The sequence below is a fragment of the Streptomyces sp. NPDC007896 genome (assembly GCF_042959425.1).
In the GTDB taxonomy this organism is placed as follows: domain Bacteria; phylum Actinomycetota; class Actinomycetes; order Streptomycetales; family Streptomycetaceae; genus Streptomyces.
On sequence record NZ_JBIBKX010000024.1, the window covers coordinates 1 to 109,798 of the forward strand.

The following is a 109,798-nucleotide window of genomic DNA, read 5'->3' on the forward strand; positions in this document are numbered from 1 at the left end:
CCACCCCAAACCAAACCAGCTAGTCCGTATATTCACAAGACCAAAACACCCACCACACCCCAACACCAACGACCGGACGACCGGATTCAGCCCCCGCCACCCCACCCCCTCTGCCACCCCGCAACGAGACTCCCGACCTCCAGGCCTGGCATGACCGCCTCCCCCGTTCACCATGACCCGGAGCATGCCCCTATCCCTTTGCCAAGGCGCGAACGGCTTGGCTAGAGCGGCCTGGTGCGGGTTCAGCCGCGGGAACGCCGGGTCGGACAGCCGCAGTGGGCAACATAGGTTCTCGCGGTGTACCTGATCAGCCCCTCGAAGGCACCTGCGCTCACTCTCTTGACCCGATCCACGGCGGGACCCACACCCGTGCGCCGTTGCCGCAGACCTCCGCCCAGACGTTCTTCATCAGCCCGGCGCTCCGTGATCCACTGGTCATCGTGCTCGCGGCGCCCGCCCACCCCCAAGACGTCTGGCTGGCGAGCGAGGTGACGATGCTGGACATCTCCGCAAACTGGATTGATAACTGACAGTGGCCGCATGATCACCCTGCGGGGCTGCTGCGTCCTGTCGGGCTGCTGCCCATCACCCTCTTCGGACTGTTCGTCGTCGCGTCACTGGTCCCCTTGCACTGATCCTGCGGCGTGCGAGACAAAGAAGGGCTTGGGTGTGGTGCTTGCCCTGGCCGATCTTCTTGTCGTAGGAGGTCCAGGAGGCCAGGTCGGACAAGGACGCCAACGCGGACAGGAAGAAGGCCCGTTTGAGCTGTTCGCTTCCGCGGCGGGACGGCTGCTCGCAGATTGAGGACCCGTGGCTCATGGCGCTCCTGCACTGCCGTCAGGCCGTCGGTCACGCCAGGACCGGCGAGCGGACCCGAGCTGAACGCTCCCTCGTACGCGCCGAGGCCGCGTACGACCGAGCCCAGGGGCAGCCCGCCCATGCCGTCCTTCCTCACCTCGGCCGAGATCACCGGTCTCGCCCGTGCGGCACACCAGGCCCTCGGCCGTCACGCCCCCGCTCAGAAGTTCACCGCCTCCGCGCTGGCCCTACTGGAGCCGTGCTTCGAGCGGAACCGGGTCTACTACACGCCCGGCACGCGCTAGCCCTCCTCGATGGCGGGGAGGTCGAATACGCGGTGGCCGAGGCGGCACGGGCGGTCGTGATCGCCAAGCGGGTGCAGAGCGATCGCATACAGGACAAGCCAGCTGACCTGCGACTTCAGATGCGTCAGCAGACGAAGCGCGTTCCGGACACGGCGAACTTCCTGGAGCAGACACGACAGACGGGAGCATGACGTGGACGGGCTACGGCTGGAGCGACGCGACGCGGCGGGACTCGAGGACATCCGTCCCCAGCTCCTCGACGTGTACGCCGAGGTGTACCCGATCGGCTCGGCGAGGAGTTCCACAGCGATGCCCAGTTCGACGAGCTCCTGGGCTGGAACACGGAGGTTCCCGGCTTCGCCCCCGCCGTCGCCTACATGGACACGATCCCGGTCGGCTGCGCGTACGGCTACACCCCGCAGGAGGGCACCCGCTGGTGGCGCAGCCTGCGGACACTTTTCGCCGACGGCGCGACGGTAGAGACCAGGGCCCGCACGTTCGCCCTGTCGGAACCGATGGTCGTAGAGAAGGTCCGCAGTACCGGCACCGCCCACGAGATTCACGACGAGCTGCTGCGCGGCAGACCCGAGGAACGGGTTGCCCGTCCTGCCCCGGTCAACAGGGCTTCGTCCTGTCTTGGAGCCCCCTTTGGCGCCCAGGTGTGGGAGCCGTCGACGGCAGCCCGGGAGAAGTCCAGGGCGTCAGCACCACGCAGTTCGGCGAGCAGAACCTGGTGCACCGTGGCCACACATCGGCCTCAGTCCACTCGGCCGGCCGGCGCCACCAGGTCATACCCGAGCCGCAACCGAGCTCTTGCGGCTCGTGTTCCCAGGCGACTCCGGTGTGCAGCACGAACAGGATGCCAAGGATCAGGATTCGTACGCCCAGGCCCGGCCGCTCTGCCGGTACTTCTCTACGGGAATGGGCTCGACGCCAGGCCTCATCCGGTTGGTGTACAGGTGCCCTTCGAGGTGGTCGATCTCGTGCTGAACCAGGCGAGCAAGGCCGCGCTCGTAAACGGTCGTCACCATCGTGCCGTCAAGAACCGTGGTCTCGACGGTGATTCGCAGAGGGCGGGGCACCACGCCGCGCACGTCGAAGAACGACAGGCACCCTTCGTACTGGGCGTCGAACTCTTCGGAGACGTCGATGACGCGCGGGTTGAGCAGGACGACGACACCAGCGCCGGTCTCGGCGGGCTGGACAACGGCGGCCGCGCGGCCGACGCCAAGCTGAGGAGCGGCGATGCCCATGCCCTTGGCGAAGGTGTGGACGTGGGCGATGCGATCCATGGAGGCGAAGAGAGTCTCAACGGCGCGTTCGGCGACGTCCCGCTCGGCGGGGAGATCGAACCGCCGGGCAGTCTCGGTCAGGAGTGGGGCGCCTTGCTGGACGACGCCGAGGTTGCGCATCTGCTCGCCGGGCCGCACCTCGTCCACCTGAACTCCTTTTGACTCACGTCCTATTCGCGCCTGGGCCCGGGATCGCCATTCCAGACGATAGCGGGCGTGGAGAAGGGGCTGACTGGTCGACCAGGTGAAGATGCTGGCCCCGTTCTCCTCCCGTCGACTCGGCGCGGTACGCAGCGGCGATGCCTCGGCGGTCACGGCCAGTTCCCCACACCACCGGGTCGAGTTCGGCGGGGAGAGCCAACTCGACCTCCAGGTGCTCAGTGGGAATCCTGACCGCCCTCTGGAACCAGCGGCCCCACTTCTCATCGCTCACCGTGTACGCGTACTCGATCCAGACCGACTCGCCCGGGTAGAGCGGGAACCGGCCTTGATCATTCTCGAACAACAGCCACACTTCTCTGAAGGCATCTCGGCCGCGCTTGGCCTGCAGCGCATCGGCTCTCCCCTGCACACCGCAGTGAGCGCGAGTTCACTCCAGGTCAAGGGATGGGCGCGGTAGCGGGCGTTGGACCGTTCGGGCTCGCCAAGGTAGCGGTCGACGCTGATGCGGATCAGGTAGCGGGTGATCGGGTCGGTGCCGGTGTTGCGGAGCAGGCGGCGCATGGCGAGCCGGTACGAGCTGCCGTCGAAGTCGAGGCGGGTCACCGATGCCGCCCGCGGTCGGGTCGACCTCGCCCGGATCGAGCGCCAGTGGGAGGACATCCTGCGGATCATCAGCTCCATCCACACCGGCTCCGTCCGCGCGTACGGCGTCATCCGCATGCTGTCGCGGGACGGGCGGCCGACCCCGCTGAGGAACGCGATCGCCCACTACGGGCGGATCGCCGAGCCAAGTCCCTGCACATCCTGCGTCTGGCCGACAAGCCCTGCTACCGGCGCCAGATCAAGGCGCAGGCCAACCTCCAGGAAGGCCGCCACGCACCCGCCCGGAAGATCTTCCACGGCAAGGCCGGGCAGCACTACCCGCGCTACCAGGACGGCATGGAAGACCAGATCGGCGCGCTCGGACTCATGCTCAACGCCGTCGCTCTGTTCAACACGCGGTACATGGACGCCGCGGTAAACCAGCTACGCGCCGACGGCATCGATGTCCGCGACGAGGACGTGGCCCGCCTCTCCCTGTTCGTACGGCACCACATCACCATGCTCGGCCCAAGGCGTACCTGCTGGTCACCACCCCAGAAGGGGTTCCGGGAGCCCTCTCGCGCGCCGGAGCCGTGACGGCTTCGCGGACCCGCCCGACTCGTGGGCGGCCCGGCACGCCCTCTGCCGGCGCGAAGGTCGGCAGTGCACGGAGTCACGGCGGTGCCCGTGGGCGGGCGGCGGTGGGGTGTGGGGGCCGACGGTCAGGCGGTGTGTCGTCAGGGTGATGGCGGCGATGGAAGGCGAGAGCGGGTCATAGTTGTGCGGCCGTGCGGATCAACCCGGCGAGGGCGAGGGAGCGGCTGTGCGCGGGCCAGGCGATGTGGGTGACGACGGGGGGTGCGTCGGTCAGGGGGACCGCGGCGTGCTCGGCCCACAGCCAGGCGCGGGCGGAGTCGGGGAAGACGGCCACGGTGCGTCCGAGGGCGATCAGCTGGGCCAGCTGTGTCTGGTTGTGGATCTCGGGGCCCGGGCCGGGTGGGTACGTGCCGTGGCGGGGCCAGCGGGCGAGCGGAAGATCGGGGACGTCGCTGACGTCGGCCAGGGACAGAGTCTTGCGCGCGGCGAGGGGGTGTCCGGCGGGCAGGATGGCGATCTGCCCCTCGGTCATCAGTTCCTCGCTGTCGAACCCGGCGAGGGAGTTGAACGGCGCGTGCATGAGCGCCACATCAGCGCGGCCGTCGCGCAGTATCCCTTCCTGTTCGCACATGCCGCACGGCAGCACCTCGATCTCGGCGGCGTCGGGCTCGGCCGCGTAGGCGTCGAGAAGTTTCTGCAGCAGCTCGTGAGACCCGGCGGCCTTCACCGCCAGCACCAGGCGATTGCGGGGGCCACCCGGACTGTCGGCGCCACCGGCGCGACGGGTGCGGCGAGCGGCGGCAGTGGTCGCATCCAGGGCTGCGCGGCCCTCGTGCAGCAGCACCTCTCCGGCGCCGGTCAGACAGACACCGCGGCGGTTACGTTCCAGCAGGGGGACGCCGATGCGCCGCTCGAGCTGCTGGATCGCCCGGGACAGCGGAGGTTGGGCCATGCCGAGGCGCTTGGCGGCGCGGCCGAAGTGCAGTTCCTCGGCGACGGCCACGAAGTACCTCAACTCGCGGGTCTCCAAGGTGTCCACGGCCACAACATACCTCAGTGATACCTACCGGGTATCACAGGGCACCGTATCAGTGTTGGATGCACCGCTCGTCCGGGAGCGAACATCAACGGCATGAGCGAAACGAAGATCGCGCTGGTGACCGGCGCGAACAAGGGAATCGGGTACGAAATTACGGCCGGGCTGGGCGCCCTCGGCTATCGCGTGGGCGTGGGAGCCCGCGACGAGGCCCGGCGCGAGAGTGCCGTCGAGAAGCTGCGCGCCGCCGGGGTGGACGCGTTCGCGGTGGCGCTGGACGTGACCGGCGACCAGAGCGTCACCGATGCCGCGGAACTGATCGAACAGCAGGCCGCGCGCCTGGACGTCCTGGTCAACAACGCCGGCATCTCGGGAGAGACGGGGCCGGGGTGGGCGCAGGACCCGACCACGCTCGACCTCGACGTGGTCCGCACGGTCGTGGAGACCAACGTCATCGGTGTCATCCGGGTGACCAACGCGATGCTGCCGCTGCTGCGGCGCTCGACGTCGCCACGCATCGTCAACCTCTCCAGTGCCGTCGCCTCGCTGACCCGGCAGGCGGACCCGGACATCGAGATCGGCCCGATCATGGCGGCCTACTCGCCGTCGAAGTCGTTCCTCAACGCCGTCACCGTGCAGTACGCCCGGCAGTTCGCCGGTACGAACATCCTGATCAACGCCGCCTGTCCGGGCCTGGTCGCGACCGACTTCACCGGCTTCCACGGACCCCGCACTCCTGAGCAGGGCGCAGCCACAGCGATCCGGCTCGCCACACTGCCCGACGGCGGACCGACCGGTTCGTTCTTCGAGGACGACGGCGTCATCCCCTGGTGACTCCGAACTTGTCGTGATCATGCAGTACGCCCTGGCTTGGTTCGACGCGACCGCGGATGCCGAGTCCAGTGGCGTGGGGTACTACCGCTCCCAGCCCGACAGGCCGTCCGCCGCACGCTGACCACCCGATCATGTGGTCGGCGTCGGCTGTCGCCGGGCGCGAGCAGTCTCGGCTTGCCAGGCGACCCGTTGATCACCCTGCACGGGGCCGGGGCCCCGCTCCGAAATCAGGCCCCCGCGATCCAAAGAACGGGCTCACGTCACGGAAGGGCCGCTACCGTCGCGGCAGGTCTCGGTGCCGCCCGTCTCCCCGTCGGGCGGCACCCACGCCGATCGCTTTCGGGTCGGGCGGTGCCCGACTGTCCGGACGATCGGCTGGAGCGTCCCATGGACCCTGTTCTCTTCACGGCTCGGCCGTGGCGATGACAGGGCCGTCCCCGCCTTCGTCAGCGGCCTGTCCCATGGCCGTCACCGGCGGGACGCCCATCTTGCTGCCCGAGATGGGCCCGCTCGCAGGCAAGGGCGTCGTCGAGCGGATGCGGTCCATAGGCGTCGCCGTCGAAACATGGGCTGAAAACCCGCGGCCGACCCGCGCCGCCCAGGAGCGGGCCTCGCTGCTCGGTCTCAGCATCGGCGACCTGGTCCTGTCCATCGAGCGCACGTACTACGACGGCCGCTCCGTGGAAACCGCCGACATCATCGTCCCTGACCGCAGCTGGGAAGTGGCCTACGAATTCGCCGTCGACCCGCCCGAACCCGACTGACCGCCCGTCACTACTGCCTGCCCTGCCAGTGACTGCCGGCGCGAAATCGGCGCCCTTATGCCTGCTATCGTCCGCACTGTTCTGCCACCCCGGACGCGGGCTGACCCTCCGGCGTCGCCAGATTGGGAGCCTTTCCTGTGAGCAGTGACGATGCCGTCAGCCGACTTCCGTTACGAGCTTTCCGGCTTGTCGTCACGGGCGGTGGAACGGGCGGTCACACCTACCCCGCGCTCACGGCGGTGCGGACCCTGCAGGCCAGGCTCGGCGCTGCCGGCAGAGCCGTGGATGTTCTGTGGGTCGGAACAGCGGAAGGCCTGGAAGCCCGGGTCGCGGCCGCCGAGCACATCCCGTTCGTCACGGTGGCCACCGGCAAGGTGAGGCGCAGCAGCAACCCGCTGAAGCTTGTGTCGCCCGCCAATGTGCGGGACATGGGACGTGTGCCGCTCGGCGTGGCGCAGGCCCGCTCGATCGTCTCCGACGCCCGTCCGGATGTCGTGCTGGCCACGGGCGGCTATGTGGCCGTGCCGGTGGGCCTGGCCGCCCGTATGTGCCGCCGTCCGCTCGTCGTCCACGAACAGACCGTGCGCCTGGGCCTGGCCAACCGGGCGCTCGCCCGTGCCGCGACGCGCTTCGCTGTGTCCGCGGAGTCCTCGCTTCAGTACCTGCCGAAGGGCGCCCGTACGGCAGCGGTCGTCACTGGCAACCCGGTGCGGCCCGAGTTGCTGTCCGGTCACGCGGACAAGGCCGTCGAAGCCCTCGGCCTGGGCCGGTTCGACCGGACCCGCCCGACCGTGTACGTGACAGGCGGCGCACAGGGATCCCAGCAGATCAACCAACTGGTGGGCGAGAGCCTGCCGTGGCTGCTGTCCCAGGCCAATGTGATCCACCAGTGCGGGCCTGTTCACGAAGCCAGGCTCCGTGAACAGGCGGCGGCATTGCCCCGTGAACTGTCGGACCGCTACGCGGTCATGGGCTTCGTCGGCCTGGAGCTGCCCAACGTCCTGGCCCTCGCGGATGTGGTCATTTCCCGCAGCGGTGCGGGCACGATCGCGGAGCTGACCGCGCTCGGGAAGGCAGCGGTGCTCGTCCCGCTCGCGACCTCGGCCGGCAACGAGCAGGAGCACAACGCGCGCCACCTGCAGGACTCCGGCGCGGCGGTCGCCCTGCTCGGCACTGCGACGCCCGGCACCCTGCGTGACGCGGTTGCGCCCCTGCTCGCTGATCCTGTCCGCCGCGCCGGCATCGCGGCCCGCGCCCGTTCACACGGTCGGCCCGATGCCGCCGACCGGCTGGTGGACGTCCTGCTGTCCGTCGTGACCGCCGAGTAGCAGGACCTCTACGGCAGATGGGGGCGGGCACCGTCCACGATGGCCTTCACGCATTCGGTGAACGCCGGGTAGGCGTCCTCCCAGGGGTCGTGCACGTCCTCGCCGTCGAGGTACAGCCGCAGCTTTGCCGCGCTGGTCTCGTCGGCCAGTTCGTGGAGCTCGCCCAGGACGGAACGGTCCATCGTCAGCACGCTGTCGGACCACTGCAGCATCCGGAGGTTGACCCGGACGGCGCGGTGGTCCTCAATGTCGTAGCCGGACTCGGCGGCCGCCCTGATCGAGATCGTATGGGCGCCCTTGCCGACGTGCCGCTCGCGCGGGCCGGCGGAGCGGATCTCGACCTTGTCGCCGCCGGCCTTGGCGAGGACGGCGGCTGCGATCGGGGATCGGGGCATCCGTACTCTCGCGGGCGAGGTTCGGGCCTGACAGCACCCCGACCCGCTCCGCGCTGCCGCCGGTCACCTGGCTGCGCTGGAAAATGTTCTGCCGCGCCACCCTCACCATCGCCTCCCTCACCGGCACCAAGAACGGCCACACCGAGCCGGTGAACGTCTACCGCTATGGCTCTGCACCCGAGAACGGGAGTCATTTATCGGCGACTTCGGGAGTCGCCTCGCGCGCGGCAGTCGTGATCAATATCGATGAGTTTGGGAGTCGCTTACGGCCCGGCGGGCGTTGTCCGTGCCAGCGCCCAGCTGCCTCGCAGGGGACCGCTACCTGAATTTGGTCTGAACCCGGCCCTGGTGCGTCAGCGGGCGAGGGAGACGGCGAAGGGCTTGAAGCCGTGTCGGCGCAGGACGTGAGGCACGATCATGATCATGGCCTCGGTGGCGCGGGCTGTGGTGATGTCTCCGAGGTCCTCGATCCATGCGGGCTGCCAGCCCAGATCGGCGAGGAGGCCGGTGACGGTCTGCTTCGCGTGTTCGTCATTGCCCGAGACATAGATGGTCGGTGGGGTGGCCAGGATTTCGGGGGCCACACGCCCGCCGACCCACACCAAGAATCCTCCGCTGCCCTGGCAGCCTGATCAACCCCCGGAGGACTTCCGGCGCCGACCACTAAGCCGGGGGCACTGCGCAACGCTCCGAGGCCCTCCATCAGGCCCGCGCCGAGGGCACCTTCACGGCCGTCCACGAAGCCTTCTGGGCTGGGGCCAAGAAGGCACTCGGAGATATCGAAGGAACGAATGCCCTGGTCAAAGTGCTGTTACTGCACCGCCACCAGCAGCACACCGACGTAGTCACCGGGATCCGCGCGGCCCTCGCGGCGGGCACTTTCAACGAGGACATCATCGCGCGGGAGGCCCGCAAGGCGGCCCAAGCAGCCGGGCCGGCGCCGACCGTCACCGCCAGCAACCCAGCCCCGGGACCGTTGAATCTGGACCTGGCCCAGGTCACGCCCCTGACGCCGCGCCGTCTCGCCCGTGCTCTGCCCGCCGATCAGCGTCCCCTGCCCCGTCTGGAGCAGGTGGAAAGACTCTTGTGGCCCAGCCTTCCACTGGCCGAGCTTCTCCTGTTCCAGGTGCTCACCGCCGGGCGGTCCGTGCGGCTGCCCACAGTGCGATCTGCGTGCGTGAGCGCAGGCCCAGCTTGTCGCGGATCTTGTCCAGGTGCGTGGCAACCGTGTGGATCGAAAGGCCGAGCCGGTCCGCGATCTGCCGGTTGGTCAGCCCTTCGGCGACCAGTTCGGCCACCGTGGACTCCCTTACGGTGAGCCGGAGCCGCTCGTCGGTGGCGCGGACATCGCGCCTCGTTCGGTCCTCGCCGCTCCCTGCGCCGAGCGCGTACGCGACCAGCCGCTCTCCGCGCAGCCCACGGGCACCGGCGACGGCAGCCTCCTGCGCCGCTGCCGACAGCCGTGTCCGGGCACGCGCCGCCGCCTGTTCCATCCTGTGCCACCAGGGAGCCTCGGGCTCGGTGTCCAGGCGGCGCCGCGCCTGCACGCTCGCCTCGTACAGCCGCAGCGCACGCTGCATGTCGCCGCTCTCCGCGGCCACGAGGGCCAGGCCCTCCACGGGGTACAGGGCATGGAAACTGGCCCCTGGAGCGATCCGCAGCACCTCGGTGAACAAGGTCTCCGCGCTGCGCAGACGCCCCAAGGCCAGCCGTACGGCCCCCGCGGTGTGCAGCGCGGCCGCGGTCCGAGGCCATGGCGCTTGCTGCCTCAGCACGGGTAGACACCGTGACATCAGTTCGTCGGCCTCCAGCTCCTCGCCGGCCTGAAGCAGCGCCCAGGCCAGGTGATGGGTGCACCAAGCAGTGTCCTGTGGCCTGCTGGGGGAAGCGACGACCTCCAGGCACTCCCTCAGATCCGCGACGGCCTCGGCGAACTCACCGCGACACAGTCGCGCCGCCGCCCGGGCGTCCAGGGCGTTGGCCAGTCCGGCGGCGTCACGACGCATCCGCTCGCTCTGCACCGCCCGCTCTCCCAGGCGCAGTGCCTCGTCCAGATCGGCCTGCTGGCAGGCCACGCGTGCAGCGAGCGCCGGTACCTGCCCACCCAGCGCCCGGCCCCCGGCTCCCCGCAGTAGTCCGGTGAGCAGCGCACGGGCGGCCGACGGCTGCTCCTGCTGGTAGTGCACACGCGCCAGCTCCAGTGTCAGCCGCACCGGTACGGCATCGCCGTGGCTGGCGCTGCAGGCCAGTACCGAGACGAGATTGTCCCGTTCCGCCGCGAGCGGGCTGCCGGCCTGGTCGGCGAAGACCTCCCCGCGGCCCCGCCCGGCCAGCTCGGTCAGCCACGCGAGCGCCCGGCGCAGGGTGGCGTGCAGCTCGCCGGATGCACGCAGACGGTCCAGGGCGCAGACACGGATGGCACTCAACTGCCTGAAGCGTGTGGGCGCAGTCTCTCCCGGCAGACGCACGACGAGCGACTTCGCTTCCAGGGCGCGCAGGATGCGGAAAACCTGCCGCTGGTCTATGCCGCCACCGGCGCAGACTGTTTGCGCAGCGGTCGCGTCAAACCCGCCGACCAGGACCGAAAGGCGCCGGAAGACCGCCTGCTCGGCCGGATCCAGCAGCCGATGGCTCCAGTCGACCGCTGCGGCAAGCCCACTGTGGCGTGCGGGTCCGGTTCTGCTTCCCCCGGTCAGAAGGTCCAGCTGGAAGAACTGGTCGTCCAGCCCTGCCAGGATGTCGCTCAGCGCGAGCGCACCGACGTGGCGAGCCGCGAGTTCGACGGCGAGCGCCAGGCCGTCCAGGCGCCGGCAGATCTCGGCCACCAGGTGGCCGTTGCCGCGATGGAGCGTGAACCCCGGGGAGTTGCTCGCGGCGCGGTCGACGAAGAGCCGTACGGCATCGGACTGCATGAGGGCCGTCGCATCGTCTCCGGTGTCGGCCGGCGGCAGGGACAGCGCGCCGACCCGGAACACGGTCTCTCCGGGCACCCTCAGGGCCTCCCGGCTGGTGGCCAGGATCCGCAGACGAGGGCAGCGGCCCAGCAGGGTCGCCACCAGCCGGGCACACGGCTCGGCCAGATGCTCGCAGTTGTCCAGAATCAGTACCCGGGAGGCGTCACCGATCGCCCGGACCAGCACGTCGACGCCGGTCCGGCCCGCTCGTTCGCCCACCCCCAGCGCGGCGGCCAGGGACTGCGCCGTCAGCGCACTGTCTTGGAGTGAAGCGAGTTCCACGAGGTCGACTCGTGCGAAGCGCTTCGGTAATCCCTTGGCGAACTCCAGCGCCAGCCGGGTCTTGCCCACACCGCCCGCACCGGTCAGCGTGAGGAGGCGCGAGCTCCTCAGGAGGGTACGCAGGCCCGACAGCTCGTGCTGCCGACCGACGAAGGAGTCGAGCGCCGGAGGCAGGACGCTCCCACCGGCCGTCGAGACCGCAGGCGTGACACCCGAAGCCGCCCGTCGCCGAAGCGCCCGCTGACGGCAGGCGCTGGAGCAGTATCGAGCCGGCCGACCCCCGTGCGGCCTCACGATCAACGCCGCACCGCACACATCACACGTTCGACTCCCGCTCATCCCCGATTCCTGGCCGCACCGCCCCGGAACGAAACCATCGCCTTCAGCCATGTGTCTCTACGAAGACTGGCCGGTCGGCTTCGGTAGGAGCAGTGCGGCCGCAGTCGCGCGTGCGATGGCCGACACCGCGGCAGGGCCGGCCACCGCAGGCATCCAGGTGCGTCAGGGTGTGGCGGCGGAGTCGATGCCGAGTACGACGGTTCCGGTCACTCCTTTGCCGAGGTCGCTGCCTGCCTGGGTGAGGGTCAGCAGGGTCGAGGACCCCCCGTTGCGGTAGATACCGTCCCGCGCGTTGAGCGTGCGGGTGGCCGTGTTGTTCCGGTACGGGGACAGGGCGGCGATCCTGGTGTTGAACGCCTCCGGGAAGTAGAGCTGGCCCGTATGGGACACGTGGCCGCCGTGGTACGTCCCGTTGGACACGGTGCCTCCCACATGCGTCTTGACGTGGATGTGGAGGGCCCGGCCGACGTACCAGCCGGGGTAGACGGTCGTGAACTCCGCAACACCGGCGGAGTCGGTCAGCTGCACGCCGCGCAGGAAAGTGGTGTCCGGGGTGGAACCGCCAGCGACATAACCGGAGTAGACCCCGAGGGCGTCGCAGTGCCAGATGTCGACCGCCGTCTGGGGCAGCGGGGCGCAGGTCGCTGCGTCGACCACCGTCACGCGGAGGGTCAGCGGAACACCCGCCTTCCCCTCTGTGATGTCCTTGCGGACCGTCTCCAGATCCAGGTAGTACGGCCCCTCGGTCTGCTCGGGCGTGAGGACGCATGCGGCAGCCGGCCGGGCCGCGGCCTGGTGCTCGGTGGCGGCGGTCGCCTGCGTGGCGGCGAGACCCAGCGCGGCCACGCCGAGGGTGGCGCCGCCCAAGGTGGCTATGACGGACCTGCGGGTGGCGCCTGCGGGAACGTCCGACGTCTCAAGGCCGCGCTGCGGTTCCGCGGCGTTGTGGTGGGGGATGTCAGTCATGGCGTGAGCATGGCGCCTGTGACGGCCCACGGGATCGCACGGACGACCCACGAGGCAACCGCGTTACGAAACCCTCCATCGGTGCCGCGTGCGCGCCGTACATGGTCGCCGCGCCCATGACGATCCAAATCAGCAGGACGAGCGCCTGACGTCGTCCTGAGCCATGCGCGGGCGGCGATGCTCCAACAGGCGCAGCAGGTCCGGTTGTTCACTCCCCACCGCGACGAGGGTACGGGGTCAGAGCTCGATGTGAGGCGACTGGACGTACAACCGCGCGAGCCACCACATCGTCGCGACCAGGTTCCGCTGCGTTGCCCTGATCGTTGCACGTGCGGGCGTCTACCTCGGGTGGTCAGATGGATCGGTCCGCCCACCCTTGCGGTGGGCTCGGTCATTGCAGCCTTGCGGCCGGTGCAAAGGCGTGGGGTTTGGCACGCATTGCAGCGTGACGGGAGGTCGATGGCATGCTCGATGACGAGCACGTGACGGGTGACGGTGCGCACCTGGGCGGGTTCTATTGCGGCAGCCAGCGAGGTCGCTCCGCGGGTGCGCTGGGACAGCAGGTGGTTCAACCTGCCGTGGCTGCTCCCGATCGGCTTCGTGGGGTCACCGAACACGCCGCACTCACCGAGACCCTCAACAACTGCCCCGACCAGCCCACTACCGTCACCCTCGCCCGCTGACCCCGCACCTCCCTCCGCGGCCGCTCCGGCAGCCGACGGCAGGCCCTCCGCGGCCGGAGGTTCCTCGTCCCAGGCCCGCGCCAGGCTGTGCACGACGCCGTACTCGCGGGCGAAGCGGTTGGCCTCTGCGGCGGAGCCGGTCATCCTGTGCAGCCACAACCCGTGTGCCACCGACTCCATCTGCTCTGGCGTCAGATGCAGCCGCCACCGCTTGATCCCGTGATCACACAAGGCCGTACGGACCTGCTCCGCCAGACCATCGGCGATCGGCACCCGGAGCTGGCCGGTGAGGCCGACGAACACGCGCAGCGCCGCCATCTGCGACGCAACCAGCTCCACCAGCTGCCGGTCCGGCGCCTTCCCACTAGATGATCTATTCCAAGGGGTTCAGTGGTTCGTGCGTCGAGCGTGGATACCGCTCGCCCACGGTCAGGCGCTGTCCGGTGCCGCGGATACCAGTCGTGCCGCTGGTGGTAGCGGTGCGCGCTGAGGGCAGGCTTCGAACGCCTGGATCGCCAACCCTGCGAAGCGTCGGGAGGCCATGACCTGGGTGTCGGTCGATCTGGTGTGGATCCCCTTGTTGGCCATGAGGATGAGAATGAGGTCGTCCAGGACGAAGTCGGACCGCAGGTACCCTGCGTCCTTGGCCCGCTGGGCCAGTCCGGCGACCGCTTTCACCGTGTACTCACGGCTCGCGACATCCGGCGCCCCTGGAAAGGTCGACATGAAGGCTTCGCTGAAACCCCGATCCCGCGCGTGCAGCTCACAGATCTTCTCGATCACCAGGCAAAGGCCACGCCACGGGTCGGGATCGGCGCACCCGTCGTCCACGATGGTGCGACATGCGCGCAACTGGTCCGCGAAGGCCTCGGTGGCCAGCACCTGCTTGGTCGGAAAGTGACGGTACAAGGTGGCAGGTCCGACCCCCGCGCACCGCGCGATCTCCCGCATCGGCACGTCCAGGCCGTCGGCGGAAAACAGTGCCCGGGCCGCGTCGAGGATGCGCTCGCGGTTGTCCAGCGCGTCGGAACGCAGGGTGTGAGGCAAACGGTCGATCATGCTCTCACTTTACCTAAACGGACGGGGGCGTCCGTTAGCGTTCAAGACGTAGCAGCTCACCGAGATCATCGGGGCGCACAGCACCGGAACCGAACCCCTGCCGCGCCGTGAACCCCCTCCCGCCGTCGGCGGCGAGCGGCGGCGGGTACTGAGCGCGACCGCACTCGATCGGTCCGAGAACATGGGAGACGATACTGAAGGCAATCGCGATCCAGACGTACGGAGGTCCTGAAGGTCTGGCTGTTGTCGACCTGCCGGCTCCCGCACCTGCTGCCGGACAGGTGGTGATCGCCACCGAGGCCGTGGGCGTCGGTGGAGTCGACACCGTGATCCGAAGCGGGGCCCTGGCCGCCTACGGCTTCAAGGAGGGCCACATCCCGGGCAGCGAGGTGGCGGGCACCGTGACCGCGGTCGGTGACGGCGTCGACGCCTCGTGGATCGGCCGGCGGGTGTGGGCCTTCACCGGCACCGGCGGAGCCTACGTCGAACAGGCCCTCGCGCCGGTCGAGGAGATCGTTCCCCTGCCCGTGAACCTGTCCGCAGTCGATGCGGTGACACTCGGCAGTTCCGGCGTGGTGGCCCACTTCGGGCTCCGCCACGCCCACTTCGCCCCCGGGGAGACGGTCCTGGTGCGTGGTGCGGCCGGCAGCATCGGGATCATGGCCGTGCAACTCGCCGCTCGCGGCGGCGCCGCCGCGGTGGCGGTCACCACCTCCTCGGCCGAGCGCGGCGAGCAGCTGCGACGTCTCGGCGCGACCCACGTGCTGGACCGCTCCGGCGACGGAGGGGAACCAGCTCCCGCAGGGTATGACGTCATCATCGACGTGGTGGCCGGCAAGGACATGCCGTCGTTCTTCGACCGGCTCAACCCGAACGGCCGCATGGTGGCCGTGGGCGCTGTCGCAGGCCAGCCACCGGCGGACTTCGGCACGAAGATCATGGCGGCGTTCCAGAAGTCGATGTCCTTCGCCGCTTTCAGCGCAGCCACCGTCACCGGAGCCGACCGGCGTGCCGTGCGGAGCGAGCAGTTCGCCGCAGCAAGCCGGGGTGAGATCGAAACAGTGGTGCACGAGGTGCTGCCACTGGACGCAGCCGTGCTGGCGCACCAGAAAATGGACGCGGGCGAGGTCTTCGGCAGGATCGTGCTGACACCGTAGTCGAAGGTAATCCACGCCGGGATTGCCACTATCACCCCTGCTCAGTCGAGGCGAGGAAGTCCAATGTCGGTGCGTGAAGACAGAGTTGGACTCCCTCGCGACCGCGCTCTACGTGAAGACCGATGATCTGCTGAAGGGTTCGCCGCAGTTCGGGCCATGGCGGCCGGCTGTGGGCATTGCGCCGCAGCTGAGCGACGCCGAGCTGGTGACCCTGGCGATGATGCAGGCCATGCTCGGCTTCACCTCCGAGGCGCGGTGGCTGAGGCACGCGCACGGCCAGCCCGTCGCCTTCGCGCTGACGGGAGCCAAGGCCGATGAACGCGAGACCCTGCTGGACCTGCTCGACGCCGAGTCCCAACTCACCACAGAGTGCCCTGGCCAGACGCTGATCGGTGATAAGAACTACTTTGGCCACGAGTTCGAACAACGGCTGGCCGAGCTGGGTGTCCGGCTGCTGCGGCCGGCCCGCAAAGGCGAGACCGAGCGGCCCGGATCGCAGCTGTTCAAGCCGCTGCGGCAGGTCATCGAGTCGATCATCGAAACCTTCAAGGGTCAACTCGACCTCGAACGGCACCGCGGCCGCACTCCCGGCGGAGTGGCCGTCCGCGTCCTGCAACGCATCCTCGCCCTCACCGCCGCGATCTGGCACAACGACCACACCGACCAGCCAGTCCTGCGCGCCCTGACCGCCTACGACCACTAAACCCCATGGAATCGATCATCTAGGCGGAGGCTCGGCCCGGGGGCGGCAGCAGCCGAAGGTGAGGGTGTCGTGGCCGTAGAGCGTCAGGCGGGCCGCCCACCGCACGGGCCGGCCCTCCAGAGCCGACAGCTTCGCCCGGTCCTCCCGCACGGCAAACTCCACCAGGCCCTGGCTCTCCAACGCGTTCACCTGCTGCTGGTGCGGCGGGAGGAGCTCCGTGTCCAGCGTCCAGCCGTGCCCGGCCGCCTGACCGCGCTCGCACAGCGCCTCCGGCACCGAGAGCGCCCTCTCCCAACCCCTCATCCCACTCCCCCGCCTTGTGCGCCGTGCCCGTACCCGTACCCGTACCCGTGCGCCGACCGTAGACGCCTACGCCTGCCTGCCCTGTTCGAAGACGGAAAGGGGCAGCCCTTCATGGGAATCCGCTGACGGAATGCTGCCGGGGGTGGCGGAAGGGACGCCCGCGACCCCGGCAGCCTTTGTTCTCTGCCGGGGCGGCGACCCGCCGACCTGTCGCCGAACCGGCCTGCCGCGGCAAAACCCCTGGCCAAGGCACCACCCCTAGGGTCCCGTGTCCTCCTGCGAGATGATGGCCCGTAACTCTTGCGGGCGACAGCACGTCCTCCACTGAGGGGACGCCAGCTACGACGCTGCGTTCTAGCGTCGCCGCCATGACCAGAATCCGTCGCACTGCCGTAGCTGCAGCGCTCACACTCGTCCTGCCACTGTCCGCGGTCGCAGCGGGTGCGGCATTAGCCGCACCCGCATCCGAACACTCCGCCGCCGCGGCCTCGGACCCGTACGGACTCCATCCGGAGCTCCCCCGCCCGACCGGTCCACACGCGGTCGGCCGAGAAATCCTGCACCTCGTCGACGCGCACCGTAAGGACCCCTGGGTGCCGTCGGCGGGACCGCGACAGCTGATGGTGTCGATGTACTACCCGGCCCAGACCGGGACGGGCCGACCAGCTCCGTACATGACCACCGAAGCAGCCCGGGACATGCTCCAGTTGAAGCTGCCGGGTACCACCATCCCGGCCGAGGCAGTCAGCGGGACCCGCACCTGGGCGCGCTCCGACGCGGGCCCAGAGCACGGCCGCTTCCCGCTGGTGATGCTCTCGCCCGGTTTCACCATGCCACGCACCGAGCTCACCAGCCTCGCCGAGGACCTGGCCAGCCGCGGATACGTCGTCGCGCTCGTCGACCACACCTACGAGAACTCCGGCACCACCTTCCCCGACGGACAGACGCTCACCTGCGCCATCTGCGACACACCCCCCACCGGCGGTCCCGGGGCCATAGCGGAGAGCCGGGCGAAAGACATCTCCTTCGTGATCGACCAGCTGACCAGCCGCCACCACCCTGACTGGCAATACGCCCGCATGATCGACGCCAGGCGGATCGGGATGGCCGGGCACTCCCTCGGCGGCGACGCGGCCATCACCACCATGACGGCAGACAAAAGGGTGCGAGCCGGGGTGAATCTCGACGGCACCATGTTCGCGCCGGTCCCCACCACCGGCCTCGGCGGTCGCCCCTTCCTGCTGGTCAGTCACGACCAGGGCGGCGGGGAGGATCCCACCTGGACGAGCGGCTGGGCGGACCTGGACGGCTGGAAGCGCTGGCTGATCGTCTCCGGTTCCAACCACGCCAGCTTCACCGATGTACCGGTCCTCTCCGAGAAGCTGGGCATTCCCGAGCCTCCCGGTACGACGATCTCCGCCCAACGGTCGGTGCAACTCACCCGTGCCTACGTCGGGGCGTTCTTCGACCTGCACCTGCGCGGCATCCCCGAGCCGGTCCTAGACGGGCCCTCTGCGGCAAACCCTGAGGTCGGCTTCCACCCCTGACGGACCCGCACCCACTGACGCAGCTGACGCTCCGTATTGGCCAGACTGGGCAACCGTTCGGTTCGCCGGGTTGATGGTCGTGGCGGTTGGATGTGCGATGACGTCCGATCCGACCGCTGGAGATGCGGTGGCCGAGCCTGTCCGCGTGCGCAGACTGACCGACCAGGAGGGGCAGCGGCTGCAGCAGATCACGCGCCTGGGCAGCACGAGTTCGGTGCACTACCGGCGGGCGATACAGCCGCACTCGCGGACCGTTCCTCACCCAGTGGTAGTGCATGGCCACCTTGCCCTTGCCGGTGCGGGACAGCGAGCCCGCCGGGGCAGCACAGGTGGAGCCCACGGGTTCTCCCACATGTGGCGGGGATCACGTCGGGGGGAAAACCCGGGGCCCGGCTCGGGCGTCTAGCCGGTGTGAGATCAGTCAGGAAGGCACCGCGCGCGCTGGACGAGGAGCGTCTCGTCCAACTGGTGGCCAGGGGTGACCGCGCTGCGTTCGAGGAGCTGTATCGGCGCACCGCGCCGTGGATGGCGTTGCGGCTGCGTCGACGCTGCGCCGACGAACAGATCGTCGCCGAGGTCATGCAGGAGACGTATCTGGCGGTGTGGCGCGCGGCGGGCGCGTTCGCGGGGTCCTCGGCGGGCGGGACGGCCGCAGGATGGCTGTGGACGATCGCGGCACGCCGCCTCGTGGACGCCTTCCGGCGCAGGGCCCACCACGCCGAGCCGCCGGCGGCCGCCGCTCTCCCCGACGCGGCGCCCGCCGCCGAGGAGGAGGCACTCGCGACGACCGTCGGCGGTGACGTCGGCGACGCGCTGCGGCACCTCGCGCCAGAACTCAGACAGGTACTGCAGGCCATGGTGCTCGACGGGCTGTCCGTCCGGGAGACCGCGGTCCTGCTCGGACTGCCCGAGGGCACGGTCAAGACCCGTGCCCGCCGGGCCCGGATCGCGATGCGGGAGGCGCTGGCATGAGCGTGGAACACGCGTCGAAGCGGATCATCGACGGTTACGCACGCGGCGACACGACCATCGCCGCCGACGAGGTGTGGGCCCTGGAGGCCCATCTGGAGACGTGCGGGGTGTGTCGTGACCGGCTGTCGGCCGCCGTCACTGCCGAGGCGCCCGCCATGGCGGCGCTGGTCGGCACCGTGTGGTCCGACCTCGAACCCCAACTGGCCGCCACCGCCACAATGCCGCGCCAACGGCGTTGGTCTGCGTGGTTGTCGAGGTGGATGACGCCCACGATGGTGCCGTGGCTGGCCATGGTCGTGAGTGTGACACTGCTCGCGCTCCTGCTCGACCTGGTCGACACCGGCTTCGGCGAGGTGTCGCCGGTGCTGCTGCTCGCCCCGATCCTGCCCGTTCTCGGCGTCGCGGCGTCGTGGTCGCGCGGCCTGGACCCGGCGTACGAGCTGACGGCCTCCGCGCCGAGGGCGGGACTGTACCTGGTGCTGCGGCGCACGGCGTCCGTGCTCGCCGTGGTCGTCCCCGTGCTGCTGGTGGCCGGATGGGTGACCGGTGTGACGGCCGCTCAGTGGCTGCTGCCCTGTCTGGCCTTCACCTCGACGACCCTGGCGCTCGGCGGTGTCGTCGGCGTGACCCGCGCCGCTGTCGCGCTGGCGGCCGTGTGGGCCGCCGCGGTCGTGGCACCGACCCTGGCCACCAGCCGTACGACCTTCGCCTTGCAGACGGGCAGCCTGCCCGTGTGGGGACTGGTCCTCGCACTCGGTACCGCTGTCGTGATCGCACGCAGGGGCGCGTACTCCGTGTTGGGAGCCCATCGATGACCATCGGAAAGGAACACCACATGATGTCCGCGGTAAGCGCGGCCGACATCGCACCAACGGCCTACGCCTGGCAGATCCAGGCCACCGGGCTGAAGGTCAGGGTCGGCAGGAACCGGATGGCCGTCAACGGGCTCGACCTGTCGCTGGGCACCGGCGTACACGGCCTCCTCGGCCCCAATGGGGCGGGCAAGACCACCCTCATCCGGACGCTGGCCACCGTACTGCGCCCCACCGAGGGCACCCTGGAGATGCTCGGCGAGTCCGCGGGCGGCATGGGCGAACACCGGGAGCTGCGCCGCCGGATCGGCTACCTGCCGCAGGAGTTCGGCTACTACAAGCGCTTCACGGTGCGCGAGTTCGTCGAATACATGGCGTGGCTGAAGGAGGTGCCCAAGGCGGACATCCCCGCCGCCGTGCAGCGCGCCGTGGAGAGGGTCGGTCTGGCGGACCGCGCCGACGAGAAGATGAAGGCCCTCTCGGGCGGCATGGTGCGCAGGGTGGGCATCGCCCAGGCCATCGTCAACGACCCGACGATCCTGCTGCTGGACGAACCGACGGTCGGCCTGGACCCGGCGCAGCGGCTGCGCTTCCGTGAGCTGCTGCAGGAGTTGGGTACGGACAGCTGCGTGCTCGTCTCGACCCATCTGGTGGAGGACGTCGCCGCCGCGTGCACCGACGTGGTGCTCTTCGCCGAGGGGCGACTGGTCTTCCAGGGCCCTCCGGACGAGCTGGCCTCGGTGGGTGGCCCCGAGCACGTGGGTGACAGCCCGCTGGAGCGCGGCTACTCGGCGCTGCTGCTCAACCCCGAGCAGGGAAGGGGCACCTGGTGAGCGTCCGCGTCCTGCGTATCGAGCTGAAGCGCTCCGTCGCCCCGTGGGCCGGCGCCGTGGTCCTGACGCCGGCGCTGGCGTTCCTGTACCTGATTCCCGGATCGTGGTGGACGGGCACCACGGCGTGGACGGCCCAGTGGACGTCCATGGCCCTGTGGACCCGCTCCCTGCTGTTCTACCTGTGGCCACTCGCCGTGGGGCTCGGGGCGCTGCAGGGCCTGCGCGACCACCGCTCGAAGATGTCCGAGCTGCTGACGAGCACGCCGCGGCCCGCCCGGCACCGCGCGGCCACGCTGGCGGGCGCGACGGCGTTCACGCTGGCCTCGGCCTTTGCGCTCCTCGTCCTCGTGGGCGCGGTCCAGGTGGTCGCCAACACCGAGTACACGCACCTCGGGTGGCTGCCGATCTCGCTGGTAGGGGCACTCTCTCTCGTCGCGGGGGCCGTGCTGGGCATGGGGGCCGGGCGGGCCCTGCCGTCCGTGCTCACCCCGCCCGCGCTGGCCATGGGCGCCTTCGTGTTCACGGCCCTCATGCAGATGTCGTTGGGCCGGACGGAGACGACCACGGCGACGGGGCTCCCGAGCACGGAGCCGAACCGGGTCTCCCTGCTGTCACCGGCGGTGCAGGAGGTGCGCGATGAACTCGTCACGCTCTCCGCCTCCGTGCACGTCGGACAGACGATCTGGCTGCTCGCCATGGCCGCGACCGGCTTCGCGCTGCTGGTCGCCGCGACCCCGCGCGCCCGGCTGCTGGCCCTGACGCCTGTCCTGGCGGGCGCGGTGATCGCTCTGCTCGTCCTTCCCTCCGACCCGCGCCGGATATATGTCGTCGACGAGGCCGCCGCGGAGCTGGTGTGCGACGGCCCGGTGTGCGTGACGAAGACGCAGCAGGCGCGACTCGCCGGCCTCGCGGGTCCCGGTAAGGAGGCGCTGCGCCGGCTGCATGGCGCCCTGGGCAGCCAGGCGCCGGTCTCGGTCCGGGAGAACGCCACCGTACTGCCGGAAGGCTCCACGCCGCGGTGGTCCCGTACGACCGTGCTCTTCGACTTCGACGACGACATCGTCGCCGCCGCGAAGGGCGAGGAGCTGACCCGGGCCCTGATCGCCGAGGGCATGGTGCCAGGGTGCTCCCCCGTCGGCTGGAGCGGCTTTGGGGACGATGAATTCGCGCAGACCGTCGCGGTGGGCTGGGTCCTCGGGGACCTCAGGCCGCTTCCCGGCACCTTGTCAGCAAGTTTGCGCCGGGAGGTCGACGCCGAGACCCGCCCGGTGTGGAAGGGGCTCAAGGCGCTTCCGTGGTCCGAGCAGCTCTCGCGGATCAAGGCGATGCGCGCCGCCGCGCTCTCCTGCAAGGGCGACGCGTTCGACGCGCTGAAGGGCGGTGCGTCCCGGTGAGATGGCTGACGCTGTACGCGCGCTCGCGTCAGGTACCCGCGTCGCTCGCCGCGGTGGTGATCAGCGCGGTGGCGGTGTCGGCACTCGCCCGGGACGGCAGCGAGGGGCCCGGTGATCCGCGGCTGCCCGTGCTCGTCCTCGCTACGGGGGCGATGGCGGCCTCGATCGGGCTCAGCGGGCAGGACCTCGCGCTGGACCGGACGGCCGCGATCCGCTGGGTGCCCCGCAGAGCGGCACACGTGCTGCTCTGCGGGGCGGTCGTCGGCACGGTGCTGCTGACAGTGCAGGCGATGGGCGAGGACATGGCCACCACCGCGTTCGTCGTCCGGGACAGCGCGGGCCTGATGGGACTGGTCGCCCTGGGCGCGGCGCTCTCGGGCGGCCAGTACGCCTGGACGCTGCCGTTCGCCTGGCTCTCGTTCTCGTTCTTTGCCCCGCCCCCGACGAGTGCGCCGATGCGGGTGGCAAGTTGGATGCTGCTGCCGCCCGGCACGGCAGCGGGCACCTGGACGGCCCTGGTCCTCGCGGTCGCCGGCCCCGCGGCCTACGCCGTCGCGGGACCGAGACGGTGACGACCGCAGCGCGGTCGCGTGCGGCATGCGCAGGCATCGGATCGAGCACCCACCACGCGGCCTCGCTCATTTCGGCCCCGACTGGGAGGTCTACAAGGTGCGCGGCAAGGTCTTCATGCTCATGGCCGAGGTGCCGGGGCGCCCCGTCGTGATACTCAAAGCCGATCCCGGCGACGCCACGAACGGGAGGGGCCCAGTGAGGGCTGCACACGCGGCTTATGCTGCGGCAATGCCGAAGATCAGGGTGCACAACGACAACGAGAAGATACTCGGAGTCTGGGTCGAGCCCTTGGCGAGGTCTTCTGGATAGAACCCAAAGAACACTTCGCGATCGGCACCGCCACCGCCCAGGGCGTGGACCCTCACGAAGCACCCTTCGACGTCGTCTTCCACGACCAAGGTGTCAGCGTCCACCTGGACATCGGCTACGAGGCCGTCGTACGTGACCAGTCCGGCACCGAAGTGGCCTGCGGCCACCAGCGGCCCCTCGAAGTCCTGCAAACTTGGACCGAGGCGGCTGATGTCGCCGCTCAGCGAACCGCCGAATCATCATCCACACTGCGTGAGATGACTCGCGACCATGCAGAGTCCATGTGCCGCGGAACTCACACAAGCCGAAGCCACCAAGCAGGCACAAGAACTTCGACCGTCACCATGACCACACAGGTCACTGGTCAAACGGCGAGTTGAGAGGTCGTTTTCTCCCGTTGTTTCATCCCGGAATCTGCTGTTTGGTCTGTGGTGTCGGGTCGCGCCAGGAGATGGCCGTTCTCGCTGGTAAGGCGGCGGGCCATGAGGTCGGTCATGGCGATGTGGATCAAGGTAGGTAACGCCACTGAACGCCGGTCCGGTCCACGTACAAGATCGCGTCCATGATGTCGCGCAGGTCGTGCTCGGGCGGCCGGCCGAAGTCCAGGGCCCTGCCGCGGCGCTCGAAGCGCCAGGCCGAGAGCACGGGCTCGATCAACTCCCAGCGGGCATCGGACAGATCACTCGGATACGGACGCCGCTTCGTCATGCTCGTGATGTATCGCCGCGGACCGAGTGCGCCCAGGCGCACAGCGATGACGACGGAAGCACGCAGCCCCGAAAGCCGGACATCATGGAATGAGACAGGACCAAGCAGCACCCCGCCCCACCCGTCCCCCCTCCAGACCCACCAACCCCAGCCACACCTGCGACCTCTTTCGCACCGCCACTCCACCCTACGAGAATCAGTCCATAAACTTCCAAAGCATACGAAAACGACATCTTACAGGTCAGTCATCTTGTCTTTGGGGACGCTTGGCGTGCGTGAACACATCGGCTGGAGCCCTGGCCGGCCCTGGTTGTTCCTCCGGGCGAATCCAGGTTCGGGCGAGTTCCGCGACCCAGGTGGCCGCTGCCTCGGAAGCGGGTGGAGGTGCGCCGACGACGACGAGTTCGGTGACGCCTGCCGCACCGAGTGCGGGGAGGTGCTCCGGGGTGCCGTCGCTCAGCGCGACGGCGACTGTGAGCTCGTCAAAAGCTCGACCGTGGCGGGCGCACTCGTCGGCGAGAACGGCGACGCGTGCCGGGACGTCGGCAGCCGGGACGTTGAAGCCGTACCAGCCATCGGCGAGCGTGACCGCGCGGCGCAAGGCGGCGTCGCTGTTGCCGCCGACCACGACCGGGAGCCGGCCGCCGCGCAGCGGCTTCGGGTTGACCCGGATCGCATCGAAGCGGGTGAACTCCCCCGCGAAGGAGGCCGGATCCTCGGCCCAGAGGGTGCGCATCGCGGCGAGGTACTCTTCGGTCCGCCGCCCGCGACTGGCGAAGGGGACTCCGAGCGCTGCGAACTCCTCGGCCGACCAGCCGACCCCGACCCCGAGGCTGAACCGCCCGGCTGAGAGCACATCGAGTGTGGCCGCCTGTTTGGCGACCACGATCGGATTGTGCTCTGGCAACAGGAGCACGCCGGTGGCGAGCTCGATCCGGCTGGTGACCGCCGCCGCGAAGGTCAGGGCAAGCAGCGGGTCCAGCCAGTCCGCGTCCGCGGGCACGGCGATCCGGCCGTCCACGGAGTAGGGGTAGCGGGAGGCGGACGCATCCACGAGCACCACGTGCTCGCCACACCAGAGCCTCGCGAAGCCGTGCGTCTCCGCGGCTGTGGCCACCGCGCGGATCACCTCGGGACGGGCACCGTCACCGATACCGAGCGCGTGCAATCCCACTCGCATTCTCCACCTCCGGGCGTCACCCTAGGCGCGAAGCGCGGACGCGCTCGGGTGACGTGGCGCGCCGCGCGCGGAGGCGGCGGGGCCTGTCGGCCGGACGAGTGAGCCCACCGCCCCCGTGCCTGCGCTGTGATGCTTGCCCCGAGCGGGGACGCTGTGCGGGCGTGAAAACATGTGAGGTTGGTGCCCGCCCGGTGAACTCCGGTCGTCTCTTGGGATCTTGGGCCCGTAGGTCAGTCTGGTGCGCGGGCTGTTGAGGAACCACGCACTGTTGCTTCGAGCACGCCGGTCAGATTCTCGTCTCCCCTCGGCCCCCCGGCGGCCACCGCTTCGCGGTTCCGGTTCGGGAGTTGGAAGACGGATGGTGGCGGACGAGGCCGGCGGCATGAGCGCCGACGAGATGACCGAGGAGCCCGCAGAGGCGGTGGAGCGGGCGCGGCGACCGATTTCGCGAAGGCGTCGGGAATGGTGTGCGTGCGGGTCCCGCACGACGACGGTTCGAGCCGCCGGGTGCAGCGGGCCTTCCCCTGCGCGGCGGCCTCGGGAGCGATCCTGGACGCGGCCGACCATCTGGGCTGAGCGACGGCGCCGCCTACTGCCGGCCCGGCTGGTCGTCTACTTCGTCCTCGCCCTGTGCCTGTTCGCCTGGGAGTCGTACGAGGCGGTGCTGCGCGTGCTCACCAGCGACATCCCGGGCAGCCAGGCCCTGACGCGGACGAACCGAACGTCGTTGTGCCGAGCGCGGTCCCGCCTGGGCGAAGAGGTTCTGGAGAGCCTGTTCAGGCAGGTGGCCGAACCGCTCGTCACGCCAGACACTCCTGGAGCGTGGTGGCGAGGGCTGCGGCTGCTCGCCCTGTACGGCACTCGGTTCGAGCTTCCGGACTCGGTGGGCAACGGCGACACGTTCGACGGGCCGTCCACCGACGGCGTCCCCTTCGGCTTCCCAAAAGTGAGGACGGTGGTGCTCGCCGAAATCGGAACCCACGGAGTCGTCGATGCCCACCTCGGCGGCTACCGCGACGGCTAACGCAGCCTCGCCTACCCACTGGCCGGCTCCACAGGCCCGGGCGACTTGGTCATCGCCGACCGCGGCTTCGCACGACACAGCTGGACCCCGAGCAATACCCCGCGGCCGAGCTGGTCGAGCTCTACCGGGAACGCTGTGAGATCGAGCCGGCCTTCGACGAGATCAAGACCCACCTCGGCCGCGGTGGTCGGATCAGATCGCGCACACCGGAGGGTGTCCGGCAAGAGCTCTGGGCCTATCTCGCCTTCCACCACGCGATCCGCCAGTTCTCTCACGCAGCGGCCCTCGCCGGCCCAACCCTGGACGCCGACCATATCTCCCACTTGAGGTGCGTCCGCATCATCCGTCGAAGCGTTCCCTCCCAGATCCGCGCCGCCACCGCCAAGCTCACCCGCTCCCTCACCGATGCCGGCCAAGAGGGACACAGCCGCCTGCAGTCGGCCCCGTGCAACCGGAAGTGCCCCCGAGCGATCAAGAAGCCCAATCGATGGCCGGTGCTTCGGAGCCGCGCCGGACTGGACACCGTCGAGCCCGGTCGCTGGACCCTAAACCAGACGAAGAAGACGAACAGCGGTCGGCGGACCGGAAGACCTGTGCTCAACGAGCGTGAGTAGCCGAGATATTGGAAATTCCGGTTAGCCAACTGGTCACGCCACCGGGCGGGTCCGACCGCCAGTCTGCTCCCGAAGTGCGGCTTCCAGCCGGTCGCGAGCCTCGGACTGGGCGGCGATTCGTTCGTTGAGGACCGCCAGCCGTTCCAGCGCGACCCGCAAGCCCCTGTCCGAGGGCGGTACTGCGGCCACATCGCCGTCCAGGCACGACAGGAACACGCGCACGTCGTCCAGGGTGAGCCCGGCGGACAGCAGGTAACGGATGTTGCGGACCCGCACCACCGCCCGCTCCTCGTAGATGCGGTAGCCGTTGGAGGCCCGTTCGGAGGAGATCAGCCCGGCCTGCTCGTAGTGCCGCAGCGCACGAGCGGTCGTCCCAGTTGCCCTGGCCAGCTCACCGATCCGCACCCGTTCCACCTCCCGGACCACTCCTATCACGCCACGACTGCTCCGCCGTCGACTGGGAGTACGACTCCGGTGACGAACGATGCAGCCGGTGCGGCAAGCTGGGTGATCGCCCAGGCCACCTCCTCGGGGCGGCCGATCCGGCCCAGCGGGGTGTGCGCCAGCTGCCACTCCCGCAGTACGGCCATCCGCTCCGGCGTCAGGCCCTGGTGTTCGCCAATGGGGGTGGCGATCGCGCCGGGGGCGACCGCCACCACCCGTACGCCGCGGGGTGCCAGCTCAACCGCCCAACTGCGAGTCAACAGTTCCAAGGCAGTCTTGGTCGCCGCGTAGACCGAACTGCCGGGCCAACCCCGCTGCCCCACCGACGTACTGACATTGACGATCACTCCGCCCGACGTCTCCAGGAACGGCAGCGCAGCCTGAGCCAGCAGAATTGGAGCGACGAGGTTCGTGGCAAGCTGATCCGTGATCAGCTCCGGGATCAGAGTGCCGAGTGCACTGCTGTGCACGATGCCGGCGTTGTTGACCAGCACGTCCAATCGACCATGTGCCTCCAAGACGGCCTGGACGATCCGCTCGGGCTCCCCCTCGGCGGTGATGTCGGCGGACAGCGGCACGATCCGGTCGTGCCCGACCGCCGTTTCCTTCAGTGGTTCGCTTCGCCGTCCGATCGCGACCACGTGGGCGCCCTCGGCGGCGAAGGCACGGGCAGTTGCCCGGCCGATGCCGGTGCCGGCTCCGGTGACGACGACGATCCTGCTGCTCTGCGGTGCAGTGTTGTTCATGCCGGTCATCGTGCAACCCTGCCGCCAGCGGCAAGGTCAACGTCTCACCGGGGAGGGAACGAATTTCCTGCACCCCAGCTACTTGTCCACTCAAGCGGGCCTGGCTGTCACCAGCACACCCTACGTACAAGGGCGCCGAAGCCCGCGCGCTCACGAACTGCCGCAGGCTCTCGCCAGCCTCCACGCCGCGTAGCGAGTACTTCCCCAGCCTTGAGTTCACGGCAGCACGACGCGAAGCGATGAAGGCCTTTTGCGAAATCCACGACACTTCGCGGATGTCTATTGCTCAAACGGGTCTGTATCCCTGCGAGAGAAGGAGTTCTTCGCGCAGGACAGTTCCCGACCATCACCTGTGCTGATGGGAGGAATAGTGCCCCGAAGGCATCTAGACCCGGCTGGCCGAACCCAGAGCCGCAAGGGTGAGAGCCTGCCGCAGTTGGTGCGGGTCCCGTCGCAGGACCACATACGCGAGGCGATCGAGGAATTCCGCAAGAAGTGGGCCGATGAACGCACTGCACGCCGTCGGCCGACCTGGTCGGCGGCCCCGAGTGTCACCACAACCACCTCATGACCATGCTCGGCCAGTTCCCCGCCGTTCTACCGTGGCCAGGTACCACCAGAAGATCCAGTCGAGAAACGCCTCTTCGTACTCGCCACGCTGATCGGCCCGACGGTGACGCAGGTCGAACAGGTTGGCGATCTCGAACAGAGCGCCTTCGTCCTTCCCGAGACGCTCCTCGATCAAGGCACGACGTTTCTCGAGGATGCAAGCGAGGTTGAAGATTGCTGGGCCGTTGTGGAACTCCGAGTGGTGCCATCCGCAGCCGCTGTAGGAGTGGTGGCGCCGCGTGCGGGGGCGGCTCACCAGGTCGTGGAACACCTCGATCAGCCCGTAGAAGGTGTCTTCGTCCCACGTCTCCGGCGCCAGAGGCAACAGATCGGGGATGCCCAGGCGCCTGTCGATCACCTCGGAAGCGTCGGGCAGCTCGCTGTGATCGTCGACGCATTCCTCGCCGAACACCTCAACCAGGTAGGCGCTGTCGGCGAATTCGCCGATGAGCCGCGCGAAGTCACCTCGGGTGTCCCGCGCGGTACTGCCGTCGCGGGCGAGCCCGCTGCCACGGCGCTGCGGCCAGTACGGCCGTGGCGCGGCCGCGTGCCTGAGCTCGGGCGCCCGGTTGATGAGCTCCGTGAACCAGTCGTGCTGGTCCATCACGGCCCGTTTGGTACCCCCAGCCGGTGGCGATGGTGGAAGGTGCGGTCGACACGGGCGGCGCGAGCGAGGCCGGAGACGGTGATGTCCCCGCCGGTGCGCACTGCTGCGTAGAGGGCCCCCGCCGCCGCGAAAGGGTCCTCATGCCACATCGCCCGCGGATCGAGACGGAGGGGCAGTAACAGAGGTTCCGCTACTGCGGCAGCACGGCGTTCAGCTGCGGGCGAATTCGAGGAGGTCCTTGTTGAAGACCTCGGCGAACTTGGGCACCATCGCGAGACCGTGCGGAGCGCCCGGGTAGACCTTGTAGATCGAGTCCTTGACGAGCTTCGAGGACTTGTCTCCCGCAGCGACCTTGGGAACGATCTGGTCGTCGTCGCCGTGCACGATCAGCGTGGGCACGTCGATCTTCTTGAGGTCCTCGGTGGTGTCCGTCTCGGAGAACGCCTTGATGCAGTCGTAGGCGCCCTTGATCCCGACGGTCATGCACCAGAGCCAGAACTCGTCGCGGGTGCCCTGTGTGACGGTCGAGTCGTCGCGGTTGGCGCCGTAGAACGCGGCGCTCAGGTCGTGGTAGAACTGCGACCGGTCCGTCTCCACGCCCTTGCGGATCTCGTCGAAGACCTCGAGCGGAAGGCCCTCGGGGTTCGCGTCCGTCTTGAGCATGAGCGGGGGGATCGCGCCGACCAGGACGGCCTTGGCGACGCGGCCGGTGCCGTGCCGGCCGATGTACCGCGTGACCTCACCGCCGCCGGTCGAGTGGCCGACCAGAATGACGTCCTGGAGGTCCTCGGCTTCGATGACCGCGGCCAGGTCGTCGGCGTACGTGTCGAGGTTGTTGCCCTCCCAGGACTGGCCGGAGCGTCCACCACCGCGCCGGTCATGGGCGATGGCGCGGAACCCGTTGTCCGCCATCACCTTCATCTGGGGGTCCCATGCGTCGGCGTTCAGCGGCCAGCCGTGGGAGAAGACAACGGGCTGGCCCGATCCCCAGTCCTTGTAGAAGATCTGCGTGCCGTCCTTGGCGGTGGCGAAGGGCATGGTCTGTGTTCCTCTCGAAACTGGTCCAGAACTTCACGGGTCACCCGAGTTCAGTGCCCGAGCCGGACTTTTTTGCAACGCCACGAACCAGCTTCGGACGTACAAGGGAGTCAACGGAGAGGTCAGCAGCGAAAGGTGACCGGAGTGAGCACGTCGTCGCCATCACCCTAACCGAGGGGCACCGCTTCAGCGCGTCGAGAAATCTTGATCGGGAAGCGCAGCAGTTCGTGGGGGATTAAGGGCCTCGCGGCCGGCATCTGCGTGCTTTGAAAACGGTCGGCGCCGGGACGCCCTTGCGGGCGATCTCGCCCGCGAATCCCAACTCGGCCATCAGTGCACGGGCCTTGGCGCTGTCGTAGTCGCGGTCGCGGTTGACGTCGACCGTGTCCGGCATCGTGCCGACCTGCCCTTTCGCCGCTTCCAGGGTGGGGTCGAGCAGGGGCGAGTCGTGCCGGTTGGCCCCATCGGAGGCCATCCCGAGCGGGTCGCCGCAGGCGTCGGAGGCCACCGAGCGTTTCAGTCCCCGCTTGCCCCGGTCGACCGGTGACCGCCCCGCCTTCTCACCGCCGGACGGGGCCCTGGCGATGCAGCCGTCCACCGAGATCTCGCCCAGCCCGAAACCAATCATCCGGTCGTCGGCTTCCAGAGCGAGGGCGTGAATCTGCTCGGATATCCCGAGCTCAGCCCACTCTTTGACACGCCGTCGGATAGTGCGGTCGGAACATCCGGGAGTGGAGATGCGCTCGTGGCCGGAGCCGTGGACCAGCGCGAGCACGACGTGCTCGAAGACCGTCCGGTCGGCGAACCGGCGGCAGTGACAGCCCTGCGGGTGATCCGCGGCGAACGTCTCCCGTGCGGGCAGGAGCGCGGCGAACTGGTCCCACAGGGGCTCGAGCAGGCAAGACGGCAGCGCGGGCACGGCCGTCCTTCGTGATTGCAGAGCGTCGAGAAGTCCATGATCACGTGGATCTGTGCCCGCACTACATCCACCCCACCTCCCAGGCCTACTGCGGCCACCTATTGCCGGTTGGTCTTAGCGGAACGATTGGTTGGCCCCAGATGGGTCGGCCGCCGCAGGCCCGTTCCCGTCAGTGCGTTCAGCGTCGCAGGCGGCGGCCGAGGAGAACGACCGCAGAGCCGGCGGCCAGAGATGCGCCCGCGATGCCGCCGAGGGTGACCGCCTCCGTGCTGCGCCCCGAGGCGCCGGTGTTCGCGAGCGTCGGGCGAGCGGGATCGGTGGTGGCGGCGGTGTTCTTCGCGGTGGCGGTGGAGGTGGCGGCCTGGAAGATCAGGTCGGCAACGGCGTCGGGGCGGGCGATGAGGGACACGTGGCAGGTGTCGATCTCCACGGTGTGGGAATGGGCGCGCTTGGCCTCGAAGCGTTCCTGCTTCGGGTTGATGGTCATGTCCTGTCGGCCGACAAGGGCCCAGGACGGGATGTCTTTCCACGCCGCGGCCTTGGCCTTCTCCGAGAACGCGGTGGTGGCCGCAGGCCGCTGGGTGACCGCCAGCAGGTTCGCCTCGCTGTTCGGCAGGCAGGCGGCGAAGACCGGGTGCACCTTGTCGCGCTTGAGGTACAGGTCGGCTCCGCTGACGCCGCCCGCCTGGTACGGAACGGACGTGGTGGCGGTGCCGAGGGCGCTGGGGAACCGGGAGGACAACGACATGCCGCTCTCGCCCACGTCCGGCATCAGCGCCGAGACGTACACCAGGGACTTGACCTGGGGATTGCCGGCTGCGGCCGTGCTGATCACGGCTCCGCCGTAGGAGTGGCCGGCCAGCACGAGGGGGCCCTTGATGCTCTTGAGCACGGAGGCGATGTAGGCGGAGTCGCTGTACAGCCCGCGCAGCGGATTGGCCGGGGCCATGACCGTGTAGCCGCGACGTTCGAGCCGTTCGATCACCCCGTTCCAGCTGGAGCCATCGGCGAAGGCGCCGTGCACCAGCACGATGGTGGGCTTTGCGCTGCCTGTGCCACCGTCCGCGACCGACGGGGCCGTCGTGACCGTGCACAAGGCGGCAGCGGCACACCCCGCCGCCGCGATGTGGAGACGCCGTGTGCGGCGTCGTATGCCATGGACCGCAGATGCCGTCATGCCGTTCTCGCTTCCTTCTGAGACCTTCGGCACATCAGCGTTCACGCGTCGGTGCCGTCGAGCCCGCTCATCCGGTGCAATCGGGTGAAACCGGCGCGGCATCGGGGTGACGGCGAGCACGTTGCGCTGGTCGAGGCAGTCGACAGCCGCAGAAAGCGTCCGCTCGCAGTGACGGACGCAGCATGGCGTGGAGACAGGAGCCCGCAGCGTCGGCGCGCGGACGGTGGCCACGCTCACCGAGCACGGACTGCAGACCGTCGGCGACGGCGCCGACCTCCCCGCAGTGACACTGCAACGCCTGCTCGGAGCCCGCCTCGGTCGTACGCTCCACGAGCGCGCCCACGCCCGCGACACCTCCGTCGTCGACCCCACCCCCGCGCCGGCGAGCACCAGCGCCGAACACGCCTTCCCCCGCGACGAACTCGATCCCTCCCCGTACCGGCGCGCCCGGCTCGCCCTGCTCGCCCTGGGCTGCGCAAGGGAGATGCCGAGGCGCTTCTGCTCGCGCGGAATGGCGGAGATGGCGGAGATGGTCGAAGGTTGCCACTGTCCTGTTCGCCATCGGCGCGATCACGGGCATGGTCCTCTCCTTCGAGCTGGGCATCCTCTGGCCCGGCTTGATGAAGAAGTACGGGACTGCCTTGGGCTTCCCGTTCGCGATCGAGGGCCTGTTCTTCGCCCTTGAGGCCATCTTCGTAGCCATCTGCATCTACGGCTGGGACCGGATGCCGCCCTGGGCACACTTCTGGTCCGGCGTTCCCGTCCCCTTGGCCATCCTCGGTGGAACAACCGCCGCTATCGCTGCCAACAGCTGGACGAACAAGCCAGGCGGCTTCACCGTCAAAGACGGCCAGATGATCGCAGTACAGCAGGGCAAGGTGTTCTTCAACGATGCCTTCTGGCTGGAGTTCCCGCACATGTTCCTCGCCGCCTACATCGTCGCCGCCTACATCGTCGCCGGCTTCGTCGTCGCCGGCGTCTATGCGGTGGACATGCTGCGCGGACGGCGCACTCGCTCTCACCGGCTGGGATTCCTGACCGGCTTCGTCGTCGCCGCCTGCGCGCTGCCGGTACAGATCGTCGTCGGTGACACGATCGCCCGGTACGTCTTCGACAAGGAGCCCCTGAAATTCGCGGCGATCGAACTGCAGCCGAGCACGGGCACCCACGTGCCCGAGACCCTGGGCGGCGTGCTGATCGACGGCGAAGTCGGATACGGCATCAAAATCCCAGACCTGGCGTCCTTGCTCGCGGGCTTCAGACCCTCCGTCGTCATCAAGGGGCTGGAGGCTGTCCCCGTCGAGGTGCGACCCACCGTCGCGCAGACCAGCATCGTCCACTGGGCGTTCGACATCATGGTCGGCACCTCCTCCTTCATGCTCGCTGTGGCGGCCTGGTTCGCCCTGCTGTGGTGGCGCCGCCGCGACAAGCTCGCCACCAGCCGTTGGTTCCTGCTCGCCGCCTCGTTCTGTGCACTCGCCTCGATCGCCTGTCTGGAAAGCGGCTGGGTCGTCACCGAAGTCGGCCGCCAACCCTGGGTCGTGGTGGGTCACTTGCTGACCCGCGACGCAGTGGCGACACAAGGCAACCTGTGGCCCTTCTTCAGCAGCGTGCCGGCGGTTTACCTTGCCGTCGACGCCGCGGCACCTTGGGTGCTGTGGTCCATGAAACGCCGGTGGGAACAACGAGGTGACCACTCGGTGTCCGTCCCATACGGCCCGGAACAAGGGGACGACCGGCCCCCCTCAAAGCATCGAGGGGACGGTGTCCTGAATGGCTGACCCGGTCGCAGTCTTCCTCTTCATCGGCGTCATCGCTTACGCCGTGGCTGATCTACAAGTTCCCCAGTCAGCCGGGCGGAGCATCGAACGCATGGTCCATCCGGTGAGCCTTTCGTGGCTCCACCTGTGACGTAGAACGGTAGTTGGCCCTCCTGGTTCGAAAGTTGGTCCGGCGCTGGCACGGCAAAAGTAACAGTGCTTATATAAGTCCTGTTACGATGCGCCGATGGCCGATCCCCATGCACTCGACCCCAGCCGGCAGAGCCTCTGGCGGCCCTTGCGCCTGCTCCAGGCGTCGATGGACGCCGACATCGCCCGGATCTACTCCGAGCAACAGATCGACGGGCTCAAAACAAGCTTCGTCATGGAACTGCTCCGGCTTCACGCCTGCGGACCCATGACCATCACCGAACTGGCCGAGTCGGTCCACCGCACGCATTCGGCACTCAGCCAGAAAGTCGCCGCAATGCGCGCGGCCGGCTGGGTCCAGACGGTCGTAGGCGATGACGCGCGCAGCAAGAAGGTGACGCTCACTGACAAAGGCCGCCGCGTCGTCGGGCGCCTGGCGGCAGAATGGCGGGCCACCGAGGCCGCCCTCGCTGACCTCGAAGCTGAGATTCCCTACCCGCTCTCACGGGTTGTCGCCGATATCGAGCAGGCTCTTGAGCACAAGAGTTTCCACGACCGGATCGCCGAGAAGCTGGCGGAGGACCCCGCATGGGGCTGAGGCACACGCTGCTCGACGTGACTCCGTTACGGTCGTCACCGCAGTTCCGGCGGTTGTGGCTCGGTCAGGCCCTGTCCGGGTTCGGCAGCCAGATGACACTCGTCGCCGTGATGTTCCAGGTCTGGCAGATGACGAAGAGCACGACGTGGACGGGCGCAGTCGGGCTGGCACAGGCGATTCCACTCGTCGCGCTCGGACTCTTCGCCGGATCGCTCGTCGATCGAGTGGACCGCCGAAAATTCTATCTGCTCACGACCAGCGGGCAAGCCGTGTGTTCGCTCCTCCTCGCACTCCAGGGCTTCCTCGGGCACCTTCCTGTCGCCGGTGTTCTGGGGCTGGTCGCAGTCCAGTCCTGCTTCGTCGCCGGCGGCGGCCCGGCCTCACGCACCTTCATTCCGCACCTTCTGCCCAAGCACCAGCTGGCCGCGGGACTGGCGCTGAGACGCATCGCCTTCCAGGGCGCCATGCTGGTGGGTCCCGCGCTGGGCGGACTGATCGTGGGCGGGCTGGGCGTCGGCGGCTGCTACTTGGTTGACGCCCTCACATTCGTCGCCGCGTTCTACGGTGCGTTCGGCCTGCCGCAGATGAATCCCGGAGACGAGCCCGCACGGCCTGGCCCGCGCGGAGTGCTGGACGGTCTGGCCTTCTTGGGCCGCACTCCCGTCATTCGCGGGGCCCTGCTCACAGACCTGGCCACCACCGTGCTGTCGATGCCCATCAGCGTGTTCCCCTTGATCAACGCAGAGCGGTTCGGCGGCAACCCGCGTACTCTCGGACTGTTCCTCACAGCCATAGCCGTCGGCGGCGTGGCAGCGTCTCTCTTCTCCGGGACCTTCACCCGGCTCCCCCGCCCCGGTCTGGTCATGCTTGGCGGATCTGCCACCTGGGGCGCGGCGTTGACGATGTTCGGCATCTCGCCCGACCCGTGGGTCGGTTTGGTCTTCCTCGTCATAGCCGGTGCCGCCGACACCGTCTCCGTCGTATCCCGGAGCACCGTCGTCCAGATGAACACGCCCCACGAACTACTGGGCCGGGTCAGCGCTGCTGAGCAGATCGTCGGGCAAGCCGGCCCCGACATCGGCAACATGCGCGGCGGTCTCGTCGCAGATGTCACCTCGGGAGCAGTGGCTCTCGCCAGCGGTGGCTTGCTCTGTCTGGGCGCCGTCGCCGTGGTGGGCGCCACCACGCTGGACCTGCGCAGTTCCTCCGCACCGTCCCCACCCCGCACAGCCTCAGCCGGCCCATGAGCCCGGCTCCGGGGCGAACAGGCACATGCCTGGTTGGGCAGCGCCCTTCGGCGTCCCAGCTGGCCAACTATCGGTCAACAAAACGGCCAACTACGAATCGTCACAACGGGATGACCGGGGCGTCTTCGCGCGCCCATGGCCATCCATCGCGCGAAGTCACAGTAATCTCATGCGACGGACCGAGTACGACGCGGGCCAGGCCGCCGAACGCCGGAAGGTGCCGGCTGCCACCTTCCGGTGGGCGCGGTACGCCGGGCTCGTAGAAGGCCCGATGACGGACTGCGAACAACAGCGTCGGCGCAACAAGTACTGCTAGGGGTCCGCGCACGTCCGCGAGGGGCCGCGCCCTCAAGCACCACTCTGTGCGTACCGCGTCACCCTTTAGCGGGAGGGCCGGTGGAGTCTCTGACTGATGCGCAGGCCGAGGCGCGCGCCCCGACCCAGACCCACGGCTCCTCCTCCGCCGACCCGCCCGACGAGACCAGAAGGAACGAGACCCGACCTCACAGGGTCAGTAGACCGTGTGAAGCAGTCGGAATCGCGGCGGGTGCGAAGGTGAGAACCGATGCCCCGCGTAAGTTGACGCGGGATGCCCGCTGGTCAGCGCGGTGGCGGACAGCGTAGTTGAACCGCTCACCTCCATGACGACGCGAGTGACGCCTCGGCAGGTTAAGCGGCCGGCCGGCTCGAGTCTCGAGCGCCAGGCGCACGCATGGTGTCGCGGGCGGCGGCGAAGGAAGGCCCTGGCCGACGGCGACCGCCTCGCCCCCCGACGTCCGCCACCATCTCGTTGCCTGTTCCCACACCCCCTTCCCTTCACCCGGCCAGCGCGGCACGCACCGCCGGCACGACCTCCAGCGCGAAGAGGGTCAGCTGGCGCAGATGGTCGGCGTCGGGCCAGTAGACGAAACCGTTCATCCCGTACTCGCGCACGAGGGAGACGAGCTGGTCGACCCACTGCCGCGCGTTGCCCTGGAACGGCGAGGTGGACTCGACGGGGCTGATCAGTCCGTTGAGGTTGTAGATCTTGCGCAGCGCTGTCGGATCGCGGTCGGCCTCCCGCGCACCCGCGTCGACCCGCGCGACGGCGTCCCCCAGCCGGTCGAGGCCGAGGAAGCCGTACGAGGGCATCCAGCCGTCCGCCTTGCGGCCGGTGAGCGTCAGCATGCGGGGGCCGTAGGCGCCGAGCCAGATCCCGAGGCCCGGCGAGGGGGCGGGCCCCGGGTGGACTCCGGAGATCGAGTAGTGCTCGCCCTTGAAGCGCACCGAGCGCTCGCCGCTCCACATCAGCCGAGTGATGTCGATGGCCTCGTCGAGAGCGGCCACGGCCTCTTTGGGCTCCCGGCGCGGTCCGCCCATGGCCTCGATCGCGTCCCAGAAGGCCCCGGTGCCGAGGCCGAGCTGAATCCGCCCGGGAGCGAGCACGTCGAGGCTGGCCGCGGACTTCGCGAGCATCGCGGGCGGCCGCAGCGGGAGGTTGGCGACCGTGGGTACGAAGGTGACCTTCCGGGTGGCGCCCGCGAGGTAGCTGATCAGCGTCCAGGCGTCGTAGAACCTGGGCTGATACGGGTGGTCCTGGACCGTGACGAGGTCGAGGCCGGCCTTCTCGACCTGCTGGGTGATCCGGAGGGGCTGCCCCGGGTCCTCCCAGACGGGGTCGACATTGGCTCCGAACAGCACGGGAAGAGACATGGCGGCTCCGCTCACTCGGCCATCACAGCTTACTCGAAAAGAGTATCCACTTATCACCCCCCACTCGACGCGACGGGGCCGAATCGACGCCCTCTCCTCCTAGAGGTCACGCGAAGTGCATCCAAAAAGCAGGAGGCGGATGCGACCAACCTTGCCCAGAGCCTTGACGCGAGAGAGGTAAGTCAGTTTTTACTTACCTCACCGACCGAGTAACACGGAGGCAACAGGATGCGGTTCTTCCTCTACAACAACGCCCAGTCCCCCGGCCCCGAGGCCGACACCCGGATCATCGAGGCCCTCGTCGAACAGTCCCTTCTCGCCGACCGTTCGGGCTTCGAGGGCATAGCCCTGACCGAGCACCACTTCGACAACTACAACACCTACGGCAACGCGTTCATGATGGCGGCCTACCTGGCCCCACAGCTGACGCAGGCGACGCTCCTGCTCGCCCTCACGGTCCCCGCGACCCAGAACCCGATCGAACTCGCCGAACGGGCCAACCTCCTCGACCAATTGACGAAGGGGCGGGCCATCATCGGTGTGGGTCCCGGGAGTTCACCGGTGGAGTTCACCGGTCTGGGCCGCGACCACGCCACACGGCACGCCGCCATGGAAGAGGCCCTCGAAATCGCCGAGCAGGCCTGGGCGCTGGAGCAGGACACCGAGCCCCTCACCTACTCCACCGCCTACGACCACGGCGAAGTGACCGGGCGGATCATGCCCGGACCCTACGGCGGCAAGCCGCGACCCCGCCTGGCCCGCGGCACCCTCTCCGACGACGGCTTCCGCTTCGCGGCCGCACGCGGCTGGCCGGTGTTCTTCGGCCGCTACCCGGCCCCGCAGATCGCGGACAAGCTCGCCTTGTACCGCACAACGCTCGAAGAGACCGGCCACTCCCCCGAGGCGATCGAAGAGGCCTTGCGCTGGTCCTTCGTCCAGAAGATGGTCTACGTCGCCGACACCGACGAACAGGCGCTGGCCGACCTGATCGAGCCCGTCCGCTTCTACCAGTCGCTCATCGGGCGGGCCTTCCCGAAGCCCAAGGGCGACCACGTGGGCGAGGGAGTCGACGTCCGCAAGGCATTGGGCGCGGCGGCGGGCGACCCGCGGGAGTTCCTCGACGCCGCCGCCTTCTACGGCTCCCCCGAGACCGTCGCCAAGAAGATCGAGGAGCTGACTCCGACCGGGCTCCAGAACCTCGCCTGCCACATGTACTTCGGCGACATGCCCGTGGAAAAGGTGAACCGCTCCATGGAGCTGTTCATCAACGAGGTCATGCCCCGATTCACCGACCACTGAGCAAGGAGGCACCCCATGACCGACACCACCGATCAACGGCCCCTTGACGGTCCGGACGCCGCCGCGTTCTTCGAGCGGGGCATGGCCGGTGATCCCGGTCCCGGCTTCCGCGCGCTGGCCGCGGCGGATCCCGCGTATCTGCACGCGTTCCAGGAGTACACGGCGTTCGTCTATGACCGCCGGGACAGGACCCTGCCCACGCAGGTGCGCCATCTCGTCGTCGTCGCGCTCCTCGCGGGAACCGGCGAGTGGGCGCAGATGCGCGTGCACACCCGGCGTGCGCTGCTGGACGGCATCGCACCGGCCGAGCTGCTGCAGGCGCTGGAGTACACCGCGGTGGCCTGCGGGACGGCGGCCGTCGTGGAGGGGGCGCGGATCGTGGCCGAGGAAGTGGCCGCGTACGAGGGTCCCGGCACGATGGCGATCCGGTCGGCGCTCACCGACGCGGCCCGTGTGGAGCGGAACAAGGAAACCTTCCGACGCCTGCAGTACGAGGTGATCGTGGGCGGACGCGACGAGCTGATCGAGGAGATCTTCTCGCCGGAGTTCACCACGCTGCGCGCCGGTCTTGCCGATCTGGCGGCGGCCTCGGGGCAGGCGTCGTATCCGTCCGCCGGTAGCGTGCACGACCGTTTCCGCGCCGGGCTCGCGGGGATGAAGCTGGCCCTGGGCGACCAGGAACGCGAGATCGTCGAACTCCACGGCACGGGTGACCTCCTGTGGGCGCGCTTCGACATCCGCGCCACCCACACCGGCACCTTCCTCGGCCGTCCGGCCACCGGCAAGGCCGTCACGTACACCGAGGTCGCGTTCCTGCGCTTCGACGAGGACGGGCGTATCGCCGAAGGCTGGTTCCTGTGCGACGAGTTCAACCTCGCCGCACAGTTGGGCGCCGCTTCCTAGGCGACTACGTCACGGTGCCTGTCTCCCCTGGTCGAAGGGGAGACAGGCACCGTTGTTCGCACAGCGATTTCAGCCGGTCAGCCGGCCGGGGCGGGCGGCGGGCCGACGATCTCGACGTCGTACTTCGCCGCCAGCCTGCGCAGTTCGTCCATGTCCGGCCGGACCGACGTCGGCGGCACGACCCTGGTCTCGGCCGGCACCCCGGCCTCGCGGTGGAAGGCCTCGATGCCGCCGGGGAGGGAGAACTCCAGCATCCGCACCTCGATGTCACCGACCGCGTTGACCTGGTGCGGGACTCCGCGCGGCAGCCAGATGAACGAACCGGGGCCGCATTCGTGCACGTCGTCCCCGCATCGGGCCTTGACCCTCCCTTCCAGGACGTAGAAGGCCTCGTCGTGCTTGTGGTGGATGTGCAGCGGTCCGGCCATGCCGGGCTTGGCCCGCACTTCGAGGACACCGAACTTCCCGTCGGTATCGTCGGCGGAGGCCAGCACGGTCATGAGGGACTCCATGTACCAGACGGCGGTGCCGTCGGCCTCGGTCGCGACAAAACCGGGTGCGGTCATGAGCATCTCCAAGAGGCTGTTCGGAGAGATAAGTAAAATTATACTTATTTTCAGTAATGGTCGTATGAGGTCGAAGGAGGTAGGGGCACGTGGCGAGAGACGCCGATCTGACCCGGCAACGGATCATGGAAGCCGCTTTGGAGGAGTTCTCCGACAAGGGGCGCGCCGGGGCGCGGGTCGAGTCGATCGCCCAGCGAGCCGGGGTCAGCGTACGCATGCTGTACGTCTACTTCGGCAACAAGGACGGGCTGTACGAGGCAGTGTTGCGCGAGCACGTCACGCAGCGCGCCTCGGCCCTGTCGGACGTGTCCGTCCCCCTGGCCGACTTCGCGCCCCGGCACTTCGCCGAGCTCCGGCGGGACGAGACCTTCGTACGGCTCGTCATGTGGGAGGGGCTGACCACCTCCGCCGCGCACCCTCCCGTCAGCGAGGAGGAGCGCAGCGAACGATACGCGGAGGTCCTCGACTATCTGAAGGGACGGCGGGACGCGGGCGAACTGGACCCGTCGCTCGACACCGAGATGGCGCTGCTGGCCGTGATCGCCCTGGCGTCCTTCCCGTCCGCCTTCGGGCAGATCGTCCACATGGCCACGGGCCTGCGCCCCACAGAGCCCGCGTTCGTCGAACGCTACGAGACGTTCCTGCGCGACCTCGCCCTCCGCCTGGCACCCCAGGCTCCACCGAGCCAGGAGTGACCCGCGCCTTGTCGGTCAGTTCGTCTGCGTACCGAACAGCTGGCTGAAGCGGCCCGTCATCAGGTCCGCTCCCTTGTGCTGGGAGGTGACTTCAGGGCCCAGGACTCCCTGACCAGGGACCTGGGCGGCTCCCCCCGTCGGGCCTAGCGGCAGAAGGATGGCGGCCGGACCCGGCTGATGGGTGGCGAGTTCTCCTGTGCCTCCAATAAGGGCCTTGATGTTGCCGACGACCACGTTCGCGTGGCGCATCGCCGTGCCGGCGCGCTTGGACTCGGCGATGTCGGTGATGTCGCCGAGGGCGAAGACCGTTTCCTGTCCCTTGACCTGGAGGGTGTCGGCCACCGAGACCTGCCCGTTCGCCTCGCGGACGTCCGCCAGCGCGCCGGCGAGGTAGCCGGTGTGGGGCACCACGCCGAAGCAGCGGAACCAGATGTCGGCGGCGATGTCGACGTCGGAGGCGGTGCTGACGTGGAAGGTGGCGCGCTCGCCGGGCGCGGTGGAGGGGTTCTCCTTGAGCGGTGAGCCGAGGACGAGCTGGACGTCCAGCTCTCCGAGCTGGCGACGGACCTCCTCGCGCAGCTCGGGGGCGTACTCGCTGAGGATGTCGGCCACCGGGTCCACGATGACGACCTTCTTCTCCGGCCAGACGGCCTTGATCTCGCCGGCGAACTCCAGGCCGACCGGTCCGGCGCCCAGCAACAACACATGGTCGGCGGCCTGGAGGTCGTCGTGGGCCTCCCGGTACTTCCGCTGGGCCGCGGCGGTGTCGTCGAGGTCGGTCTTGGCGGGGAAGGGGTAGCCGGAGCCGGTGGCCAGCACGATGTAGTCGGCCGCCAGCTCCGAGCCCGAGGCCAGGGTCACCCGTCCCGGTTCCACGCGCACCGCGCGGTCGCGCACCACGCGCCCGTTGGTGAGCAGCTTGTCGTAGGGGAAGAAGATCTGTGGGAGGAACTCCAGGTCCACCACGGCGCGCAGGGCGCCGACGGCGTGGAAGAAGGCGTCCTTGGGCTCGACGAGAACGACGTCGGCAATCTCGTCCAGTGCCTTGGCCGCGGCGCTTCCGCCGTAACCGCCGCCGATGACCACTACGGTCGGGGACATCTGTGCTCCTTCATGTCGTGTGTGCTCTGCATGTCTTGCGTCACGGTGCCGTCAGCAGCCCGTGCATCTCGCCCGACTGGTAGCGCTCGACGGCTTCGGTGACGCGGCTACGGCTGGAGAGGCAGAATCCGCCGTACATGTACGCGGGGGTGCGCAGCGGCCTGCCCGCCCCGAACAGGAACTGTGCGCCCTGCTCACCGGCGGCCAACTCCACGGCGCCCGTGCCGGGTTCGAACACGGCGAGGCCGGCCGGGCCCAGCTCGCCGCGGCTCTCGGGTGTGGCGATACGGCCGTCTCCCTCGACTGTCATCACGAAGCCTCGGAACTCGGGGTCCACGGGGATCTCGACGCGGGCGCCGGGCCCCAGCATCAGGTCGTAGACGTGCGATCCGGCCGCCTCACGCACCGGCGAGCGCAGGCCGAACGCCTCGCCCGCCACCACGCGGACCCGCACGCCCTCGGCGAGTTCGTCCGAGGGCAGCTCCTGCGGGGTGAAGTGCATGCCGTACGGATTGTCCTGCTCGGCGGTCTCGGGAAGTCGTACGAAGATCTGCGCGCCGTGTCCGAGCCGCCCGACCTCCTCCACGACCTCGTCGTGCACGATGCCCGAGCCTGCGACGGTCCAGTGGACCCCGCCCGGTTCGATCATGCTCGTGTCGCCGAGGCTGTCCCGGTTGTGGAACCGGGTGGTGGAGTCGTCGAACAGGTAGGTGACCGCGGAGAACCCGGCGTGCGGATGCGGCGCGAAGACCGGTCCGGTCATCCGGAAGAGGTCTGTGTTGAGGAACGGATCGAGGTCGACGGCGAAGCGCGCCCCGCGAGCGGAGAACAGTGTCCCCCTCTCATGGGTGTCGAGCTCCATGACGGTGGACAGGGCTCGGGGCCTGTTCATGCCTTACTCCTTCTTCTCGTCTGCTGGGGTCAGCCCAAGTGGGCGGTCGGGGCGGACTCTCCGTGGTCCTGCTTCTTCGCGTTGATGGCGAACACGGTGATCAGCAGACCGGCCACGAACAGGGACGCCGCGACGGCGAAGGCCGTGGTGTAGCCGTGCGTCAGGGCCTCGCCGGCCTTGGCCACCGTGGCGAAGTCCCTCATGGCAATGGCCCGGTAGAAGGTGCCCGCGGCCTCCGGCAGCCGGTCGTTCGCCGCCGAGGTCGAGATCGTGGTGAGTACCGCCAGGCCCAGGGCGCCGCCGATCTGCTGCGCGGTGTTGAGCAGCGCGGAGGCGATACCGGAGTCCTGGTCGCGCACTCCGCTGACCGCGCCGAGGGTCATCGGGACGAAGCTCATGCCGAGGCCGAGCGCGGTGACGAACATGGCGGGCATCAGGTGCGTCGCGTAGGAGGAGCCCGGCTCCAGCCTGCTGAACCAGAACATGCCCGCGGCGCCGACCACGAGGCCGGGGCCGGCGATCTGCCGGGGTGCCAGGCGGGCGACCAGCTTGGAGCTGATCCCCGCGGCCATTCCCATGCCGAAGCTGAACGGCAGGTAGGCGAACCCGGTCTTGACCGGGCTGTAGCCGAGGATCTGCTGCATGTACAGCGTCAGGAAGTAGAAGGTGGCGAACATACCCGCGCCCAGGAACAGCATGGTCGCGTACGACCCGGCGCGGTTGCGGTCCTTGAACAGGCGCAGCGGCAGCATCGGATGCGTGGTCCGCACCTGGAGGACGAGGAAGAGCACCAGCAGGACGACGGCCACGCCGAAGAAGGCCATGGTCAGGGTGTCGGTCCAGCCGTCCTGACCGCCGCGCGTGATGCCGTAGACGAGGGCGATCAGGCCGCCGGTGCCGGTGATCGCTCCGGGCACGTCGAGGCGTCCGGTGTTGCGCTCGCCCTCGGCGAGCAGCTTCGTCCCGGTGAGTACGGCGACGCCGATGGGGATGTTGACGAAGAACACCCAGCGCCAGTCGAGGTAGTCGGTCAGGACTCCGCCGAGGAGAAGTCCGACCGTGGAGCCGAGTCCGGCCATGGCCGCGTACACGCCCATCGCCTTGTTGCGCGGCTTGCCCTCGGGGAAGTTGGTCGCTATCAGAGAGAGCGCGGTGGGCGCGGAGATCGAGGCGCCGATGCCCTGGAGGATGCGGGCGCCGATCAGCAGTCCCTCGTTCGGCGCGAGGCCACCCAGTACCGAGGCGAGCGTGAACACCGTGATGCCGATACGGAACATGCGGCGCCGCCCGAACAGGTCGCCGGCCCGGCCGCCGAGCAGGAGCAGGCCGCCGAAGGCCAGCGCGTACGCGTTCACGATCCACGACAGGTTCGACGCCGAGACGTCGAGGTCGGTCTGGATGCTCGGCAGCGCGATGTTCGTGATCGTGCCGTCGAGCACCACCATCAGTTGCGCGGCGGCGATGACGACGAGGGCGAGGCCCAGGTGGCGCCCGCGGGGAGCCTCTCCCGGTGGAGCGGACTCGGGGTCCGCGGGCGTGGTCGTGCTGTCGGTTGGCATGGCAGGACTCCTGGTTCGGCGGTAGGCCGGAAGCGGCCTCAAAAAATATACAAGCGTTGAGATTTATTCCGCACAGCCCCCGTCCGGCCAGGAACTCAGGAGGGCTTCTCCTCCTGGTTGACGATGAAGTCCGCCGGAATCTCGGGGCTCCAGACGGCGGGCGGGCAGTCCCAGTCGTTCGCCTTCCAGCTGTCCGTGATGCAGTCCATGTCGCTGGAGTACTCGATCCAGCTGCCCCACGGGTCCTGGATGTAGTGGAAGAAGTTGGAGCCCAGCGTGTGCCGGCCGAGTCCCCAGCCGTGGCTGTGGCCGGCGGCGGCCATGGTCCGCGCGCCCATCGCGATCTGGTCGATGTCGGCGACTTCCCAGCTGGAGTGGTGCAGGCCGGGGTGGGTGCCGGGCACGAAGCCGAAGACGTGGTGGTCGCCGGGCCCGGAATTCATGAAGGTGGCCATGCCCCGGATGCGGTCCGACAGGCGCAGGCCCAGAGTGCGGGCGTAGAAGGCCTCGGACGCGTCCAGGTCCGTGCTGAAGACCAGCATGTGGCCGAGACGCCGCGGGCGGGGCTTCTCGTCGGCGGTGAGCCAGCGCGCCTGGTCGACACGGCGGACACGGTCGCCGAAGTTGACCTCGTGGGCGTCCGTGGTGCCGAAGTCCCGCCAGGAGCCGATCTGCTCGTCACGCAGGTTCAGCAGGTTGCCCTCGTGGTCACGGAACCACAGGCCACCAGGGAGCTGGGCGGGCGCGTCGAGCAGGCGCACACCGAGGCCCTCCAGATGGCGCTGCCATTCGGGCAGGGAGTCCGGCTCCACGGCGAACGCGACATGGTGCAGTCGCTTGACGGGTCCTTCCAGCAGGACCGTCTGATCCTGCTCGCGGCCGTCGCAGCGGACCACGACGGCGTTGTCCCGCTCGATCGTCCGCAGTCCGAAGGTGCCGTAGAAGCTCTGGCCCGTATCCAGGGAGGGGAGCTGAAGTCCGTAGTGCAGCAGGCCTTTGACACGCAGCATGGCAATCTCCTCACAGTTCCGGTGCGCCGCGTCCCGACGGGTCGCACCACCTCTAAGTGTGTACACCTTTTGGCGCAGGAGTCCAGTTCTCCGAGGAAGCCATTCCGAGATCCTCACCGCACACCATGACGGTCGCCTGGCCTACGTCGGGGGCCTCCCGGCCGGGCGCGAGGTCGTCTATCACCCGGCGGGCGGTACGCGCGAGATGTCCCGCGATCAGGCGTGCGGCCCGCTCCGGAGCACCCGCCATGACGGTCGCGAACAGGTCATAGTGCTCCTGCCGACGCTGCGGGAACACCCCGGGATGCCGGTCCTGCAGCGTGCGTAGATAGCGCTCACTGCGCTCGGCGTAGGAGGTGATCGTCCGCAGCACCGTGGGGGTGCACCGGCAGACGAGCACGCGATGGAAGGCCCGGTGCGCCTCGTGCCACGCCATGGCGTCCGCCGCCTCTTCGGCACGGTCCATGTCGTGCAGGTGGGCCGACGCTTCCTGCACCTCCTGACGGGTCAGGCGCCCCGCGGTGATCCTCACGCCCATGGCCTCCAGGGAGATCCGCGCCGCGTAGAGACAGTCCAGGTCACCCACGTCCAGGCCCGTGACCCGGCCACGGTGGTTGATGTCGGCGTCGATCAGCCCCTCTTCCTGGAGCATCCGGAACGCCTCGCGCAGCGGGGTGCGGCTGACGTCGAAGACCCGAGCCAGTTCGGCCTGTTTCAGCTCCGTGCCGGGCGGCAGGACGCCGTCCAGGATCAGCCACCGCAGATGGTCGTGGATCTCGACACTGGTGCGCCGGGGATGTGAGATGACCGGCCGCGGCAGGCCCTCGAACAGGTCGAGCAGATCTTCCGTCGCATCCGACCGCGTCACGCGCGTCGCCCGCCTCTCCCCTGCGTCCGGCTTCCCGGGCCTGGCCACAACACCACGCGCAGCTTACCCTTTCCGGCGTAATGTGTATGCACTATGGTCCTGATGCCCCACAGAGCCGCCCACTGGAGGAAGATCCATGCAGTCACCTGACTGGTCGTTGGTGCAGTACCGCACCGGCGACTCCGAGAAGACCGCCGTCGGCGCCCTGATCGACGGGAAGGTGGTCGAAGGGCCCCCCGAGACAGCCGGCCTGACCCTCTTGGAAGTACTGCGCCGGTGGGACGCCTTCGCGCCCGGGCTGCGCCAGTGGACGCCGTCCGCATCCACGGCCATCGTCGATGCCCGGCTCGCGCCTCCCCTGACGTACCCCGGCAAGGTGCTGTGCGCCGGCGCCAACTACTGGGACCACATCGCCGAGATGGGCATCAAACGCCCGAGTGCGCTGGGCGACCCGTTCTTCTTCCTCAAGCCGCCGACGACGACGGTGACGGGACCGGGCGATCCCGTGCCGCTGCCCGCCTACGCCGGCGCGTGCGTCGACTGGGAGGCCGAACTCGCCGTCGTCATCGGCAGGCCGGGCCGTGACCTCACGCCCGGCCAGGCCCTCGACCACGTGGCCGGCTATCTCGCGGCGAACGACATCTCCGCCCGCGACCGGCTCACCTCCGCGCTGCCCGTCGCCGAGCCCTTCACCTTCGACTGGCTGGGGCACAAGGGGCAGGACGGTTTCTGCCCGCTCGGACCGGGGCTCGTGCCCAGCTGGCAGGTACCCGACCCGCAGGACCTGCGGATACGGCTCAGCGTCAACGGCGTGGTGAAGCAGGACTCGTCCACCGCGCAGATGATGGTGCCCATACTTGAGGTGGTCGCGGCGGCGAGCCGCCTCACCCGGCTCGAGCCCGGGGACGTCATCCTCACCGGCACCCCCGCGGGATGCGGAGCGCCGCACGGTGAGTTCCTCGCCGCCGGGGACGAGGTCGTCGTGGAGATCGAACGGATCGGCCGCCTGCACAACACGGTGGTGGCGACGGCCATGACGCCATGAACAGCACGCTGATGCGCCCGGGGGTGACGTCATGAACCGCACACTGACCCGTACGGCGGTGGACTGGCCCGAGCCACTGCCGGTACCCGAGTCCATGCGGGCCGTGGTCTTCCGCCGCTTCGGCCCGCCGGATGTACCGGAACAGGCGGTGCTCGACACACCCCGACCAGGTCCCGGCGAGGTCCTCGTCCAGGCGCCGCGGTGAGCATCAGCCGCCTGCTCGACCTGACGGCACGCGCGGGCCGCCACCCGTACGCGGAGTTCCGGCTGCCGCACGTCCTCGGCGCGGACCATGCCGGTGTCGTCGCCGCGCTGGGCGACGCCGTGGACTCGGTCCGGGTCGGCGACCGGGTGGCGGTGTTCCCGGTCGTGACCTGTGGGACGTGTACGCAATGCGCCGAGGGCTGAGAGGAGGCCTGCGCCTTGCTGGGCTTGATCGGGACCCATCGCCCGGGGGCGTACGCGCAGTTCTGCGTGTCCCCCGCGCGCAACGTCCACCGGGTGCCGGACGGCATCTCGCCCGCGGTGGCCGCGTCGCTCGCGCTGAACGGTCCGGTCGCCGCCAACCAGCTCGCCCAGGCGGGGCTGCGGCCCGGTCACTGGGTGCTCGTCCAGGGTGCCGCTTCGGCCCTGGGATCGGCCACGGCGGCCCTCGCCCGCCACCTGGGCGCGCGGATCATCGCCGCCTCCCGATCGCCCAAGAAACGCGAGGCGCTGGCGGCAGCGGGCGCCGAGGTCGTCCTCGACGCCACCGCACCGGACTTCGCGTCACAGGTGCGCGAGGCCACCGGCGGCCACGGCGCCGACATCGTCGTCGACAACCCGGGCGATCCGACCGTGTGGAAAGCCACGATCGACGCACTGGCCCGCGGCGGCACCGTGGTCACGTCCGGGGCGTTCCTCGGAGGCAAGGTGCAACTGGACCTGCTGCGGCTGTACTCCGACTGCCAACGCGTCATCGGCGTACGCGCCGGGAACCCTGCCTCGGTCGAGGCGCTGTGGACGCAGGTCGAGCGGGGGTTCCGGGCGGTCCTCGACCGGACGTTCCCCATCGCGCATGCCGCCGACGCGCATCGCTATCTGGAGGACGGCAGCAATGTCGGCCGCGTCGCACTGACGCTGGGGCCGGCGGACTGGGAAGTCTGAGCGCCCGGGCCGGTGGGAGTGACGGGCGGCCGGGAGGTACGCCGGCAGGGGCTGCCCTGCGACGCGGACGTCACTCCCCTGCCGACTCCGATCGGTCCGGCTTCTCCGCCTCCTCGGGGGCGATGAGGCTGCGGAACACGGGGACGACGATGCGCAGGATGTCCTCGGTGTCCGCGGCGGCCATGTCCGGCATGCGCAGGAGATAGCGCTGGCTGGCGATGCCCATCAGCATCGCGCTGCACAGCGCGGCCCGCAGCCGGGCGTCCGGGCTCTCGACCATGGCGGCCACCGGGTCGACGCCCTGGGCGGTGACATGGCTGCGCAGAAGTTCGGCGGCCTCTTCGCTGGTCATGCTGGCGCGCAGCAGTACGGCCATGGGGCTGTCCGGATCCGCGGCCCAGGCCCCGAGCATGCCTCGCACAAGATTCTCGACGGTCTGGGCGGGGTCGTCTGTGGTGAGCTCGGCGATGGGGATGTCCCAGTGGACGGCCTCGCGGAACAGCCTGTCCTTGCTGCCGAAGTACTGGATGACCGAGGACTTGTCGACGTCGGCCTCGGCCGCGATGGCCCGGATGGTGGCACGCTCGTAGCCGACTTCGGCGAACTTCCGGCGGGCAGCCTCCAGGATGCGCCGCCGGGTGCGCTCGCCCTTGCGGGGGCAGTCGGCCTCGCCCTCGTTCGCCCGCTTCCTCGGCCGGCCTCGGCCGGATGCCGTCGACTGCGGCACTTCTTCTGTGACATCGGCGGCGGCCACGCTCCGGCCCCTTTCCTCGCTCGCTCGTTCCGAATGCTACGGCGAGGAGGTGCCGCGGCTACGACGAGGAGGCACCGAGCCGGGCCGTCAGGCCTGCCCGCCGCCGACGATCCTGAGGGCCGAGCGCGTGGTGACGGGCTCGTACTCCGGGGCGACATCGGCCATGACGCTCAGGGCGGTACGCGCCAGGTGAACGGCGATGACCTTGGTGGCCTCGGCCTCGTCGTTCGCCTTCAGGGCCTCCAGCAGCGCCTCGTGCTCCTTGTGCGCCCGCGCCCGGGACCCCGGTACGCCCAGCTGGGCAAGGCGGACGTAGCGCTCGCTGTGTTCGGCGAGCGAGGACAGCGTGCGCTGCAACTGTGCTCCGACGGCCCGGGTGGCCATGCGGTGGAACTCACGGTGCGCGGCGTACCACTCGTCCGGCTTCTCGTCGTCCGCGAGGGCCTTCATCCGCACCAGCATCTCGCCCATGCGGTCGAGGTCCTCGCTGGTGAGCGTCTTGGCCGTCGTGGTCACGGCCAGCGCCTCCAGCATGATGCGAGCGCCGTACACGCCGTCCAGGTCCTCGGGGTCCACCGCGCGCACCCGGGCCCGCTGGTCGGGCCTCGCGTCGATGAGGCCCTCCTCCTGGAGAAGCCGGAAGGCCTCGCGCATCGGGGTCCGGCTGACGCCCAGTTTGCGGGCCATCTCCGCCTGGAGCAGCGCCGAGCCCGGAGGCAGTTCGCCACTGAGGATCATGGCGCGCAGCCGGCCGTGCACGTCGAGAGCCATCCGGCGTCCGCCCGTGGCCGCCTCGGAACTCGCACCGGCCGCGGGAGCGCCGTCGACCACCTTCACGGGTCCGTCCGGCTCCCGCTCTTCCGACGATTCGCTCGTATTCCTGGTCACGCCGGGAGTGTACCCAGAGGTGTATCCATTAAGGGCGCGAAGAAGCCCGGACCGGGCGATGACCCGCCGACAGGCCACCGTCCGAGCCCAGGCGGCTCCGGGACTGTATTCACCTTCTGGCGCGCATAGGCAACTGCGGCCGGATCGACAGCCGGTGATCCTGGCGTGTCGAGGGCTCAGGCGAAGAGCGGAGCAAGGTCGAAGTAGACGCGGAAGTCGTCGATGAGGCCGTCCTCGTCGACGTGCCACATGGTGACAGCCGGGATGGTGACGGTGTCTCCGTCCAGCCGGAAGTAGTCGACCATCTCCTCGAAGATGGCGTCAGAACCGGAGTGCCACTCACGGACGACCGTGTGGCGCAGCCCCTTGATGGTGCCGAAGAAGCCACCGACTCCGGCCTCTATCTCCTCGGGTCCGGTCATCGGCTCGTTGTTCCCGAAACGCATGCGGCCCTGCGGGGTGAACAGCCGGCTGAAGCCGGCGGCGTCGGTCGCGTCGACCAGCGCGAACACCTTGGCGGCGAACTCTGTCGTCATGGCAGGTCCTCTCAGACCGAGATTCCGGTGGCGGCGCCGGTGATGCGGCCGCGTACCGCCTTGAGCGTCGTCCGCACCGCGTCGAGGTAGTCGGCCTCCATGTGCGAGGCGAACTCCTTCTCCTCCGCACTGCCCGGCTCCACCCCGTCGACGACGATGCGGAAGGAGAACGTCAGGGCCAACTCTCCGGCTTCGCCGAAGCCGATCTCGTTGTCGATCGTGCCCCTGGCCGTGCCGTGCGTCCGCACGAAGTGCACACGCTGCTTGGGGTAGAACGTGACGACCTCACGCACCGGCTGCCCCACGTGAACGACCTCGCGGACCAGGCCGCCGTCGAACCGGTCGGTCACGGCGCACTCGCTCATGCTGGAGACGTACGTGAGCGGGTTCTCGGCCTTGTCGACCAGGCCCGCCCACACGTCGTCCACCCGGAGCACCGGCTCCGCGCCATCGTTCACGGAAAGAGTGCGGCTCACTTCGATCATGGTGTCCCTCCACGGAATTGAACTCCACCGGCTGATTCGGCGCTGAACCACCGAAGGCCCGCATGTCAAAGTGTGCACACTCCGGGTTCTCCCGTAAAGACGGTTGGGCACTTCTTACGAGAACGTCTCGAACAGTGGGCTCTAAATGTATGCAGTTATGCGGGGCCGCTCTGCTCGGGGTGATCCGCGACCAGGCCGCCCAGGATGCGGGAGGCGAGCAGTACACCGAGTCCACTCGCTTGCGATTCCCCGCTGTGGCCTCGCCGACGAACCATCAGCCCCTGCAGACCGGACGTCGGACCTTCGGCCGGCGGTACGGACGGCCCTCCCGTAGGGCGGCGGTGAACTCGGCTGGCCATGCTCAATCGGACAGGCGAGGACGCATCCACCGCCGAGCACGCGGAAGCTTGAGAGAGGCCCCAGGCACTGAGACTCATGTCGCGTGACATCCCGTGAGACAACCGAGGGACCCGAACCGCGGGTCATCGCGCTGGCTGGGCGGCCGGTTGCCTGGTCGTATTCGGTCACATTCAGCCAGGTTGGAAGAATGCGAGCATTTTCTGGCCGGCGTCCGGCGACGTCAGGATTTCCTGGACGTGCGCGGACTGCCGGCCGGCAGCGCTGGTGCGTTCGAACATCTCGCGTTCGTATTCTTTGACGGCGGCGTGAAAGTCGTCCGGGTGCGCGGCCAGCGCGAGGCCGAGCAGGGCGCCGTCGAGCAGCGCCATGTTGGCGCCCTGCCCCACCGGCGGCATCAGGTGCGCAGGGTGACGTCTGGCGTCGACGGCCAGGTCAGGCCGACCGGAAGAGTGGCGATCGACCGCAGCAGGACCGTGTCGTCGCAGGCTGCGATCAGTGCGGTGAAGCGTGAGTCCCAGCCGGCGAACAGGTCGATCAGCCGCACCCGGGCGGCGGCTGGGTCGCCGAACGGGATGCCACTGACCGCGAACCAGTCCTCGGCGGTGTTGTAGAAGCCGAGGTAGATGCGTACGCGACCATCGCCGTTGCGCTGCGCCGACAGGGACTGTCCGTTGCCGAGCACCCAGTAGTTGCCGCGCCCAACCATCGCCGCGAGGTCGGGGTGGGTGCGGTCGATGTCGGGAATGCCGAGCTCAACGACGTTCTGGCCGGTGTGCGCTGGTCGGGCGTCGGTGAGCAGCGTGCGGACCCGGGAGTCCGCGCCGTCGGCGCCGACCAGCAGGTCATACGTCGCACTGCTGCCCTCGGCGAAGTGCAACAGGCCGTTGTCGGCGGATTCGAACGCGTGCCCCCAGCGCACCGCGTGTTCGGGGAGAGAGTCCAGCAGCAGGTTGCGCAGATCGGCACGGTCGACCTCAGGTCGCTCGAGCGGGGCATCGTCGGGCGTATCCTCCTGCAGCAGCAGGGTGCCGTCCGGCTCAAGAAGTCGCAGGTCCTGGCCTTCACGACGGGCAATCGCGTGGAACTGTTCGACCAGGCCGGCCTCGCGCATCGCCCGCTGCCCGGTCCCGGAGTGCAGATCAAGCATGCCGCCCTGACCGCGCGCCCCGCGCGACGGTTCCCGTTCGTACACGACGGCGTCGATGCCGTTCACGTGCAGCACGCGGGCCAGGGCCAGGCCGCCCAGTCCGGCTCCGACGATGGTGATGGTCATGGTTGCCTCCGATTCACCGTATTGCCTGTTCGTGGGACATCGACGTGGTGCGCGCGGGCCACGACCGGCGGGGCACCGAACGCGATCCCAGATGCGCCGATCGCCTCGGCCGACTCGGCGACCAGTTCGTTCAGCCGGGCGGTGAACTGCTCGGCAAGCCGACGGGAGTTGGCGAACACGATCGTCGACCAGCGCGCGAATCCGCTGCTCGACGTCCGGCCAGACGGACGACCGCCGCTCCGGTCCCGCCGCCGAGCCGGACACCTCGGCGGTGCCCTCCCCGAGGGTGGCCGTGTCCGCGACCGGGACTTCCACCCTCAGCCGGACCGATTGTCGGTTCGCCTGCCGCACGATCTTGACCGGCTGCTCGTCGGCGAGGAAGGTGCTCACCGACCCGACCGGCCGGACCGTCGCGGACAGGCCGATCCGCTGTGTCGGTTGGCCAAGCTCCGCGTCCAGCCGGGCAAGGGACAGGGCCAAATGCGCACCGCGCTTGGTGCCGGTCGCCGCGTGCACCTCGTCCGTGATCACTGTGCGCACCCCCAGTAGTGATTCGCGCGCGGTGGAACTGAGCAGCAGGAACAGCGACTCCGGTGAACAGGATGTCCGGCGGGTGCGTAGGAACGCCCTGCTCTCGCTGGCGGGAGTGTCGCCGGTGCGCGCTGCCGACCGTGAATCGCCGGCTCTGGCCGGCCGAGCCGGATGGAGGCCTGGGGGATGCAGGCCAGCAGCGCCCGCAGGTTGCGCTCGACGTCCACCGCCAGGGCCTTCAGCGGCGAGACGTAGCACCCGGCAGCGTGCCGGCGGATCCGTCGGCACCGGGTCGGTGGCCAGCCGGTGCGGTGCCCAGGGAGTCACGGCCGACGTCTTGCCGGAGCCGGTCAGCGCGACTACCAGCGCGTGCTGGCCGGCGGCAACGGCCAGCCAGGCGCCTCGCTGCGCCTCGGTGGGCGCGGCGAACGCGCCTGTGAACCATGCCCCGGCCGATCCGGCCGCCGTCTCCAAAGCTGGTCGCCGACGAGATCAGCGCATCGCCGCTCACTACGCCCCCGTCCTCGCCTGTCCCACCGTCAGTTTCCGGTCCGTTGATCAGCCGGTTCACCGGCGGAGCCGGGGCGCGAGCACCGTGCGCACGACCTTGGCCACGTTGCTCTCGGCGGATCCGCCCTCTTCTTCGGGTTCCGGTCCCAGCACACGCTGGATCTGCAGCAGCAGCTGGTTGGTCGACCGCCGGAGCGGGACGAACATGCCGGCCGCCGGCCCGACGCCCTGGATCGGGCCGCCGGACAGCTCGGTGACGTTCTTGGCGATCGTGACCGTTGTCGGGTCCCGCAGGATCAGGTGCACCTCATCGTTGACCAGCCGGATTTCCATCTTGCGCGCGGCGGCCTCCTCCGGGTTCGCGTCCGCGGTCGTCTCCGGATCCAGTTCGTCGATCTTGGCGGCGACCGCGTCCGGGTCGACGCCGAGTTCGCGCAGCACCCTGGCCGCCATGCTGTTCTCCGTCCGCAGCATCGCCTCAAGCAGGTGATGGCTGCCGACCGGTGCGCCACCGGCCAGCGCGCTGGCGGTGGACACGGCGTCCTCGGTGGCAGGTGTGCCGGCCGGCCATGGGCCGGCCGCGACGTCCTGCGATCCCTCCAATGACGCCAGCACCGCGGCACGGATCTTGCCGATCGGATTGATCCGCTCGGCAAGCACCTTCGCGCCGACGCCCTCACCTTCCCTGACCAGGGCGAGAAGGATGTGTTCCGTGCCGATGTAGGTGTGGTGCAGCTCCAGCGCCTCGCGCAGAGCGAGGTCCAGCGTCTTCTTCGCGCGCGGCGCGAACGGGATATGGCCGCTCCGCTCCTGCGTGCCAGGCTTGACCACCGCGGCGATATCGACCTGCGCTGTGTCCTTGTCGTACCCGAGCTGGTGCAGAACTTTCGCCGCCATGGTGTCCGGTGCGTCGAGCAGCCCCAACAGGATGTGCTCCGTGTCGATGTAGTTGTGCTTGAGCAGCCTCGCCTCCTCCTGAGCCGTGACGACCACCTTGCGGGCTTCCGCTGTGAACCTCTCAAATGGCATGGCTCTATGGTCGCAACCCTGTCAATACACTGTTATTGATAAGGTCACCGTGTTGAAGGGAGGGTGTGATGGAGACACCGTCGGACTGGGAGGACCGGCTCGCACGCTGGCAGAATGAGCTGGAGCTGTTCGAGCAGCTGGACGAGACACCCTGGGTCACGCTGGCCAAGGCGGAAGCCGAGACCGGCGTTTCCCGCTCGGCCCTGCGGTCCTGGTACCGCAACGGCGAGATCCAGTCCCGGCTGGTGGACGGCCCGAACGGGCCGCAGCGCCTGGTCCAGCTGGAAGCGGTGATCGAGCGCGCCGCCGCGTCACCGCGCATTCAGCGAAGGGCGGAACGGGAAGTCAGCCTGGAAGCCCAGGTCACCCTGCTACGGCACCGGGTTGACCAGCTTGAGCTACGGCTGGCCGCGCTGGAGCGGAAGTGACCGGGCGCCGACAGCACTGTGCCATCGGCCCGGAACGGTGCCAACGTCGCCGGATCCGCCTGCTCATCCACGACCGGGTGTACGGCCGGTCCAGCGGCGCCCAGTAGGGGAACGGGCCGGCACCGAGCTCAAAGTGGTCGGCCGGCACCACCGCGGTTCGTGCCGCGTACAGCATCACGGTGTTTCAGCTTCGCCTGCTCCAGCGTCGGCACACAAAGGCCACGCCCGGCGACCAGCCCGTCCGCGTCGGGGAAAACCACATCCGACGGGATCGACCGCAACTGCTGCTCGGCGGTGCTACCCACGAGCGCCTCGTTCGGGTACCGCGGCCGCCCGCCGAGCACGATCACGTCGACCTCCGGCGAATTGGCCGGCGCCATCGCCTCGGCGGGCGGTGGCACGATGATCGGCACGGACGCGCAACCGCCCTCGACGACGCCCGGACCTCAGGCTCCGGCGGCGACTGTAACCCCTCCTTGACGTTCTGTAGCCACCCGTGACCGGAAGCCACCGGTGGTCGGGCCACGGCATTCCATTGGCTGACCAATACAATGGGAGCGAGACGATTCCCCGGCCGGACTGCGGGGGGATGTGACCCATCCACGAGGAGGCGCGACAGTCATGCCGCAGGAATCCGATTCGGTACAGGGGAGAGAAGATGCGGTACCGACCGTCGCCGGCGCTCCGATGAGCGAGGCCCTCTTCCGAGCGGCCCGGGTGCATCGAATCCTGGCCGGAAGTCTGCTGCGTAACACCGGCCTGTATCCGGGCCAGGAACTACTGATGATGCAGTTGTGGGAGCGCGGCGAGCAGCGCCAAGCGGACCTGATCAAGACACTCGGCCTGGATCCGTCGACCGTCACCAAGATGCTCCAGCGCCTGGAACAGTCCGGCTTCGTCACCCGTAAGCCCTCTCCGAACGACCGACGGGCCGTCGTCGTGAGCGCCACCCGCGCAGGCCAGGCGCTGCGTGACCAGGTCAGGCAGGCATGGTGTGACCTGGAACAGGTCACCGCGGCCGGCTTCACCGGAGCGGAGTACCAGCAGGCCATGCAGGTACTGGCTCGGATCGAGGCGAACCTCACGACCCCGCCGCCCATCGCCGGCGCCGTCGGCGCCGACACCGCCAACAACACCTCCACCGCCTGACGCCGGACCGGCGCCCTTGAGGCCGACACCCCGGCGCGCATGCCGTCTCGCGCCCTTGCGGGCGCGGTAGTTCTCGTTGCCTTCCGCCGACTGTCCGACCTGGACCTTGGCCAGGTCGGACAGTCGAAGCCGGGACATGGCCGCCCCCGAATAGGTTCCTTGGTCAACCAATGTATAGCCATAAGCAATTAGTTGGTCGCCCATAGACTTGATCGAGCTGAGGCTATGAGTGCCGACCGCCTGAACGCCGCACTCGCGCCCCGCGAGACTCGACGACCGCCCGACGGCCGCGCGGCACGAGGGCCGGACCGCGGTCATCACGGGTGCTGACGCCGGGATCGGCCATGCCTACGCCTTCCGCCTGGCCGTCGAGGGTGCCGCCGTCGCGGCGCTGGACCGGACCGACGGCACCGCGGTCGTGAAGGAGATTCACGACGCGAGTGGCCGAGCGATCGCCGTGCGGGCCGATCTCACTGATCTATCCCAACCAGCCGTTCGAGTCGATCACGTGCGAACAGTGGCGTGCGGTGTTCACCCTCAACGTCGACGCCCTGTTCCACACGGCGAAGGCGTTCGTGCCGGGCATGCGTGAGCGGGGCTGGGGCCGGATCGTCAACATGACCTCGAACTCCGTCGGCTTGGTCATCCCGGGCTTCTCGCACTATGTGGCGAGCAAGATGGCCGCGATCGGTCTCACCCGGGGACTGGCCACCGACCTGGCGGACGCCGGCATCACCGTCAACGCCATCGCGCCCAGTCTGGTGCGGACGGCAACGACGGAGGCCGGGCCCGCGGAGCCGTTCGAGATGGTCCCACAGCTGCAGGCCATCCGGCGGGTGCAGGTCCCCGAGGACCTCACGGGCATGCTGTCGTTCCTCGTCTCCGACGACGCCGCGTTCATCACCGGCCAGACGCTCTTCGTCGACGGCGGGCTCATCCGGTCGTCATCACGGCAGGACGGACGACCTCGACGGCCGATGCCGTGCTCACGAGTACGGCACGGCCCCACGAGGTCAGCGCCTGCCGGGAGTCGCCTGTTTCGCATCTTTGGACGGCAAATCAAGCTGTCCAGTGAGGAAGTACGCCGGACGGGTCGGGACGTCGAGGGTAGGTGGCACGAGGTCGGTGCCCTTCGAAGCTCCTTGCTGTGCACGGTGATTGATGCTCCGCGCGAGGGCATGGAGCGCTTCGTCCCGTTCTGGTGCGTGGATGCGCTGAGCGTCGCGAACGTTAATTGGCCGACCAATGTACAGTGGGGAGAGATTGTTTGGTCGACCATGTTCTGGAGGGTCTCGTGACCACCGCATTTGAACCGCTCAGCCTCGGGGGCGTGCCCCTGAACAGCCGCATCGTGATGTCGCCGATGACGCGCAGCCGTGCCTACGGACCCGGCCAGGCCCCGACCGACGCGACGGCCGTCTACTACGCTCAGCGGGCGACGGCGGGCCTGATCATCTCCGAAGGCATCCAGCCCAGCGTGGTGGGGCAGGGCTACCCCAGCACCCCCGGCCTGCACAGCGACGCCCAGGTGCAAGCCTGGCGTCGGGTGACCGACGCTGTGCACGAGAAGGGCGGCGTGATCTTCGCCCAGCTCATGCACACGGGCCGCATCGGCCACCCCAGCCTGCTGCCCGACGGCCTGATCTCCGTGGCTCCCTCGGCGGTGGCCGCGGACACCAAGGTCTTCACCGCCGAAGGCCTGCAGCCCTGCGTCACCCCGAAGGAACTCACGCCGGCCGAGATCGAGCAGACGATCGCCGACTTCGTCTCCGCCGCCCGCAACGCGATCGCCGCGGGCTTCGACGGGGTCGAGATCCACGGCGCCAACGGCTATTTGATCCAGCAGTTCCTCTCCGACAACGCCAACCTCCGTACGGACGAGTGGGGCGGCACGACCCAAGGCCGTATCCGCTTCGGCGTGGAGGTGGCCAAGGCGGTGACCGAGGCGATCGGTGCCCACCGCGTCGGCTTCCGCATCTCGCCCGGAAACCCCTTCAACGACATCGTCGAGAGCGACCTGCCGGTCCTCTACGGCGAGCTGCTGACGACGCTCTCCCCGCTGGGCCTGGCCTACGTCCACCTCATGGAGGGCCCGGACCGTGAGCTGACCCTCCAGCTGCGCAAGCTGTGGCAGGGCACGTTCATCCTGAACCCCTTCACACACCCGAACCCCACCGGCCTGGAGGCGCTGAGCCTGGTCGAAGACGGCACCACCGACGCGGTGTCGTTCGGCGCGCTCTTCATCTCCAACCCGGACCTGCCGCGCCGGCTCCAGCAGGGCGGCCCGTTCACTTCGCCCGACCCCGCGACGTTCTACGGTGGTGATGAGCGCGGCTACACGGACTACCCGACCCTCTACTAGGCGCTGCGTGCCGGACCCGGAGCGCGATCCGGGCCGTTCAGCGCAATGACCCCAACGGCGCCGAGGCGGTACAGCCGGGATGTGGCCGTATCACCTCGGGCCGCCACAGGGAGCGGGCACGCAGGCGTCCGTTCCGGTCTCCCCCCGCATCACCCCCACACCAGACGGAGTGGAACAACCATGGGAAAGCTCACTGGCAAAGTAGCCCTCGTCACCGGAGCCGGTCGCGGCATCGGCAAAGCCGTCGCCGAACGACTCGCGCAGGACGGTGCGACGGTCGCGATCAACTACCGCAGCAGCGTGGCAGATGCCGAACAGTTGGTCGCGGAGCTCAAGAAGAACGGCACCGACGCGATCGCGCTCCAGGCGGACGTCTCCGACCCGGAGCAGACCGGACGCCTCGTCGACCAGGTCGTCGAGCATTACGGCAAGTTGGACATCCTGGTGAGCAACGCGGGGATCGAACACTTCGGCCGCCTCGACGAGATCACGCCGGAGGACTTCGACCGGGTCTTCTCCGTCAACACCCGCGGCCAGCTCTTCGCCGTCCAGCATGCGGCTCGTCACCTTCCCGACGGCGGACGGATCGTGCTCACCTCGTCGGTCAGCGCCACCCGTGCGATCTTCCACCACACGCTGTACGCCGCCAGCAAGGGCGCGGTGAACAGCATGGTGCTCAACCTGTCACCGGAGCTCGGCGCACGCGGCATCACGATCAACGCCATCGCCCCCGGCGGAACCGCCACCGACATGGCCGACACCCACGCCCTGAGCTACAAGCACCCGCTCCTCGACGTCTCGATGGATGCCTGGGAGAAGATGCACGGCGCCCTGGGCCGCCTGGCCCGCCCTGAGGAGATCGCGGCCGTCACCGCGTTCCTCGTCTCCGACGACGCCTCCTACATCACGGGCCGCACCATCGAGGCGGACGGCGGCTTCTTCTAGACAGGCCCTGGGCGAGCCACGCACGGACGGCATCACTCCACCCGGCTGTGTGTCAGGCGGCGGAAGGGATGACGAACGTCCACTCCGCCGCCTGCCGTGCGTATGTGTACGGCGCCGGGCGCGTGTGCCCGGCTTCTGCGTGGATGGAGTCCTCCGCCCTTCCGACCTCCGCTGCGAGCTGCAGGAAGGGGCGCCGGCTGCCCACCGGAGTCTGCGAAGGCCTGGGGCCGACGGCCCCAGCGCCCGCGATGGGCTGTCCCCCGTGGGCCCGTGGGCTCCTATCTGCCGAGCCTCCTCGTGGACGGTCGCCTTCCCGGCGGCCCAGCCGACAAGCCATCCCATCCGCCTTTGCATTGGCCGACCACATTTGGTGCCCCGGGCCACCCCGTCGGCAAGGGCCCGTAGAGCCTCCCCGCAGCCAGAGGCGTCGTCGCAGGGTCCACACGGGGCCCTGCGCGAGAGTTCCGATCCCGTGACGCGCCACCCCCTCCGTGATGCGCGGGACGGGCGTGAAGCGCACGATGGCTGGGTGGCGGGGTTGCGCGGTGGCGCCTGGTGAGGTCGGAACCGACTTGTGGATCCGCTGGGGAATAGCTCCGCGATGGCGTACGCTGACGACAAAGATTGGTCGGCCAAGTAATTGCATCGATCGCACCGACGCCCGGGATCGCCGGGACCACCGATCGCCGGAACCGCCAACCAATCTGCACGTAGCGCAGCACCCCACACCCCCGGAAGAGGTCTCCTCATGCCCGCTCAGCCGTTCACCGCCGACAACACCGCGATGCTCCTGATCGACCACCAGGTCGGCACCATGGGCTGGGTCACCTCCATCTCCTTCGACGAGATGAAGGCCAACGCCCTCGCCCTCGCCAAGGCCGCCAGGGCCCTGGACATCCCCCTGGTCCTGACCTCCTCCATGGAGGAATACGCCCAGGGCCCCCTCCTCCCCGAACTGAAGGACATCGCGCCCGAGGAGTTCGGCGCCCGCGTCCAGCGCCAGGGCGTCGTCAACGCCTTCGACGACGAACACTTCGCCGCCGCCGTCAAGGCCACCGGCCGCACCAACCTCATCATCGCCGGCGTCACCAACGACGTCTGCACCGTCTACCCCACCCTCACCGCCCTCGCCGCCGGCAACCAGGTCCAGGTCGTCGCCGACGCCGGCGGCTCCCCCTCCAAGACCGCCGACGACATCTCCATCCGCCGCATGGACAAGGCCGGCGCCACCATCACCTCCACCAACCAGCTCCTCGCCGAACTCGCCCAGAACTGGACCACCCCGAACGGCAGCAAGATCATCAACATCCTCATGGAACTCCTCCCCCAGAACTGAACCCAGCCCGACGAAACGGCAGGCGGGGTCCGGGGAAGCCAAGCCCGCACCCCGCCTCGCACCCTCGCCTGCCCAGCACCCCACGCCGCGCCCCAGCGCCGGCGGCATCGGAACCCATCGGAAAGTAGAAGTGATGAGCACCACCCCGCAGACCCCGAACCAACCGGCCTTCGACGACGACCTCCCCGAGGGCTTCACACGGGTCGTCCGAGAAGCGAACGGCACGCTGATACACAGCGTCGTGGGCGGCGCGGGCGAACCCGTCGTGCTGCTGCACGGCTGGCCGCAGACGTGGCGTGAGTGGCGGTACATGCTGCGGCCCCTCGCCGACCTGGGGTACACCGTCGTCGCTCCCGACCTGCGCGGTACGGGTGGTTCGGCGGTCACGGAGGCCGGCTACGACAAGGACAACCAGGCACGCGACGTGCACGAGCTGCTCCAGTCCCTGGGACTGACCGGTCCGGTCCGCATGGTCGGGCACGACATCGGCGGCATGGTCGCCTTCTCCTACGCCCGTCTGTACCCCGAGCAGGTGCACAAGCTGGCCCTGGTGGACCTTGCCGTCCCCGGGTACGGCTTGGAGGAGATCATGGACCCGGCGTCGGGCGGCCTCTTCCACTTCGGGCTCTTCATGACCCCCGAGGCGCCGGAACTGCTGTTCCGCGGCAACGAAAAGGCCTTCCTGACCTGGTGGTTCGCGAAGATGGCGGCCAACCCCAAGGCCTTCCCACCGGAGGAGGTCGACACCATAGCCGCGTCCCTGCGCGGCCCGGACGCCCTGCGCGGCGGCTTCGAGCACTACCGCACGCTGCTTCAGGACGGCCGGGACAACCGGGCCTGGGGTGAGGCCGGCGGCGTCCTGACGATGCCCGCACTGGCCGTCGGCGGTGAGTACAGCGTCGGGAGCTACCTGGCGCAGACCCTGCGCCCCGTCGTGCCCGACGTGAAGGAAGCGGTGATCGCCGGCAGCGGTCACTACATCCCCGACGAGCTCCCCGAAGACCTCCTCGCCGTGCTCACCCCGTTCCTGGCATAGGCCCGAGCGAACGCAGCGACCCCAACCCACATCCCCGTCGGCCACCGTCATGGGTGGCCGAGACAACGAAGGCTTGCACCGTGTCCATGGCATTCCTGGCCCAGCCCGAACAACAGCAGACACTCGAATGGCTCGACGGCGGCACGTTCTCCGTCCTCCTCGACAGCCAGGCCACGGAGGGGAAGCTCACCGTAGGAAGGTTCGACGTCGCCAAGGGGGAGGCGCCGCCCTTCCACATGCACACCCGCGAAGACGAGATCTTCATGCTCATCAAGGGCGAGGCGTTGCTCTGGCTCGGAGAGGAGCGGATGGAGCTGTCCGAGGGTGGCATCGTCTACCTGCCCAAGAACATTCCGCACGGCTACCGCATCACCTCGGACACCGCCGACCTCCTGATGATCACCACACCCGGCGGCATCGAGGGCATGTTCCGGCAGGCCGGCCGCGATGTCACCGCCCCCCGACCCAAGGACTTCGCCATCACGCCCGAGAGGCTGGCCGAGGCCGCCGAACAGTACGGACAGATCATCCTGGGCCCGCCGCGGTGACGAGCCGCTTGCACCCGCCGCGGTGACGAGGCGCTTGCACCGTACCGGCCACGCGCCGGCGGCGCCGTCTCGCCCGCTCCGGAGGCGTCTCGAACGACGTCTGGCTCTGATCGGGGAGTCCTGACCTCCGACCCCGCTCAGGTGCTCAGCTCCGGCATGCCTGTCCGGGCGCAGATCCGGTCGCCGCCGTTGCCCCACTGGGTGCCGATGACCTCGGGCAGGCCGGGCACGAGGACCTTGGCGGGCGACTTGACCATGAGCCATGTCGTAACGGGAGAGCCTGCGTCGGGAAATACCGCGTTCGCGATGACCGTCTTCTCCTGGACGGCGCCTCCGGCGTCGATGTGGTCGACGGACAAGACCCGGCGCCTCTTCGCGTACAGCGCGATGCCGCGTACCACGTGGAGTGTGGTCACCCGGGTCAGGCCGGTGGCTTCCGCCACGGCTCGGTGAAGCGACCCGCATGGAGATCGCCCGATGGCACCGACCGGTCCGCGCTCGACCTCGCGGTCCGCCTGGAAGCAGGCATGCCGAACGCCGCGCCGCGCGTCGGCGTGGAGGACCGGGCCTGCAGCCGATCAGCCGGACGGCCCGCCCCTCGGCGAAACCCTCGCTCACGCGCCGCACGTGATGACCCGGTTCCTCGATCCCGAACCTTCTGCGGCTCCCGGCCGGAAGCGGTGATCCACTTTGCGACAACAGGCCCCGACCCGGGCCACGGCCGGGACCTGTCCCTACGACGCGCGGAGGGGCGGGATCACGCCCGCCCAGCCCCAGCGGTCCGTCGCAGATGTGCCCACAACCGTTCCAGCAGCGGTGGGGCGGCCGTGCGCCACGCCGTGATCTCCTCGGGGCTCAGCGTCGTCACCGGACCGGCGCCGTGCGCCGCGAGGTGCACCCGGCACGCGGCGTCGAGCAGCCACATGCGCGCCACGGCCTGCCCGGGGGCGGTCCCGGTGGTGATGCCCCCGTTGCCGCGCAGCACGAGCGCGTCGGACGCGCCGAGCGTGCGGGCCGCGTGCTCGGCACGTTCGGCGGAGCGCAGCAGCTGGGCATCGTCGTGCACCGGGATCGAGGCACCCAGCCACGCGGCCTGGCCGTGCAGCGGGGTGATCCGGTCGGTGACGGCACCGGCGGCGAGGACGGCTTCGGGCTGGGCCCGCGCGACCGCCGTGACGTCGGGTCGCGCGCGATACACCGCCAGGTGCCCCCATGCTTCGGGCGGCGTCCCGGCGGGCAGGGCGTCGGCTGTCAGGGGGACCTCGATCAACTCGCCCGGGACGACCAGGTCCAGCTCCTTCGGCGGCGTGATGAGCATGCTCCCGCCCTCGCGCACCGACACGTGTCCGAACGCCGTGACCAGCCCGAGGCCGGCCAGTACGTGCGCGGACTCGACCAGCTCGCCGACCACCGGAGCGGCACCGGCTGCCGAAGCCCTCTCTCCCACCGTGCTCATGACCGGATGAGCCCGCCGTCGACGAAGAGCGTCTGGCCGGTGATGAACGCGGCGTCGTCGGAGACGAGGAACGACAGCATGCCCGTGAGGTCCTCGGGGACCTGCACCCGCCGGATGGCCTGCAGCTGTGGGACCATCTCGAACGGCTCCGCGGGCCCGGCCTCCGTCGTTGCCGTCCGCACCAGACTGGGCGCGATGGCGTTGACGGTGATGCCGGCGTCCGCCAGGTCGGTGGCCAGTCCCCGGGTGAGACCGATCGCGGCCATCTTGCTCGCCACATAGTGCGAGAAGCCCGGGATGACCATGCCGACGGAGTTCGAGGTCATGTTGACGATCCGGCCCCAGCCCCGCTCACGCATGCCCGGCACGAACGCCTTCGCCGTGTGGAACAGGGCGTCGACGTTGAGGGTGAACACCGCACGCCACTGTTCGAACGTGATCGACTCGAACGGCTGGTTGGGATAGATACCGGCGTTGTTGACCAGGATGTCGGCCGCTCCGAGCCGCTCCGCGACCTCCTCCTGGGCGGCCGCCACACTAGCGGCATCGGCGAGGTCGACGTGCACGGCGATCGCCCGGCCACCCGCGTCATGGATCTCCTTGACGACCGGGGTGGCGTCGGCCCGGTCGAGCACCGCGACGGCGGCGCCCTCGGCGGCCAGCCGGACGGCATAGGCACGGCCTATCCCGGCGGCAGCACCCGTGATGACCGCGGTCCGGCCCTCGTGCCGCCCGGTCATCGGGCGGTAGTTGATGCGGTCCGACATGGCGGCTCCTTGGCCTGGAAGTGTATGCAGATAGGGGATGTCACGAGGCGTCGCCGACCATGGGCGAGGGCAGCTGCGGCTGGGTCGACGGGCGGTTCACCGGCCCCCGCCACATGTCGAGTGACTCGGGCCGGGCGGAGTCGAAGGTCCGCACCCGCCACGTGTCCTCGTCGATCGGCCGGCCTCCGGTGGCGTACTCGTACGTGATGCCCTCGGGGCCGCGGAAGTAGAGGAACACCGAGCCGGACGTGGGGTGTTTGCCCGGCCCCATCACGATGTCGACCCCGTTGTCGCGCAGGAAGTGCCAGTTGCGGAAGATGTCGTCGAGCGTGGCCGTCTGGAAGTTCACATGGCACAGCCCGGGGCCGTCGCCGCGGAACACCGCCAGCTTGTGATGGACCTGGTCGATGCGCATGAGGCAGGCGTTGTCGTCGATCCAGTCCGACACGCGGGCGTTGAACGTGGTGGACCAGAACCGGTGGGCCTCCCGGACGTCGGGCGCGTCGAAGCACATGTGGCCGAATTCGCTGATCCCCGAGGACGGGCGGGTCAGCCGCACCGGCTCGGCCATCGTCTCCTGGCCCGTCACCAGCTCGACGCGGTTGCCGAAGGGGTCGTCGAACGCGATGAACCGGGTGACGTGCCGCGAGCGGGCCGCGTCGGCGTCGCCGCGCGCGACCCGGAACCCGCGCTGCTCCAACTCGGTCTCGGCCAGGGCGAGCGCGTCCTCGTCGGCCACGGTGAAGGCGGAGGCGATCACCCCCGAGGGTCCCTCGACCAGGGCCAGGCTGTGGTGCCGGCCGTCGGCCCGCAGGTGCGCGACCCCGAGCTCCCCGGTGTCGACCCGCTGCAGACCCACGATCTCGGTCGCGAAGTGCGTCGCCTTCTCGAGGTCGGCGGCGCCGGAACGTACGTATGCGATGTCAGTGAGCGTGATCACGAGTGGGGCCTCTCGTCGTAACTGTCGGAGCTGTAGCCGAAGTAGCCGCGTTCGATCGTCTCGGCGGGCCAGCTGTCGCACACCGCTCCGGTGAGCTGGGTCCGCAGGCAGCGTGAGGCCGTGCACGGACAACTCCGTACGGCGTCGAGCGCGCCGCCGGCCACCTTGTGCGGCCAGTCCGGGTCGGTGAACAGCGGTCGTGCCAGTGCGATCGCGGCGGCCTGCCCCTGCTGGAGCACGCTTTCGGCGGCGTGCGGGTCGCTGAGCCCGCCGCCCACCACGACCGGGATTCGGGTGGCCTGCGCCAGCGCCGTGTTGTCGGCGACCGCGTAGCCCTGCCGGTCCATGAGCCCGGCGTTGGCGGGCAGTCGCATCGTCTCGAAGGTGGTGGGGACGCCGAACAGGAAGTCCACGCCCTCGGTCTCCAGCAACGGGGCGAGCCGGACGGCGTCGTCGAGCGTCCAGCCGCCCTCGACGCGTTCGTCGCTCATCAGATGGACGCCGACGACGAAGTCCGGGCCGGTGCGGCGCACCACCTCGCGCATGGTTTCCCGTGCGAAGCGCACGCGCCCGTCGAAGTCGCCGCCCCAGCCGTCGGTGCGCCGGTTCATCCGGGGCGAGAGGAATTCGGAGATGAGGAATCCCTGCGCGGCGTGCACACCGACGCCGTCGAAGCCCGCGCGCTCGCACAGCTCTGCGGCCCGGCCGAACGCCGCGATCGTCTCCTCGATCTCCTCGGGGGTGATCTCCTGCGGAGTGACCGTGCGGCCGGGCGTGAGCTCGAACGGCACCGCCGAGGGAGCCAGCCGTCGGCGGCTTACATAGACGTCCCAGGGGCCTGCGTAACGGCCGGCGTGCACGAGCTGGACCATCGCGAGCGCGCCGTGCCGGTGGATCTCATCGGCCAGCTGACGCAGACCGGGCAGTCGCCGCTCGTCGTCCACCAGGGTCTGTAGCGGCATCTGCCGCCCGGAGACGTTGACGGCGAAGTTCTCGGTGATCACCACGCCGACACCGCCTTGCGCACGGCGGGCGTAGTGCTCCACCTGCGGACGCGTGACGAAGCCGTCGGCATCGCCGTAGCAGACCGACATCGGCCCGTGGACGATGCGATTCCGTGCGGTCCGGTGGCCCAGCCGCAGGGGTGTGAACAGTGAGGCGAAGACCGTGTCGTTCTTCCGCAGCTCCGGGACACTCGTCATCTCGGCTCCTCCATGTGCGGCACGTCGATGTGCGGCACGTCGCGGTGGGACATCCCCGTGCTGGCATCGGCGGCCGGCCTGACGGGGTCTTGACCGGCCCGGTGGCGGGCCGCGTTCGGCATCCCCGTCTCGCAGTACGGCGTCAACGCCGCCGTGACCACTCGGCAACGGGAAGTGCGTGCTTCAGAGAGCCGAACCAGCCGGCCGCCCCGGCTTCACTCGGCTATCTGGAAGTCAGAGTGCATACACTTTCCGGGGATGTCAACGCCTTGACCGGGCGGGGCGAAAGTGTACACACTTCGAGAGGCAGAGGTCGGGCATCAGAAAGCCGTACACAAAACGCCTCTGGTCGCGTACTCCACCGAAGACGCCCTCAGGACCGCGTTCGACGCGGATTCCGGTGAGACGGCAGCGAGCAACGAGGTGATGGATGGATACGGAAACACGGTCGGAAGCGGCGCGGAACCTGCTCGGCGCCCACCGCACCGGAGAGCCGATCGACCCCCTGACCGAAAGTTTTCCGGGCCTGGACGTGGACGACGCGTACGCGATCCAGACGGCACAGGCCGAGCAGTGGGTGCGCGACGGTGCGGTGGTCAAGGGCCACAAGGTGGGACTGACCTCGCCGGCCATGCAGCGCCAACTCGGCGTTGACCAGCCCGACTTCGGCCACCTGATGGACACGATGTTCCACCTCGAGTCTCAGCCGATCGACCCGTCGGCGTTCCTGGCGCCGCGCGTGGAGCCCGAGATCGCGTTCGTACTGGGAAAGCCGCTGAGCGGCCCCGGGGTCACCGTGGCCGAGGCCGCGGCGGCGGTCGAGTTCGTGATGCCGGCGCTGGAGATCATCGACTCCCGTATCCGGGACTGGAAGATCAAGCTCGTCGACACGATCGCGGACAACGCGTCCTCGGGCGGCGTGGTGCTGGGCAGCACGGCGCTGCCGCTGTCCCAGGTGGACCTCCGTCGCGCGGGAGGTGTGCTGTACCGCAACGGCGAGATCGTGGGCACGGGCGCCCTGGGCGTGGTGCTGGGCTCCCCGTTGAACGCCCTCGTGTGGCTGGCCAACACACTCGGCGCCCGGGGGGTGACGCTGCGGGCGGGCCAGGTGGTGCTGCCCGGTTCGATCACCGCGGCTGTCCCCGTGGCCGCGGGTGACGTGGTGACGGCGACGTTCGCCGGCCTCGGCTCGGTGACGGCCCGGTTCTCCAAGGAAGGCGCGAGGGCGGTCGCATGAAGACAGCGAATCCAACGGCAGGCAATGAGATGGCAGGGAATCCAGTGGCAGGGAATTGGCGATGAAGACGACGGCGGCCATCGTGGGGCCAGGCAACATCGGCACCGACCTGCTCGCGAAACTGCGGCGCAGCGAGCACGTCGAGGTGCGCTACATGGTGGGGGTCGACCCCACCAGTGACGGATTGGCCAGGGCCGCGAAACTGGGCGTGGAGACCTCCGCCGAGGGCGTGGACTGGCTGCTGCGGCAGCCCGAGAAGCCGGATGTGGTGTTCGAGGCCACGAGCGCGAAGGCGCACGCCGCGAACGCCCCGCGGTATGCCGAGGCGGGGATCCGCGCAGTGGACCTGACGCCGGCGGCGGTGGGACCGTTCGTGTGCCCGCCGGTCAACCTGCCCGCCCACCTCGACGCCCCGAACGTCAACATGATCACCTGCGGCGGACAGGCGACGATCCCGATCGTGCACGCCGTGTCACGCGTGACGGAGGTGCCGTACGCGGAGATCGTGGCGTCGATCGCCTCGCGCTCGGCGGGCCCTGGCACGCGGGCGAACCTCGACGAGTTCGCCGAGACCACGTCCAGGGCGATCGCCGAGATCGGCGGTGCGGCACGCGGCAAAGCCATCATCATCCTCAACCCGGCCGCTCCCCCGGTGATCATGCGGGACACCGTCTTCTGCGCCATCGATCCGGACGCGGACCGGGACGCCATCACCGAGTCGGTCCACCGCATGGTGGACGAGGTCCAGAAGTACGTCCCCGGCTACATGCTCCGCTCCGACCCGCAGTTCGACGATCCCCGCGAGGGCTGGAACGGCAGGGCCCGGGTGGGTGTGTTCCTGGAGGTGCGCGGAGCCGGAGACCATCTGCCGCCGTGGGCGGGCAACTTGGACATCATGACCGCGGCCGCCGCCCGGGTGGGCGAGCTGCTGGCGAAGACGAAGGCACAGACCGAGGCGGTGGCCCGATGAGCGAGCAGATCGACGTCCGGATCACCGACACCACGCTGCGCGACGGCAGCCACGCCATGTCGCACCGCTTCGCCGAGAAGCAGGTGCGCGATGTGGTGCGGGCGCTGGACGCGTCCGGCGTGCAGGTGATCGAGGTGAGCCACGGCGACGGCCTTGGCGGATCGAGCTTCAACTACGGGTTCTCCGCCGAGGACGAGATCAAACTGGTGGCGGCGGCCGTCGACGAGGCCGAACGGGCCCGTATCGCCGTGCTGTTGCTGCCGGGCCTGGGAACCATCGAGAACCTGAAGCAGGCCCACGAGGCAGGCGCACAGGTGGCGCGCATCGCGACCCACTGCACCGAGGCGGACGTGTCCCTCCAGCAGTTCGGCGCCGCACGCGAACTCGGCATGGAGACCGTCGGCTTCCTGATGCTGTCGCACATGATCACCCCGAAGGAACTGGCGGCGCAGGCACGGATCATGGTCGACGCCGGATGCCAGTGCGTGTACGTGGTCGACTCGGCGGGGGCGCTGCTGCCCGATGACGCCCGCTCCCGGGTCGAGGCGCTGGTCGCGGAGATAGGCGGCGAGGCCCAGGTCGGCCTGCACGGTCACCAGAACCTGTGCCTGGGCGTGGCGAACTCGCTCGTGGCCTACCAGGCGGGCGCGCGGCAGATCGACGGCACGCTGTGCGCGCTCGGCGCCGGTGCGGGCAACTCGCCGACCGAGGTGCTCGCGGCGGCGTTCGCGAAGATGGGCGTCCGCACCGGACTGGATGTGCCGGGGCTGCTCGAAGCCGCGGCGGAGGTGGCGCTGCCGTTCATCTCCCGGCTCCCCTGGGCGGGTCGCAACGCGATCGTGCAGGGCTACGCCGGTGTGTACTCCTCGTTCCTGCTGCACGCCGAACGCGCGGCGGAGCGGTACGGCGTACCCGCGCACGAGATCCTCCAGCGCGTGGGCGAGGCCGGCTATGTCGGCGGCCAGGAAGACATGATCATCGACATCGCGATTCACCTCGCGGCGGCGGAGCGGGAGACGGCGGCATGACCGTGACCGAGTGGAACGTGGAGCGGGCCGCGACGGTGCTCGCGGACGCCGAGGCCGGGCGAACCGACCGTGGGCCCCTCACCGACGAGTGGCCCGAACTGGACCTGGCGACGGGCTACCAGGTGCAGGACGAGATCCTGCGCCGCAAGCTCGACGCGGGCGAGACCATCGTCGGCGTGAAGCTGGGCCTGACGTCACGGGCGAAGCAGCAGCGGATGGGCATCGACTCGCCGCTGACGGGGTGGCTGACCGACGGGATGGTACTCCCGGCCGGCACGCCGCTGGTCACCGGCGAGCTGATCCATCCGCGCGTCGAGCCGGAGATCGTGTTCGTCCTCGGTGAGCGGCTGAGCGGTCCGGCCGTGACCGCGGCCCGCGCGATGGAGGCCGTGTCGCACGTGTACGCCGGTCTCGAAGTGATCGACAGCCGGTACACCGACTTCCGGTTCAGGCTGCCCGACGTGGTGGCCGACAACGCCTCCTCGTCCCGGTTCGTCATCGGTTCGGTGGCGCGCAAGCCGGAGGAGCTGGACCTGGCGCTGGAGGCATGCCTGCTGGAGGTCGACGGCGAGGTGGTCGACTCCGCCACCGGCGCGGCCGTACAGGGACACCCCGCCGAGGCGCTGGCACTCGCGGCGAACGCGCTGGCCGAGCGCGGGCTGGCCCTGGAGGCGGGGTGGCTGGTGCTCACCGGCGGCATGACGGACGCGGTGTTCACCCGTCCCGGCAGCTCGATCGCCGCCCATTTCACCAACCTCGGTTCCGTGCTGATCGGATGTGAGTGACATGCCGCTGGTGGAGATCACGCTGACCGAGGGCCGTGCTCCGGAACGGCTCCGGGCCCTGATGGCAGAGGTGCACCAGGCCGTCCACAAGGCGCTCGACGTGCCGGAAGCCTCCATTCGCGTGGTGGTGCGCGAGGTGCCGACCACGCACTGGTCCGCAGGCGGCCAGACACTCGCCGAGCGCGCCGCCGCGGCCATGACCGAGACCGGGATCAAGACCGCGGTCGAGACCGCGAACACCAGGAGCTGAACCGTGGAATTCTTCGGCCACGTCATCGACGGCAAGGAGACCGAGTCGGAGTCCGGCTCGACGTTCACATCGATCGACCCCTACATCCGCGAGCCGTGGGCGGAGGTGGCGCTGGGCGACAAGGCCGACGCCGACCGCGCGGTGGAGGCGGCCCGCAAGGCGTTCGACTCGGGGCCGTGGCCCCGGATGGGACACGGCGAACGCGGGAGGGTCCTGCACCGGTTGGCGGATCTGATCGAGCAGAACGCCGACGAGCTGGGCATGGCCGACACCCGGGACATGGGCAAGCCGATCACCCAGTCGCGGGGCAACGACGTGCCGCGCGCGGCGTCGAACTTCCGTTTCTTCGCCGACCACGCACGCCTGTCCACGGCGGACACCCTGCCGATGGACACCGGTCACCACGCCTACACCCGCTTCGAAGCAGCCGGGGTCGTGGCGGCCATCGCGCCGTGGAACTTCCCCCTGATGCTGGAGACCTGGAAGATCGCGCCCGCCCTGGCGTGGGGCAACACCGTGGTGCTCAAGCCCGCCGAGGACACCCCTGCCTCCGCGACGATCCTCGCGAGGCTGGCCCTGGAGGCCGGGATGCCTCCGGGCGTGTTCAACGTCGTCCACGGGTACGGTCCCAACTCCGCGGGCCAGGCGCTGAGCGAGAACCCGTCCGTGGACCGCATCACCTTCACCGGCGAGTCCGGCACCGGCCGGATCATCGCGGCCGCCGGGGCACGCAACCTCACCCCGGTGAGTCTGGAGCTGGGCGGCAAAGGCGCCAACGTGGTGTTCGCCGATGCAGACCTCGACACCGCCGTCGAGTGGTCCATCAAGGCCGTCTTCACCAACGCCGGCCAGGTCTGCCTCGCCGGCTCCCGGATCTACGTACAGCGTCACGTTTACGACGAGTTCCTGCGACGGTTCACGGCGGCGGCCGACGCGCTGGTGATCGGTGACCCGAAGCAGGCGTCGACCGATATCGGCCCGCTGGCCTCGCAGGAGCACCACCAGAAGGTGCGCGGATACGTCGACAGTGTGGAAGCCGAGGGCGGCACCGTCGTCACCGGCGGACCGGGCGAGGGCTGGATCGTCAGGCCGACCGTCGTCACCGGTCTCGGCCAGCACTCCCGGCACGCCCGGGAGGAGATCTTCGGGCCGCTCGTGGTGCTCATCCCGTTCGACACCGAGGAGGAGGTCGTCGGGCTGGCCAACGACAGCCGCTACGGGCTGAACGCGATGCTCTTCACCGAGAACCTGCACCGCGCCCACCGGGTCTCCGCCGCGCTGCGCGCCGGAACCGTCTGGGTGAACTGCTTCTTCATCCGCGACCTGCGCGCACCCTTCGGCGGGGCCGGCGACTCCGGCATCGGGCGCGAGGGCGGGAACTTCAGCCGCGAGTTCTTCACCGAGCCCAAGGCCGTCGTGATGCAGATCCGGCCCGAGAGCTGAACCGTTCCGCGCGGGTGGCTCGTTCAGATCGCCGGCAGGAAGGGATGCCTGGGCTCCAGGCCCCTCCCTGTGTGCACGCGACGAGTTCTCCGCCCGAGTCGCACATCGCATGTGTCCCACTCCCCTGCCGCCGATGCGCCGCAGGTCCACCGGAACATCGCGACGCTGCTCGCGTTCCAGCAGCAGTTCGTCGAGGGCGGCGACGCCTCCATCGTCGGCACGTCCGGAGTGGGACCGACTCTGGCGCTGAGGCCGGCCCTGGACTGATCCACAGAAACGAGGAGCGACAACACATGAGCTCGATCGAGATCCGCGTCGGCAATGAGCCGACGACCACTATCATCAACCGGTTTACCGTCAAGCCCGATGACCAGGACGAACTCGTCCGGATCGAGGTCGACGGCATGTCGAGGATCGCGAGCCGGATGCCGGGGTTCGTGCGCGGCAGCATCCACCGCAGCCTCGACGGGACCAGCGTCGTGAACTACGTCCACTGGGCGGACGGCGATGCATGGCGGCGCGCCCACGAGCTGGGGGCCCAGGACCCGGAGTACCGGCAGCACATGGAGGCGGTCCGGCGCATCGCCACGGCCGAGCCGCGTTCGTACGAGGTCGTGGCGATCGTGGACGGGGACGCCACTTGAGCGAAGCGCTGGTCGCCAGAGCATCGCGCGGTATCGGCCCCGCGATCGCGCCGCGCACAACGACGCCTGCGATCTGGGCCGAGTTCGCCATGCCTGCCTCGATCGCCTGGTCGTGATGGACCAGCACTCGAACTTCTCCATCACTGTTCGTGGGCACGAGACTGTGCTGGTCCGCGTGCGGAGCGCGTCTTGACCGGTCGGGTACCGACGCGCTCCTGTCCCGCAGCGGCCGGACACGCTCCGGTCAGCGGGTGGCGATGAGCTCGAGCGTGTCGATCACGCGGTTCGAGAAGCCCCACTCGTTGTCGTACCAGGCCACCACCTTCACGTGCCTGCCGTCGACCCGGGTGAGGGCCGAGTCGAAGATCGACGAGGCCGGATTGCCCGTGATGTCGGAGGACACGAGCGGGAAGTCCGAGTACTCGAGGATGCCGGCGAGCGGCCCGTCCGCCGCGGCGCGGTACGCCGTCAGCACGTCGTCGCGCGTCACGTCACGAGCGACGGTCGTGTTGAGCTCGACAATCGAGCCCACCGGAACCGGCACCCGGATCGAGTCGCCCGACAGCTTGCCGGCCAGGTTCGGCAGCACGAGGCCGATCGCCTTGGCGGCGCCCGTCGTGGTCGGCACGATGTTGACGGCGGCAGCTCGGGCGCGACGGGCGTCGCGATGCGGACCATCCAGCAGGTTCTGCTCCTGCGTGTAGGCGTGCACCGTCGTCATGAAGCCGTGCTCAATGCCGGCGAGCTCGTCGAGCACCGCGGCCAGCGGTGCGAGCGCGTTGGTGGTGCACGAGGCGTTCGAGACGATCGTGTGCACGGTCGGGTCGTACGTGTCGCTGTTGACCCCGAACGCCAGCGTGACATCAGCGCCGTCCGACGGCGCGCTGACCAGCACCTTCTTCGCGCCCGCATCGAGGTGGGCGCGGGCAGCCTCGGCCGACGTGAAGCGGCCGGTCGCTTCGAGGACGATGTCGACACCGAGTTCGGCCCACGGCAGCTTCGCCGGTTCACGCTCGGCGAGCACCTTGATGCGACGGCCATCGACGACGAGGGCGTCCCCATCGACGGTCACCGGGCGCCCGAGCCGACCGGCCGTCGTGTCGTAGGCGAGCAGTCGCGCGAGGGCGGCGGGCTCCGTGAGGTCGTTGACGGCCACGACCTCGAGGGTGCTGTCGCGTTCGAGCAGTGCGCGCAGCACGTTGCGTCCGATGCGGCCGAATCCGTTGATGGCGATGCGAGTCATAAGTGCTGTCCCTTCGGTTCGCCACCAAGGTTCGCTCGCGGCACCCACCGGTGACAGTGGCGGGATCGCCACGGTTCAAAAGGATCGCGCCAGGTGCGCCGGTGGCGGGGCTACTCGCCCTGGGTGAAGGTGCGCCGGTACTCGCTCGGCGTGGTGCCGAGGATGCGCTGGAAGTGCAGCCGCAGATTCGCACCGGTGCCGAGACCGACGTCGGCGGCGATCTGCTCGACGCTGCGCTGCGAACGCTCGAGCAGCTCGCGGGCCATGTCGATGCGGGCTCGCATGACCCACTGCATCGGCGTGTACCCGGTCTCCGCTACGAAGCGCCGCGAGAACGTGCGCGGCGAGACCGCTGCCTGCCGCGCCAGTACTTCGAGGGTGAGGGGCTCATCGAGCCGGTGCAGCGCCCACTCGCGGGTGTCGGCGAACCGCTCGCCGAGCGGCTCCGGCACACTGCGCGGCACATACTGCGCCTGACCGCCACTGCGGTAGGGGGCTGCGACCAATCGCCGGGCCGCGTGGTTCGATGCGGCCACCCCGAGGTCGCGGCGCAGAATGTGCAGGCACAGGTCGATGCCCGAGGCGGCGCCGGCCGATGTCAGCACGCTGCCCTCGTCTACGAACAGAACGTTCTCGTCGACCTCAACGAGCGGATGCCTCGCCACCAGCGCCCGTGTGTAGTGCCAGTGCGTCGTGGCACGCCTGCCGTCGAGCAGGCCCGTCGCGGCGAGCGCGAAGGCGCCCGTCGAGATGGCGGCGAGCCGCGCACCCCGGTCGTGGGCAGCGATCAGCGCGTCGACGACGGCCTGCGGCGGATCGTCACGGTCCGGGAACCGATAGCCGGGGATGAAGACGATGTCGGCCCACGCAAGTGCGTCAAGGCCATGGGCGACGTGGTACGAGAGGCCGTCGCCACCGGTCACGAGACCAGGTGCCGCGCCGCACAACCGCACCTCGTACGGCATGCTCGCGCGCGTTGTGAACACCTGCGCGGGGATTCCGACATCGAGCGGCTTCGCACCCTCGAGCACAAGAACGGCGACGCGATGCAGGCGGGAGGCTGACACGGAGACAGGGTACGCAGGGATGCGGGCCTGCGGGCCCATCAGGGTCAGGGCACCGGCAGCGTCGCTCCCTGCCAGCGGGCGACCGCCCTGCCGTGCTGGACCACATGGTTGACCACGATGTCGTCACCGCCGAGCTTGCCTCGTCGCCGCACGCCGCACGCCGCACGCCGCAGCCTGACGGCGGACGGCGTCGGACCTCGCCGGTCCACGCCACCGACCCCGCTGGCGTCCCCCCGCCCCGCCGACGACCACCTTCGTCTCGTCTGGCCCCGGTGGCAGGGTGCAGGCGCGGCTGTCGTCAAGGAGCTCGCCCCCGTTCCCCCTCGATGTCGCCCGCCGCAGCTACACGGGTCCGGCACCAAGGTCCTCGAAGCCATCCTCACCCACGCGGCGGCCCCCATCGCAACCGTCCCCGTCACCATGAGTGGCGACGGACTGGAAGAGCGTGAGGCGCCTAATCCAACACGGTCGTCCTCAAGCAGCTCGCGAGCGCCCCGGAGACCATCCGTGACCATGCCCCTGCGCGGATCACCACCCTCGGCGGTGAGTGCCCGGTCAGCGCGACCCCACTCGCCGGACTCGCCCGCCGCTACGGCGACAGGTACTTTTCCCGGCCAACGCGGTCTGCGGCAGGTTGATCCGCATGCCGACTCCCGACATTCCCCGCCAAGACCTCCCGCCGGCGGTTCGCGAGGCGGCCGTCCGGGCCACAGCTCCTTCCATCCGCGTCGCCCAGCAGACCATCGCGCGGCTCCAGCGAGACTGGGCACGCTGTGCCCGGGTCGTACTCGCGCCGATGCAGGAGACGCAACAGGCAGCCGTGCAGCAGGCGGTGGAGCGGTGGGGGCACGGCTTCCGCGTCGCGTACGCGACCGCCGTCCAGCAGCAGGCCGGCATTGCAGACACCATCGCCCGGGCTTCGCTCAGCCTCGACACGACCGGCTTGGATCGCGTGCTGCGATGCGTGCAGGCCTGGCAAGCACTGACAGAGCAACAGCGAGCAGCTGCGGTGTCCGCGGTGCAGGACGCGTACGCGACCACCTTGGACGCAGACGTCCCCGGCGATCTGGTGGATGGTCTTGATGAGACGGTCCGCGAATTCGCGGCGAGCGAGGCGGACTTCCTCCCGACTGAAGTCCAGCGTCGGGTGTTCGTGCTGTTCGTCGGCACAGCCGTCCTTCTGCTGCTGATCCAGTTGTCGTTCACCGACGACACCGCAGGCGAGGTCATGGCACAGGCACTGGAGGTCGCCCCGCTGGCCGCCGTCGCCATGGCGGCAGCGGCACGGCCGTCGCCGACCTCGTACCCGAGGACACCGCCCGTGTCGGGCACACCCCGGCCCCGGAACTGCCAGTCACCCTCGGCTTTCCGGACAAGGTCGCAGACTTCCTCCGTGCGACCGAGCTGGAGCCCGCCGGGCAGGCCGCGCTCGACCGAGGCGTGACCGTACGGCGCAGCCATGGCTATACCCTGCGCCTCAGCACCGCACCCGCGGTCCTCCGCCGGCTCCTCGCCCGCTGCCAACCCCTCAACGGCACCCCGAATACCTCGGCGGTCCCGGCCCAGCGCAAAGCCCGCCGGGAGTACGAGAACCGCGTCAATGCCCTCACGGCAATAGCCGCACCATGATCAATCTCAGCGCCAACGGCTGTACCGCCAGAACCAAGACCGTCGTCCTATTGTTGGCTGATGCGCGCACACCATATTGACCGCCCAGCCGATCTCGACGTGGTCCGTGAGTCCTATGACCGGGTGGCCGACAACTACGCCCACATGGTGGTGACGACGGGAGTCGGCGACATCCGTAGCCATCCATGGCTCAAGGCGTCAGTCGACGCCTTCGCTGACACCGTGAGCGAACTTGGGCCTGTCCTCGACGTCGGCTGCGGACCCGGAACGGTGACCGCCTACCTTGCCGAACGCGGACTCGACGTGTCCGGGGTCGATCTCTCCCCTCGCATGATCGAGAACGCGCGCCGTCTTCATCCGCAATGCCGCTTCAGCGTCGCCTCTGCCACCGACCTCGACCTTGGTGAAGCGTCCCTTGGCGGCGTACTCGGGTGGTGGTCACTGTTCAACCTCCCTCGCGACGTCCTTCCTCAGGTCCTCGCCCTGTTCGCGCGTGCCCTGAAGCCAGGCGGACACTTCATCACCGCATCACACGTCGGCGACGAAGACGCGGTGCGCACCGAGGCCTACGGAGGTGTACCCGTTCGTTGGACTACGCACAAATGGCGGCCGGAACAGCTCGTGGACCTGATCGAGCAGGCTGGACTGCGCCCGGTGGCCGAACTTCGGCTCCCTGCAGATGAGCAGAGCGGGCCGGGTCTGGTCGTCATGGCCAAGCGCCCTGCCTGAGGACCAGGCCGGTATGGCCGCCAGGAGCCCCGCGACGACTCGACCGCCAATTGGGATAGGCTACTTGATCGCTGTGCAGGACAACGTCGGCGAGGTCGTCTGCGGGATCCGTGTGTGACGACGAGCCGACGGAGGTGACCGTGCCCCAGATCTGGACCGAAGTGGACATGGGCAAGGAACATCACCACTGTGTGGTGATCGACGAGCGGGGCGAACGTCTGCTCTCTCACCGGGTCCTCAACGATGAACCGGCCCTGCTGAGGTTGATCAAGGACGTACTCACGCTCTCCGAGGACGCCTTGTGGGCGGTGGACATCAACCACGGCGGTGCCGCGTTGCCGATCGGGCTCCAGCTCGGACACGACCAGCCGATGGTCTACGTCACCGGCCTTGCTGTTCATCAGACGTCGACCGCCTACCGAGGTCAGGGAAAGACTTCAGAAGGACGCGTTCGTCATCGCCGACCAGGCGCGCATACACCAGGGCCTCGGCGGACTACGACCCGGCGACGAGACAGCCGTCGACCTGCGCACTCTGACCGCCCGCCGCACCGACCTGGTCAACGATCGGACCCCGCCAGCCAGACCAACCGGCTGCGAGCGCAACTTGTTGAGTTCTCCTCGGCGTTGGAGCGGGCACTGAACCCTGAGCAAGAAGGGCCTGGTCCTCCAGCTGACGGGCTATCAGACGTCGGCGGCGTTCCGCCGCAGCGGGTCTCGCGGCCGGTGAGAATCCGCACCGGAATCGGTGGTATCCGTCTCTCCCCGGCACCGCTGCGCCGAGCGTGGAGCACGTGGACATGCCTGACGCCTCAAGCCAAGTTGAGTACCTGCTCAGCCGCGCCGTGACCTGTCCGCATGGAGGGCCCGGCGGAGCGCCTTCAACGGGTACGGGGTTTCCCTGTCCTCTTCCTGGATCTTGACGTAGAAGTCCGTCATCACTGCGGCGAGCGGTGCATGGCGGGAGAGGATCGCCCTGGCCTCTCGCGGTCCGTCCGGTGGGTCCTCCCCTTCCGCGCATGCGCGAATAAGTACCTCGCGATCTTTCCGCCCGTATCCATATAGATTCGTGATCAGCCAGTTCACCAGCCAGCTGCGCGTGTAACAGCGATCGTAGGTCCGGTGCAGTTCGAAGAATCTGGTCTCGGACGGCAAGAGATCGAATTGGGACGAGAGGGCGAGGCCGTAGTCGGCGAAGTAAAGGCGTCGGCCGTCGGTCAGGATGTTCTGAAAATGAGCGTCGAAGTGCAGAAGTCCGCGAGCATTCATGTAGGACGTGCCGGCCTCCAGCTCGCCCTCCACCAGGGAACAAGCCCGGTCGGCGGACTCTTCATCAGCCTGTACCTGCTCGGTGAGCCACTCGTGGAGCGTATGAGGGATGTACTCCAGGAACAGCGCCAGGCTCGCAGAGGACTGCTGAAGGGCCTCGATACGACGGCGTACCTCCGGCCCGCCTCCCCAATAGGCCACGGCCCGCTCCACGTCCGCGAGTTCCATGGGAAGCGCGGACGCCGAGTCTGGCAGCACGCGCCAGTGGTACATCATCGGGAACCCTTGGTACTGCCCTCCCAGCACCCAGTTCGTCGTCATGGTGTGAACGGCGAGCTCCCGCCACGCCCCGAAACTAGGCCCACCGACGCCGTACTGGCAGAAGGTGGGAAGCCCGAACAAGTTGGCCGTGGACCGTACATGCTCCGGCAGCAGATCCATATCCGTGAGCGGCACACGCTTCACAAAGACGGGCTTCCCCTCAACCTTCAGCAGCGCAGACCTCCCGCCGATGCCGGAACCAAGCGGTACGGCCGCGTCCACGAGCTCGCCCAGTCGGCGATCACTCCGCAGGGCGAGGAACGTGGAGACACTGCTGTAGGCAGCCAAGCGCGCGTCTGCCGACATATCGGGATACTCGACCGCTACCTGCATCGGAATGCCGACCTCGTCTCCACCATGCCCACGAGTGTCCACCAGCTGCCTCTGCACTGTAGTTGACTTCTCCACTTCCTGAAGGAGGGGGATTCTTACGGCTCGCGCCGTGAGGGTTTCTGCTTCGTTGCCGACTGCCCGTCCGGAGTACTCCGTTGAGGTCTTACGCCAGCTCCACAGACTTTCACCGCCAGCCCGGCGGCCAGAAGATTGTTCGCCGCGTTCACGTCGCGGTCGTGGGTCGTACCGCAGTCGCACGTCCAGGTGCGGACGTGCAGCGGCATCGTGTCCTGCAGGGTGTTGCAGGCGGAGCACAGCCTGGAGGAGGGGAACCACCGGTCCACGGCGATCACTTCGCGTCCGTACCACGGGGCTTTGCATTCCAGCATGCTCCGGAACTCGCGCCATGCCGCGTCGCTGATGGCGCGGGCCAGTTTCCGGCTTTTGACCATGTTGTGCACGGTCAGGTCCTCGATCACGATCGTTTGGTTTTCACGGACGAACCGAGTGGTGATCTTGTGCAGCGTGTCGCGGCGGCGGTCAGCGATCCGGACGTGGATCTTCGCAACCTTCAGCCGGGCCCTGACCCGGTTCGCCGACCCCTTCTCCTTCTTCGCCAGACGACGCTACTCCCTGGCCAGAGCGGCACGGTCACGACGCTCGTACCGGGGGTTGGCGATCTTCTCCCCGGTGGAGAGGGTCAGCAGATGCTCCAGCCCGGCGTCGATGCCGACCGCATTCCCCCTCGCCGGGAGCGGCTTGACGCCGGGGTCATCGCAGCAGGGAAACGAACCAGCGCCCCGCGCTGTCCTGCGAGACCGTCACGGTGGACGGGGCCATGCCCTCGGGGAGCGGGCGCAACCACACGACAGCCAGCGGTTCGGTCATCTTCGCCAGTGTCAGCGCTCCGTCGCGGAAGCGGAATGCGCTGGTGGTGTACTCCGCGCTCTTGCGCGACTTCTTCCGCGATTTGAAACGGGGGGTACTTCGCCCGCCTGCCGAAGAAATGAGTGAACGCCGTCTGCAGGTGCCGCAGAGCCTGCTGAAGGGGGACCGAGGACACCTCGTTAAGGTACGCGAGTTCCTCGGTCTTCTTCCACGCCGTCAGCATCGCCGAGGTCTGGTGGTAGTTGACCCGCTCCTGCCGCGCCCACGCCTCCGTCCGCGCGGCGAGCGCCATGTTGTAGACCTTCCGCACGCACCCGAACGTGCGCGACAGCTCCGCCGCCTGCGCATCCGTCGGATAGAAGCGGTACCTGAAGGCCCGCTTCACGTGAGTACCAATGGGTCACCGGGATTGGCGGGGTGCCAACTGGCGGCGCGCTGGTGTGGGTTGGGGTATGGCTGGTGGTCACGCGGGACCCCGATGTTGGTCACGTACTCGTGCTACCCCACTACGAGCCGAGACCCGCGGTCTGGTCGATCACTGCCTCGTCCACCGCTTGGGCGTCGCCGTGAGCACGCCTGTACGACGGAGTCTCAGTGACGGGGGTCCCGCCTCACGCGCAGAGCTGCTGCGGGACCGATCCTGACATGCCCTAACCCAGCCACTGGCTCGTCACTCGTCGTGACCTCGCCTCTCGGGCGGGGCCCGGCCGTCCCTCCCGTACGCCTGAGGCCCCGGCTGCCGGTGGGGATCGTGTTCCGGCGGCGCTGCTGGTGATTCCACCGGGCGCGCCACCAGGCCAGCCGGTGCTCGGAGTCCGGGGGGAAGACGGATTGAACGCCATCGGAGTTTGAGTGGAGTGGGTCGCCGTCCGCGGCCGCGTCATCGCGCTGGACCGGTGTTGCCGCCCCCGCCTGCCCGGCGGGATGCCTGTCCTGCGGGATGCGGCCTCTGCGCGACGGAAGCGCAACGGGTGGGGCATGCCGTCGGGCATCGAATGGTCCGGTCCCGGATGCGGCTGCGTCTGGGAGAACGTCAGGGCAGGGTCAGGATACGGGGGCCCTGGTCGGTGATGGCGACGGTGTGCTCGATGTGGGCAGCCCGGCTGCCGTCGGTGGTGCGCAGGGTCCAGCCATCGATATCGGTGCGGTAGGTGTTCTGCCCGCCGGCCATGAGCATGGGTTCGATGGCGAGGACCAGGCCGTGGCGGAGGGGGAAGCCGCGGCCGGGGCGACCGCGGTTGGGGACGTGAGGGTCTTCGTGCATGCGGCGGCCGATGCCGTGGCCGCCGAAGTCGGCGGGCATGCCGCAGCCCGCCTTGCGGGCGACGGTGTCGATGGCATGGGAGATGTCGCCGATGCGACTTCCCACCTGGGCAGCGGCAATGCCGGCGTCGAGGGCTTGCTGGGTGGCGTCGATCAGATCGAGGTCGCCGGGGCGTGGCGTTCCGACGGTGAAGGTGATGGCCGCGTCGCCCGCCCAGCCGTCGAGCTGGGCGCCGCAGTCGATGCTCACCAGGTCGCCGTCCCGCAGTCGGTAGCCGGTGGGGATGCCGTGCGACACGGCGTCGTTGACGGACGTGCAGATCACGGCCGGGAAAGCGACCGGGGCGAAGGACGGCCGGTATCCGAGGAACGGGGAGCCGGCTCCGGCCTCGGCCAGAACTGACCGGGCCGCTTCGTCCAGTTCCTGCAGGGACACCCCCACGCCGGCTGCTTCTCGGACTGCGGCCAGGGCGCGGGCCACCACACGTCCGGCTTCCCGCATCGCGTCCAATGCGGCATCGGTCTTGATCTCCACCATGTGTTTGACTCCCCGCAGCACGTCGACCCAATACTTATACCGGTATTAGTATCACGGTCATGGTGAGGGCTCCTCTGACACCGTGGGAACGGGAACGCGGCGAGCGGTTCGGCGCGCTGCTGCGTCGAGCGCGTGGCAGCCGCAGCATGGCGGAGGTGGTGGCCGCGGCGGGGGTTTCCGCGGAGACCCTGCGCAAGGTCGAAACCGGCCGGGCTCCCACTCCCGCCTCCTTCACCGTCGCGGCCCCGACTCCCGTCTTCTACACCGTCGCGGCCTTGGCCGCCGCGCTGCATGTGTCGCTGGACGAGTTGGCGGCTGCGTGCGCGCATGCCCCGGCCTGGCAGGAACCGGCGCTCTCGGCTTGAGGTGTGGGCAGCGCCGCACCCTGTGTCGCTCAACCAACCTTCGGTGGCACGAAATTGCGGGTGCTCAAACTCCGCTGACAAGGATCAGTCTTCAGTGACACAGCACAGTGACGGAGAGCTCTCCCGTCTCCAACGATCTGGTCCCTGTCTCAGATGATCTGGCTTCATTCGCCTGTGGTCGCGGGTGATCTGGTCCGCTGATGACGGCTGCCCGAAGCGCCGGAAAACCGGTGGAGCCGTCGGAGCACCTGTCCGTACCGTCCGTGGGGTGACCTATCTGAGCCCCTTGGGCTATCTGTTGGGCATCGAGGGCGCCGCTTTGCTGCGCGGCTTCAGGGAGGGATGTGCCGACCGGGAGTTCGTCGAGGCCCGGATCGCGGAGATTCGGGCTCTGCTGGGCACGCCCGCCCTCGCGCATGCCGAGGGAGTCATGGCGAGTCCGGGCACGATCAGCACGGCCGACGTCTACCAAGCCTGGGCGCCGCACTATGACGCCCCCGGCAATCAGATGATTGACATTGAGCAGCCCGTTGTCCGACGCATCCTGGACAGCCTGCCCGTCGGCACGGCACTGGACGCGGCCTGCGGCACCGGCCGCCACACCACCTACCTGCATGAACTCGGCCACGATGTGATCGGCGTCGACGCCTCGCCGGACATGCTCGCCCAGGCCCGCAAGCGCCTGCCAGACGGCGAGTTCCACGAGGCCGACCTGCACCGACTGCCGCTTCCCGACAACACGGTCGACACCGTCGTCTGCGCACTCGCCCTGACACACCTCCCCGAACTGGCCCCTGTGCTTGCCGAGTTCGCGCGCGTTCTGCGCCCCGGCGGACACCTCGTGATCTCGGACGCCCACCTGCTGGCGTCCTACCTCCGGCCGACCCTGGCCCGCCGTCCCGGCCCGGACGGCCGCCCGTCCCTCCTCGCCGAATACCACCGCCCGCTCAGCGCCTACCTCGCCGCAGCCCTCCCCCTGGGCTTCCAGGTCCGCCACTGCGAGGAACCCCGCCGCCCGCACCACTCCCTCGACCCCGACACCGCCCCGGACCCACTCCCGACCTACGTATCCTGGGACCTGTTGCACTGGTGCCCGGAAGCGTCGGCCGCGGCCCTGGACGATTCCCCGATTGTGGCTATCTGGCACTTCCGACTCGACGGCAGCCCGAAGGCCTGAGCAGCCGGACCAGATCAACTGCGACGGCGTCCGGCATCCACTGCTCCAGGACCACATCACCCGAGATTCCCAGCATCCCCAGGTCTCAACTGAACTGGTCGCCGCAGGTCACAGGTCTGATCCGGGGCCAGATCCTTTGGGACGGAACAAGAGCGGCCGCTGCACGGAAGTTGAGCCAGAACCACCCCGAGTCGGTCGGCCAAGGCACGGCCCGCCTCAACGGCGGTGGCGCCCGGCCGCGGGGTCGCCAAGGCGGTGGTAGACGGTCGCCAGGTGGCCTTCTCCGAACGTCGTCAGTACGCCCCGAACGACCAGAAGACGCCTACCTCGTCGTCGGTCACCGCGATCAGGCCCAGGTCCTCGAAGAAGTCGAGGCCGTTGAGGTACTCGCAGGTACGGAAGCCATGGGATTCAGTGCCCTGGAGGCCTGCCGCGAGAAAATCCGGGGCCGGGTCAGAGGCGGCGGCCGTCGCGTTGGTCCAGTAGCGCGCGGTGGGCCCGTACCGGTCGAGCAGGGTTCGGGCATCCGCCAGCACGGCGGCCCGGTCCGGGCGGGAACGGATGGGGGCGGGCTCCGACTGCCATTCCTCGGCCATGATGGCGAGCGCGGTGACCGCCGCCTGCGCCTCCAGGGGGTACAGACGGTCGGGAAACTCTGGTGCGTCCGGGGGGTCGAAGGGGTACGCGGGCACCGTATGGCGGGCGGCGTTGGTGCGGTCCCAATCCAGTCGGACCCAGCCCCGGGGGTCGGGGACCGACCGGAGCAGCACGGCGTGGACGTCGTGCGCCCAGACCTCGTGCCGCCGAGGGCCGGTAGCCGCGAAGGTGTACGTGTGGTCGAGCAGCCGCAGCGCCGCCGCGTTCCAGGGACAGCGACGGAAGCGGAACTCCGCCAGCAGACCGCCGACTTGGCGGGCAAAGGTGCCCTTCGGTTCGCAGGGGTTCCGCCGGAGTTGGCCGAGGGCCCAGTGGACGAGCTCGCCCCCTCCTTCCGCCGAGAGGCAGACCAGCCCCTGCGGGAGCGGGAGGTCCGATCCGTCGCAGAGCGCCTCCAGGTGCGCATCGAGCAGGTCCAGGGCGGTCTGGTTGGCAGGCAGAGACATTTCGCCACTCTAGGCCGTCACTTTCGGAATGTGCCTGCCGAGCCGCGCGCTTGGCCTCGAGGTTAGGGCCTGTCCGGCTGTTCTTGCCGGACAGGCCCCTGGTCCCAAGGGGGCTCAGCGCTTGAGCGTGAAGGTGAAGTCGCCGGAGAGCTTGCCGCTCAGCCGGACTGCCGAAACGAGTTTCCCCTCCGTGATCAGTCTCTCGACCTCGGCCCGCGAAAGACCGCAACCTTCAGCGATCAGTCGCACCGGCCGGACAGGTATCCGCGCCGCGAAGTGGACCGATACGTCGATCACCTCGCGGTCCAGGTCATCCGATCCGCCGGTGTCGAGGCACCAGGCGTTGTCCCAGTCGAGGGCGATGCGATTGCGGCGCCGCACGACCGGATCCTGGAGCAGCTCAGCTGTCAGGCCAGGGTCGTTGTCATGCAGCCGGTCCAGCAGCTCAGGTCGTACGGAGCGCACATTCACCCGCTCCAGGACCGTGAGCTTTGCAGTTTCCCCGCAAGCGGTACAGAGCGCGAGGAGCCAGGCGTCGATGAGCTTGTGGTTTGCGTTGACGCGAAACTTACCGCTTGCCCGGAAGCGTTCGGACGCGCACGCGTGGCAACGGCGGAGAACGAGCGGCAGGCAGGTGGGCACGACCACCCAGTTTTTGAGCACAGAAGTACACCGTTTTCAGTGAGAAGTCCGCAGCAAAAAGCAGCGCGGCGCACATGCGCGACGCGCAACGAATCAGCGCTCGGGAGGTCTCACAGGGTGTACAACGGCACGTCCTTGACTAGACGACTTGGCTCGGCAGCACGGTAATGGCGCACGGCGGCGCTGCTCCACTCGTTTTCGAGCGCCTCACCGCCGAGTGCGCCGCCGGTACTCCCCACACTGCCGGGCCCGGTGCGGCCGATACGATGCCCCGGCCCGGCCACCTGGGCGCCAGGTTCTTCGCCTGCTCGCCGCGCCGGGCAGATCGAGCGCAACTACATCCGGAAGAAGACCGTCGAAGGCCAGGTCACCGCAGCGGCCAAGGCAAGCTCGGCGGACGGCCGAAGACCATCGACGACGACATGCTCACCTTCGCCGTCGCGCTGAAGTACACGGACGTCCCCGTCCCCGAGATCGCGAAGAAGCTGGTCATCAAGACGGGGAATACGCGGGCAAGAACCCCTCGGTCACCTCGCTCTACCGGGCGCTCGCCGAGGCCGAGGGAACCGACGCGTCGGCGGAGACGTACCTCGTCGGCCCCCGCCGCCCAGTCCGCGCCCGGAGCACCGGCTCCGGCCCCAAGGGGATGGAACGGCTCACCGGCACCTGTCAGTTCACGCCCAGTCGTTCAGTTGGTCGCGTTCATCACGAAGCCCCGCCAGTGCATGACAGCATCGCTGCCATGGACTACAGATATGCTGCTGCGGCTGACGCCCCGGCCATGGCTGAACTCTTCGCGGCCAATCATTTCGACTCCCTCACGGAACAGGAGCGCGCTGACCAGGGCTTCGTGCAAGGTGACCTCGATGTCGGCACGTTGCGCTCGATGACTGACGACGGGAGCCTTCTCGTCGCGGATGACGCCGGGCGCCTAGCTGGTCTGCTCGGTATTGCCGCGCCGGGCAGCATGCCGAGTCCGCCGCCGCCGGTGCAGACGCTGTTGAGTGCACAGGACTCGTTGCAGTGGCAGGGGCACTCGCTCCGTGCCACACGCTGGCTGCTCTATGGGCCTGTGGTGGTCGCTGCCGCCTACCGAGGGAAGGGGGTGGCTCGGGGGCTGTTCACCACGGCGATCCAAGCGGCCTCAGAGCGGGCTGACGTGGTGGTCGCGTTCATCGAACTGGCCAACCAGGCTTCGTGGAAGGTCCATGTCGACGGCTTCGGCATGACCCCTCTGGGCGAGTTCGTCATCGGCGATCGCGCCTATGGCGTGGTCGGCACATCCGCCAGGCAGTCAGAACAACCTGGAACCTGAGCAGGGTTAGGTCTTACCCGAAGGCACCCGCTCCTGCCTCCGCTTCGCCGACAAACGCGTCGCCAGCCTTGAAAGTGAGCTTCTGGAGCTTTGCTGTGCGCGCAGTCTGCCGCGTCTTCTTCCGCGTCCTTGACCACTGTGTGGGCGCGGTCCAGGGCGCGCCAGGCCTTGAACACCGCGACGCCGTCCTTGATGGCCTTGGCCGGCTGACCAGCAAGCCGGGGCAGATCAGACGTCGGGCCCAGCGTGGCAATGGCGGTCTCGTTCAGGGCCAGTCGAGATCTCCCGAACCTCGCCGCCCCGGGTCTCGATCTTCGCCGCCAGTTCGCCCAGGCTCCAGTCCCGCAACCCGCCCTCCGGCGCACTGAAGAGCTGCAACTGCAGGTGAGAACCCCCACCGTCAGCGTGATGCCATAGGCGTCGTCTCTCTGACCTTGCGCATCAATCCCCTCGGGTCGGATCTCTACGCCCGGGACCGCAGGCACACGCAGGGCGGCGAAGTCGATCTGGCCACCCTCGACGGCGCTGTTCTCGACTTCGGTCACATCCCAAGGCCCCACGTGGCCGTCCCGCACCTGCGCGCGGGCGAGCTCGCCGGAGGCCAGGGTTCCCGCATACTCGGCCTCTGCCCGCGCCAGCGGCTCTTCCAGATCCGACTCAGAGAGCTGAGAACGCAGCATCGCAGCCTGCAGCAGTGCCGCGAGGTCGTACAGAGTGCCCAGGCCTTTGGCGTCCGCCTCGGCCCCAGCATCGAAGTCGCCGAGCAGCCCCCGCGTGAGGAGCACGGCGTCATCCGCAGTGCCCGCGAATCGATCCCCGCCGGCGTCCGGGAACAGCCCGCGTACGACCTCCTCAAGCCGGTCGCCTCCGCCCGGCCGCGCGGCCTCCATCTCATGCGCCCACAGACCGTAGGCGTGGGCGATCACCGCGATCGGTGAGGCGTGGTCCCATGCAGCAGCCGTGCGCCTGCCGTCCTCGGAGACGATGGGCTCGCCCTGCTCGAACTGGCGCAGAATGGCCCTGGCCTCGTCCTGCATGTCCTGATCCTCGTCATCTGCACCGCCGTATAGCTCGGGGAATGGCCGTACCCACCACCATCCCCAGCGTGGCGATGCAACTCACCGGTTCCTGAACACCAGCGTGTTGGAGGGCAACGCCGCCACATTCTGCTTCACCGCAACCGCCTCATCCGCGGCGCCCGCCACCGTGTCCTTTCCACTCTCCCCCGCACTGACCGCTGCACACGGCGAGATCCCGCGCTTGCAACGTGTGATCCAGCCGCATAACCCGAGGACCTGACAGCGACGCTGGTCTGCAGACCTTACGATCCAGAGCGCAATCCCAGAACGCTGTGCTCCACCAGGCCCGGGGGAAGATCGCTCTTCCCTTAGGCCCGAGCAGTCAACTCCACGAGTCCGGCCCGTAGGTCGGCCGCTGCCTCACCAAGGACGATCGCGCTGATGATCAGCTCGAGCAAGAGACAGTCGTACTCGTCGCCCATGCTCCGATAGCGCTCATCATCGGCCTCCACCACAGCAGAGACGATGCTCCTCCCACCATCAATCATGGAGGCAAAGGACGCCTCATAGACGCCGTGACCGGTCCAACTCCGGTGCATGAAAAGGACATCGCCTTCGACGAAGACGTTCCACTTCTCATCCATGTCCCGGGCTCGATATCCGCGCTGGATGCGGTCCCAGTCCTCGTCGGTCCAGACACGATCCGGCAACTGAGAAATCGGCCTGGGCGTGTTGATCGGCTGGAGGCGCCGGAACGACTCTCGGGTGAGCGGGGCATCGGCAGTCATGACGTGATCCTACGGATGCACCACTCCAACAGGACAGCTCATTAACTCCAACTGGTCGGAGGGTGACCCTCAGCTGCCTTTCGGACGCGTCCTCAGCTTCCAAGAAAGCGAACGGCAACTACTCGGCCCGGGCCCTGGACAGCACGGACAACCAGAAGGCGGGATCACGGCTCGCCACCTGGTACAACGACGACCGCATCCTCGACGGTGACGCCTTCTACGTGAACGTGAAGCAACCGCCTGCACGAGCGGGGCGGCTCGCCCGCAGCCCGCCCCGCTCGGTGCTTCACGGCGACAGCTGGATCACGAAGCGTTCGAAGAGTCGGTAGGCCTCCAGTTCCTCCTGTGCATCCTCTTCCTGTGGGCCCGCCCAGACACGCACCCGATAGGGTCCGGGCGAGGTGAGGGCGTACTCGTCGCCGGCCGGCTCCCGCATCAGGTTGACCAGTTGGATCCGCCCGGACTGGAAAGACACGGAGGCCACTTCCCCGATAGCCCGGAATCCGTCCCCGACCGACCCGTCGGGCGCCGAGTCCCATATCTCCACCCGAACCTTGGCCCGTTGGTCTTCGAGATCCGATGCAACCACCACGGAGTCTTCATGGACCAAGAACGCGGAGTTGCCAGGAATCCGGGCGAACGGCTCCTCGTTCCCCGGATCGTTGTCGATCAGAGCGAACAGGTGCCGCTCCACCAGCACCGCCGCCTCAAACGAGTCAAGCAGTCCCACCGTGCCCTCCTCCCGCTGTACAGAGCGCCAGTATCCCAAGCAGCGCACACCACCAGGGTTTGCCGAGGCGGATGCCACCCGCGCGTCCTGTGCGGGCGCACCCTCAACAACTGGACCCGCCCGCCCAGCAGTTCAGCGGCGGCGCATCTCCTTAGCCAGCCCGGAGTGTGTCGGCGAGGGTGAGGTTGTCTCCACGGCTCACGGCCTGCGGGAGCATGGCGCGCACGGACGCTTCGGCAGCGAGGCCGGCCGGGCCGCCCAGGACGAGGAAGAGTCAGGACGGCCCTGGCGGCACGCGGATCTCAGACGTTGGAACAGGTACCAGTGGGAGGTGCGGGAATGAGTTTGCGGCTGGCGGCGTACGCCGTGTGCATCAAGGGCGGACAGGTGCTCCTCGCCCGTCACGTACCACCGAAGGGCGAGACCAACTGGACGCTTCCGGGCGGCAAAGTCGAGCACGCGGAGGATCCCTTTGACGCGGTGATCCGGGAGGTCACTGAGGAGACCGGCTACGAGGCCGTGGTCGAACGCCTGCTGGGCGTGGATTCAAGGATGATCCCCGCGGCCGAACGCGCCATCCCGGGCGGCGGCCTGATCCAACACTGAGGCAACCACTGTCTACGCAGTTGCGGTTCTGGCTCAACTCCTGTGGAGCGGTCACGCTGGGCGACGGCCGGAGACCCTGAGATCTCGCCTGACCGGTCACCAGGCAGAGCCTGATGACCGACATGTCAGTAGGGTTCGGGAGGATGCCGGGGTGAACGATTGCGAACCGCTGTTGGAACGCGTCCGGACTGTCGCTGCGGACAGTGAGAACCTGCAGGACCCGATCACCCTGCAGAGCCTCGACGCGGCCGAACAACATCTGGGCTTCCGCCTCCACCCGCTCCTCGCCGCGCTCTACACCACCGTGGGTAACGGTGGCTTCGGCCCCAAGAACGCGCTGCTGGAGCTCTGCGACGCCTTGCCGTCTGACGGCACGGACACCGCGCTGGGCAACTACCTCACCCTCGCTTCCCCAGGCGGCTCCGACCCGTGGTGGTCGTGGCCTGCAGGCGTCGTGCCGAACCTGGACTGGGGCTGCGGCATGACGGCCTGCGACTCAGACGATGACACCGCAGGTCACGCGCCAATTCGCTACAGCATCTCAGCGAGTGACGTTTCCACAGCGGTGATCATTGCCAGATTCCGTTGAGGACGAGGGCCGCGCGGGCGATGTCACCGATGTGGCTAGGGCTGAGGGTGACGGGCTGCAGGGTTCGCCAACGCTGCTTGAGCTCGGCGGCAGCCCGGTCCCCGAGGGCACGCACGCCCCAGATCAGGCTGTTCCTGGTTCGCATGTCCGCGTGCAGGCCTGTTCGGAGCAGGTCCTTGGGGTGCCGGACCGGAATGAGGATGCCGATCCCGGCGCCGATGTAGCCCTGCCGGCAAAGGTGAGCAGGCCCTCGGCCGCGGCTTGTACAGGGCGGGCAGGGCGTGGATCTGGGCGGCGGTGATGTCGAGGGTGGCGCCGGGCTCGACCTCGGAGACCCACAGCGGGGTGCCGTCCGGGGCGGACAGGAACTGCGCCTTCCCGCCGAACGCCTAGTGCTTCTGGCTGAACCACCAGCCGTTGCCGTTGGCACGTAGACAGATAGACGGGTAGACAGCCCCCAGTTCGGACCGTTCTGGACAGTCGGACCTCCGTGCTCTCTCAGCCGGCGTAAAGGATCCGAAAGCGATCGGGTTCCGCCGGATCTCGATCAACGACTTGGATTGGCGTCCAAGCCCATTGCCAAACACTGATGCCTGGCGTGCGGGAGAACTGGATCTGTCCGCGGGTGCCTTCGACTGCAACACGCGGCCAGGATTCGGCAGTACGCGCCCGGTCCGCGCCGTGAGAACGCAGCACATCGGCGAGGACGGCGACCGTGTCGTAGCCCTCGAAGGCGACGAAGGAGGGCGCTTCGGCCAGCCGCTCACGGAGGGCCGTCTCGACTCGCGCACCGAGTGGGCTGAGGCGCCCGGGCAGGTAGCGCAAGAACGGGATCGCGGCGCTGTCGTCGCCCAGCAACGTCGCCCATTCGGCGAACTCCGGCTGCCCGGCCGGAGCGCCAATCATGATCTCGGCGAGGCGCTGGTCGCGGCGGACAGACTTGACGATCGACACGGCCGGCTCCGGGTGGCCGACCAGAAGAAGGAGGGCTGTCGCGCGACTGTCGACGAGTTCGTCGCACACGCCCGCGGGGGCGAGCGCGCGCATGTCGAGTTCGATGACGGTGCCGCCGCGTGGAGCGAGGTAGTCCCGCAGAATGCGGGCCCCAGATGCCCAGTAGACACTCGACTCGGCTGCTACGGCGATTCGACTGTGGCCCGCGCCGAGGAGGAAGTCTGCGTAGATCTGCCAGCCGTGGGACTGCGCCGGGGCGAGGCGCGCGACCCATTCCGTTGGCTGTTCGGTGAGCGCGTCGAGAACCGCTGACGAGCAGAGGAACGGCAGGCCGAGGGCGTCGGCCCTGGTAGCGGCGGCGCGAGCGACGACGCTGTGATACTCCCCCGCCAAGGCAGCCACACCCAGGCGAGCCAATTCATCTACGGCCGCCGCGGCCCTCTGCGGATCAGCCGCGGTGTCTCGGACCACCAGCTCGAGCGGTCTTCCGACGATCCCGCCGGCGTCATTGACTTCGCGAACGGCCAGCTCGAGTCCAGCGAGCAAGTGTTGGCCTGCCTCGACCCAGCCGGGCCGAGTCAGCGGAACGAGAGCCCCGATCTGCACGGATGATCCGTCAGTCCGCTCCGCTCCAAGTGGCGATGGTGGCGTATTCATGCGTTGGCGTCTCCCGAGTGACGGTTCGGTCGAAGTTTGCCCGATCACAGAGTGAACGTCAGTGGCGCCGAGAGTAGCCGAGCCGAGAATGGCCAGCTTCGGCGCACCGTCCTGTGACCGTCAGCCGGCCGCCGCGCCGTGCGGGCCGTGCAGCGGGGTTACGTCACGCTGGGCCCGCGGGCTGGCGGCGAACTCTCCGCCCTCTTGGTGCGCCTGGCGGAAGCCAACGGCACACCCCCGTTCCCGGAACTTACGAACCGGGAACGGGAGGTGCTGTGATTGGTCTCGCTCGGCGACGGAAACCGCCGAATCGCGCAGGAGCTGTTCACATCGGAGAAGACCGTACGCAATTACGTCTCGGCCATCCTGCCGAAAATTCACGTCTCCAGTCGGCTGGAGGCCCTTGTGTCCGCACGGCTGGCCGGCCTGGAAACGGCCGACCCCGGCACGGGCTCCGCAGGTAAATAAGGCGCAGCAGCGGAACAGTTAGAACAGCCGTGGCCGACGGAACCTGTGCCCGGAGCGGGGAGCTCACATGTCGTGGGTGATGAGGTCGGCTGCCACAAGCCGGCGCACGCTGTCGCTCACCTGCCGGTTGACCTCCTCCGAGTCGGCCGGGAGTCCGACCGCTCGGGCGTAGGCCGTGTGTACCGAGCCGAGGTCACGCCCGTCGCACAGGGAGTAGACCGTCCACGAGCGCGCGTTCAGCCAGTGCATTCGGGCCGACCACGTGGGGCTCACCACGAGTTGTCCCAGGCCGGGCAGGGCGCATGCGTCCACCGGGATGAGCCGCTGGAGGATGCCTCCTGCGGGAATCTCCGGCGGCTGCCACGGTTCCGCCCGCCGGGTCGTCGCCGCGGCACGGTCATGGGGCCGCGGGGCGTCGTCGTCCACCAGACGGAACGCAGTGAGGAGCCAGCGGGCGAACCGGTGCCCGTTCTCGGTGAGCGCCTGTTCCGGCAGCGACAGCACGCACTCGGCGAGGTAACGTGCCCGTTCCGCACTGGTGCGGTACTGCCCGCTGCGGGCGGCGGGGGTGCCGGGACTGGGCTCGTCGAGGTCCTCGACCGACGGGGGCGGCCCGAACCGCTTGTGGACCGCTTCACCTGCGGCGGCCGCCGTAGCCCGGAGGACCAGCAGGTGCACGTAGAAATGCAGGGCGACGAACACACGGATGACCGTCCACGAACCGATCCGCCACGGGATCGGGACGCGCTCGCTGGCGTTTCTGACCACGGAGCCCGTACGGAGCGCGTCGAACAGCTTGAGGTAGGCGCCCTCATGCAGCAGGCTCTCGGCGGCGAGCCACGGAGACGTGAAACGTTCGGGCGCCAGCAGCACCGTCGAGGGAAGCGGGTCGCCGCCAGACATGGACTGCAGGGGGCCCTCTTCGCTCTCCCTGTGCGTGAAGCCCACCATGGTGACGTGCCCGAGTACACCGGCTCCCGCGGCGGGCAGCAGTGCCGTGAGGAGTTCCGCGCCCTCCCGCAGGACGGCGCGGACGCTGTCCGCCGGATCGACCGGGCCAGGCACTCCGGTGCGGACGGGTGAGGGCTTCGCAGGGCCCCATGGAGGACGGGGCGTCCGCCGCCGGGGCCGACACGCAACCGCTTGCGTAGGCGCCGAACGAACTGTGTCCGAGTCGGCCACTCTCCAGTCGCGCGAGGTCGACCTCGAAGCAGTTGCGCAGCACCGGGTCGTACGGCAGCGGACGGAGGTGTTCGTCGGCCGCCGTGGCCGTTGTCCGCAGCACGTCCGCTGCTTCGCCGTCATGCCGCGCCAGCATGGTCAGGCCCAGCCGGAACCGGGCGAGGTTGCGCTCGCCGATGGTGGCGGAGTCGCCGAACTGCCGGTCGGCGCAGAGCATGGCGTCGGCCTGTGCCACCCGGTCGGTGACCGGCTTGTCGGCGGAAGGTGAAGCGGGCAACGAGAACCGTCCTTCGGGGTCGGGCGGCGGACGAGAACATAAGACATCGGCACCGGGCCCTCTCTCGGGCGGTCCCTGCAGGGAGCGAGACCGATCGTGTTCAGGGCCGTCGCCGAGTGCACCGACGTCGGCATGGCCATCGCCCTCGCCGGTCTCGCGACAGTGTGCGTGGCAATGTGTGTGGCCCCATGGCGCACGAGACAGGGCCAGTAGGGCCGGATCCCTGTGCGCCTGACGCCACGGCGACCGGGGGATCAGCTGTAGACCGAGCCGGAACTCGGCCTGCACACCGTGGCGTCGGTGTGATGAGGTTGTCGGTGGGATGAGGTCGCAGGTGGGATGAGGTTACGGTGTCGGCGCAGGATGGTGCCCGCGGAAACGATCAGGTACGGGTACCGAAGTCCGACCCGTGGAAGCCGGTGCAGGAGCGCAGCGTTCTTGCGAGTGGCAGCGGCACTACCCGGACATGAACGGCACAGTCGTCTGCGAGCGGTGCACCATCACCCACGGCTGGAACTGCCGCACTGCGGCCAGTGACGGCTTCGTCGACGGGCACAGGCCAGGAAGCGGACAACGCGGAGGACCGCCGGGACGGGCCCGCGTCGAGCATGCCTTCGGCCGCATGAAGCACTACACGACCCTCCGCGACTGCCGGCAGCGCGGCAATGGTCTCCATCACACGGCCCAGGCCGTGGCCCATAAATTGCGTGATCACGGGAGACGACCGAGTGCTAGCGTCGCCCGCATGCCTGAACTGATCGCACCCACAGACCGGCTGCAGTCCTCATGGCTCGCGGCGCGTGACGAGTGGTCTCCAGGTGCCCACCAGGACGGGACGGGCCTGCGTCTCGCGCCTGATGCCGACCTCGACAGCCCCGAGGTTTTCTCGGAGTGGGTCGAACGGCTGCGGCAACAGTCGGACAGGTCGCTTGCCGTCGGAGAAGAGCGCGTCCATGCCACCCATTGGTGGATCGTCGAGGGCGACAGCTATCTGGGGGCCATCGATCTGCGGCACTACTTGAACGCCTTTCTCCTCGACGTCGGCGGGCACATCGGCTACAGCATCCGGCCCTCCTTCCGCAGACGCGGCCTGGCTACCTGGGCTCTCGGGGCGGTTCTGCCAGAGGCCCGTGTGCTCGGCCTGGATCGAGTCCTCGTCACCTGCGACGACGACAACGTCGCGTCGGCACGCAGCATCGAACGCAACGGTGGTGTCCTGGAAGATGTCCGCACAACCAACGCGGGCACCAAGCGCCGCTACTGGATCACTCTGTAGGCAGTGCCTTCTCTGGGGGAGAACTGTGGTCCATCGCGATCCAGCGAGGATCAGTGCAGCTCGGCGGCCACGCAGAGGACGACAACCCGCGCAACAAGTGTGGTGCTATCGCTGAATCGGACGCCCCCTTCGTCGCCGGCCCCTTCCGGCTACTGGTGGCCGATTTCCTGGAGCGTCCAGGTGTTGCCGTCCGAGTCGGCGAAGTCTGGGAACGTGGCGTAGTCCCGACGGTCGGGGTCGGGGTCCGACACCCAGTCGCCTTTCCAGTCGTCGATCGGTGACTTGTGCCGGATGCTGCTGACCTTGACGTTCCGCGTGTTGCAGCTGACACCCCCGGGCTCGGCCCGCTCAATCCAGATCGGTGTCGGGCTCACCGATGCCCCACCGGGGTCGGCACATGCCGTCCACCTGGCCGTTGCCGACGGGGTGGTAGTCGACGTCGAGGACTAAGAGGGCATTTCAACTGGCATGATCACTAGGCTGGCGGCCGTGGTGGCGATGGTGGAGCGGCTGGTTCCGGATGGGTTGTGGGCGTTGTTCCCACGGGTGGTCCCGGCCGCTCCGGTACAGCCCCAAGGCGGTGGCCGACGCCGGTATGGGGACCGGCTAGGGACCGGCAAGTGCTGGCCGCCATTGTGTTCGTGGCCACGACGGGCTGTACGTGGCTCCAACTACCGCCAGGCTTCGGCCCGTCCGGGCCGACCGCACGCCGGCGGTTCACCGAGTGGAGCCGGGCCCGGGTGTGGGGCAAGCTCCACCACCTGGTCCTGGACGAGCTCGGCGCCCGCGGGGAGTTGGACTGGTGGCGATGCGCGATCGACTCGGTGAGCATGCGGGCAAGGAAAGGGGGGCCTGACGGGTCCGAATCCCGTAGATTGCGGTAAGAGAGGTTCAAAGATCCACTTGCTCACCGAGCGGACCGGTCTGCCCATCTCCATCGGCGTCTGCCCTGCCCACACTCATGACAGCCAGGGCCTGGAGCCCCTGGTGCGGGGCATCCCGCCTATCCGCTCCCCCCACGGGCCCCACCGACGACGGCCCGCCAAGCTCCACGCCGACAAGGGCTACGACTGCGACCACCTGCGCCGACGGCTCCGGTTCCGGAACATCACCCCGCGCATCGCCCGCAAGGGCATCGAGTCCTCTCAGCGGCCGGGCCGCCACCGTTGGACCGCGGAGCGGACGGTGGCGTGGCTGACCGGGTGCCGCCGCCCGCACCGTCGCTACGAGCGCGAAACGGAACATTTCCTGGCCTTCGCCGGGATCGCCACGGCGCTCACTCGCTTCCGGCGCCTCTCACGGCAGGCGTGAGGCAGCGGGCTGCCGCTACGGGACGTTCCAGGCGGCGATGAACGGCTGCTCGTCCTCGGTGGCCAGGAAGCTGAGCGTGCCTGGATGTGGATGCCCGAGCAGGCGGCTGGCGGACGCGTCGAGGCCGAGCCAGCGCACGGTGAGCACGCGCGCCAGATGACCGTGCGCGACGACGGCGACATCGCCGTCGCCCAGCAGCGGCCGGATCCGGTCCAGCACCGCGTCCGTACGCGCGGCCACCTGCTGGAGCCGCTCGCCAGGATGGTCAGCATCGCCGGGAATGACACCGTCCCGCCACAAGTCCCAACCCGGCCTCGTCTCTTGGATCTGCGCCGCGGTCAGGCCCTCATAGCCGCCGTAGTCCCACTCCATCAGGTCGGGATCGGGCCTGACGCCAGTCAGGCCCGCCAACTCGGCCGTCCGCACAGCGCGGCTCAGCGGGCTGCTGAACACGGCAACCAGACGGCGTCGGGCCAGCCTCGGAGCAAGCGCCTTCGCCGTGACCTCACCCGCGTCAGTCAGCGGAACGTCGGTACGGCCGGCGTGCTGGCCCGACAGGCTCCATTCGGTCTGACCGTGCCTGATCAATATCAGTTCACCCATGGTCGCGCACGATATCCAACCACGAGGCACTCCAAGCGCTCCCCGTTTTCGCCGCCATCGCCCGCACCCTCGTCGCGGCAGTCAGTGAGTTTCTGCACCACATGCTTGCCGACGACGCGAGTCCGGCATCCTGCGCTCCTACGCCTACGAGCTGCTGACGTGGGTCCGGTTCTTACACGCGGTGGAGGTTCCCTGGTATCTCGCTCGCCGTCGCGGCCCGTGACTTCGCGCTGTGGCTGAAGACCGCGAAGAAGCCGCCGCGGCAGCGCCGTCCCGATGCGCCGACACCAGGGTCGGCAAACCCGATCACAGGGAAGGCCGCGCCCGGCGAGAACCATGCCGCTCGGACCAGGAGGCACGCTCGCGCGGTGGTCCGGTCGTTCTACGAGTACCACCGCGAGACGCACGGCCGACGCGGAGCGGGCGGCCACGCCGGGGGGCGAAGTTGCTCGGTCGGGAGACGAGTTGGGTCACGAACACGGAGGGCATGGGCAACGGCCGCGCGTGGACGCCCGTCACTCGGCACGGCATCGATGTCGTCGTTGCCGGAACCGCGGCCGAGTTCTTCGTGATCCGGCTCGCCTGGGGCGACGACTAGGCTGTGTTAGGCAAGTTCGGCCTCTCGGCGTACCCGAACGGCCCGGGGCACGTAGGTGGGATCGCCGCAGACGCCAATGTGCAGCCTCCGACCCGTGCCTCACGTTTCCAGCGGGCTCCGGCCAACCCCGGCTCCTTACTCCTCACTGCTTACAGAAGGTCACTGTCATGAAGAACGCGCGGGAATTCTTTTCACCGGACGCCATGCAGTGGAGCACCGGGCCGCAGCCCGGGACCGCCGAGCGGATTCTGAGCAGGGACGAGGCTGATCCGGAGGTGCTGACCCGGCTGGTGCGCTGGGAGCCCGGCCTCGACACCTCGCTCTCCGGCGTGATCCGGCACGAGTGGGTCGAGGAGGTCTATCTGCTCGAAGGCGACCTGCACGACCTGACCCTGGATCAGACCTTCTGCGCCGGAGACTTCGCCGCCCGGCCCCCGGGCATGGAACACGGCCCGTACCGGACAACCGGAGGTTGCGTGATGTTGGAGATCCGCTACCGGCCGTAGAGCGTGTGCCGAGTTCCGGGTCTTCAGTGGAGGCTACGGAGCCAGATGATCGCGCCGCTTAGGTGGAGTCCGGCGGGGTAGCTGGTCGGGGGCTTGTCGTGGCGGGGGCGAGTCCGTGCCACTCCTTGATCTTGTCGATGGTCGTCTGCCGGTCTGGGTTCGCAACCTGTCTTATCGGTTGGTGCTCCCGCAGCGACCTGACGAGTCGGCGCTCATGCGTGAGGCCGCCGAGCACCTGTGGCTGCACGGGACCGGACGGGGATCGCGTCGCAGCGGACCTGACGAGGCGGGCAGACGCCCTGGAGGGCAGCTGAGTTGGAACGTGATGTCCATGACGCGAGCCAGAGACGGATCGACGCCACGGTGACGGTGACCTGGAGAACGTTTCCGCACCAGCGCCGGCCGACTGACCCGTAGCCCTGGCAGCGGCTGACGGTCGGCCGTCGCTCGCGGCGCGCCTGGGACGACGCAATGGGCTCAGGAGCGCGGCGGCAAGACCTCGATCACCGTGGCCGTGCCGGCAACAGATCGGGCTTCGTGCATGGTGATCACATCGCCGCACTTCAGATGTCTCCACTGCTCGGGGCTCATGGGAGCCAGCCGAACGTCGGCGGTCTCTCCCGGGCCCAGTTCCTGTGCGTACTCCACCCACACCCTTGCGATGCTCAGCTCTCGTTCTCCGCCAGCACTGTGATTGCCGATGTCCCACATCGGCCGGAGCCGACCGTCTCCGGAAAAGGCAGTCCGGCGTCGGCCCTCCTCCGCACCCACCAGGCTCAGGGTTGCCCGGACGATGCCGTGCCGGACTTCCCAGCCCCGCCACTCGCACCAACGGCGGCTGCGGTCGAGCATCATTTGGCGAGCGGCTTCGGTGAGGAGTTTCCAGAAGTCCACGGACACGGGGTGGACATCTCCGATCTCGATGAGTACGTCGAGCACCATCTCCCACTCCTGGCGCCCGATGTCCTCGCGAACATCCCCGACCGTCTGTCCGTTCTCCGCCACGGCGTCCTCGGGCAGTAGGTCGACGGCCTGCCGAAGGAGTGCGAACGCGTCATCCATGCGCTGCATTGTCCCCTGTATCCATGCGCCCGCTCATGGGCCACCCTAGAAGGCCAACAGGGCCAGCAGCGGTCCGCGGACTGTTCGGCCCGAGGCTGATCGCGGTGAGGGTGCCGGTGTTCCCGCACGTGCAGCCACTCGTGTCGGTATGCACGCGCGCCGCTCCGGTGGTCGCAGTCGGGCTTCGTGACGGGCGCCCGGCGCCCACCCGCCCGAGCTGTGCCGGCATCGCTCCGGGGCACAGACTCGTGCAATCGGGCACCCTGTCGGACTCGGTCCGAGAGGGTGCCCGGGACACGAGGCCGTGGGCCGTGGTGTGCGGGGCCCGTCTTGCGTGGCGCTGGGGCGGCACGGGTCAGTGGAAGGCTGACATCACGAGATCCTGCTGTTCGCCGGCATGCCGACGGGCGGACCCCACGGCGGGGGCCGGCGCCTGCGGGCGGCTGACGCATGCGACGGGACGGCCCGCCAGCCGGTGCACATGGGGTCCCACGAAGGACCATGCCCCTTGGTTCTCCGGCTCCTCCTGTACCCATCGCACCTCGGCCCCGCCGGGAAAACGGGCGAGTTCCGCGCCGAACTCCTCCGTGGGGAACGGGTAGAGGCGCTCCAGGCGGACGATCGCGGTGTCCGACAGGCCGGCGCTTCGCCGATGGGCCTCCAGGTCGTAGTAGACCTTGCCCGAGCACACCAGCACGCGCCTGATCCGGGCGGTGTCCGCCGTCTCATCCGGTATGACCGCACGGAACGCGCCCATGGTGAGCTCCTTCAGCCCGGAGGTGGCCGCCTTCGACCGCAGCATCGACTTCGGCGTGAAGACGACCAGTGGCCTTCTGCGCTCCCCGAGCGCTTGCTGCCTGAGCAGATGGAAGTAGTTGCCCGGCAGGGAGGGCATGGCGACGGTCATGTTCTCCTGCGCGCAGAGCTGGAGAAACCGCTCGATCCTGCCGGAGGAGTGGTCGGGCCCCTGCCCTTCCAGGCCGTGCGGCAGCAACAGCGTCACCCCGGAGCGCTGGCCCCATTTCTGTTCGGATGACGCGATGTACTCGTCGATCACGCTCTGGGCCCCGTTGGCGAAGTCGCCGAACTGGGCCTCCCACAGCACCAGAGCGTCGGGGCGCGCCAGTGAATAGCCGTACTCGAAGGCCACTGCTCCCAGTTCGGACAACATCGAGTCGTAGGGTGCGAAGCCGGCCGCCCGTGAGCCGAGGGAGCTCAGCGGCGTGTGCTCCAGGCCGGTGCGCCGGTCGGTGAGCACCGCGTGGCGTTGGCCGAAGGTGCCACGGCGGGAGTCCTGTCCGGCCAGCCGTACCGCAACCCCGTCCAGCAACAGGGAACCGATGGCCAGTGTTTCCGCGGTGGCCCAGTCGATCGATCCAACGTCCAGCATCGTGGTCCGCCTCTGGAGCTGCGGAAGAACGCGCGCGTGCACGGTGAAGCCTTCCGGCACAGCGGTCTGAGAAGCGATCACGTGCCGGGCGGCCGCCTCCGTGATCGCGGTCGCCGCCCGGGGGGCGGCTGCGTGCCGAGCGTCCACGGCGTTCATGTGGTTCACGGGCTTCGGGGAACGGGGCACCGGCAGCGCCCGGGTCTGGGCGAAGGCCCGCTCGAGGTGCCCCTGATAGTCCCGCAAGGCGCCTTCCACCTGCCGCTCGGCGATGTCGCCCCGGCGGACAAGCGCCTCGGCGTACAGCTTGCGCACCGAAGCCCTGGCACCGATGCGGTCGTACATCGCCGGCTGCGTGATGGAGGGATCATCGACCTCGCTGTGCCCGTGGCGCCGGTAGCAGATCAGATCGACGACGACGTCCTTGTGGAACGCCTGACGATAGTCGAAGGCCAGGCGCGCGACCCGGACCACGGCCTCGGGGTCGTCCGCGTTGACATGGAAGATGGGCGCCTGGACCGTCCGTGCCACGTCCGTGGCGTATGCGCTCGACCGGCCGTTGGCGGGCGAGGTGGTGAAGCCGAGCTGGTTGTTGATGACGATGTGGACCGTCCCACCGGTGCGGTAGCCGGGCAGTTGGGACATGTTCAGCGTCTCAAAGACCACGCCCTGACCGGCGAACGCGGCATCGCCGTGGACGGCGATCGGCAGGACGGGGAAGGTTTCGCCACCGTCTGCGGCCCCGTCCTGCTTGGCGCGCACCACTCCCTGGGCCACCGGCCCCACGAGCTCCAGATGCGAGGGGTTCGCCACCACGCAGACGGCGATCGTGCCGCCGTCCAGGGCACGGTAGGTCCCTTCCGCACCGAGGTGATACTTCACATCGCCGGACCCCTGGACCGACCGGATGTCCACCGCATCCTCGAACTCATGGAAGATCTCTGCGTAGGACTTGCCGATGATATTGGCCAGCACATTGAGCCGACCCCGGTGTGCCATACCGATGACGGCTTCCTTCACCCCGTGCCCGATGGAGCGGAGCAGCAGCGCGTCGAGCAGTACGATCGCCGACTCGCCGCCTTCGAGCGAATACCGCTTCTGTCCCACGTACTTGGTCTGCAGGAACGTCTCGAAAGCCTCTGCCGCGCCCAACCGGTAGAGAATCTGCAATTGTTCGGCGACGTCCGGCCGGGGCTGAGGCGATTCGATCCGCTGCTGGACCCAGCGGCGTTCCTGGAAGCTTTGGATGTGCATGTACTCGGTGCCGACGGAACGGCAGTACGACTCCTGCAGGGCGTTCAGCACATGGCGAAGCGTCATGGTGGCCTGCCCCGCGAACCCGTCGACGACGAATTCTCTTTGCAGGTCTTCGTTCCGGAGTCCGAATGCCGGGAGGTCGAGTTCCGGATGGGCGGCCACCCGTCCTGCCGTGAGTGGGTCGGTATCGGCCACCAGGTGTCCGCGGACTCGATACGCGTCGATGAGCGCGGCAACGCGGACCGCTTTGACGGCCGCCTCGTCCGTACTGTCCTGACTTTCCGGACCCTCCTGACTTCCCTGCGCATTCGTCGCGCCGTTGCGCGCCTCCCGGCGGGCCGCGGGGATCGGGGAGGTGAAGAACTCCCTCCAGGTCCGGTCGACCGAGCCGGGGTCGTTCAGGTATCGCTCGTACTGTTCGTCCACGAGCCATTCATTGATGCCGAATTCCAGCCCGTGGAGCAGCGGCTGTCCGGCGTGTGATTGCGACGCCACTGTGTGGATCGCCTTCTTTCCTCATTCGGAATGACCGATGACGGACGCGGCCGGACCGCCCGGTCATGATTCATCGTGCTCGCGGGCTTCGCTTCCGCTGAGTATCCGTCGTGGAGGCGAAGCCGTCCGACCGTGTCGCACCATCGACGCTATGGCATCGCGGGAGTCGACCAAGACACCCAGGAATGACATAACGCCGTCACATCAGGACATCGCAGCAGGGAGACGGCCTCCGCGTGGAATGCTTCCAAGCACAGTCGAATCCTGATCATCAAGCGCCGCGTCCCTTTGATCCGAGGGCTTGTAAGTCCCCGCGGCCCGGCATGGCCGCGGTCCACAGCCCGGCAGTACGTCATCAGTGGCGGCCTCACGGTCGCCGAGCCGACCTCAGGGCAGGAACATGGCTGACCGCGATCCGTCCGTCATCACCCAGCGACAGGCTCCGCCAACCGCCGACCCCTGGGCCCTGGGCCGTGGGCCCTTCGCGGCGAACCGCGGTTGCGGCACGCTCGGTCGTCGCACGGCAATCCCCTCCCCCGCGCCCCATGCACCCCGGACCGAACAACCGTCCAGGCCACGCTCGCCGCTGTCCGCCGCTCCGGCATCACCGGCCCCCGGCCGACAATTCGGCGACACCGCCCCCGGAAGAGATCCGTACCGGACGCATGCAGCGCCGACACCGCTGACGTCACACATGAACAGGCAGGACAACAGGCATGACAGCGAACGACTACCTCGACTGCTTCCGACCCGAACTCGTCGTCATCCCGTGCGGCAGCCGCAAACTGGGCCGACGCGCACGAGCGGCAGACCTGTATGTCGGCTCCTATCACCGTGCCTGCCGCACGGCGGCTGATGCGCTTCGGCCCGACCGGCTGCTCATCCTCTCCGCACGCTACGGCCTGCTCGACCTCGACGACGTCATCGACCCGTACGACACACCCCATGGCGCTGCCGACGCCATCACGGCCCAAGCCCTCCTGAAGCAGGCCACGGTGCGCGACATCGTGCTCCTCGACCCCGTTGTGGCCCTCGGCGGCGCGCGCCACGTCGGCCTCGTCCGCGCCGTCTGGCCGCACGCCCGCACGCCACTGGCCGGGACACGCGGCATGGGTGAGCAAATGGCCCGACTCGCCGTGCTGCGCAAGGGACGCGACCAGCGGCTGATGTGACATCACATACGGCTGCGGGAAGGCGGCCCGGCCCCGGGCTGCAGCCGCGTGACCGCGCTCGCACGCGCGCAGGGCGGGGCAGGGCAAGGCGGGGCGGGGCAGGGCAGGGCAGCGGCGTACCGACGGCCATGGCGCCTCCTGCCGGCCCGGCGAGCAGGTCCGTGCCGCGGTGGGCGACGGCCACGACCGCGCCGCGAAACGGCGCCCGCATCAGTCCCGAACGGCACCCGACGGGACGGACGACCTCGCCCACCCCGATGCGCCGATGCCCCGATGATCACGCGAGGCCACGGCGGGCCCGCTCCGAAGTCGCGGAGCGGGCCCGTCAGTGACAGGAGCCGTTCATCCCTCGTCGTGTGCAAGCGTCAGATCAAAGGCGTCCTGGCCGGCGGCATCGAGGGTGAGGGATGCCGCCCGGGCCGGGTACCCCGCTGCGACGACGGTGTACTGGTCGGCTTCGAGGCCGGTGAAGGCGTAGGAGCCGTCCTCGCCGGTGAGCGCGATGCCTACGACGTCGCCCGCCGGGTCCAGGAGGATGACGCGGGCCTCGGAAACTGGGCGCCCGTCCGTGGTACTGCTGCGGACGGTGCCCCTGAGCACGGGCGCCACGCGACGGGGCACATCCGGCTCTGCGGATCGGCGGCGCGCGTGCTGAACGACAGATCGGCGGCGCGCATGCCCGGCGGCGTAGTGCAGGGAGCGGCTCACCACCACCATCCAGGCAATGACCACCAGCACGTAGAGCACGACAGCAGCCCATACGAACAGCTGCGAGCCGGTCCTCGCCGCGAGAGCGCTCGTGGCCGTCACACAGGCGCCCACCGGGAAGATGAAGGACCACCACGTGGGCGCGAACGGCAGCCCGCCCCGGACCGTCCGTGCGGTCAGCCCCGCGGCGAGCACCAGCCACAACATGGCGAAGCCCCACACCGACACTCCCCCGAGCAACGCGGCGACCGCGGCGCCCCGTGCGTAGGGCGCGGGCAACGCGCTCGGCGCCACCGCGGCCAGCGCGCCGAGCGCCGTCACCGACTGGCCCAACGCCCCCAGGCCGATCCACACCGTGGGCACCACTGTTGCGGCAGGTACGTCGTGATGCACCAGGCGGCCGTAGATCATGGCCAGCACCAGCAGCGCCGCCACGAAGCCGAGGCCCAGCATCGCGTAGCAGCCCAGCAGCAGGGCGAGCCGCAGTTGCCCGGCCGGTGCGTGAGGCACCAGCAGCGCGCCCGTCGCGGCGGAGACCATCGGCGGCACCACCGGCATCAGCCAGCCGCCGAACGCCGCGTCCGGCGCGAAACGGTGCCGGGTGATCATCAGGTACGGCACGGTGCACGCTGTGACAAGACCGAGCACGGTACCGAGCGACCAGAGCACCCAGTCCACACCCAGCGCTGCCTCGAGCCCGATCAGCCTCCGGCCCAACACCAGCGCCCCGGCGCCCACCGTGAGCAGCGCCACCGGCGGCGCGCCGAAGAACTGGGCCGCCACCGGATCAGCCGCGTGTACCCGCAGCGCCCGCTGCCTGAGGTAACCGACGGCCAGCAGGATCAGCAGCAGCGCGGCGCCCAGCCAGACCACCGTGGCGATAGTCAGCAGCCCGGGAAAGCTCCGGGGCAGCGTGACCGCCGCGTTGGCGACGATGCCCGTGCCCATGACCGCCGCGAACCAGCTGGGGCCGAATACCGCACGCGTGGTTGTGTCTGCGGCAGGCGGCAAAGGACGGGCGGACGGGGAGGAATTCATGACCCAAACCTATGGCGGGGCCGGGGCGGCACTGCCGGTCATGTCCAGATGCGAGGGGCTTGTAGCACATATCGAGCGACGGCCACGGTGCGACAGTCCCGCAGGGCCGACCCAGCCGGCCGCGACCGTGTACCGCCGGGGGTAGTGGTACTCTCGCCGGCCTGCTGCCGACCATGATTCCCGAGACCACGAGTTGCCCGTGAAGACCACACTCACCTGACAGTTCGTCATTGTTCAGCGACTGCCGCATTGATGGCTCACCGTGCGGGTCATGTACTGGTGCTGTGCAGCTGTTGGCACCGGCAGCGGCGAAGGCGGGCGGCGGTTCTTCGAACCTGGCTACCGGGCGCCGTCCGTCCCGGGGCCCGCAGAGGTCTCCGGAGCACCCGGCCTCTTCCTTTAGGGCAGCGGCTTACTGCGGGGCCTGGCGGCACGCCTCGGTTGCGACGGCGCCCGCCACCCCGGCCCGGGCCAGATCGCCGACACAGCCGCTCTGGTCGCCCACCAGGCCGACATAACACGCCATCCGGACGGCGTCCGTGACCTCAGTGCCCTGGTCCCGGACTAGGTTCTCGCAGGCCGCGATGTCCGCGTGGGCGGCTGGTGCGGCGATGACGGTGCCGCCCAGGGCGAGGGCCAGGCCGGCGAGAACGCTGGGAATACAGGCCGAACGACGCATGAGGATGCACCTGCTCTCTGGGTCGGATCACGCGGTCCTGGGCACGCCGGCCCGCGGCCGGGGGCGGCGGCGAGCGCACGCGAGAGACGGAATCCCCCGGGGATCGAGCACCACAGGGGTCGAGCAGGGGGTGTGCCGTGCCTGTCGTGCGGGTGGTGTGCGCTTCCTCCGAGACCCGATCGGCCTGGTATGGGCCACCCTCGCTCATACGACGCTAGAGCACTCCGTACGCGCCCGCACTCCCGGGACAACGGATCCCGGCGCCCGTTCGCCGACGCCGACGTCATTCCCCAGGGGCTGTGGCCAGGTGATTCCCCAGGCACTGGCCTGACTCGCGGGCGACCGGCCAGGTCGCGTGAGGGGATGGAAGGCCCGTGCCGGGGATGTGGCTGATGATCCGCAGTGCCTCGGGCAGGGGGGCGGTGTCCTCGTCGGGATCACCATCGCTGTCGAGCCGCGTCATCACCATGCGCTTGGTGTAGCTGACGGCGGCCGCTGCCTGCGCCGCTCCGTCGATGACGAACCAGGTCGCGACCGTGCGCACGCCCCTCTCGCCTGGGAAGGCAAGAGCCCTGGCCGGTGGCTTGTCAGCCGGGCTCTTCGGCTGTTCGGCGGGGCGGCAGCCCGGGCCCTTCATGACGACCTGACGGTCGGCCAACCTGCGGCGGGCCCGTCCCCGTCTCGGGCCGTGCCCAGTCTCCACCGGCGGCCTCCTCCTCGCCATTTCCCTCGCGCGCCCTCCGATGTCACAGAACGGCGGGGCTGTCTCGTCTCAGATCGTCGAAGACAGACTCCGGAAGCAGGAAGGTGATGGTCATGCGGGTGTTCGTGGCAGGCGGGAGTGGAGTCCTCGGGCGGCGGCTGGTGCCGCAGCTCGTGGCTCGTGGCCACCGAGTGACGGCCACGACGACGAGCACGGCCAAGCTCGGCTTCGTGGAGCAACTGGGCGCGGACGGCGTCGTGATGGACGGACTGGACCCGGTGTCCGTCGGCGAAGCGGTGGCGGCCGCCCGCCCGGACGTGATCGTGCACCAGATGACCGGGATCAGCATGGCTCACGCCGGCAAGCCCGACCTGAAGCACTTCGACCGGTGGTCCCTGCCCACCATCAGGCTGCGCACGGAGGGAACCGATCACCTGCTGGCCGCCGCCGAGGCGACCGGCGTGCCGCATTTCGTCGCGCAGGGCTATGCCAACTGGAACGGGATCCGCGAGGGCGGCTGGGTGAAGACCGAGGAGGACCCGCTGGACCTGCACGAGAACACACCCGCGCACCCGGCGATGGCAGCCCTGCGACACGTCGAGGACGCCGTCACCGACGCCGGCGGCGCGGTGATGCGTTTACCGCGTTCTACGGGCCCGGCGCCACCGACGACCAGGTCGTACTCGTCCGCAAGCGGCAGTTCCCACTGGTCGGCAAAGGCACCGGCTACTCCTCCTGGGTCCATCTCGACGACGCGGCGAGCGCCACCGTCCTGGCCGTCGAGCAGGAGGCGAGGGGCGTGTTCAACATCGTCGATGACGACCCGGCCCCGGCCTGCGAGTGGCTGCCCCATCTCGCGGCGTGCGCGGGGGCGAAGCGGCCGGTGCGTATCCCCCCGTGGCTGGCCCGGCTGCTGGCGGGACAGGTGGTGGTGACGATGATGACCGAGGGGCGCGGCTTCTCCAACACCAAGGCCAAGCGGGAGCTCGGCTGGGAGCCGCGCTATCCGTCCTGGCGGCAGGGCTTCGAGGAGGGGCTGGCGTGACCCGGACCGAGGAGTTCGAACAGCTGCGACCGCTGTTGTTCTCGATCGCCTACCGGATCCTGGGCAGCGTGACCGAGGCCGAGGCCGAGGACGCGGTCCAGGAGACCTGGCTGCGCTACGAGCTCTCCCCCACCCGGCCCGCGTCGGCCAAGGCGTTCCTCTCGGCCGTGGTCACCAGGATCTCGATCGACGTGCTGCGCTCGGCCCGCCTGCGGCGGGAGGAGTACGTCGGGCATTGGTTCCCCGAGCCGCTTCTCACCGATCCCTACGAGGACCCGGAGCACTCGGCGGAACTGGCCGACTCGCTGTCGATGGCATCCCTGTTGCTGCTGGAACGGCTCAGCCCGCTGGAACGTGCGGTCCTCGTCCTGCGGGAGGTGTTCGCCTTCGGCTTCCCGGACATCGCCTCGGCGGTGGACAGGTCGGAGGCGGCGTGCCGCCAGCTCGCGGTGCGGGCACGCCGCCACATGGACGCGGGCCGGCCCAGGTTCGAGGCCGACCGGAAGGAGCGCGAGAAGCTCGCCGAGCGGTTCTTCGACGCCTTGCGGGAGGGGAACATCGACGGGCTGCGCGAACTCCTCGCCGCCGACGTGTCGCTGGTCGGGGACGGCGGCGGCAAGGCCCCGCAGTGGGCCAGGGGCTTCTTCGGCGTCGACCATGTGTCCCAGGCCCTCGCCACCCTCCTCCCGCCGTTCATCCAGATCGGCGGCGTCGTGGAACCGCACCAGGTGAACGGCCAGCCGGGCGCGATCTTCCGCGCCCCGGACGGCAGGGTCCTCAACACCTGGACACTCGACGTCCTCGACGGACGGATCCAGACGATTCGCGCGGTGAGCAACCCCGACAAGCTCGGACATGTGGGCCCCGTGGCGGACGCATGGGCGATCCTGCGCGAAACACAACAGGTCCGTCGGGACGCGGACTGACCTGCAGAGCTCACTGCGCTCCGGACCTGCGGTGCCGGGTGCCACCGGCGGGCCGGGAATCCGCCGTAGCAGCAGGGATCTCACCATCGCGGACATGCGCGCCGCAACCGAGGAAGTCGGCAGCGACAGGTTCGGCGCACAAGAACCAGAACCAGAACCAGGACTGGAGAATCGGACGTGCTCAGGATCGGCATCATCATCGGCAGCACCCGCCCCGGCCGGCACGGCGACCGGGTGGCCCAATGGGTGCGGGACCTGGCGGTTGAACACGCGGGCGACGCCGCGGACTTCGAGCTCGTGGACCTGAAGGACTACGCGCTGCCACTGCTCGATGAGCCCGTGCCAGCACGGGTGGCACCGGGCCGGCGGCCGCACACACGGCGATGGGCCGAGCGGATCGGCTCGTGCGACGC

110 protein-coding genes and 16 pseudogenes (1 of these 126 cut by a window edge) are annotated in these 109,798 nt (G+C 69.0%); 66 read left to right on the top strand and 60 right to left on the bottom strand.

All coding sequences use genetic code 11. From position 1 onward, the window contains the following. Nucleotides 1-377 precede the first annotated feature (377 nt). Nucleotides 378-530, top strand: coding sequence for a hypothetical protein (locus tag ACFZDJ_RS47375; protein ID WP_391068754.1), 153 nt, complete (start codon nt 378-380; stop codon nt 528-530). A 408-nt stretch (nt 531-938) separates the two neighbouring features. Continuing rightward, nucleotides 939-1,103: a hypothetical protein gene (locus ACFZDJ_RS47380; protein WP_391068757.1), complete on the top strand. Its 165-nt coding sequence runs from the start codon at nt 939-941 to the stop codon at nt 1,101-1,103. Nucleotides 1,104-1,718: 615 nt separating this feature from the next. On the opposite strand, the gene ACFZDJ_RS47385 is transcribed toward ACFZDJ_RS47380, so the two are convergent. Both ACFZDJ_RS47385 and ACFZDJ_RS47390 read right to left on the bottom strand, forming a co-directional pair. Next, nucleotides 1,719-1,991, bottom strand: coding sequence for a transposase (locus ACFZDJ_RS47385; RefSeq protein WP_391069066.1), 273 nt, complete (start codon nt 1,989-1,991; stop codon nt 1,719-1,721). Continuing rightward, nucleotides 1,973-2,710, bottom strand: coding sequence for a peptide deformylase (locus ACFZDJ_RS47390; RefSeq protein ID WP_391068760.1), 738 nt, complete (start codon nt 2,708-2,710; stop codon nt 1,973-1,975). Before ACFZDJ_RS47390 ends, ACFZDJ_RS47385 begins: the two co-directional genes overlap by 19 nt. A gap of 451 nt (nt 2,711-3,161) precedes the next feature. On the opposite strand from ACFZDJ_RS47390, the pseudogene ACFZDJ_RS47395 reads away from it, so the two are divergent. After that, a pseudogene (locus ACFZDJ_RS47395) lies at nt 3,162-3,736 on the top strand (Tn3 family transposase); the annotation flags it as partial. A 175-nt stretch (nt 3,737-3,911) separates the two neighbouring features. Here ACFZDJ_RS47395 and ACFZDJ_RS47400 read toward each other — a convergent pair. Beyond that, complete coding sequence (locus ACFZDJ_RS47400) at nt 3,912-4,775, bottom strand: LysR family transcriptional regulator (protein ID WP_391068763.1); 864 nt, start codon at nt 4,773-4,775, stop codon at nt 3,912-3,914. A gap of 93 nt (nt 4,776-4,868) precedes the next feature. Here ACFZDJ_RS47400 and ACFZDJ_RS47405 point away from each other — a divergent pair, with 93 nt between their 5' ends. The 3 genes and pseudogenes from ACFZDJ_RS47405 (at nt 4,869) to ACFZDJ_RS47415 (ending at nt 7,698) form a co-directional block, all read left to right on the top strand. Next, nucleotides 4,869-5,606, top strand: a complete 738-nt coding sequence (locus ACFZDJ_RS47405) for an SDR family NAD(P)-dependent oxidoreductase (protein WP_391068766.1) — start codon at nt 4,869-4,871, stop codon at nt 5,604-5,606. Nucleotides 5,607-6,064: 458 nt separating this feature from the next. Beyond that, a pseudogene (locus ACFZDJ_RS47410) lies at nt 6,065-6,370 on the top strand (GntR family transcriptional regulator); the annotation flags it as partial. A 137-nt stretch (nt 6,371-6,507) separates the two neighbouring features. Further along, nucleotides 6,508-7,698 carry a glycosyltransferase gene (locus ACFZDJ_RS47415; RefSeq protein WP_391068769.1) on the top strand — a complete coding sequence of 397 codons (1,191 nt, stop codon included), beginning with the start codon at nt 6,508-6,510 and terminating at the stop codon, nt 7,696-7,698. A gap of 8 nt (nt 7,699-7,706) precedes the next feature. Here ACFZDJ_RS47415 and ACFZDJ_RS47420 read toward each other — a convergent pair whose 3' ends face one another. The 4 genes from ACFZDJ_RS47420 to ACFZDJ_RS47435 form a co-directional block, all read right to left on the bottom strand. Continuing rightward, nucleotides 7,707-8,093 (bottom strand): low molecular weight phosphotyrosine protein phosphatase, encoded by a 387-nt coding sequence (locus ACFZDJ_RS47420; protein ID WP_391068772.1) that lies wholly within the window; start codon nt 8,091-8,093, stop codon nt 7,707-7,709. Nucleotides 8,094-8,446: 353 nt separating this feature from the next. Next, on the bottom strand, nt 8,447-8,677 hold the full coding sequence (locus ACFZDJ_RS47425; RefSeq protein ID WP_391068775.1) for a hypothetical protein: 231 nt from the start codon (nt 8,675-8,677) through the stop codon (nt 8,447-8,449). A gap of 546 nt (nt 8,678-9,223) precedes the next feature. Continuing rightward, nucleotides 9,224-11,719, bottom strand: coding sequence for a LuxR C-terminal-related transcriptional regulator (locus tag ACFZDJ_RS47430; protein ID WP_391068777.1), 2,496 nt, complete (start codon nt 11,717-11,719; stop codon nt 9,224-9,226). 111 nt (nt 11,720-11,830) lie between these two features. Next, a complete protein-coding gene (locus ACFZDJ_RS47435; protein ID WP_391068780.1) occupies nt 11,831-12,634 on the bottom strand; it encodes an intradiol ring-cleavage dioxygenase in 804 nt (267 codons plus the stop codon). Nucleotides 12,635-13,098: 464 nt separating this feature from the next. Here ACFZDJ_RS47435 and ACFZDJ_RS47440 point away from each other — a divergent pair, with 464 nt between their 5' ends. Next, complete coding sequence (locus ACFZDJ_RS47440) at nt 13,099-13,317, top strand: hypothetical protein (RefSeq protein ID WP_391069104.1); 219 nt, start codon at nt 13,099-13,101, stop codon at nt 13,315-13,317. Nucleotides 13,318-13,431: 114 nt separating this feature from the next. Here the strand turns inward: ACFZDJ_RS47440 and ACFZDJ_RS47445 are convergent. Next, nucleotides 13,432-13,497 (bottom strand): annotated as a pseudogene (locus ACFZDJ_RS47445) (hypothetical protein); the annotation flags it as partial. 39 nt (nt 13,498-13,536) lie between these two features. Between ACFZDJ_RS47445 and ACFZDJ_RS47450 the strand changes: the two are divergent. Then, a complete protein-coding gene (locus ACFZDJ_RS47450) occupies nt 13,537-13,689 on the top strand; it encodes a hypothetical protein (RefSeq protein WP_391069106.1) in 153 nt (50 codons plus the stop codon). Nucleotides 13,690-13,746: 57 nt separating this feature from the next. On the opposite strand, the gene ACFZDJ_RS47455 is transcribed toward ACFZDJ_RS47450, so the two are convergent. Further along, nucleotides 13,747-14,376 carry a TetR family transcriptional regulator gene (locus ACFZDJ_RS47455; RefSeq protein WP_391068783.1) on the bottom strand — a complete coding sequence of 210 codons (630 nt, stop codon included), beginning with the start codon at nt 14,374-14,376 and terminating at the stop codon, nt 13,747-13,749. A gap of 194 nt (nt 14,377-14,570) precedes the next feature. Between ACFZDJ_RS47455 and ACFZDJ_RS47460 the strand changes: the two genes are divergently transcribed. Both ACFZDJ_RS47460 and ACFZDJ_RS47465 read left to right on the top strand, forming a co-directional pair. Beyond that, entirely contained in the window at nt 14,571-15,533 is a 963-nt protein-coding gene (locus tag ACFZDJ_RS47460) for a zinc-binding dehydrogenase (RefSeq protein ID WP_391069069.1), read from the top strand. 73 nt (nt 15,534-15,606) lie between these two features. Beyond that, nucleotides 15,607-16,236: a transposase gene (locus ACFZDJ_RS47465; RefSeq protein WP_391068786.1), complete on the top strand. Its 630-nt coding sequence runs from the start codon at nt 15,607-15,609 to the stop codon at nt 16,234-16,236. A 15-nt stretch (nt 16,237-16,251) separates the two neighbouring features. On the opposite strand, the gene ACFZDJ_RS47470 is transcribed toward ACFZDJ_RS47465, so the two are convergent. After that, nucleotides 16,252-16,539, bottom strand: a complete 288-nt coding sequence (locus ACFZDJ_RS47470) for a hypothetical protein (RefSeq protein ID WP_391068789.1) — start codon at nt 16,537-16,539, stop codon at nt 16,252-16,254. A gap of 368 nt (nt 16,540-16,907) precedes the next feature. On the opposite strand from ACFZDJ_RS47470, the gene ACFZDJ_RS47475 reads away from it, so the two are divergent. From ACFZDJ_RS47475 to ACFZDJ_RS47505, 7 genes and pseudogenes are all read left to right on the top strand, one after another. Continuing rightward, on the top strand, nt 16,908-18,086 hold the full coding sequence (locus ACFZDJ_RS47475) for an alpha/beta hydrolase family protein (protein ID WP_391068792.1): 1,179 nt from the start codon (nt 16,908-16,910) through the stop codon (nt 18,084-18,086). Nucleotides 18,087-18,497: 411 nt separating this feature from the next. After that, a complete protein-coding gene (locus ACFZDJ_RS47480; protein ID WP_390941977.1) occupies nt 18,498-19,058 on the top strand; it encodes a sigma-70 family RNA polymerase sigma factor in 561 nt (186 codons plus the stop codon). Then, entirely contained in the window at nt 19,055-19,873 is an 819-nt protein-coding gene (locus ACFZDJ_RS47485) for a zf-HC2 domain-containing protein (protein WP_391068794.1), read from the top strand. The genes ACFZDJ_RS47480 and ACFZDJ_RS47485 overlap by 4 nt, the downstream gene beginning before the upstream one ends. Continuing rightward, nucleotides 19,870-20,703, top strand: a complete 834-nt coding sequence (locus ACFZDJ_RS47490; protein ID WP_391068797.1) for an ATP-binding cassette domain-containing protein — start codon at nt 19,870-19,872, stop codon at nt 20,701-20,703. Before ACFZDJ_RS47485 ends, ACFZDJ_RS47490 begins: the two co-directional genes overlap by 4 nt. Further along, on the top strand, nt 20,700-22,097 hold the full coding sequence (locus tag ACFZDJ_RS47495) for a hypothetical protein (RefSeq protein WP_391068800.1): 1,398 nt from the start codon (nt 20,700-20,702) through the stop codon (nt 22,095-22,097). The genes ACFZDJ_RS47490 and ACFZDJ_RS47495 overlap by 4 nt, the downstream gene beginning before the upstream one ends. Further along, nucleotides 22,094-22,669 (top strand): hypothetical protein, encoded by a 576-nt coding sequence (locus ACFZDJ_RS47500; RefSeq protein ID WP_391068803.1) that lies wholly within the window; start codon nt 22,094-22,096, stop codon nt 22,667-22,669. Before ACFZDJ_RS47495 ends, ACFZDJ_RS47500 begins: the two co-directional genes overlap by 4 nt. Before the next feature lie 25 nt (nt 22,670-22,694). Further along, nucleotides 22,695-22,847 (top strand): annotated as a pseudogene (locus tag ACFZDJ_RS47505) (MmcQ/YjbR family DNA-binding protein); the annotation flags it as partial. A 38-nt stretch (nt 22,848-22,885) separates the two neighbouring features. Here ACFZDJ_RS47505 and ACFZDJ_RS47510 read toward each other — a convergent pair. From ACFZDJ_RS47510 to ACFZDJ_RS47520, 3 genes and pseudogenes are all read right to left on the bottom strand, one after another. Continuing rightward, entirely contained in the window at nt 22,886-23,170 is a 285-nt protein-coding gene (locus ACFZDJ_RS47510; RefSeq protein ID WP_391069109.1) for a hypothetical protein, read from the bottom strand. A gap of 319 nt (nt 23,171-23,489) precedes the next feature. After that, nucleotides 23,490-23,687, bottom strand: a pseudogene (locus tag ACFZDJ_RS47515) (transposase); the annotation flags it as partial. A gap of 241 nt (nt 23,688-23,928) precedes the next feature. Next, on the bottom strand, nt 23,929-24,867 hold the full coding sequence (locus ACFZDJ_RS47520) for a TIGR03619 family F420-dependent LLM class oxidoreductase (RefSeq protein ID WP_390941967.1): 939 nt from the start codon (nt 24,865-24,867) through the stop codon (nt 23,929-23,931). A gap of 397 nt (nt 24,868-25,264) precedes the next feature. Between ACFZDJ_RS47520 and ACFZDJ_RS47525 the strand changes: the two are divergent. Together ACFZDJ_RS47525 and ACFZDJ_RS47530 are read left to right on the top strand one after the other, a co-directional pair. Continuing rightward, nucleotides 25,265-25,636: pseudogene (locus tag ACFZDJ_RS47525) on the top strand (transposase domain-containing protein); the annotation flags it as partial. Between the two features lie 56 nt (nt 25,637-25,692). Beyond that, on the top strand, nt 25,693-26,505 hold the full coding sequence (locus ACFZDJ_RS47530; RefSeq protein WP_391069072.1) for a transposase: 813 nt from the start codon (nt 25,693-25,695) through the stop codon (nt 26,503-26,505). A gap of 33 nt (nt 26,506-26,538) precedes the next feature. Here ACFZDJ_RS47530 and ACFZDJ_RS47535 read toward each other — a convergent pair whose 3' ends face one another. From ACFZDJ_RS47535 to ACFZDJ_RS47560, 6 genes and pseudogenes are all read right to left on the bottom strand, one after another. Further along, nucleotides 26,539-26,910, bottom strand: a complete 372-nt coding sequence (locus tag ACFZDJ_RS47535; RefSeq protein WP_391069075.1) for a MerR family transcriptional regulator — start codon at nt 26,908-26,910, stop codon at nt 26,539-26,541. Between the two features lie 26 nt (nt 26,911-26,936). Beyond that, the gene (locus ACFZDJ_RS47540; protein WP_391068806.1) at nt 26,937-27,704 is read right to left on the bottom strand and encodes an SDR family oxidoreductase; all 768 of its coding nucleotides are present in this window, start codon (nt 27,702-27,704) and stop codon (nt 26,937-26,939) included. 556 nt (nt 27,705-28,260) lie between these two features. After that, nucleotides 28,261-28,941, bottom strand: a pseudogene (locus tag ACFZDJ_RS47545) (hypothetical protein); the annotation flags it as partial. Nucleotides 28,942-29,121: 180 nt separating this feature from the next. Then, nucleotides 29,122-29,949 carry an alpha/beta fold hydrolase gene (locus ACFZDJ_RS47550; protein ID WP_391068809.1) on the bottom strand — a complete coding sequence of 276 codons (828 nt, stop codon included), beginning with the start codon at nt 29,947-29,949 and terminating at the stop codon, nt 29,122-29,124. Nucleotides 29,950-30,226: 277 nt separating this feature from the next. Next, nucleotides 30,227-30,868: pseudogene (locus tag ACFZDJ_RS47555) on the bottom strand (IS5/IS1182 family transposase); the annotation flags it as partial. Nucleotides 30,869-31,046: 178 nt separating this feature from the next. Next, nucleotides 31,047-32,045: an alpha/beta fold hydrolase gene (locus tag ACFZDJ_RS47560; protein ID WP_391068811.1), complete on the bottom strand. Its 999-nt coding sequence runs from the start codon at nt 32,043-32,045 to the stop codon at nt 31,047-31,049. 569 nt (nt 32,046-32,614) lie between these two features. Between ACFZDJ_RS47560 and ACFZDJ_RS47565 the strand changes: the two genes are divergently transcribed. The 4 genes from ACFZDJ_RS47565 to ACFZDJ_RS47580 all read left to right on the top strand — a co-directional run bounded on the left by ACFZDJ_RS47565 (nt 32,615) and on the right by ACFZDJ_RS47580 (nt 36,116). Then, on the top strand, nt 32,615-33,826 hold the full coding sequence (locus ACFZDJ_RS47565; protein ID WP_391069078.1) for a cytochrome ubiquinol oxidase subunit I: 1,212 nt from the start codon (nt 32,615-32,617) through the stop codon (nt 33,824-33,826). A 226-nt stretch (nt 33,827-34,052) separates the two neighbouring features. Next, complete coding sequence (locus tag ACFZDJ_RS47570) at nt 34,053-34,553, top strand: winged helix DNA-binding protein (RefSeq protein WP_390941955.1); 501 nt, start codon at nt 34,053-34,055, stop codon at nt 34,551-34,553. After that, nucleotides 34,544-35,800, top strand: a complete 1,257-nt coding sequence (locus ACFZDJ_RS47575) for an MFS transporter (RefSeq protein WP_391068814.1) — start codon at nt 34,544-34,546, stop codon at nt 35,798-35,800. Before ACFZDJ_RS47570 ends, ACFZDJ_RS47575 begins: the two co-directional genes overlap by 10 nt. Before the next feature lie 169 nt (nt 35,801-35,969). Further along, nucleotides 35,970-36,116 (top strand): hypothetical protein, encoded by a 147-nt coding sequence (locus tag ACFZDJ_RS47580; protein ID WP_390941951.1) that lies wholly within the window; start codon nt 35,970-35,972, stop codon nt 36,114-36,116. 500 nt (nt 36,117-36,616) lie between these two features. Here the strand turns inward: ACFZDJ_RS47580 and ACFZDJ_RS47585 are convergent, their stop codons facing one another. Further along, entirely contained in the window at nt 36,617-37,492 is an 876-nt protein-coding gene (locus tag ACFZDJ_RS47585) for an LLM class flavin-dependent oxidoreductase (protein WP_390941949.1), read from the bottom strand. 228 nt (nt 37,493-37,720) lie between these two features. Between ACFZDJ_RS47585 and ACFZDJ_RS47590 the strand changes: the two genes are divergently transcribed. Both ACFZDJ_RS47590 and ACFZDJ_RS47595 read left to right on the top strand, forming a co-directional pair. Next, nucleotides 37,721-38,791: an LLM class flavin-dependent oxidoreductase gene (locus tag ACFZDJ_RS47590; protein ID WP_391068818.1), complete on the top strand. Its 1,071-nt coding sequence runs from the start codon at nt 37,721-37,723 to the stop codon at nt 38,789-38,791. 15 nt (nt 38,792-38,806) lie between these two features. Beyond that, complete coding sequence (locus ACFZDJ_RS47595; protein ID WP_391068821.1) at nt 38,807-39,694, top strand: ester cyclase; 888 nt, start codon at nt 38,807-38,809, stop codon at nt 39,692-39,694. A gap of 77 nt (nt 39,695-39,771) precedes the next feature. Here ACFZDJ_RS47595 and ACFZDJ_RS47600 read toward each other — a convergent pair whose 3' ends face one another. Beyond that, a complete protein-coding gene (locus ACFZDJ_RS47600) occupies nt 39,772-40,260 on the bottom strand; it encodes a cupin domain-containing protein (RefSeq protein ID WP_390941945.1) in 489 nt (162 codons plus the stop codon). Nucleotides 40,261-40,349: 89 nt separating this feature from the next. On the opposite strand from ACFZDJ_RS47600, the gene ACFZDJ_RS47605 reads away from it, so the two are divergent. Next, nucleotides 40,350-40,955 (top strand): TetR family transcriptional regulator, encoded by a 606-nt coding sequence (locus ACFZDJ_RS47605; RefSeq protein WP_390941943.1) that lies wholly within the window; start codon nt 40,350-40,352, stop codon nt 40,953-40,955. 15 nt (nt 40,956-40,970) lie between these two features. On the opposite strand, the gene ACFZDJ_RS47610 is transcribed toward ACFZDJ_RS47605, so the two are convergent. The 5 genes from ACFZDJ_RS47610 to ACFZDJ_RS47630 all read right to left on the bottom strand — a co-directional run bounded on the left by ACFZDJ_RS47610 (nt 40,971) and on the right by ACFZDJ_RS47630 (nt 46,385). Next, the gene (locus ACFZDJ_RS47610) at nt 40,971-42,056 is read right to left on the bottom strand and encodes an FAD-dependent oxidoreductase (protein WP_391068823.1); all 1,086 of its coding nucleotides are present in this window, start codon (nt 42,054-42,056) and stop codon (nt 40,971-40,973) included. A gap of 40 nt (nt 42,057-42,096) precedes the next feature. Beyond that, nucleotides 42,097-42,948 (bottom strand): pirin-like C-terminal cupin domain-containing protein, encoded by an 852-nt coding sequence (locus ACFZDJ_RS47615; protein WP_391068826.1) that lies wholly within the window; start codon nt 42,946-42,948, stop codon nt 42,097-42,099. A 29-nt stretch (nt 42,949-42,977) separates the two neighbouring features. Next, nucleotides 42,978-44,507 carry a DHA2 family efflux MFS transporter permease subunit gene (locus tag ACFZDJ_RS47620; RefSeq protein WP_391068829.1) on the bottom strand — a complete coding sequence of 510 codons (1,530 nt, stop codon included), beginning with the start codon at nt 44,505-44,507 and terminating at the stop codon, nt 42,978-42,980. A gap of 95 nt (nt 44,508-44,602) precedes the next feature. After that, the gene (locus tag ACFZDJ_RS47625; protein WP_266580105.1) at nt 44,603-45,517 is read right to left on the bottom strand and encodes a VOC family protein; all 915 of its coding nucleotides are present in this window, start codon (nt 45,515-45,517) and stop codon (nt 44,603-44,605) included. 52 nt (nt 45,518-45,569) lie between these two features. Further along, nucleotides 45,570-46,385, bottom strand: coding sequence for an FCD domain-containing protein (locus tag ACFZDJ_RS47630; protein WP_391068832.1), 816 nt, complete (start codon nt 46,383-46,385; stop codon nt 45,570-45,572). Between the two features lie 136 nt (nt 46,386-46,521). Between ACFZDJ_RS47630 and ACFZDJ_RS47635 the strand changes: the two genes are divergently transcribed. From ACFZDJ_RS47635 to ACFZDJ_RS47650, 4 genes are read left to right on the top strand one after another with little or no spacing between them, the layout of a single operon-like run. Further along, nucleotides 46,522-47,430 (top strand): fumarylacetoacetate hydrolase family protein, encoded by a 909-nt coding sequence (locus tag ACFZDJ_RS47635; protein WP_391068835.1) that lies wholly within the window; start codon nt 46,522-46,524, stop codon nt 47,428-47,430. 31 nt (nt 47,431-47,461) lie between these two features. Beyond that, a complete protein-coding gene (locus tag ACFZDJ_RS47640; protein ID WP_391068838.1) occupies nt 47,462-47,635 on the top strand; it encodes a hypothetical protein in 174 nt (57 codons plus the stop codon). Beyond that, nucleotides 47,632-47,838: an alcohol dehydrogenase catalytic domain-containing protein gene (locus ACFZDJ_RS47645; RefSeq protein WP_391068842.1), complete on the top strand. Its 207-nt coding sequence runs from the start codon at nt 47,632-47,634 to the stop codon at nt 47,836-47,838. Before ACFZDJ_RS47640 ends, ACFZDJ_RS47645 begins: the two co-directional genes overlap by 4 nt. Nucleotides 47,839-47,853: 15 nt before the next feature. After that, nucleotides 47,854-48,576: a zinc-binding dehydrogenase gene (locus ACFZDJ_RS47650; RefSeq protein ID WP_391068845.1), complete on the top strand. Its 723-nt coding sequence runs from the start codon at nt 47,854-47,856 to the stop codon at nt 48,574-48,576. Nucleotides 48,577-48,646: 70 nt separating this feature from the next. On the opposite strand, the gene ACFZDJ_RS47655 is transcribed toward ACFZDJ_RS47650, so the two are convergent. The 7 genes and pseudogenes from ACFZDJ_RS47655 to ACFZDJ_RS47685 all read right to left on the bottom strand — a co-directional run bounded on the left by ACFZDJ_RS47655 (nt 48,647) and on the right by ACFZDJ_RS47685 (nt 54,906). Next, the gene (locus ACFZDJ_RS47655) at nt 48,647-49,330 is read right to left on the bottom strand and encodes a TetR family transcriptional regulator (protein ID WP_390941848.1); all 684 of its coding nucleotides are present in this window, start codon (nt 49,328-49,330) and stop codon (nt 48,647-48,649) included. An 87-nt stretch (nt 49,331-49,417) separates the two neighbouring features. Then, nucleotides 49,418-50,218 (bottom strand): FCD domain-containing protein, encoded by an 801-nt coding sequence (locus tag ACFZDJ_RS47660; RefSeq protein ID WP_391068847.1) that lies wholly within the window; start codon nt 50,216-50,218, stop codon nt 49,418-49,420. A 176-nt stretch (nt 50,219-50,394) separates the two neighbouring features. Further along, complete coding sequence (locus ACFZDJ_RS47665) at nt 50,395-50,754, bottom strand: nuclear transport factor 2 family protein (protein ID WP_391068850.1); 360 nt, start codon at nt 50,752-50,754, stop codon at nt 50,395-50,397. A gap of 11 nt (nt 50,755-50,765) precedes the next feature. Then, on the bottom strand, nt 50,766-51,239 hold the full coding sequence (locus ACFZDJ_RS47670; protein ID WP_390941842.1) for an AtaL-like protein: 474 nt from the start codon (nt 51,237-51,239) through the stop codon (nt 50,766-50,768). Nucleotides 51,240-51,769: 530 nt separating this feature from the next. Next, a pseudogene (locus ACFZDJ_RS47675) lies at nt 51,770-52,872 on the bottom strand (FAD-dependent oxidoreductase). A 462-nt stretch (nt 52,873-53,334) separates the two neighbouring features. After that, nucleotides 53,335-53,730, bottom strand: a pseudogene (locus tag ACFZDJ_RS47680) (hypothetical protein); the annotation flags it as partial. Between the two features lie 240 nt (nt 53,731-53,970). Continuing rightward, nucleotides 53,971-54,906 (bottom strand): Clp protease N-terminal domain-containing protein, encoded by a 936-nt coding sequence (locus ACFZDJ_RS47685; RefSeq protein ID WP_391068853.1) that lies wholly within the window; start codon nt 54,904-54,906, stop codon nt 53,971-53,973. A gap of 104 nt (nt 54,907-55,010) precedes the next feature. Here ACFZDJ_RS47685 and ACFZDJ_RS47690 point away from each other — a divergent pair, with 104 nt between their 5' ends. Then, the gene (locus ACFZDJ_RS47690) at nt 55,011-55,370 is read left to right on the top strand and encodes an excisionase (RefSeq protein WP_171398244.1); all 360 of its coding nucleotides are present in this window, start codon (nt 55,011-55,013) and stop codon (nt 55,368-55,370) included. A 128-nt stretch (nt 55,371-55,498) separates the two neighbouring features. On the opposite strand, the gene ACFZDJ_RS47695 is transcribed toward ACFZDJ_RS47690, so the two are convergent. Beyond that, nucleotides 55,499-55,783, bottom strand: a complete 285-nt coding sequence (locus tag ACFZDJ_RS47695; protein ID WP_391068856.1) for a hypothetical protein — start codon at nt 55,781-55,783, stop codon at nt 55,499-55,501. A 274-nt stretch (nt 55,784-56,057) separates the two neighbouring features. Between ACFZDJ_RS47695 and ACFZDJ_RS47700 the strand changes: the two genes are divergently transcribed. The 7 genes and pseudogenes from ACFZDJ_RS47700 (at nt 56,058) to ACFZDJ_RS47730 (ending at nt 62,746) form a co-directional block, all read left to right on the top strand. Continuing rightward, complete coding sequence (locus tag ACFZDJ_RS47700; RefSeq protein ID WP_390940126.1) at nt 56,058-56,519, top strand: MarR family transcriptional regulator; 462 nt, start codon at nt 56,058-56,060, stop codon at nt 56,517-56,519. A 361-nt stretch (nt 56,520-56,880) separates the two neighbouring features. Continuing rightward, nucleotides 56,881-57,817, top strand: a pseudogene (locus ACFZDJ_RS47705) (SDR family NAD(P)-dependent oxidoreductase). Next, nucleotides 57,814-58,881 (top strand): alkene reductase, encoded by a 1,068-nt coding sequence (locus tag ACFZDJ_RS47710; RefSeq protein ID WP_390940128.1) that lies wholly within the window; start codon nt 57,814-57,816, stop codon nt 58,879-58,881. Before ACFZDJ_RS47705 ends, ACFZDJ_RS47710 begins: the two are co-directional and overlap by 4 nt. Nucleotides 58,882-59,061: 180 nt before the next feature. After that, entirely contained in the window at nt 59,062-59,826 is a 765-nt protein-coding gene (locus ACFZDJ_RS47715) for a glucose 1-dehydrogenase (RefSeq protein WP_390940130.1), read from the top strand. A 748-nt stretch (nt 59,827-60,574) separates the two neighbouring features. Further along, complete coding sequence (locus tag ACFZDJ_RS47720) at nt 60,575-61,162, top strand: isochorismatase family protein (RefSeq protein ID WP_391068859.1); 588 nt, start codon at nt 60,575-60,577, stop codon at nt 61,160-61,162. Between the two features lie 133 nt (nt 61,163-61,295). After that, nucleotides 61,296-62,198 carry an alpha/beta fold hydrolase gene (locus tag ACFZDJ_RS47725; RefSeq protein WP_391068862.1) on the top strand — a complete coding sequence of 301 codons (903 nt, stop codon included), beginning with the start codon at nt 61,296-61,298 and terminating at the stop codon, nt 62,196-62,198. Nucleotides 62,199-62,284: 86 nt separating this feature from the next. After that, entirely contained in the window at nt 62,285-62,746 is a 462-nt protein-coding gene (locus ACFZDJ_RS47730) for a cupin domain-containing protein (RefSeq protein WP_391069081.1), read from the top strand. 137 nt (nt 62,747-62,883) lie between these two features. Here the strand turns inward: ACFZDJ_RS47730 and ACFZDJ_RS47735 are convergent, their stop codons facing one another. The 5 genes from ACFZDJ_RS47735 to ACFZDJ_RS47755 all read right to left on the bottom strand — a co-directional run bounded on the left by ACFZDJ_RS47735 (nt 62,884) and on the right by ACFZDJ_RS47755 (nt 67,111). Next, nucleotides 62,884-63,189: a hypothetical protein gene (locus tag ACFZDJ_RS47735; RefSeq protein WP_391068865.1), complete on the bottom strand. Its 306-nt coding sequence runs from the start codon at nt 63,187-63,189 to the stop codon at nt 62,884-62,886. Nucleotides 63,190-63,503: 314 nt separating this feature from the next. Next, nucleotides 63,504-64,202 carry a class II aldolase/adducin family protein gene (locus tag ACFZDJ_RS47740; protein ID WP_391068868.1) on the bottom strand — a complete coding sequence of 233 codons (699 nt, stop codon included), beginning with the start codon at nt 64,200-64,202 and terminating at the stop codon, nt 63,504-63,506. Then, a complete protein-coding gene (locus ACFZDJ_RS47745; RefSeq protein ID WP_391068871.1) occupies nt 64,199-64,969 on the bottom strand; it encodes an SDR family oxidoreductase in 771 nt (256 codons plus the stop codon). The genes ACFZDJ_RS47740 and ACFZDJ_RS47745 overlap by 4 nt, the downstream gene beginning before the upstream one ends. 40 nt (nt 64,970-65,009) lie before the next feature. Next, entirely contained in the window at nt 65,010-65,909 is a 900-nt protein-coding gene (locus ACFZDJ_RS47750) for a VOC family protein (protein ID WP_391068874.1), read from the bottom strand. Then, nucleotides 65,906-67,111, bottom strand: a complete 1,206-nt coding sequence (locus ACFZDJ_RS47755; RefSeq protein WP_391068876.1) for an NADH:flavin oxidoreductase — start codon at nt 67,109-67,111, stop codon at nt 65,906-65,908. Before ACFZDJ_RS47755 ends, ACFZDJ_RS47750 begins: the two co-directional genes overlap by 4 nt. Before the next feature lie 430 nt (nt 67,112-67,541). Between ACFZDJ_RS47755 and ACFZDJ_RS47760 the strand changes: the two genes are divergently transcribed. From ACFZDJ_RS47760 to ACFZDJ_RS47795, 8 genes are all read left to right on the top strand, one after another. Continuing rightward, entirely contained in the window at nt 67,542-68,348 is an 807-nt protein-coding gene (locus ACFZDJ_RS47760) for a fumarylacetoacetate hydrolase family protein (protein ID WP_391068879.1), read from the top strand. Nucleotides 68,349-68,409: 61 nt separating this feature from the next. Further along, complete coding sequence (locus ACFZDJ_RS47765; protein WP_391068881.1) at nt 68,410-69,318, top strand: acetaldehyde dehydrogenase (acetylating); 909 nt, start codon at nt 68,410-68,412, stop codon at nt 69,316-69,318. Further along, nucleotides 69,315-70,346, top strand: coding sequence for a 4-hydroxy-2-oxovalerate aldolase (dmpG, locus tag ACFZDJ_RS47770; protein ID WP_391068884.1), 1,032 nt, complete (start codon nt 69,315-69,317; stop codon nt 70,344-70,346). The genes ACFZDJ_RS47765 and dmpG overlap by 4 nt, the downstream gene beginning before the upstream one ends. A gap of 2 nt (nt 70,347-70,348) precedes the next feature. Next, a complete protein-coding gene (locus ACFZDJ_RS47775) occupies nt 70,349-71,131 on the top strand; it encodes a fumarylacetoacetate hydrolase family protein (protein ID WP_391069085.1) in 783 nt (260 codons plus the stop codon). Nucleotide 71,132: 1 nt separating this feature from the next. Beyond that, nucleotides 71,133-71,381, top strand: a complete 249-nt coding sequence (locus ACFZDJ_RS47780; protein WP_391068887.1) for a tautomerase family protein — start codon at nt 71,133-71,135, stop codon at nt 71,379-71,381. 3 nt (nt 71,382-71,384) lie between these two features. Next, entirely contained in the window at nt 71,385-72,824 is a 1,440-nt protein-coding gene (locus ACFZDJ_RS47785) for an aldehyde dehydrogenase family protein (RefSeq protein ID WP_391068889.1), read from the top strand. Nucleotides 72,825-72,935: 111 nt separating this feature from the next. Further along, nucleotides 72,936-73,091 (top strand): hypothetical protein, encoded by a 156-nt coding sequence (locus ACFZDJ_RS47790; protein WP_391068892.1) that lies wholly within the window; start codon nt 72,936-72,938, stop codon nt 73,089-73,091. 26 nt (nt 73,092-73,117) lie between these two features. After that, nucleotides 73,118-73,468: an antibiotic biosynthesis monooxygenase gene (locus ACFZDJ_RS47795; protein WP_391068895.1), complete on the top strand. Its 351-nt coding sequence runs from the start codon at nt 73,118-73,120 to the stop codon at nt 73,466-73,468. Nucleotides 73,469-73,712: 244 nt separating this feature from the next. Here the strand turns inward: ACFZDJ_RS47795 and gap are convergent, their stop codons facing one another. Further along, nucleotides 73,713-74,711, bottom strand: coding sequence for a type I glyceraldehyde-3-phosphate dehydrogenase (gene gap / locus ACFZDJ_RS47800; protein WP_391068898.1), 999 nt, complete (start codon nt 74,709-74,711; stop codon nt 73,713-73,715). Nucleotides 74,712-74,821: 110 nt separating this feature from the next. Further along, nucleotides 74,822-75,778, bottom strand: a complete 957-nt coding sequence (locus tag ACFZDJ_RS47805) for a GlxA family transcriptional regulator (protein ID WP_384924218.1) — start codon at nt 75,776-75,778, stop codon at nt 74,822-74,824. Nucleotides 75,779-76,421: 643 nt separating this feature from the next. Between ACFZDJ_RS47805 and ACFZDJ_RS47810 the strand changes: the two genes are divergently transcribed. From ACFZDJ_RS47810 to ACFZDJ_RS47825, 4 genes and pseudogenes are all read left to right on the top strand, one after another. Further along, nucleotides 76,422-77,222 carry a hypothetical protein gene (locus ACFZDJ_RS47810; RefSeq protein WP_391068901.1) on the top strand — a complete coding sequence of 267 codons (801 nt, stop codon included), beginning with the start codon at nt 76,422-76,424 and terminating at the stop codon, nt 77,220-77,222. A 245-nt stretch (nt 77,223-77,467) separates the two neighbouring features. Next, nucleotides 77,468-78,136, top strand: a complete 669-nt coding sequence (locus ACFZDJ_RS47815) for a methyltransferase domain-containing protein (RefSeq protein ID WP_391068904.1) — start codon at nt 77,468-77,470, stop codon at nt 78,134-78,136. Nucleotides 78,137-78,303: 167 nt separating this feature from the next. Then, nucleotides 78,304-78,513 (top strand): annotated as a pseudogene (locus ACFZDJ_RS47820) (transposase); the annotation flags it as partial. Next, nucleotides 78,464-78,778 carry a transposase gene (locus tag ACFZDJ_RS47825; protein ID WP_391069088.1) on the top strand — a complete coding sequence of 105 codons (315 nt, stop codon included), beginning with the start codon at nt 78,464-78,466 and terminating at the stop codon, nt 78,776-78,778. The pseudogene ACFZDJ_RS47820 and the gene ACFZDJ_RS47825, both read left to right, overlap by 50 nt. 191 nt (nt 78,779-78,969) lie before the next feature. Here the strand turns inward: ACFZDJ_RS47825 and ACFZDJ_RS47830 are convergent, their stop codons facing one another. From ACFZDJ_RS47830 to map, 3 genes and pseudogenes are all read right to left on the bottom strand, one after another. Continuing rightward, nucleotides 78,970-80,031 (bottom strand): protein kinase family protein, encoded by a 1,062-nt coding sequence (locus tag ACFZDJ_RS47830; RefSeq protein WP_390940275.1) that lies wholly within the window; start codon nt 80,029-80,031, stop codon nt 78,970-78,972. A gap of 122 nt (nt 80,032-80,153) precedes the next feature. Further along, nucleotides 80,154-81,343, bottom strand: a pseudogene (locus ACFZDJ_RS47835) (RNA-guided endonuclease InsQ/TnpB family protein). 636 nt (nt 81,344-81,979) lie between these two features. Next, nucleotides 81,980-82,747 carry a type I methionyl aminopeptidase gene (map, locus tag ACFZDJ_RS47840; protein ID WP_390940168.1) on the bottom strand — a complete coding sequence of 256 codons (768 nt, stop codon included), beginning with the start codon at nt 82,745-82,747 and terminating at the stop codon, nt 81,980-81,982. Nucleotides 82,748-82,806: 59 nt separating this feature from the next. Between map and ACFZDJ_RS47845 the strand changes: the two genes are divergently transcribed. Then, the gene (locus tag ACFZDJ_RS47845; protein WP_391068907.1) at nt 82,807-83,112 is read left to right on the top strand and encodes a helix-turn-helix domain-containing protein; all 306 of its coding nucleotides are present in this window, start codon (nt 82,807-82,809) and stop codon (nt 83,110-83,112) included. A gap of 268 nt (nt 83,113-83,380) precedes the next feature. Beyond that, nucleotides 83,381-84,289 (top strand): methyltransferase domain-containing protein, encoded by a 909-nt coding sequence (locus ACFZDJ_RS47850; RefSeq protein WP_391068910.1) that lies wholly within the window; start codon nt 83,381-83,383, stop codon nt 84,287-84,289. 293 nt (nt 84,290-84,582) lie between these two features. Here the strand turns inward: ACFZDJ_RS47850 and ACFZDJ_RS47855 are convergent, their stop codons facing one another. From ACFZDJ_RS47855 to ACFZDJ_RS47865, 3 genes are all read right to left on the bottom strand, one after another. Beyond that, on the bottom strand, nt 84,583-85,392 hold the full coding sequence (locus ACFZDJ_RS47855) for a hypothetical protein (RefSeq protein WP_391068912.1): 810 nt from the start codon (nt 85,390-85,392) through the stop codon (nt 84,583-84,585). Between the two features lie 114 nt (nt 85,393-85,506). Further along, the gene (locus ACFZDJ_RS47860) at nt 85,507-86,055 is read right to left on the bottom strand and encodes a DUF1062 domain-containing protein (RefSeq protein WP_390940176.1); all 549 of its coding nucleotides are present in this window, start codon (nt 86,053-86,055) and stop codon (nt 85,507-85,509) included. A gap of 346 nt (nt 86,056-86,401) precedes the next feature. Beyond that, complete coding sequence (locus ACFZDJ_RS47865) at nt 86,402-86,527, bottom strand: hypothetical protein (RefSeq protein ID WP_391068915.1); 126 nt, start codon at nt 86,525-86,527, stop codon at nt 86,402-86,404. Between the two features lie 249 nt (nt 86,528-86,776). Between ACFZDJ_RS47865 and ACFZDJ_RS47870 the strand changes: the two genes are divergently transcribed. Next, complete coding sequence (locus tag ACFZDJ_RS47870; RefSeq protein ID WP_391068918.1) at nt 86,777-87,349, top strand: GNAT family N-acetyltransferase; 573 nt, start codon at nt 86,777-86,779, stop codon at nt 87,347-87,349. On the opposite strand, the gene ACFZDJ_RS47875 is transcribed toward ACFZDJ_RS47870, so the two are convergent. Both ACFZDJ_RS47875 and ACFZDJ_RS47880 read right to left on the bottom strand, forming a co-directional pair. After that, on the bottom strand, nt 87,298-88,386 hold the full coding sequence (locus ACFZDJ_RS47875) for a hypothetical protein (protein WP_391068920.1): 1,089 nt from the start codon (nt 88,384-88,386) through the stop codon (nt 87,298-87,300). The genes ACFZDJ_RS47870 and ACFZDJ_RS47875 overlap by 52 nt on opposite strands. A gap of 350 nt (nt 88,387-88,736) precedes the next feature. Further along, on the bottom strand, nt 88,737-89,156 hold the full coding sequence (locus ACFZDJ_RS47880) for a hypothetical protein (RefSeq protein WP_391068923.1): 420 nt from the start codon (nt 89,154-89,156) through the stop codon (nt 88,737-88,739). A 62-nt stretch (nt 89,157-89,218) separates the two neighbouring features. Between ACFZDJ_RS47880 and ACFZDJ_RS47885 the strand changes: the two genes are divergently transcribed. Further along, entirely contained in the window at nt 89,219-89,485 is a 267-nt protein-coding gene (locus ACFZDJ_RS47885) for a hypothetical protein (RefSeq protein WP_391068925.1), read from the top strand. Here ACFZDJ_RS47885 and ACFZDJ_RS47890 read toward each other — a convergent pair. Then, nucleotides 89,443-89,886: a hypothetical protein gene (locus ACFZDJ_RS47890; protein ID WP_391068928.1), complete on the bottom strand. Its 444-nt coding sequence runs from the start codon at nt 89,884-89,886 to the stop codon at nt 89,443-89,445. The genes ACFZDJ_RS47885 and ACFZDJ_RS47890 overlap by 43 nt on opposite strands. A gap of 339 nt (nt 89,887-90,225) precedes the next feature. Here ACFZDJ_RS47890 and ACFZDJ_RS47895 point away from each other — a divergent pair. Together ACFZDJ_RS47895 and ACFZDJ_RS47900 are read left to right on the top strand one after the other, a co-directional pair. Continuing rightward, nucleotides 90,226-90,474: pseudogene (locus ACFZDJ_RS47895) on the top strand (NUDIX hydrolase); the annotation flags it as partial. Between the two features lie 169 nt (nt 90,475-90,643). After that, nucleotides 90,644-91,081, top strand: a complete 438-nt coding sequence (locus ACFZDJ_RS47900) for an SMI1/KNR4 family protein (protein WP_391068930.1) — start codon at nt 90,644-90,646, stop codon at nt 91,079-91,081. Here ACFZDJ_RS47900 and ACFZDJ_RS47905 read toward each other — a convergent pair. Together ACFZDJ_RS47905 and ACFZDJ_RS47910 are read right to left on the bottom strand one after the other, a co-directional pair. Then, nucleotides 91,062-91,226, bottom strand: coding sequence for a hypothetical protein (locus tag ACFZDJ_RS47905; protein WP_391068932.1), 165 nt, complete (start codon nt 91,224-91,226; stop codon nt 91,062-91,064). The two genes, ACFZDJ_RS47900 and ACFZDJ_RS47905, sit on opposite strands and share 20 nt — an antisense overlap. A 353-nt stretch (nt 91,227-91,579) precedes the next feature. Beyond that, complete coding sequence (locus ACFZDJ_RS47910; protein ID WP_391068935.1) at nt 91,580-92,692, bottom strand: ABC transporter substrate-binding protein; 1,113 nt, start codon at nt 92,690-92,692, stop codon at nt 91,580-91,582. A gap of 279 nt (nt 92,693-92,971) precedes the next feature. Here ACFZDJ_RS47910 and ACFZDJ_RS47915 point away from each other — a divergent pair, with 279 nt between their 5' ends. Next, entirely contained in the window at nt 92,972-93,160 is a 189-nt protein-coding gene (locus tag ACFZDJ_RS47915; RefSeq protein WP_391068937.1) for a LuxR C-terminal-related transcriptional regulator, read from the top strand. Nucleotides 93,161-93,223: 63 nt separating this feature from the next. Here the strand turns inward: ACFZDJ_RS47915 and ACFZDJ_RS47920 are convergent, their stop codons facing one another. After that, nucleotides 93,224-94,225: an aKG-HExxH-type peptide beta-hydroxylase gene (locus tag ACFZDJ_RS47920; protein WP_391068940.1), complete on the bottom strand. Its 1,002-nt coding sequence runs from the start codon at nt 94,223-94,225 to the stop codon at nt 93,224-93,226. A 100-nt stretch (nt 94,226-94,325) separates the two neighbouring features. Between ACFZDJ_RS47920 and ACFZDJ_RS47925 the strand changes: the two genes are divergently transcribed. The 3 genes and pseudogenes from ACFZDJ_RS47925 (at nt 94,326) to ACFZDJ_RS47935 (ending at nt 95,895) form a co-directional block, all read left to right on the top strand. Continuing rightward, complete coding sequence (locus ACFZDJ_RS47925; protein ID WP_390940195.1) at nt 94,326-94,610, top strand: hypothetical protein; 285 nt, start codon at nt 94,326-94,328, stop codon at nt 94,608-94,610. A gap of 566 nt (nt 94,611-95,176) precedes the next feature. Continuing rightward, nucleotides 95,177-95,319 (top strand): annotated as a pseudogene (locus ACFZDJ_RS47930) (IS5/IS1182 family transposase); the annotation flags it as partial. 45 nt (nt 95,320-95,364) lie between these two features. After that, nucleotides 95,365-95,895: a GNAT family N-acetyltransferase gene (locus tag ACFZDJ_RS47935; RefSeq protein ID WP_391069090.1), complete on the top strand. Its 531-nt coding sequence runs from the start codon at nt 95,365-95,367 to the stop codon at nt 95,893-95,895. A gap of 149 nt (nt 95,896-96,044) precedes the next feature. On the opposite strand, the gene ACFZDJ_RS47940 is transcribed toward ACFZDJ_RS47935, so the two are convergent. Next, nucleotides 96,045-96,269 (bottom strand): hypothetical protein, encoded by a 225-nt coding sequence (locus ACFZDJ_RS47940; RefSeq protein WP_390940200.1) that lies wholly within the window; start codon nt 96,267-96,269, stop codon nt 96,045-96,047. Between the two features lie 124 nt (nt 96,270-96,393). Here ACFZDJ_RS47940 and ACFZDJ_RS47945 point away from each other — a divergent pair. After that, nucleotides 96,394-97,206: pseudogene (locus ACFZDJ_RS47945) on the top strand (IS5 family transposase). A 15-nt stretch (nt 97,207-97,221) separates the two neighbouring features. Here the strand turns inward: ACFZDJ_RS47945 and ACFZDJ_RS47950 are convergent. Then, nucleotides 97,222-97,809 carry a histidine phosphatase family protein gene (locus ACFZDJ_RS47950; protein ID WP_391068943.1) on the bottom strand — a complete coding sequence of 196 codons (588 nt, stop codon included), beginning with the start codon at nt 97,807-97,809 and terminating at the stop codon, nt 97,222-97,224. Between the two features lie 765 nt (nt 97,810-98,574). On the opposite strand from ACFZDJ_RS47950, the gene ACFZDJ_RS47955 reads away from it, so the two are divergent. Continuing rightward, a complete protein-coding gene (locus ACFZDJ_RS47955; RefSeq protein WP_390940204.1) occupies nt 98,575-98,913 on the top strand; it encodes a cupin domain-containing protein in 339 nt (112 codons plus the stop codon). A 477-nt stretch (nt 98,914-99,390) separates the two neighbouring features. Here the strand turns inward: ACFZDJ_RS47955 and ACFZDJ_RS47960 are convergent, their stop codons facing one another. Together ACFZDJ_RS47960 and ACFZDJ_RS47965 are read right to left on the bottom strand one after the other, a co-directional pair. Beyond that, nucleotides 99,391-99,975: a hypothetical protein gene (locus ACFZDJ_RS47960; RefSeq protein ID WP_390940206.1), complete on the bottom strand. Its 585-nt coding sequence runs from the start codon at nt 99,973-99,975 to the stop codon at nt 99,391-99,393. A gap of 355 nt (nt 99,976-100,330) precedes the next feature. Further along, nucleotides 100,331-103,114, bottom strand: a complete 2,784-nt coding sequence (locus ACFZDJ_RS47965; RefSeq protein ID WP_391068946.1) for a multifunctional oxoglutarate decarboxylase/oxoglutarate dehydrogenase thiamine pyrophosphate-binding subunit/dihydrolipoyllysine-residue succinyltransferase subunit — start codon at nt 103,112-103,114, stop codon at nt 100,331-100,333. 716 nt (nt 103,115-103,830) lie between these two features. Between ACFZDJ_RS47965 and ACFZDJ_RS47970 the strand changes: the two genes are divergently transcribed. Continuing rightward, nucleotides 103,831-104,286, top strand: a complete 456-nt coding sequence (locus ACFZDJ_RS47970) for a DUF6884 domain-containing protein (protein ID WP_391068949.1) — start codon at nt 103,831-103,833, stop codon at nt 104,284-104,286. Nucleotides 104,287-104,628: 342 nt separating this feature from the next. On the opposite strand, the gene ACFZDJ_RS47975 is transcribed toward ACFZDJ_RS47970, so the two are convergent. From ACFZDJ_RS47975 to ACFZDJ_RS47985, 3 genes are all read right to left on the bottom strand, one after another. Next, nucleotides 104,629-106,032 (bottom strand): carboxypeptidase regulatory-like domain-containing protein, encoded by a 1,404-nt coding sequence (locus ACFZDJ_RS47975; RefSeq protein WP_391068952.1) that lies wholly within the window; start codon nt 106,030-106,032, stop codon nt 104,629-104,631. Between the two features lie 412 nt (nt 106,033-106,444). Further along, entirely contained in the window at nt 106,445-106,711 is a 267-nt protein-coding gene (locus tag ACFZDJ_RS47980) for a hypothetical protein (protein ID WP_390940216.1), read from the bottom strand. A gap of 283 nt (nt 106,712-106,994) precedes the next feature. Then, nucleotides 106,995-107,255: a hypothetical protein gene (locus tag ACFZDJ_RS47985; protein ID WP_390940218.1), complete on the bottom strand. Its 261-nt coding sequence runs from the start codon at nt 107,253-107,255 to the stop codon at nt 106,995-106,997. A gap of 272 nt (nt 107,256-107,527) precedes the next feature. Here ACFZDJ_RS47985 and ACFZDJ_RS47990 point away from each other — a divergent pair, with 272 nt between their 5' ends. The 3 genes from ACFZDJ_RS47990 to ACFZDJ_RS48000 form a co-directional block, all read left to right on the top strand. After that, entirely contained in the window at nt 107,528-108,349 is an 822-nt protein-coding gene (locus tag ACFZDJ_RS47990; RefSeq protein ID WP_391068955.1) for an NAD(P)H-binding protein, read from the top strand. A 106-nt stretch (nt 108,350-108,455) separates the two neighbouring features. Beyond that, the gene (locus tag ACFZDJ_RS47995) at nt 108,456-109,385 is read left to right on the top strand and encodes an RNA polymerase sigma-70 factor (RefSeq protein WP_391068958.1); all 930 of its coding nucleotides are present in this window, start codon (nt 108,456-108,458) and stop codon (nt 109,383-109,385) included. Nucleotides 109,386-109,562: 177 nt separating this feature from the next. Next, nucleotides 109,563-109,798: the 5' portion of an NAD(P)H-dependent oxidoreductase gene (locus ACFZDJ_RS48000; RefSeq protein ID WP_391068961.1), read on the top strand. 46 nt of this gene lie beyond the right edge of the window; 236 of the gene's 282 nt are visible here — the first part of the coding sequence; the start codon lies at nt 109,563-109,565; its stop codon lies beyond the right edge, outside the window.

What these genes read in the sequence shown, in the direction of transcription:
- ACFZDJ_RS47380 (WP_391068757.1), top strand. Translation starts at nt 939, where the DNA reads ATGCCGTCCTTCCTCACCTCGGCCGAGATCACCGGTCTCGCCCGTGCG.
- ACFZDJ_RS47405 (WP_391068766.1), top strand. Translation starts at nt 4,869, where the DNA reads ATGAGCGAAACGAAGATCGCGCTGGTGACCGGCGCGAACAAGGGAATC.
- ACFZDJ_RS47420 (WP_391068772.1), bottom strand. Translation starts at nt 8,093, where the DNA reads ATGCCCCGATCCCCGATCGCAGCCGCCGTCCTCGCCAAGGCCGGCGGC.
- ACFZDJ_RS47430 (WP_391068777.1), bottom strand. Translation starts at nt 11,719, where the DNA reads ATGGCTGAAGGCGATGGTTTCGTTCCGGGGCGGTGCGGCCAGGAATCG.
- ACFZDJ_RS47435 (WP_391068780.1), bottom strand. Translation starts at nt 12,634, where the DNA reads ATGACTGACATCCCCCACCACAACGCCGCGGAACCGCAGCGCGGCCTT.
- ACFZDJ_RS47440 (WP_391069104.1), top strand. Translation starts at nt 13,099, where the DNA reads ATGCTCGATGACGAGCACGTGACGGGTGACGGTGCGCACCTGGGCGGG.
- ACFZDJ_RS47455 (WP_391068783.1), bottom strand. Translation starts at nt 14,376, where the DNA reads ATGATCGACCGTTTGCCTCACACCCTGCGTTCCGACGCGCTGGACAAC.
- ACFZDJ_RS47470 (WP_391068789.1), bottom strand. Translation starts at nt 16,539, where the DNA reads ATGAGGGGTTGGGAGAGGGCGCTCTCGGTGCCGGAGGCGCTGTGCGAG.
- ACFZDJ_RS47475 (WP_391068792.1), top strand. Translation starts at nt 16,908, where the DNA reads ATGACCAGAATCCGTCGCACTGCCGTAGCTGCAGCGCTCACACTCGTC.
- ACFZDJ_RS47485 (WP_391068794.1), top strand. Translation starts at nt 19,055, where the DNA reads ATGAGCGTGGAACACGCGTCGAAGCGGATCATCGACGGTTACGCACGC.
- ACFZDJ_RS47490 (WP_391068797.1), top strand. Translation starts at nt 19,870, where the DNA reads ATGACCATCGGAAAGGAACACCACATGATGTCCGCGGTAAGCGCGGCC.
- ACFZDJ_RS47520 (WP_390941967.1), bottom strand. Translation starts at nt 24,867, where the DNA reads ATGCGAGTGGGATTGCACGCGCTCGGTATCGGTGACGGTGCCCGTCCC.
- ACFZDJ_RS47540 (WP_391068806.1), bottom strand. Translation starts at nt 27,704, where the DNA reads ATGACCGGCATGAACAACACTGCACCGCAGAGCAGCAGGATCGTCGTC.
- ACFZDJ_RS47550 (WP_391068809.1), bottom strand. Translation starts at nt 29,949, where the DNA reads ATGCCCTTCGCCACCGCCAAGGACGGCACGCAGATCTTCTACAAGGAC.
- ACFZDJ_RS47560 (WP_391068811.1), bottom strand. Translation starts at nt 32,045, where the DNA reads ATGACGGCATCTGCGGTCCATGGCATACGACGCCGCACACGGCGTCTC.
- ACFZDJ_RS47570 (WP_390941955.1), top strand. Translation starts at nt 34,053, where the DNA reads ATGGCCGATCCCCATGCACTCGACCCCAGCCGGCAGAGCCTCTGGCGG.
- ACFZDJ_RS47575 (WP_391068814.1), top strand. Translation starts at nt 34,544, where the DNA reads ATGGGGCTGAGGCACACGCTGCTCGACGTGACTCCGTTACGGTCGTCA.
- ACFZDJ_RS47580 (WP_390941951.1), top strand. Translation starts at nt 35,970, where the DNA reads ATGCGACGGACCGAGTACGACGCGGGCCAGGCCGCCGAACGCCGGAAG.
- ACFZDJ_RS47585 (WP_390941949.1), bottom strand. Translation starts at nt 37,492, where the DNA reads ATGTCTCTTCCCGTGCTGTTCGGAGCCAATGTCGACCCCGTCTGGGAG.
- ACFZDJ_RS47590 (WP_391068818.1), top strand. Translation starts at nt 37,721, where the DNA reads ATGCGGTTCTTCCTCTACAACAACGCCCAGTCCCCCGGCCCCGAGGCC.
- ACFZDJ_RS47595 (WP_391068821.1), top strand. Translation starts at nt 38,807, where the DNA reads ATGACCGACACCACCGATCAACGGCCCCTTGACGGTCCGGACGCCGCC.
- ACFZDJ_RS47600 (WP_390941945.1), bottom strand. Translation starts at nt 40,260, where the DNA reads ATGACCGCACCCGGTTTTGTCGCGACCGAGGCCGACGGCACCGCCGTC.
- ACFZDJ_RS47610 (WP_391068823.1), bottom strand. Translation starts at nt 42,056, where the DNA reads ATGTCCCCGACCGTAGTGGTCATCGGCGGCGGTTACGGCGGAAGCGCC.
- ACFZDJ_RS47615 (WP_391068826.1), bottom strand. Translation starts at nt 42,948, where the DNA reads ATGAACAGGCCCCGAGCCCTGTCCACCGTCATGGAGCTCGACACCCAT.
- ACFZDJ_RS47620 (WP_391068829.1), bottom strand. Translation starts at nt 44,507, where the DNA reads ATGCCAACCGACAGCACGACCACGCCCGCGGACCCCGAGTCCGCTCCA.
- ACFZDJ_RS47625 (WP_266580105.1), bottom strand. Translation starts at nt 45,517, where the DNA reads ATGCTGCGTGTCAAAGGCCTGCTGCACTACGGACTTCAGCTCCCCTCC.
- ACFZDJ_RS47635 (WP_391068835.1), top strand. Translation starts at nt 46,522, where the DNA reads ATGCAGTCACCTGACTGGTCGTTGGTGCAGTACCGCACCGGCGACTCC.
- ACFZDJ_RS47640 (WP_391068838.1), top strand. Translation starts at nt 47,462, where the DNA reads ATGAACCGCACACTGACCCGTACGGCGGTGGACTGGCCCGAGCCACTG.
- ACFZDJ_RS47665 (WP_391068850.1), bottom strand. Translation starts at nt 50,754, where the DNA reads ATGACGACAGAGTTCGCCGCCAAGGTGTTCGCGCTGGTCGACGCGACC.
- ACFZDJ_RS47670 (WP_390941842.1), bottom strand. Translation starts at nt 51,239, where the DNA reads ATGATCGAAGTGAGCCGCACTCTTTCCGTGAACGATGGCGCGGAGCCG.
- ACFZDJ_RS47690 (WP_171398244.1), top strand. Translation starts at nt 55,011, where the DNA reads ATGGAGACACCGTCGGACTGGGAGGACCGGCTCGCACGCTGGCAGAAT.
- ACFZDJ_RS47700 (WP_390940126.1), top strand. Translation starts at nt 56,058, where the DNA reads ATGAGCGAGGCCCTCTTCCGAGCGGCCCGGGTGCATCGAATCCTGGCC.
- ACFZDJ_RS47715 (WP_390940130.1), top strand. Translation starts at nt 59,062, where the DNA reads ATGGGAAAGCTCACTGGCAAAGTAGCCCTCGTCACCGGAGCCGGTCGC.
- ACFZDJ_RS47720 (WP_391068859.1), top strand. Translation starts at nt 60,575, where the DNA reads ATGCCCGCTCAGCCGTTCACCGCCGACAACACCGCGATGCTCCTGATC.
- ACFZDJ_RS47725 (WP_391068862.1), top strand. Translation starts at nt 61,296, where the DNA reads ATGAGCACCACCCCGCAGACCCCGAACCAACCGGCCTTCGACGACGAC.
- ACFZDJ_RS47730 (WP_391069081.1), top strand. Translation starts at nt 62,285, where the DNA reads ATGGCATTCCTGGCCCAGCCCGAACAACAGCAGACACTCGAATGGCTC.
- ACFZDJ_RS47740 (WP_391068868.1), bottom strand. Translation starts at nt 64,202, where the DNA reads ATGAGCACGGTGGGAGAGAGGGCTTCGGCAGCCGGTGCCGCTCCGGTG.
- ACFZDJ_RS47745 (WP_391068871.1), bottom strand. Translation starts at nt 64,969, where the DNA reads ATGTCGGACCGCATCAACTACCGCCCGATGACCGGGCGGCACGAGGGC.
- ACFZDJ_RS47755 (WP_391068876.1), bottom strand. Translation starts at nt 67,111, where the DNA reads ATGACGAGTGTCCCGGAGCTGCGGAAGAACGACACGGTCTTCGCCTCA.
- ACFZDJ_RS47760 (WP_391068879.1), top strand. Translation starts at nt 67,542, where the DNA reads ATGGATACGGAAACACGGTCGGAAGCGGCGCGGAACCTGCTCGGCGCC.
- ACFZDJ_RS47765 (WP_391068881.1), top strand. Translation starts at nt 68,410, where the DNA reads ATGAAGACGACGGCGGCCATCGTGGGGCCAGGCAACATCGGCACCGAC.
- dmpG (WP_391068884.1), top strand. Translation starts at nt 69,315, where the DNA reads ATGAGCGAGCAGATCGACGTCCGGATCACCGACACCACGCTGCGCGAC.
- ACFZDJ_RS47780 (WP_391068887.1), top strand. Translation starts at nt 71,133, where the DNA reads ATGCCGCTGGTGGAGATCACGCTGACCGAGGGCCGTGCTCCGGAACGG.
- ACFZDJ_RS47795 (WP_391068895.1), top strand. Translation starts at nt 73,118, where the DNA reads ATGAGCTCGATCGAGATCCGCGTCGGCAATGAGCCGACGACCACTATC.
- gap (WP_391068898.1), bottom strand. Translation starts at nt 74,711, where the DNA reads ATGACTCGCATCGCCATCAACGGATTCGGCCGCATCGGACGCAACGTG.
- ACFZDJ_RS47810 (WP_391068901.1), top strand. Translation starts at nt 76,422, where the DNA reads ATGCCGACTCCCGACATTCCCCGCCAAGACCTCCCGCCGGCGGTTCGC.
- ACFZDJ_RS47815 (WP_391068904.1), top strand. Translation starts at nt 77,468, where the DNA reads ATGCGCGCACACCATATTGACCGCCCAGCCGATCTCGACGTGGTCCGT.
- ACFZDJ_RS47830 (WP_390940275.1), bottom strand. Translation starts at nt 80,031, where the DNA reads ATGTCGGCAGACGCGCGCTTGGCTGCCTACAGCAGTGTCTCCACGTTC.
- map (WP_390940168.1), bottom strand. Translation starts at nt 82,747, where the DNA reads ATGGTGGAGATCAAGACCGATGCCGCATTGGACGCGATGCGGGAAGCC.
- ACFZDJ_RS47845 (WP_391068907.1), top strand. Translation starts at nt 82,807, where the DNA reads ATGGTGAGGGCTCCTCTGACACCGTGGGAACGGGAACGCGGCGAGCGG.
- ACFZDJ_RS47855 (WP_391068912.1), bottom strand. Translation starts at nt 85,392, where the DNA reads ATGTCTCTGCCTGCCAACCAGACCGCCCTGGACCTGCTCGATGCGCAC.
- ACFZDJ_RS47865 (WP_391068915.1), bottom strand. Translation starts at nt 86,527, where the DNA reads ATGACCAGCTTCTTCGCGATCTCGGGGACGGGGACGTCCGTGTACTTC.
- ACFZDJ_RS47870 (WP_391068918.1), top strand. Translation starts at nt 86,777, where the DNA reads ATGGACTACAGATATGCTGCTGCGGCTGACGCCCCGGCCATGGCTGAA.
- ACFZDJ_RS47875 (WP_391068920.1), bottom strand. Translation starts at nt 88,386, where the DNA reads ATGCAGGACGAGGCCAGGGCCATTCTGCGCCAGTTCGAGCAGGGCGAG.
- ACFZDJ_RS47880 (WP_391068923.1), bottom strand. Translation starts at nt 89,156, where the DNA reads ATGACTGCCGATGCCCCGCTCACCCGAGAGTCGTTCCGGCGCCTCCAG.
- ACFZDJ_RS47905 (WP_391068932.1), bottom strand. Translation starts at nt 91,226, where the DNA reads ATGCGAACCAGGAACAGCCTGATCTGGGGCGTGCGTGCCCTCGGGGAC.
- ACFZDJ_RS47910 (WP_391068935.1), bottom strand. Translation starts at nt 92,692, where the DNA reads ATGAATACGCCACCATCGCCACTTGGAGCGGAGCGGACTGACGGATCA.
- ACFZDJ_RS47935 (WP_391069090.1), top strand. Translation starts at nt 95,365, where the DNA reads ATGCCTGAACTGATCGCACCCACAGACCGGCTGCAGTCCTCATGGCTC.
- ACFZDJ_RS47950 (WP_391068943.1), bottom strand. Translation starts at nt 97,809, where the DNA reads ATGGGTGAACTGATATTGATCAGGCACGGTCAGACCGAATGGAGCCTG.
- ACFZDJ_RS47955 (WP_390940204.1), top strand. Translation starts at nt 98,575, where the DNA reads ATGAAGAACGCGCGGGAATTCTTTTCACCGGACGCCATGCAGTGGAGC.
- ACFZDJ_RS47960 (WP_390940206.1), bottom strand. Translation starts at nt 99,975, where the DNA reads ATGGATGACGCGTTCGCACTCCTTCGGCAGGCCGTCGACCTACTGCCC.
- ACFZDJ_RS47970 (WP_391068949.1), top strand. Translation starts at nt 103,831, where the DNA reads ATGACAGCGAACGACTACCTCGACTGCTTCCGACCCGAACTCGTCGTC.
- ACFZDJ_RS47975 (WP_391068952.1), bottom strand. Translation starts at nt 106,032, where the DNA reads ATGAATTCCTCCCCGTCCGCCCGTCCTTTGCCGCCTGCCGCAGACACA.
- ACFZDJ_RS47980 (WP_390940216.1), bottom strand. Translation starts at nt 106,711, where the DNA reads ATGCGTCGTTCGGCCTGTATTCCCAGCGTTCTCGCCGGCCTGGCCCTC.
- ACFZDJ_RS47990 (WP_391068955.1), top strand. Translation starts at nt 107,528, where the DNA reads ATGCGGGTGTTCGTGGCAGGCGGGAGTGGAGTCCTCGGGCGGCGGCTG.